This is a genomic window from Gordonia sp. PS3, from assembly GCF_041950545.1.
Classification (GTDB): Bacteria; Actinomycetota; Actinomycetes; order Mycobacteriales; family Mycobacteriaceae; genus Gordonia; species Gordonia sihwensis.
The window spans coordinates 3,658,279-3,773,621 of the sequence record NZ_CP169524.1; the positions used below are offsets into that span (position 1 = coordinate 3,658,279).

At 67.7% G+C, this 115,343-nt stretch carries 93 protein-coding genes, 1 tRNA gene, 3 rRNA genes, 1 pseudogene and 1 riboswitch (2 of these 99 only partly in view); of the genes and pseudogenes, 50 read left to right on the forward strand and 48 right to left on the reverse strand.

Going from position 1 to position 115,343, the window contains the following annotated elements; genetic code table 11:
* Nucleotides 1-339: the final stretch of a DUF2231 domain-containing protein gene (locus ACE11G_RS16955; protein ID WP_375003184.1), read on the forward strand. The gene continues 366 nt to the left of window position 1, outside the view; the window shows 339 of its 705 coding nt (coding positions 367-705); its start codon lies off the left edge, out of view; it ends in the stop codon at nt 337-339.
* Between the two features lie 141 nt (nt 340-480).
* Here ACE11G_RS16955 and ACE11G_RS16960 read toward each other — a convergent pair whose 3' ends face one another.
* Nucleotides 481-960, reverse strand: a complete 480-nt coding sequence (locus ACE11G_RS16960; RefSeq protein ID WP_006897152.1) for a hypothetical protein — start codon at nt 958-960, stop codon at nt 481-483.
* Complete coding sequence (locus ACE11G_RS16965; RefSeq protein WP_006897153.1) at nt 957-3,287, reverse strand: molybdopterin oxidoreductase family protein; 2,331 nt, start codon at nt 3,285-3,287, stop codon at nt 957-959. The genes ACE11G_RS16960 and ACE11G_RS16965 overlap by 4 nt, the downstream gene beginning before the upstream one ends.
* 233 nt (nt 3,288-3,520) lie before the next feature.
* On the opposite strand from ACE11G_RS16965, the gene ACE11G_RS16970 reads away from it, so the two are divergent.
* From ACE11G_RS16970 to ACE11G_RS16980, 3 genes are all read left to right on the forward strand, one after another.
* On the forward strand, nt 3,521-3,832 hold the full coding sequence (locus tag ACE11G_RS16970; RefSeq protein ID WP_006897154.1) for a GlsB/YeaQ/YmgE family stress response membrane protein: 312 nt from the start codon (nt 3,521-3,523) through the stop codon (nt 3,830-3,832).
* A gap of 573 nt (nt 3,833-4,405) precedes the next feature.
* Nucleotides 4,406-5,329 (forward strand): LCP family protein, encoded by a 924-nt coding sequence (locus ACE11G_RS16975; RefSeq protein ID WP_062367826.1) that lies wholly within the window; start codon nt 4,406-4,408, stop codon nt 5,327-5,329.
* An 80-nt stretch (nt 5,330-5,409) separates the two neighbouring features.
* A complete protein-coding gene (locus ACE11G_RS16980; protein WP_006898078.1) occupies nt 5,410-5,955 on the forward strand; it encodes a ferritin in 546 nt (181 codons plus the stop codon).
* 24 nt (nt 5,956-5,979) lie between these two features.
* Here ACE11G_RS16980 and ACE11G_RS16985 read toward each other — a convergent pair whose 3' ends face one another.
* From ACE11G_RS16985 to ACE11G_RS17000, 4 genes are read right to left on the reverse strand one after another with little or no spacing between them, the layout of a single operon-like run.
* The gene (locus ACE11G_RS16985; RefSeq protein ID WP_006898079.1) at nt 5,980-6,945 is read right to left on the reverse strand and encodes a DUF5926 family protein; all 966 of its coding nucleotides are present in this window, start codon (nt 6,943-6,945) and stop codon (nt 5,980-5,982) included.
* A gap of 58 nt (nt 6,946-7,003) precedes the next feature.
* A complete protein-coding gene (locus tag ACE11G_RS16990) occupies nt 7,004-7,792 on the reverse strand; it encodes a glycerophosphodiester phosphodiesterase family protein (protein ID WP_085950764.1) in 789 nt (262 codons plus the stop codon).
* The gene (locus ACE11G_RS16995) at nt 7,789-8,751 is read right to left on the reverse strand and encodes a DUF4328 domain-containing protein (protein WP_375003188.1); all 963 of its coding nucleotides are present in this window, start codon (nt 8,749-8,751) and stop codon (nt 7,789-7,791) included. The genes ACE11G_RS16990 and ACE11G_RS16995 overlap by 4 nt, the downstream gene beginning before the upstream one ends.
* Entirely contained in the window at nt 8,751-9,101 is a 351-nt protein-coding gene (locus tag ACE11G_RS17000; RefSeq protein WP_006898082.1) for a rhodanese-like domain-containing protein, read from the reverse strand. Before ACE11G_RS17000 ends, ACE11G_RS16995 begins: the two co-directional genes overlap by 1 nt.
* 443 nt (nt 9,102-9,544) lie before the next feature.
* On the opposite strand from ACE11G_RS17000, the gene ACE11G_RS17005 reads away from it, so the two are divergent.
* Nucleotides 9,545-10,279: a VOC family protein gene (locus ACE11G_RS17005; protein WP_006898083.1), complete on the forward strand. Its 735-nt coding sequence runs from the start codon at nt 9,545-9,547 to the stop codon at nt 10,277-10,279.
* Nucleotides 10,280-10,307: 28 nt separating this feature from the next.
* Here the strand turns inward: ACE11G_RS17005 and ACE11G_RS17010 are convergent, their stop codons facing one another.
* Together ACE11G_RS17010 and msrA are read right to left on the reverse strand one after the other, a co-directional pair.
* Nucleotides 10,308-11,372: a winged helix DNA-binding domain-containing protein gene (locus ACE11G_RS17010; RefSeq protein WP_375003190.1), complete on the reverse strand. Its 1,065-nt coding sequence runs from the start codon at nt 11,370-11,372 to the stop codon at nt 10,308-10,310.
* A gap of 9 nt (nt 11,373-11,381) precedes the next feature.
* A complete protein-coding gene (gene msrA, locus ACE11G_RS17015; RefSeq protein WP_006898085.1) occupies nt 11,382-12,101 on the reverse strand; it encodes a peptide-methionine (S)-S-oxide reductase MsrA in 720 nt (239 codons plus the stop codon).
* Between the two features lie 117 nt (nt 12,102-12,218).
* Between msrA and ACE11G_RS17020 the strand changes: the two genes are divergently transcribed.
* On the forward strand, nt 12,219-12,362 hold the full coding sequence (locus ACE11G_RS17020) for a hypothetical protein (RefSeq protein WP_156150494.1): 144 nt from the start codon (nt 12,219-12,221) through the stop codon (nt 12,360-12,362).
* A gap of 123 nt (nt 12,363-12,485) precedes the next feature.
* Nucleotides 12,486-13,115, forward strand: a complete 630-nt coding sequence (locus ACE11G_RS17025) for a superoxide dismutase (protein WP_045539355.1) — start codon at nt 12,486-12,488, stop codon at nt 13,113-13,115.
* Between the two features lie 103 nt (nt 13,116-13,218).
* Here the strand turns inward: ACE11G_RS17025 and ACE11G_RS17030 are convergent, their stop codons facing one another.
* The 4 genes from ACE11G_RS17030 to ACE11G_RS17045 form a co-directional block, all read right to left on the reverse strand.
* The gene (locus ACE11G_RS17030) at nt 13,219-13,767 is read right to left on the reverse strand and encodes a dihydrofolate reductase family protein (protein ID WP_006898087.1); all 549 of its coding nucleotides are present in this window, start codon (nt 13,765-13,767) and stop codon (nt 13,219-13,221) included.
* Nucleotides 13,764-14,720 carry a helix-turn-helix domain-containing protein gene (locus ACE11G_RS17035; protein WP_006898088.1) on the reverse strand — a complete coding sequence of 319 codons (957 nt, stop codon included), beginning with the start codon at nt 14,718-14,720 and terminating at the stop codon, nt 13,764-13,766. Before ACE11G_RS17035 ends, ACE11G_RS17030 begins: the two co-directional genes overlap by 4 nt.
* Before the next feature lie 71 nt (nt 14,721-14,791).
* Entirely contained in the window at nt 14,792-15,541 is a 750-nt protein-coding gene (locus tag ACE11G_RS17040; RefSeq protein WP_006898089.1) for an energy-coupling factor transporter transmembrane protein EcfT, read from the reverse strand.
* Nucleotides 15,541-17,568, reverse strand: coding sequence for an ABC transporter ATP-binding protein (locus ACE11G_RS17045; protein WP_045539365.1), 2,028 nt, complete (start codon nt 17,566-17,568; stop codon nt 15,541-15,543). Before ACE11G_RS17045 ends, ACE11G_RS17040 begins: the two co-directional genes overlap by 1 nt.
* A 160-nt stretch (nt 17,569-17,728) precedes the next feature.
* On the opposite strand from ACE11G_RS17045, the gene ACE11G_RS17050 reads away from it, so the two are divergent.
* Entirely contained in the window at nt 17,729-18,442 is a 714-nt protein-coding gene (locus ACE11G_RS17050) for a TMEM165/GDT1 family protein (protein WP_375003194.1), read from the forward strand.
* A gap of 120 nt (nt 18,443-18,562) precedes the next feature.
* On the forward strand, nt 18,563-19,324 hold the full coding sequence (locus ACE11G_RS17055) for an SDR family oxidoreductase (protein ID WP_045539361.1): 762 nt from the start codon (nt 18,563-18,565) through the stop codon (nt 19,322-19,324).
* A 46-nt stretch (nt 19,325-19,370) separates the two neighbouring features.
* Here the strand turns inward: ACE11G_RS17055 and ACE11G_RS17060 are convergent, their stop codons facing one another.
* Complete coding sequence (locus tag ACE11G_RS17060) at nt 19,371-21,035, reverse strand: TM0106 family RecB-like putative nuclease (RefSeq protein WP_375003196.1); 1,665 nt, start codon at nt 21,033-21,035, stop codon at nt 19,371-19,373.
* Nucleotides 21,036-21,167: 132 nt separating this feature from the next.
* Here ACE11G_RS17060 and ACE11G_RS17065 point away from each other — a divergent pair, with 132 nt between their 5' ends.
* The gene (locus ACE11G_RS17065) at nt 21,168-21,893 is read left to right on the forward strand and encodes a DUF6474 family protein (protein ID WP_039868111.1); all 726 of its coding nucleotides are present in this window, start codon (nt 21,168-21,170) and stop codon (nt 21,891-21,893) included.
* A 3-nt stretch (nt 21,894-21,896) separates the two neighbouring features.
* Nucleotides 21,897-22,622, forward strand: coding sequence for a cutinase family protein (locus ACE11G_RS17070; protein ID WP_006898095.1), 726 nt, complete (start codon nt 21,897-21,899; stop codon nt 22,620-22,622).
* A gap of 32 nt (nt 22,623-22,654) precedes the next feature.
* On the opposite strand, the gene ACE11G_RS17075 is transcribed toward ACE11G_RS17070, so the two are convergent.
* Genes ACE11G_RS17075 through pdhA form a run of 3 tightly spaced genes read right to left on the reverse strand, consistent with a single transcriptional unit; the run spans nt 22,655 to nt 26,045 of the window.
* Nucleotides 22,655-23,950 (reverse strand): dihydrolipoamide acetyltransferase family protein, encoded by a 1,296-nt coding sequence (locus ACE11G_RS17075; RefSeq protein ID WP_375003199.1) that lies wholly within the window; start codon nt 23,948-23,950, stop codon nt 22,655-22,657.
* A 20-nt stretch (nt 23,951-23,970) separates the two neighbouring features.
* Nucleotides 23,971-24,969, reverse strand: coding sequence for an alpha-ketoacid dehydrogenase subunit beta (locus ACE11G_RS17080; RefSeq protein ID WP_006898097.1), 999 nt, complete (start codon nt 24,967-24,969; stop codon nt 23,971-23,973).
* Entirely contained in the window at nt 24,969-26,045 is a 1,077-nt protein-coding gene (gene pdhA, locus ACE11G_RS17085; RefSeq protein WP_346077544.1) for a pyruvate dehydrogenase (acetyl-transferring) E1 component subunit alpha, read from the reverse strand. Before pdhA ends, ACE11G_RS17080 begins: the two co-directional genes overlap by 1 nt.
* 150 nt (nt 26,046-26,195) lie before the next feature.
* On the opposite strand from pdhA, the gene ACE11G_RS17090 reads away from it, so the two are divergent.
* Both ACE11G_RS17090 and ACE11G_RS17095 read left to right on the forward strand, forming a co-directional pair.
* Complete coding sequence (locus tag ACE11G_RS17090; RefSeq protein WP_006898099.1) at nt 26,196-26,678, forward strand: Lrp/AsnC family transcriptional regulator; 483 nt, start codon at nt 26,196-26,198, stop codon at nt 26,676-26,678.
* 143 nt (nt 26,679-26,821) lie between these two features.
* Nucleotides 26,822-27,991 carry an FAD-binding oxidoreductase gene (locus ACE11G_RS17095; RefSeq protein ID WP_278125713.1) on the forward strand — a complete coding sequence of 390 codons (1,170 nt, stop codon included), beginning with the start codon at nt 26,822-26,824 and terminating at the stop codon, nt 27,989-27,991.
* A 26-nt stretch (nt 27,992-28,017) separates the two neighbouring features.
* Here ACE11G_RS17095 and ACE11G_RS17100 read toward each other — a convergent pair whose 3' ends face one another.
* The 4 genes from ACE11G_RS17100 to rraA all read right to left on the reverse strand — a co-directional run bounded on the left by ACE11G_RS17100 (nt 28,018) and on the right by rraA (nt 32,712).
* Nucleotides 28,018-29,001 carry a LuxR C-terminal-related transcriptional regulator gene (locus ACE11G_RS17100; RefSeq protein WP_222111360.1) on the reverse strand — a complete coding sequence of 328 codons (984 nt, stop codon included), beginning with the start codon at nt 28,999-29,001 and terminating at the stop codon, nt 28,018-28,020.
* Nucleotides 29,002-29,065: 64 nt separating this feature from the next.
* Nucleotides 29,066-30,508: an amidase gene (locus ACE11G_RS17105; protein WP_375003202.1), complete on the reverse strand. Its 1,443-nt coding sequence runs from the start codon at nt 30,506-30,508 to the stop codon at nt 29,066-29,068.
* A gap of 131 nt (nt 30,509-30,639) precedes the next feature.
* A complete protein-coding gene (locus tag ACE11G_RS17110) occupies nt 30,640-32,193 on the reverse strand; it encodes a succinic semialdehyde dehydrogenase (protein ID WP_006898103.1) in 1,554 nt (517 codons plus the stop codon).
* A 30-nt stretch (nt 32,194-32,223) separates the two neighbouring features.
* A complete protein-coding gene (gene rraA, locus ACE11G_RS17115; protein WP_039868113.1) occupies nt 32,224-32,712 on the reverse strand; it encodes a ribonuclease E activity regulator RraA in 489 nt (162 codons plus the stop codon).
* Between the two features lie 172 nt (nt 32,713-32,884).
* On the opposite strand from rraA, the gene ACE11G_RS17120 reads away from it, so the two are divergent.
* The 3 genes from ACE11G_RS17120 to ACE11G_RS17130 all read left to right on the forward strand — a co-directional run bounded on the left by ACE11G_RS17120 (nt 32,885) and on the right by ACE11G_RS17130 (nt 35,269).
* The gene (locus ACE11G_RS17120; protein ID WP_006898105.1) at nt 32,885-33,457 is read left to right on the forward strand and encodes a TetR/AcrR family transcriptional regulator; all 573 of its coding nucleotides are present in this window, start codon (nt 32,885-32,887) and stop codon (nt 33,455-33,457) included.
* A gap of 70 nt (nt 33,458-33,527) precedes the next feature.
* Entirely contained in the window at nt 33,528-34,616 is a 1,089-nt protein-coding gene (locus ACE11G_RS17125; RefSeq protein WP_260868682.1) for an FtsX-like permease family protein, read from the forward strand.
* Nucleotides 34,613-35,269 (forward strand): ABC transporter ATP-binding protein, encoded by a 657-nt coding sequence (locus tag ACE11G_RS17130; protein ID WP_006898107.1) that lies wholly within the window; start codon nt 34,613-34,615, stop codon nt 35,267-35,269. The genes ACE11G_RS17125 and ACE11G_RS17130 overlap by 4 nt, the downstream gene beginning before the upstream one ends.
* Nucleotides 35,270-35,341: 72 nt before the next feature.
* Here ACE11G_RS17130 and lysX read toward each other — a convergent pair whose 3' ends face one another.
* Nucleotides 35,342-38,734, reverse strand: a complete 3,393-nt coding sequence (gene lysX, locus ACE11G_RS17135) for a bifunctional lysylphosphatidylglycerol synthetase/lysine--tRNA ligase LysX (RefSeq protein WP_375003206.1) — start codon at nt 38,732-38,734, stop codon at nt 35,342-35,344.
* Between lysX and ACE11G_RS17140 the strand changes: the two genes are divergently transcribed.
* Nucleotides 38,733-39,005 (forward strand): RNA-binding S4 domain-containing protein, encoded by a 273-nt coding sequence (locus ACE11G_RS17140; RefSeq protein ID WP_375003208.1) that lies wholly within the window; start codon nt 38,733-38,735, stop codon nt 39,003-39,005. The genes lysX and ACE11G_RS17140 overlap by 2 nt on opposite strands.
* A gap of 328 nt (nt 39,006-39,333) precedes the next feature.
* A complete protein-coding gene (locus tag ACE11G_RS17145) occupies nt 39,334-39,756 on the forward strand; it encodes a VOC family protein (protein WP_375003210.1) in 423 nt (140 codons plus the stop codon).
* A 91-nt stretch (nt 39,757-39,847) separates the two neighbouring features.
* Here ACE11G_RS17145 and ACE11G_RS17150 read toward each other — a convergent pair whose 3' ends face one another.
* Together ACE11G_RS17150 and ACE11G_RS17155 are read right to left on the reverse strand one after the other, a co-directional pair.
* Complete coding sequence (locus ACE11G_RS17150) at nt 39,848-40,831, reverse strand: TauD/TfdA family dioxygenase (protein ID WP_006898112.1); 984 nt, start codon at nt 40,829-40,831, stop codon at nt 39,848-39,850.
* Nucleotides 40,832-41,016: 185 nt separating this feature from the next.
* Nucleotides 41,017-43,368, reverse strand: a complete 2,352-nt coding sequence (locus ACE11G_RS17155; protein ID WP_375003213.1) for an arylsulfatase — start codon at nt 43,366-43,368, stop codon at nt 41,017-41,019.
* A gap of 197 nt (nt 43,369-43,565) precedes the next feature.
* On the opposite strand from ACE11G_RS17155, the gene ACE11G_RS17160 reads away from it, so the two are divergent.
* The 4 genes from ACE11G_RS17160 to ACE11G_RS17175 are packed head-to-tail and all read left to right on the forward strand — an operon-like array spanning nt 43,566 to nt 48,740.
* Nucleotides 43,566-45,149 (forward strand): ABC transporter substrate-binding protein, encoded by a 1,584-nt coding sequence (locus ACE11G_RS17160; protein ID WP_375003215.1) that lies wholly within the window; start codon nt 43,566-43,568, stop codon nt 45,147-45,149.
* Between the two features lie 2 nt (nt 45,150-45,151).
* Nucleotides 45,152-46,111, forward strand: a complete 960-nt coding sequence (locus ACE11G_RS17165) for an ABC transporter permease (RefSeq protein ID WP_062367814.1) — start codon at nt 45,152-45,154, stop codon at nt 46,109-46,111.
* A gap of 41 nt (nt 46,112-46,152) precedes the next feature.
* Nucleotides 46,153-47,073, forward strand: a complete 921-nt coding sequence (locus ACE11G_RS17170; RefSeq protein ID WP_375004184.1) for an ABC transporter permease — start codon at nt 46,153-46,155, stop codon at nt 47,071-47,073.
* Nucleotides 47,070-48,740, forward strand: coding sequence for a dipeptide ABC transporter ATP-binding protein (locus tag ACE11G_RS17175; RefSeq protein ID WP_375003217.1), 1,671 nt, complete (start codon nt 47,070-47,072; stop codon nt 48,738-48,740). The genes ACE11G_RS17170 and ACE11G_RS17175 overlap by 4 nt, the downstream gene beginning before the upstream one ends.
* Before the next feature lie 619 nt (nt 48,741-49,359).
* Here ACE11G_RS17175 and rrf read toward each other — a convergent pair.
* The 5 genes from rrf to gltB form a co-directional block, all read right to left on the reverse strand.
* Nucleotides 49,360-49,476: ribosomal RNA gene (gene rrf, locus ACE11G_RS17180) — 5S ribosomal RNA — on the reverse strand.
* A gap of 177 nt (nt 49,477-49,653) precedes the next feature.
* Nucleotides 49,654-52,794: ribosomal RNA gene (locus tag ACE11G_RS17185) — 23S ribosomal RNA — on the reverse strand.
* Between the two features lie 450 nt (nt 52,795-53,244).
* Nucleotides 53,245-54,765: ribosomal RNA gene (locus ACE11G_RS17190) — 16S ribosomal RNA — on the reverse strand.
* The 16S, 23S and 5S rRNA genes sit together here, the layout of an rRNA operon.
* A 755-nt stretch (nt 54,766-55,520) precedes the next feature.
* A complete protein-coding gene (locus ACE11G_RS17195) occupies nt 55,521-56,975 on the reverse strand; it encodes a glutamate synthase subunit beta (protein WP_006897966.1) in 1,455 nt (484 codons plus the stop codon).
* Nucleotides 56,968-61,602 carry a glutamate synthase large subunit gene (gene gltB / locus ACE11G_RS17200; protein ID WP_006897965.1) on the reverse strand — a complete coding sequence of 1,545 codons (4,635 nt, stop codon included), beginning with the start codon at nt 61,600-61,602 and terminating at the stop codon, nt 56,968-56,970. The genes ACE11G_RS17195 and gltB overlap by 8 nt, the downstream gene beginning before the upstream one ends.
* Before the next feature lie 211 nt (nt 61,603-61,813).
* Here gltB and ACE11G_RS17205 point away from each other — a divergent pair, with 211 nt between their 5' ends.
* From ACE11G_RS17205 to ACE11G_RS17220, 4 genes are all read left to right on the forward strand, one after another.
* The gene (locus tag ACE11G_RS17205) at nt 61,814-62,806 is read left to right on the forward strand and encodes an alpha/beta hydrolase (protein WP_375003220.1); all 993 of its coding nucleotides are present in this window, start codon (nt 61,814-61,816) and stop codon (nt 62,804-62,806) included.
* 129 nt (nt 62,807-62,935) lie between these two features.
* Nucleotides 62,936-64,390, forward strand: coding sequence for a catalase (locus ACE11G_RS17210; RefSeq protein ID WP_006897962.1), 1,455 nt, complete (start codon nt 62,936-62,938; stop codon nt 64,388-64,390).
* An 82-nt stretch (nt 64,391-64,472) separates the two neighbouring features.
* On the forward strand, nt 64,473-66,245 hold the full coding sequence (locus ACE11G_RS17215) for a DUF2207 domain-containing protein (RefSeq protein ID WP_006897961.1): 1,773 nt from the start codon (nt 64,473-64,475) through the stop codon (nt 66,243-66,245).
* 70 nt (nt 66,246-66,315) lie between these two features.
* Entirely contained in the window at nt 66,316-66,879 is a 564-nt protein-coding gene (locus ACE11G_RS17220; RefSeq protein WP_006897960.1) for a LemA family protein, read from the forward strand.
* A 40-nt stretch (nt 66,880-66,919) separates the two neighbouring features.
* On the opposite strand, the gene ACE11G_RS17225 is transcribed toward ACE11G_RS17220, so the two are convergent.
* Nucleotides 66,920-67,183 carry a hypothetical protein gene (locus ACE11G_RS17225; RefSeq protein WP_045538737.1) on the reverse strand — a complete coding sequence of 88 codons (264 nt, stop codon included), beginning with the start codon at nt 67,181-67,183 and terminating at the stop codon, nt 66,920-66,922.
* Nucleotides 67,184-67,217: 34 nt separating this feature from the next.
* On the opposite strand from ACE11G_RS17225, the gene ACE11G_RS17230 reads away from it, so the two are divergent.
* Together ACE11G_RS17230 and ACE11G_RS17235 are read left to right on the forward strand one after the other, a co-directional pair.
* Nucleotides 67,218-67,610: a YccF domain-containing protein gene (locus tag ACE11G_RS17230; protein WP_039868053.1), complete on the forward strand. Its 393-nt coding sequence runs from the start codon at nt 67,218-67,220 to the stop codon at nt 67,608-67,610.
* Between the two features lie 86 nt (nt 67,611-67,696).
* Nucleotides 67,697-68,839, forward strand: coding sequence for an SLC13 family permease (locus tag ACE11G_RS17235; RefSeq protein ID WP_006897957.1), 1,143 nt, complete (start codon nt 67,697-67,699; stop codon nt 68,837-68,839).
* Between the two features lie 55 nt (nt 68,840-68,894).
* On the opposite strand, the gene ACE11G_RS17240 is transcribed toward ACE11G_RS17235, so the two are convergent.
* From ACE11G_RS17240 to ACE11G_RS17260, 5 genes are all read right to left on the reverse strand, one after another.
* Nucleotides 68,895-70,589: a SulP family inorganic anion transporter gene (locus ACE11G_RS17240; RefSeq protein WP_045538742.1), complete on the reverse strand. Its 1,695-nt coding sequence runs from the start codon at nt 70,587-70,589 to the stop codon at nt 68,895-68,897.
* Nucleotides 70,579-71,244 (reverse strand): MBL fold metallo-hydrolase, encoded by a 666-nt coding sequence (locus ACE11G_RS17245; RefSeq protein ID WP_006897955.1) that lies wholly within the window; start codon nt 71,242-71,244, stop codon nt 70,579-70,581. The genes ACE11G_RS17240 and ACE11G_RS17245 overlap by 11 nt, the downstream gene beginning before the upstream one ends.
* Nucleotides 71,241-72,329 (reverse strand): S-(hydroxymethyl)mycothiol dehydrogenase, encoded by a 1,089-nt coding sequence (locus tag ACE11G_RS17250; RefSeq protein ID WP_062367987.1) that lies wholly within the window; start codon nt 72,327-72,329, stop codon nt 71,241-71,243. Before ACE11G_RS17250 ends, ACE11G_RS17245 begins: the two co-directional genes overlap by 4 nt.
* 36 nt (nt 72,330-72,365) lie before the next feature.
* The gene (locus ACE11G_RS17255; protein WP_062367988.1) at nt 72,366-72,929 is read right to left on the reverse strand and encodes a Rho termination factor N-terminal domain-containing protein; all 564 of its coding nucleotides are present in this window, start codon (nt 72,927-72,929) and stop codon (nt 72,366-72,368) included.
* A 131-nt stretch (nt 72,930-73,060) separates the two neighbouring features.
* Nucleotides 73,061-74,209: an N-acetylglucosamine-6-phosphate deacetylase gene (locus ACE11G_RS17260; RefSeq protein ID WP_062367991.1), complete on the reverse strand. Its 1,149-nt coding sequence runs from the start codon at nt 74,207-74,209 to the stop codon at nt 73,061-73,063.
* Nucleotides 74,210-74,411: 202 nt separating this feature from the next.
* On the opposite strand from ACE11G_RS17260, the gene ACE11G_RS17265 reads away from it, so the two are divergent.
* Together ACE11G_RS17265 and ACE11G_RS17270 are read left to right on the forward strand one after the other, a co-directional pair.
* A complete protein-coding gene (locus ACE11G_RS17265; RefSeq protein ID WP_006897951.1) occupies nt 74,412-74,999 on the forward strand; it encodes a DUF2812 domain-containing protein in 588 nt (195 codons plus the stop codon).
* Between the two features lie 59 nt (nt 75,000-75,058).
* The gene (locus ACE11G_RS17270; RefSeq protein WP_006897950.1) at nt 75,059-75,538 is read left to right on the forward strand and encodes a hypothetical protein; all 480 of its coding nucleotides are present in this window, start codon (nt 75,059-75,061) and stop codon (nt 75,536-75,538) included.
* A gap of 10 nt (nt 75,539-75,548) precedes the next feature.
* On the opposite strand, the gene ACE11G_RS17275 is transcribed toward ACE11G_RS17270, so the two are convergent.
* Nucleotides 75,549-79,304 (reverse strand): AAA family ATPase, encoded by a 3,756-nt coding sequence (locus tag ACE11G_RS17275; RefSeq protein ID WP_062367989.1) that lies wholly within the window; start codon nt 79,302-79,304, stop codon nt 75,549-75,551.
* Between the two features lie 190 nt (nt 79,305-79,494).
* Between ACE11G_RS17275 and ACE11G_RS17280 the strand changes: the two genes are divergently transcribed.
* The gene (locus tag ACE11G_RS17280; protein WP_006897948.1) at nt 79,495-80,172 is read left to right on the forward strand and encodes an MspA family porin; all 678 of its coding nucleotides are present in this window, start codon (nt 79,495-79,497) and stop codon (nt 80,170-80,172) included.
* Between the two features lie 229 nt (nt 80,173-80,401).
* Complete coding sequence (gdhA, locus tag ACE11G_RS17285) at nt 80,402-81,745, forward strand: NADP-specific glutamate dehydrogenase (protein ID WP_006897947.1); 1,344 nt, start codon at nt 80,402-80,404, stop codon at nt 81,743-81,745.
* Nucleotides 81,746-81,806: 61 nt separating this feature from the next.
* Here the strand turns inward: gdhA and ACE11G_RS17290 are convergent, their stop codons facing one another.
* The 7 genes from ACE11G_RS17290 to ACE11G_RS17320 all read right to left on the reverse strand — a co-directional run bounded on the left by ACE11G_RS17290 (nt 81,807) and on the right by ACE11G_RS17320 (nt 88,036).
* Complete coding sequence (locus ACE11G_RS17290; RefSeq protein WP_231650068.1) at nt 81,807-82,532, reverse strand: hypothetical protein; 726 nt, start codon at nt 82,530-82,532, stop codon at nt 81,807-81,809.
* 106 nt (nt 82,533-82,638) lie between these two features.
* Nucleotides 82,639-83,340, reverse strand: coding sequence for a hypothetical protein (locus ACE11G_RS17295; RefSeq protein ID WP_045537505.1), 702 nt, complete (start codon nt 83,338-83,340; stop codon nt 82,639-82,641).
* An 86-nt stretch (nt 83,341-83,426) separates the two neighbouring features.
* Entirely contained in the window at nt 83,427-84,161 is a 735-nt protein-coding gene (locus ACE11G_RS17300) for a ferredoxin (RefSeq protein WP_006897943.1), read from the reverse strand.
* Complete coding sequence (locus ACE11G_RS17305; RefSeq protein ID WP_006897942.1) at nt 84,161-84,973, reverse strand: ABC transporter ATP-binding protein; 813 nt, start codon at nt 84,971-84,973, stop codon at nt 84,161-84,163. Before ACE11G_RS17305 ends, ACE11G_RS17300 begins: the two co-directional genes overlap by 1 nt.
* Nucleotides 84,970-86,010 carry an iron ABC transporter permease gene (locus tag ACE11G_RS17310; RefSeq protein WP_045537507.1) on the reverse strand — a complete coding sequence of 347 codons (1,041 nt, stop codon included), beginning with the start codon at nt 86,008-86,010 and terminating at the stop codon, nt 84,970-84,972. Before ACE11G_RS17310 ends, ACE11G_RS17305 begins: the two co-directional genes overlap by 4 nt.
* Nucleotides 86,011-86,017: 7 nt before the next feature.
* On the reverse strand, nt 86,018-86,983 hold the full coding sequence (locus tag ACE11G_RS17315) for an ABC transporter substrate-binding protein (RefSeq protein WP_197078052.1): 966 nt from the start codon (nt 86,981-86,983) through the stop codon (nt 86,018-86,020).
* A gap of 27 nt (nt 86,984-87,010) precedes the next feature.
* Nucleotides 87,011-87,197: riboswitch (cobalamin riboswitch) on the reverse strand.
* A 38-nt stretch (nt 87,198-87,235) separates the two neighbouring features.
* Nucleotides 87,236-88,036, reverse strand: a complete 801-nt coding sequence (locus ACE11G_RS17320; RefSeq protein ID WP_006897939.1) for an acyl-CoA thioesterase II — start codon at nt 88,034-88,036, stop codon at nt 87,236-87,238.
* A 49-nt stretch (nt 88,037-88,085) separates the two neighbouring features.
* Here ACE11G_RS17320 and ACE11G_RS17325 point away from each other — a divergent pair, with 49 nt between their 5' ends.
* From ACE11G_RS17325 to ACE11G_RS17350, 6 genes and pseudogenes are all read left to right on the forward strand, one after another.
* Nucleotides 88,086-88,643: a TetR/AcrR family transcriptional regulator gene (locus ACE11G_RS17325; protein ID WP_045537509.1), complete on the forward strand. Its 558-nt coding sequence runs from the start codon at nt 88,086-88,088 to the stop codon at nt 88,641-88,643.
* 81 nt (nt 88,644-88,724) lie between these two features.
* Nucleotides 88,725-89,273 (forward strand): TetR/AcrR family transcriptional regulator, encoded by a 549-nt coding sequence (locus tag ACE11G_RS17330; protein ID WP_045537511.1) that lies wholly within the window; start codon nt 88,725-88,727, stop codon nt 89,271-89,273.
* Nucleotides 89,273-90,820: an MFS transporter gene (locus ACE11G_RS17335; RefSeq protein ID WP_045537513.1), complete on the forward strand. Its 1,548-nt coding sequence runs from the start codon at nt 89,273-89,275 to the stop codon at nt 90,818-90,820. Before ACE11G_RS17330 ends, ACE11G_RS17335 begins: the two co-directional genes overlap by 1 nt.
* 100 nt (nt 90,821-90,920) lie before the next feature.
* The gene (gene galT / locus ACE11G_RS17340) at nt 90,921-92,057 is read left to right on the forward strand and encodes a galactose-1-phosphate uridylyltransferase (protein WP_045537515.1); all 1,137 of its coding nucleotides are present in this window, start codon (nt 90,921-90,923) and stop codon (nt 92,055-92,057) included.
* Nucleotides 92,050-93,210 carry a galactokinase gene (galK, locus tag ACE11G_RS17345; RefSeq protein WP_062367990.1) on the forward strand — a complete coding sequence of 387 codons (1,161 nt, stop codon included), beginning with the start codon at nt 92,050-92,052 and terminating at the stop codon, nt 93,208-93,210. Before galT ends, galK begins: the two co-directional genes overlap by 8 nt.
* Nucleotides 93,211-93,357: 147 nt before the next feature.
* A pseudogene (locus ACE11G_RS17350) lies at nt 93,358-94,067 on the forward strand (hypothetical protein).
* Between the two features lie 282 nt (nt 94,068-94,349).
* Here ACE11G_RS17350 and ACE11G_RS17355 read toward each other — a convergent pair.
* Both ACE11G_RS17355 and ACE11G_RS17360 read right to left on the reverse strand, forming a co-directional pair.
* Nucleotides 94,350-95,696, reverse strand: coding sequence for a lipase family protein (locus ACE11G_RS17355; protein ID WP_045537519.1), 1,347 nt, complete (start codon nt 95,694-95,696; stop codon nt 94,350-94,352).
* The gene (locus tag ACE11G_RS17360; RefSeq protein WP_045537521.1) at nt 95,693-96,961 is read right to left on the reverse strand and encodes a hypothetical protein; all 1,269 of its coding nucleotides are present in this window, start codon (nt 96,959-96,961) and stop codon (nt 95,693-95,695) included. The genes ACE11G_RS17355 and ACE11G_RS17360 overlap by 4 nt, the downstream gene beginning before the upstream one ends.
* 290 nt (nt 96,962-97,251) lie before the next feature.
* Between ACE11G_RS17360 and ACE11G_RS17365 the strand changes: the two genes are divergently transcribed.
* The 3 genes from ACE11G_RS17365 (at nt 97,252) to ACE11G_RS17375 (ending at nt 101,087) form a co-directional block, all read left to right on the forward strand.
* Nucleotides 97,252-98,457, forward strand: coding sequence for a CaiB/BaiF CoA-transferase family protein (locus tag ACE11G_RS17365; RefSeq protein ID WP_045537523.1), 1,206 nt, complete (start codon nt 97,252-97,254; stop codon nt 98,455-98,457).
* 115 nt (nt 98,458-98,572) lie between these two features.
* Nucleotides 98,573-100,138, forward strand: a complete 1,566-nt coding sequence (locus ACE11G_RS17370; protein WP_375003232.1) for a DUF222 domain-containing protein — start codon at nt 98,573-98,575, stop codon at nt 100,136-100,138.
* A gap of 70 nt (nt 100,139-100,208) precedes the next feature.
* Nucleotides 100,209-101,087, forward strand: a complete 879-nt coding sequence (locus tag ACE11G_RS17375) for a crotonase/enoyl-CoA hydratase family protein (RefSeq protein WP_006897927.1) — start codon at nt 100,209-100,211, stop codon at nt 101,085-101,087.
* 4 nt (nt 101,088-101,091) lie between these two features.
* Here the strand turns inward: ACE11G_RS17375 and ACE11G_RS17380 are convergent, their stop codons facing one another.
* Nucleotides 101,092-101,709, reverse strand: coding sequence for a L,D-transpeptidase (locus ACE11G_RS17380; protein WP_006897926.1), 618 nt, complete (start codon nt 101,707-101,709; stop codon nt 101,092-101,094).
* 35 nt (nt 101,710-101,744) lie between these two features.
* Nucleotides 101,745-102,446: an MgtC/SapB family protein gene (locus tag ACE11G_RS17385; RefSeq protein ID WP_006897925.1), complete on the reverse strand. Its 702-nt coding sequence runs from the start codon at nt 102,444-102,446 to the stop codon at nt 101,745-101,747.
* A 184-nt stretch (nt 102,447-102,630) separates the two neighbouring features.
* On the opposite strand from ACE11G_RS17385, the gene ACE11G_RS17390 reads away from it, so the two are divergent.
* The 4 genes from ACE11G_RS17390 to ACE11G_RS17405 all read left to right on the forward strand — a co-directional run bounded on the left by ACE11G_RS17390 (nt 102,631) and on the right by ACE11G_RS17405 (nt 108,198).
* On the forward strand, nt 102,631-103,806 hold the full coding sequence (locus ACE11G_RS17390; protein WP_006897924.1) for a low temperature requirement protein A: 1,176 nt from the start codon (nt 102,631-102,633) through the stop codon (nt 103,804-103,806).
* Between the two features lie 120 nt (nt 103,807-103,926).
* Nucleotides 103,927-104,868, forward strand: coding sequence for an alpha/beta hydrolase (locus ACE11G_RS17395; protein ID WP_006897923.1), 942 nt, complete (start codon nt 103,927-103,929; stop codon nt 104,866-104,868).
* Entirely contained in the window at nt 104,865-106,139 is a 1,275-nt protein-coding gene (locus tag ACE11G_RS17400; RefSeq protein WP_006897922.1) for an acetyl-CoA carboxylase biotin carboxylase subunit family protein, read from the forward strand. The genes ACE11G_RS17395 and ACE11G_RS17400 overlap by 4 nt, the downstream gene beginning before the upstream one ends.
* A 19-nt stretch (nt 106,140-106,158) precedes the next feature.
* Nucleotides 106,159-108,198, forward strand: coding sequence for a CocE/NonD family hydrolase (locus tag ACE11G_RS17405; RefSeq protein ID WP_375003236.1), 2,040 nt, complete (start codon nt 106,159-106,161; stop codon nt 108,196-108,198).
* 55 nt (nt 108,199-108,253) lie between these two features.
* Here ACE11G_RS17405 and ACE11G_RS17410 read toward each other — a convergent pair whose 3' ends face one another.
* Complete coding sequence (locus tag ACE11G_RS17410) at nt 108,254-109,147, reverse strand: hypothetical protein (protein ID WP_375003238.1); 894 nt, start codon at nt 109,145-109,147, stop codon at nt 108,254-108,256.
* Between the two features lie 277 nt (nt 109,148-109,424).
* Between ACE11G_RS17410 and ACE11G_RS17415 the strand changes: the two genes are divergently transcribed.
* Both ACE11G_RS17415 and ACE11G_RS17420 read left to right on the forward strand, forming a co-directional pair.
* Nucleotides 109,425-109,754, forward strand: coding sequence for a hypothetical protein (locus ACE11G_RS17415; protein ID WP_045537527.1), 330 nt, complete (start codon nt 109,425-109,427; stop codon nt 109,752-109,754).
* Nucleotides 109,755-110,048: 294 nt separating this feature from the next.
* Nucleotides 110,049-111,941, forward strand: a complete 1,893-nt coding sequence (locus ACE11G_RS17420) for an alkyl/aryl-sulfatase (protein WP_045537535.1) — start codon at nt 110,049-110,051, stop codon at nt 111,939-111,941.
* Nucleotides 111,942-112,227: 286 nt separating this feature from the next.
* Here the strand turns inward: ACE11G_RS17420 and ACE11G_RS17425 are convergent.
* Nucleotides 112,228-112,310: transfer RNA gene (locus ACE11G_RS17425), tRNA-Leu, on the reverse strand.
* 261 nt (nt 112,311-112,571) lie between these two features.
* Here ACE11G_RS17425 and ACE11G_RS17430 point away from each other — a divergent pair.
* The 3 genes from ACE11G_RS17430 to ACE11G_RS17440 all read left to right on the forward strand — a co-directional run.
* Entirely contained in the window at nt 112,572-113,852 is a 1,281-nt protein-coding gene (locus ACE11G_RS17430; RefSeq protein WP_375003240.1) for an FhaA domain-containing protein, read from the forward strand.
* A 111-nt stretch (nt 113,853-113,963) separates the two neighbouring features.
* Entirely contained in the window at nt 113,964-114,428 is a 465-nt protein-coding gene (locus tag ACE11G_RS17435) for an FHA domain-containing protein (RefSeq protein WP_006896815.1), read from the forward strand.
* Nucleotides 114,425-115,343, forward strand: partial view of a PP2C family protein-serine/threonine phosphatase gene (locus tag ACE11G_RS17440; protein WP_375003243.1) — the 5' portion only. Its footprint extends 557 nt past the window's final position; 919 of the gene's 1,476 nt are visible here — the first part of the coding sequence; it begins with the start codon at nt 114,425-114,427; its stop codon lies off the right edge, out of view. Before ACE11G_RS17435 ends, ACE11G_RS17440 begins: the two co-directional genes overlap by 4 nt.

Consider the following 115,343-nt stretch of genomic DNA (forward strand, 5'->3'; position numbering starts at 1 on the left):
GCCACGGGTGTGCACGCCTGCTCATGGGTGGCCCGGATGCGCGGGCGATCGAAGGCGGGGGTGGCGCTGAGCACGATAGGTCTCGCCCTCACGGCGGGGGCGGGGTACCTCGGCGGCCATCTCTCGTTCGCCCGCGGCGTCGGCGTCAACCGAACCGCATTCGAACCAGCGGTCACCGAGTGGACGCGAGTGGCGGCGCTGCACGAGCTCGAAGAACGCAAACCCCTGCGTGTCGAGGCCGCGGCGGTGCCCGTCGTTCTCGTGCTCGTCGACGGCCGCGTCCATGCGCTCTCGGCCACGTGCATCCACGCCGGGGCCGGCTCGACGACGGGATGGTGATCGATGAAGATTCCGGCCCGTGCCTCGTGTGTCCGCTGCACGGCAGTACATTCCGTCTCGCGGACGGCGGCATCGAGCGAGGGCCGGCCGCGGTGCCGGAGCCGCGCTGGCAGGTGAGAATCGACAGCGGTGAGATCTGCGTCAGCCGGCGGACAGTGCCTGCGGCGAGAGGGTTCTGACCAGATTCCTGGCCCATTCGAACTGGCGCTCAGCTTGTGACAGACACTGATCGACGAGCGCGGAGCACTCGGAATCGTTGGTAGCGGCGGCGCCTTGGCCGAGGATCTCCCACTGCATCGTCAGCCCTGCGATCCGTTGACAGACGCCGCACAATTCGGCGACCGGCAGAAGCGACGCGGGGAGCTCTCGGGCCGGAGTCTCGAACACACTCGACGGGCCGACGGCGGCCTGAGTGTCGAACGTCGCCTCCGACTCGACGCCGCGAGCGACGGCCAGCGATCTGACGGCACCGGCGTGATTGCGCGACCAGGCCGCGAGATCCGCAGCGAGATAGTGGATCTCAGGGTCGGTCGGGTGGTCTCGTGCGATCGATTCCAGCTCCAGGGCGAGAAGTCGTTCGGAGCGCTCGAGTTCACGAAGGAGGAGGCCCAGGTTCTTCATCGCGTCCCCTCGCTCTCCCTGGAGAGCAATGCGATGGCGGCGGCCGCGGTTTTGAATATCGGTTGCTTGGACGCCGGATCCCAGTCCGTGAGCGTCAGCTCGTTGGCGGCCCGGTCGTGAGCTGCCGGTGATTCCACGTCCCAATAGCCGTAATGGAAGGGCAGAAACAGCACCCCCGGTCGAATGTCCGCGATCCGTGCGGCGGCGCGCACCGTGCTGCGGGGACTTCGGATCTCGACCGGATCGCCGTCGCGAATGCCGTGGGTGGCCGCATCTGCCGCTGACAGCTCGACCCACACCTCCGGGGCCGCACCGTTGAGTTCCGGTGCCCGGGCGGTCTTGGTTCGGGTGTGGAAGTGGTAGACGGTCCGCCCCGTGATCAGGGCGAAAGGGTATTGCGCCGACGGTGGTTCGTGCGGCGTCTCATAGTCTGCGGACTTGATCAGCGCGCGTCCTTTCGGATCGTTCGCCCGGTACCGGGTGGCGTCGACGGGAGATCCGGTGATCAGGTCCTTGCCGTACGTCTCGCACTCGTCGGCCGCGGTCCAGAAACGACCGTCCGCATAGAGGCGTGCCGTGCCGCCGGGCGCGGTGTCCGTGCACGGCCACTGCACGCTGCCCTGCTCACGCAGCCCCGCATAGCTCATGCCGCTGTAATCGCAGAGTCTGCCGGCGCTGCACCGCTTCCACGCTTCGAACACGGCCTCCGCGTTCGACCACGGCGTCAGCGGGCGGCCGTCTCGGTCACGGAAGTCCATCCGTCGCGAGAAGTCCAGAAAGATGTCCAGATCCGCACGGGCCCCTCCGGGTGGGTCCACCGCCTTCTCCGACAGGTGCACGGTGCGGTCCGCGTTGGTGAAGGTACCGACCTTCTCGCCCCACGCCGCCGCGGGCAGCACCACGTCGGCGAGCATGCCGGTCTCGGTGAGGAAGATGTCCTGCACCACCAGGAACAGACTCTCCTTCGAGAGGATCGACCGTACCCGGCGCAGCTCCGGCATCGAGACAGCGGGATTGGTCGCGGAGACCCAGAGCATCTTCAGCGATTCCTGCTCGGCGTACCGGAAGATCTGCATCGCGTGGGTCGGCGGCGCGAAATGCGGGATCGTCGCCGCATCGACGTTCCAGACCGAGGCGAGCTCTCTCACGTGTGCGGGGTTGGCCCAGTTCCGAAAACCGGCCAGGTCGCCGTCGGCGCCGCACTCACGGGTGTTCTGTGCGGTCGGCTGCCCGTTCATCTGCAGTACGCCGCAGCCCGGACGTCCCAGCATTCCTCTGAGCAGGTGGATGTTGTTGACCTGTACCGCCGACGCCGTGGCTTGATGCGACTGGTAGAACCCCTGCAGGACCGTCGACAACAGTCTCTGGGCTTCGCCTATCAGCCTCGCCCCATGCCGGATGTCGTCGGCCCCGACTCCGCAGATGTCTGATACTCGCTCCGGCGGGTACTGCGAGACGAGGTCGGACAGGTCCTCGAATCCGACGGTGTGTTCCCGGATGAACTCGTCGTCGATCCACCCGTTGACGACGAGTTCGCGCAACAGACCGTTCATCAGTGCGAGGTTCGTTCCGGGCAGCGGCGCCAGATGGACGCTCGCCCGTCGCGCGACCGCGGTTGTCCGCGGGTCGACGCAGAGGAGCTTCGGCGGATCCGGAGCCGCGAGACGGTCGAGTATCCGCATCCAGGTGACGGACTGGGTCTCCGCGACGTTGTGCCCGAAAAGCGCGATGACGTCCGCATGGTCGACATCTGCCAACGTACCGGGTTGGCCGTCACTGCCGAACGATTCCTTCAGTGCTTCACCGGCGGTAGCGGTGCACAGGCGAGTGTTGCCGTCGAGGTGGTTCGTACCGATCCCGGCGCGGGCGATCACGCTCAGCGCGTAGTACTCCTCGAGGAACAGCTGGCCGGATGTGTAGAACCCGATCGAACTCGGGCCGCTGGAGTTCAGCAGGTCCTCGGCGTGTTCGGCGATCCGGCTCATCGCGGTGTCCCAGTCGGTGGGGACGAGTTCACCGTCCTTGCGCACCATCGGCGTGCTGAGCCGGTCCGGGGAGGCGTTGGCCTTCCAGCCGTAGCGGTCTTTGACGTCGAGCCTTCCGCGGTTGATCCGGTCGTCGGCACGGCCTCGGATTCCGACGATCCGACCTCTCCGGACGGCGATCTCGAGGCCGTCGCCATTCGAGTGAAGAACCGACGCGGTCGGTACCCAACAGTCCACGTCGTCTGACGTCGTGCCGGCCGCCAGCTCGGTATCGACCCGTCGCGGCCACATCTGGGCCCTCTTGTACGGGGTGCGCGGCCCCCAGATGTCGGTCACGGCCATCACTCCCCTGCTTGACAACGCTGTCGCTGCCCAGCGGGTACCCGACCGAACCGCTCTGAAACCTCGGCGAATCTCGACGCGACTCCCCGAGGAGAAGGCTCTCGCGGTCGTACGTGGGCGTACGAGCGCGCACAGCCGATGCCGACGGATGTTTCGTCTCCGGGGTCCGCGGGCATTCCCCGTGAAGTTCTCCACCGACCTGCAAAGACCGAGATCTCACTCAAGGAGCCGGCATGACCGACCACCTACTGCTCGCCGACGAGGTTCTGGCGCGCTCGTCCATGTTCACCTCTGTGGGCTGGATCGGCTACATCATCATCGGCGGCGTGGCGGGATGGCTCGCAAGCAAGATCACCGGCGTGGACGCACAGATGGGCCTGTTCGCCAACATCGTCGTGGGCGTGGTCGGTGCTCTGATCGGCGGATTCGTGCTGAGCTTCTTCCTCGACACCGCCAGCGCCGGGATGTGGTTCACATTCCTCACCGCGCTCGCCGGTGCGGTGTTGCTCCTCGTCGTCCTCAAGGCCCTTTCACGACGAGCCTGACAGTCTCGTCGCTGAGAGGACGGCTGCGGCGACGGTCTGACCGGCGACCTCGCCCGAGGTGCCGCGCCGCTCGGCGGCCGCACCGACGGTGGCGAGACCGGTAGCGTAGTTCAGATGAACTCCCAGCGACCCGAGCCGCCGTACCAGCGGCGACCGAGCGGAGGCCCTCGACCGGAGGCGCCGACCCGCAGGGTCTCCGGTCCGCCGCCCGGGGAGCCGGGCTACCGGCCGCCACTCGCGTGGTCGCAGGAACCCGACCCCCGATCGCGGCGACGTTCGCCCGCGCCGCCGCCCCCGAACCCGCTGCCCTCGAACCGGCAGGCGCCGCCCGCCGGTCCCCGCCCGGCCGCTCCCGGCGCGGTCGGCTACGCCCCGCGCCAGGAGCCCCAGCCGGTCCCGGCGGGGCGGCGCCCTCCGTCTCCCGCACCGGCCGCAGGTGGCGCACCGCCTCGCCGTCGCTCCGACGAGAGGCGGTCCACACCGCCGCCGACTCCGCCCCGGCGCCGCGGCCGCGCCGCGACCTCTCCCGAACCGCGCAAGCGCAGGCGGTTCCGGCTGGGCCGGATCCTGCTCGTGATCGTGCTCCTGCTCGTCGTGATTCCAGTCGGGCTGCTGTTCTATTACGACGGCAAGCTGCATCGGGTCAACGCCCTGTCCGGCTATCCCGGACGGATCGGCGATACTCCCGGAACCAACTGGCTGATCGTCGGAACCGACTCCCGTCAGGGACTCACCGAGGAACAGAAGAAGAACCTGGCGACCGGTGACGCCGACGGAGCGCGCACCGACACCATCATGATGGCGCACCTGCCGACCTCGGGTAAGCCGATGCTCATCAGCATCCCCCGCGATCTGTACGTGCCGATCCCCGGAATGGGCAGCCACAAGATCAACGCCGCCTTCAACAACGGCGGGCCGCAACTACTGGTCCAGACCGTCGAAGAGTTCACCGGCGTCCGCATCGACCACTACGCCGAGATCGGGTTCGGCGGCTTCGACAACCTCGTCGATTCCGTCGGCGGGGTTCAGATGTGCCTCGATCAGCCCCTGCACGACCCCAAGGCCGGGCTGAACCTGCCCGCGGGATGCCAGAGACTCGACGGCGCTCAGGCACTCGGACTGGTGCGCACCCGCGCCTTCCCCAACGCCGATCTGGAGCGAGTGGTGAACCAGCGCAAGTTCCTCGCGGCACTGATGTCGAAGGCCACGAGCCCCGGGGTGCTGCTCAACCCGTTCCGGCTGTTCCCGTTCGTCAGCGGGGCGGTCGACGCGGTCACCGTCGACAGCGGCGACCACATCTGGAACCTGGCCTGGCTCGCGTACAAGATCAGCGGTGATCCGATCACCACGACGGCGCCGGCCGACGGCGACGAGTTCACCGACGACGGCGACTCGCTGATACCTGGCGAGACGACGAAGAGTTTCTTCGACTACATCGCGCGCGGCCGGGCGGTTCCAGCCGATCTGCTGAGCGGAGGAACCGGCGCCGTGTCGTAGTGGCCGCCGCCACCGGATCGGAGTCGGGCGCCGCCCGTCGCCACCAGCCGGGTGCGGAGCCGGGCCATTAGACTCGTCCCATGACCGAAACGCCGCGCACGCCGTTCCATCAGCTGCTGCACGACCAGATCAGCAACGAGTTCTCCGCATCTCAGCAGTACATCGCGCTCGCGGTGTACTACGACAGCCACGACATGCCGCAGCTGGCGAAGCATTTCTACGCCCAGTCCGTGGAAGAGCGCAATCACGCGATGATGATCGTCCAGTACTTCCTGGACCGCGACATCGATGTCAAGATCCCCGCCGCCGACGCCCCGATCACCGAGTTCGACGACTACCGCGGCCCGATCGAACTCGCGCTGAAGCAGGAGAAGATCGTCACCCAGCAGATCGTCGATCTGGCGAAGACCGCCCGCGACAGCGGCGACTACCTCGGCGAGCAGTTCATGCAGTGGTTCCTCAAGGAGCAGGTGGAGGAGGTCGCGACGATCACCACGCTCCAGACCATCGCCGACCGCGCCAACGGCAACATCTTCGATCTCGAGAACTTCGTGGAACGCGAGGTCAACAACGGCGGCCCCGCACCCGACGCCGCCGAACCGCCGGCCGCGGGCGGAAACCTCTGACGGCCGGCGGGAGGGCTCCGGCGGCTACCGCAGCGTGACCTGACGCCCGATGATGCCCGCCCGGGAGCTTCGCTCGGCGGCGGTGAGGTCGGAGGTCTCGGCCAGCGCCTCGGTCAGCCGGGCGTCGAACTCCTCGACTCCCGAGTGCCATTCCTCGTGGTGCGCCTCGGGATCGAGGTCGAAGACCGGAACCACCAGACCGTGGGTGCGGAACGAACCCGCGAAGCGCGAACCCTCGCCCAAGGTCAGCCCGCCGGCCGCGTGCACGCGGGCGAGTGCGTTCATCAACGCGGTCTCCTCCTCCGGACGCACCCACCTCAGATGTGCACGATCGCCTGCGTCGACCCACCACGGTGCACCGACCCCGCTCGACGGGTGCAGCCGGGCGGTCGGAAGGATTGTCGCGTTGGCGCGCTCGAGCATCATCGAGAGCTCCGCCGGAACGTCGGAGTCGTCGGCGAACCACCACCCGAAGTCCTCATGCACGACCACCTGGAGTTCGGCCTCCGGGTCGATGATCTCGGTGAGCGGACGACCGAGTACGCCGCCCGGGTAGGTGTCGCCGGCGGCGGCTGCACTCGCCCAGGTCAGCGCCGCGGACAGCGAGCCGGCGAGGTCGGCCGGCTCGGGGTTGGTCTGCAGGGCCACGAGGCCTCCGGTGACCTTCCCGCCCTCGTCCCCCTCCGCCGCTCCGCGCTCGCCGAAGACCGCTGCGTCGCGCTGCCGGACCTGGGCCGGCACCGCACCGGGCAGAATGGTCGCGAAGTCGGCTTCGTGCGCCGCGTCGAACCCTGCGGCGAACGGCACCCGGGCAGTGGCGGAAGCGATGAAGGCGCGCAACGCCACCAGATCGCATTCCGCCTTGAGTCCTTGGAACGGGCGCGCCGGCGCCGCCAGTGCGGCTTCCTGCCGCGCCTTGCGGGCGGCGACCCGCTCGGCTCGATTGCTCCCCGGACGCGGGCCGCTGCCGCGCTTGCTCTTCTTTCCCATGCGACCAGCCTCTCATCCGCCGGGACGCGGCGCACGAGGGCACCCGATCGCTGACGTCTCACTCCACCGTGACGAGCCAGTCCCGCACTCGGGCCGGGTAGTTGGTCGCCAGCCAGCGCACGCCGAGGTCGGCGCACAGCTGCACGTCGGCCTGGTCGTCGCACGTCCACGCGTAAGTGACGCGGCCTGCTGCGGCGGCCCGATCGACGAGGTCGGGGTGCAGACGCAGGGTCTCGATGGACGGTCCGACACCGGTGGCGCCGACAGCCGTCGCCGCCGTCCCGCCGATGATGCGGATGCTGTCGCCGAGGAGGATCGTCGGGAGTATCGGTGCGGTGCGCCGCACCCGCCACACGCCCGCCGGGGAGAACGAGATCACGACGGCACGGCTGTGGTCGGCCGACGGCGGCGCAGCGACGCCGAACTCGTGGAGGACTTCGAGGAGTTTGAGCTCCACCATGCTGCCGAAGCGGACCGGATGCTTGGTCTCGATGAACAAGCGCACCGGCCGATGCCAGTCCAGGGTGAGGGTGAGCAATTCGCGCAGGGTGAGCACCGACGCCGCCCGGCCGCTTCGGTGCCACGAGCCGAAGTCGTATTCACGCAGTTGCGCCAGGCTCATCTCGCTCACCACACCACTCGCGTCGGACGTCCGGTCGATGGTGCGGTCGTGGATGCAGACCAGTTCGCCGTCGGCGGTCAGCCGGACGTCGCATTCGAGGCCGTCGGCGCCCTGCGACAGCGCCAGCTCGTAAGCCGCCAACGTGTGCTCGGCCAACTCGCCGGAGGCGCCGCGATGCGCGACCACCGCGGGCTTGCCCGAGCGCGAGATACCCGCCGACATCATGCCGCCACCAGTCGTCGTCCGGATGCGCTGGAACCGACCGGGCCGGTGAGGACCGTCACCAGCCGCGGACCCACCCAGTGGGCGAAGACCGCGGAGACCGCGAGCGAGAACGTGACCAGCGCGAGCGCATTGGCGCTCACCTGGACCGAGTCGCTGAACCATGAGCCGATTCGATAGCAGACCGCGATCAGCGCGACGAGATTGACGATCGCCCACGCGGTCCCCAGACGCTTGATGCGTCCGATCGCCGGAGCCGGAGCGTCGCCGCACAGCGCGGCCTCGCTGAGCAGCAGGGGAACTCCGACGACATTGGCCAGCGGCACCGCCGCCAGCGCCAGTACCACGCGGGCCGGCCGCGGGTCCCGGCGGTCGGCGGCCCGATACGCTGCGGCCCGCGCCGGAAGCAGCCAGCGCACGAAGGCCACGAGTGCCACCAGCATTGCGACGAAGGCGAAGACTCCGAAGACGAGCACCGCGGCGCCCGAGAGCAGATCCAGCCACATCGGAATCGGCGTCGAGCGGTTGACGGCCGCGATGACGTACCGGATCAGATGCACCACCGCCGCCGCGCCGAGCATGGAGGTCGCCATCCGCAGCGCGCGCAGCAGCACGTCGCCGGGGTCCGCGGGCTCCGGGTTCTCCCCCGGCGAGATCGGCCCGCGATCCGACAGACCCCAGCGCGGTATGTACCGGTACGACGGGGTCGGCGTCCATTCGTGCGCGCGGACCGTGACCGGAGCCGGACGCGCCTCGGCCGGACGGTCGGCGACCCAGCGCAGACCGGCCCGCGCGACACTCGTGCGCGGTGCCGAAGCCCCTCGCGCGGCACCGGACTGCGGCCGCTGAACCACGCGGCCCTGTGCGTCGAGCACCATGAGCCGACGGCCGCAGCGCGGGCACAGTTCACGTCCCTCGCGATGCGGCGCCTGGATGCGGCAGCCGGGGCAGACGTCGAGCATCAGGCGTCGCCGCTCCCGTACATCCCTTCGGTTCCGGTGTCGACGGGCTTGTCCGCCGCCTGCCACGCCACCATGCCGCCCTCCACGCAGGTTCCGTCGATACCGCGCATCGCCAGGTACTGGAGCAGGCGGAACGATCGCCCACTGGTCCGGCATATCACCAGGAGTTCGGAGTCGAGGTCGATCTCGTCGATCCGCGCGGGCACGTCGTCGAGCGGGATGTGCAGCGCCCCGCGCACGTGGGCTTCCTCCCACTCGTAGTTCTCTCGAACGTCGAGAAGGACCTTGTCGGTGACATCGCTGAAGTCGTCGGGGAGGTCGGTGACCGCCACCGTCTCGATCTCGTCCATGCTCACCGTTCCCATGCTTCCACAAGTGCCCCGAACTCGATGCGGAGCCGCCGCGGATGATCGCATCGCGGAGCCTTCGGCGCTACCACAACCGCCCAGCGGCGCAACGCGCTCACCCATATGCAAGGCTGCATATTTTTATCCACAGCGGCGTGTCGCACTGTCGATCCACACATACCCACAACCTCCGCCAGTCCTGTGGACAGCCCTGTGGATTTGTGGATAAGGGGAGGTGAAAGTAAGACTTTTTGTGTCGAACGTCTCATTCCGGCTGACAGTTCCCTGAATCTTCATCGCATTTCCCCTGGATTGTCGCCTGACGGCCAAGCGATTCTTCCCCAAGTGCACTGTGGACAGCGTGGGGATAACCCAGTCGGACAAAACCTCAAGTTCTACTTGCGACTTGCTCGGGCGCTGATCGCGGCACACTACACTCCGAGGTTGTGCACGTGCGCTGGCTCACCGCTTTCTTCGACTTCCCGGCCTCCGAATTCGGCGCGGAGGTGACCTTCTGGCGCGCGATCTCCGGCAGTACGGTGTCCCCGCCGCGCGGCGAGTTCAAGGAGTTCGCGACGCTCGAACCGTTCCACGGCGACCCTTATCTGCGTGTTCAGCGGGTCGACGACGGTCCGGGCGGGATGCATCTGGATCTCCACGTGGACGATCCGTCGCAGGCGATGCTCGAGGCCGAGTCGAGGGGCGCGACGGTCGAGTCCGTCGCCGACGGTGTCGTGACGATGCGCTCGCCCGCCGGCGGCGTGTTCTGCCTCATCCCGTGGCGGAACGAATCAGTCCGGGCCCGGCCCATCCGGTGGCCCGGAGGAGGCATCAGCATCATCGATCAGCTCCGATTCCAGGTGCCGTCCGCCGACTTCGGCACCGAGGTGCAGTTCTGGGCCGGACTCACCGGCAAAGACGCCGGCCCCACCGAGGGCGTCGATGCGGTCGCTCTCAACAACAGTCCCCGACTCTCGCTGCAGGTCGTCATCATGCGGACCGACGAGAGCGTCGCCAGCGCGCACACCGCGATCGCCGCCACCAACGTGCCGGACGAAGTGGAGCGGCACGAGGGCTGGGGCGCGACGGTCGTCGCACGCTCCGCCGACTGTGTGCAGATGGCCGACCCGTGCGGCCGGCTCTACTGCATCACTGCGCGCAATCCGCGGACCGGTGTGTGAGACCACCCCCGACTGCCCCACGCGTCCGTCAGCCCAATTCGGCGAGTCTGCGGGCCTCACGTTCACACTCACGGCGCTGCGCCGGCCGCAGGTCCACGAGCTCGGTGAGCTCGACGCCGGCCGCCGTCCGCCGCCAGGTCCCGGCCAGTCGCCCGTCCGCCAGGATGAATCCCGGCGACTGCCCGTTCGGTGTCACGGTCCGCGCGTAGACGTCCGGGTCGGCGACTCGAGCGCGGTCGGCGGCGGTGAAGATCACGGTGTCGAAGGGCGCGACGAGCCGAATCGGCACCGCGGTTTCCGGATCAGCGAGCGCCAGCCCGTCCAGGTCGTACAGCGTCCGTCCGTCGGGTCCGGTGAGACGCACCAACTCCCAGTCGTCCGTCATCTGCTCCAGTACCGGGCGCAGTCCGCGCAGACCGGACCAGGTCTGCACCGCCGCGACCGTCGACGGCCCGAAACCCCTCAGGTAGAGGCGGATCAGGTCGCGAATCGCCTCATCACCGGCGACGGCCGGCTCCCCCGGTCCGATCCAGTCGTCCAGCAGGCGGAAGGCCGGGCCGCCCGACCGTCGCCACAGTCCCCGCGGGGGCGTCTGGACCAGCGGCATCCACGCCCGGACCACCGCGGCCATCGCGTCGACGGGTTCGGCCGGCCAGGTCTCCGAGAGCGCCGTACGCAGCCGGGCCGCCGTCACGGGCTCGGGTCCACCGCCGATGATCCGCGCGCCCACGGCCGCCACCTCGTCCGGGGCCGGACCGTTGAGTCGTCGGACGTGATGGCGAGCCCCGCTGATCAGCGTCGGGCTCAGCAGCGCCCTGATCCACCGCGCGTCGAGGGCGTCCATCAGGAAGACCGTGCCCCGCTGAAGCGCCATCCGGACCATCGATCGATCCTGGATCAAACTGTCCAATTCGGCTGGATCGAAGTCCTCGATCCGGGAGGCGAGCGCATAGAACGCGGCCTGCGGATCCTGCGACTGCAGGCCGACGCACCGGTCGACGACCTCCACGGCGTCCTCGTCCACCCGCTCGATCAGGTGTTGCCGCTCGAGCAGCGTGCGGTTCCATTGGCGCAGACTGATCGCTCCGGTCACGGCCGCGAGTCAGCCTGCCGCCGGGAACTCCAGGCCCGTGGTGGCATGGCAGCGGTATCCGTTGGGGTTCGTGAACAGATACTGCTGGTGGTAGTCCTCGGCGTAGTAGAACATCCCGTCGCCGGCCTCCGACATCAGCGAGATCTGGCTGGTCACCGGACCGTAGCCGGCAGCGGCGAGGACCGGTTCGAACCGGCGTGCGGCGGCCGCGGCCTGGTCGGCCTCGGCCTCGTCGAAGGTGAAGACGGCCGACCGGTACTGAGTGCCGATGTCGTTGCCCTGCCGCATCTCCTGGGTGGGGTCGTGCGAGGTGAAGAAGACCTCGAGGATCTTCTGGAAGGTCAGCACCTCCGGGTCGTAGACCACAAGCACCGACTCGGTGTGGCCGGTCTGTGCGGTGCACACCTCCTCATACGTGGGATTCGGCGTGTAGCCGCCCGCGTACCCGACGGCGGTGGTGTGGACTCCGGGCAGCTGCCAGAAGATCTCCTCGAACCCCCAGAAGCATCCGCCGGCCAACACCACGGCGCGCAGGTCCGGGCCCCAGTCGCCGATACCCGCCGGAGCGAACTCTCCGTTCTCGTCGGCCGCCCCACGCAGCGGCCGATGCAGCACCCGATGCTCCGCCGGTATCGGCATCGGCGCCCGACGGCCGGGAAGTGCGTCGTCGCGAGCCACCATCACGCGTTTGACGTCGGCTGCGGCCAGAATCCGATCGAAGAGGCTCATGCATTCCAGCGTACGTCGATCCGGACGGTTGTCGGGGCCGTCGATCCCGAGTAGCGTCTGGTACCCAGGAAGTCTGGTGTGAGGCACATCACGTCCAACAGTCGGGGAGGCTCAACGATGGCGGGACAGGCACGGTCAGCACTCGATCGGCCCGCGGAGGACACTTCACGTCTCGACCTGCACATCGGACAGCAGTGCGCCGCGACCGCGGCCACCATCGCGGCGATCATCGTGGCGATCGTGCTCGTCGTGCTCATCTGAGCCCGGGCGGTCGGCGGGTTTCGCGCAGTCGGCCGCCCTCTGTTGCAAAGCGTCTCGGTCTACGGAAATGTAGAAACCAGACCCGGGTACGGATCTTTCACACTTTCCACAGAGAGGACCATCGTGGCTGAATACACTCTGCCTGAGCTGGACTACGACTATGGCGCCCTGGAGCCGCACATCTCCGGCAAGATCATGGAGCTCCACCACAGCAAGCACCACCAGACCTACGTGAACGGTGCCAACACCGCTCTGGAGAAGCTGGCCGAGGCGCGCGAAGACGGCACCATCGCCGGCAAGGTCTACGGACTGTCGGCCAACCTCTCGTTCCATCTCGGTGGCCACACCAACCACTCGATCTTCTGGAAGAACCTGTCGCCCAACGGCGGCGACAAGCCCGTCGGCGACCTCGCCGACGCGATCGCCAACGATTTCGGCAGCTTCGACAAGTTCCAGGCCCACTTCACCGCGGCGGCCACCACCCTGCAGGGCAGCGGCTGGGCCATCCTCGGCTGGGACACCATCGGACAGCGTCTGGTCATCGAGCAGCTGACCGACCAGAGCGGCAACACCTCCGCCGCCCTCATCCCGGTCGTCATGCTCGACATGTGGGAGCACGCCTTCTATCTCGACTACCAGAACGTCAAGCCGGACTACGTCAAGGCTTGGTGGAACGTTGTGAACTGGGCCGACGCCGGCGAGCGCTTCGATCGCGCCCGCACCCAGGGCGCGGGCCTCATCGTCCCGGCCTGACACTGGGCCCGGCGACATACCCGGCACGGCGGCCCGGCACCGAAAGGTGCCGGGCCGCTCTGCGTCTCGGGAGGGGCCGGCCCGGAAGGGACCGGTCCGACTGTCACTGCGACGGGCCCCTGGCCCCCACCACGCGATAGCGCGCGATCACGAAGGCCTTGTTCCGGGCGGTCTCGAGCAATTCGAAGTCGAAGGGCCGGGTGAACAGCGGCCGCCCCGCTCCCAGCGCGACCGGGGCGTAGCAGACCACCATCTCGTCGAGCATCCCGTCCGCGGCGAAGGCGGCGGCGAGGCCGCCGCCGCCGACCACCCACACGCCGAGTTCACCGGCCGCGGTCTCCAGGAGTTCGCGGTGCTCGGCAGGGCTTCCGGAGATCACTCTCACCGTGGGATGCACCAGGGGCAGTTCGCGGTGACTGAAGACGAAGGTCTGCTGATCCGGATAGGGCCACGGCTCGTCGGGCGTGTGCTCGAGCACCCACTCGTAAGTGGTCGCGCCCATCACGATCACGCCGGTCGCCGCCATCAGGTCGGCGATCGAGAACGGACCGTCCTCGTCGATCGGCTGCGACAGCAGCCAGTCGAGCGAATCGTCCGGATCAGCGAGGAATCCGTCGAGTGTGGAAGCGGTGTAGTACGTGTAGTCGGTCATGGGGTTCCTCCTCCGGTGTGGCGTCGGTGCCAGACGATCGGGTCGGGGTCGAGGGCCGGAACGTCGACGTCGACGCCCGCGTCGCGGAGCATCCATCGCACCAGCAGCCGACGGTGTGCCGAGAACGTCAGTTCATGAGCCACGATCTGGCCCAGCAGAAAGGACTCGGGCGGTACACACAGCGCATCGACCACTCGGTCCGACCACGCGTCGCGACGATCGATGTCGCGGACGGTGGCGAGCCAGCGCGCGGAGACATCGGCGTGCCGGTCCCTCAGCGCCCCGATCTCGCGGACCGGTGTGAGGTCGGGCATCTGTTCGCCGGCGATCGTCGCCAGCCACGGCTGCTTGCTGACCACGAGATGCCACATCACCTCCGACAGTGATTCGTCCGGCCCGTCCCAAGAACGCGGACGGCTCCCGGGCAGCCTGCGCCGCGTGTACTCGTCGTCGCCGAGTTGCGCGACGGCGTCGATCAGCACACCGATGTCCGCGACGTCGTGCCTGGACATGATCTCGACGACGTCCCCGGCCGGTCCGGAGCCTGCCGTGCGGCTGTCGCCGGCGTCCACGTAGAGCGCGGTCGGCGAATGGAAGTGGATGCCGTTCGGGGCCGGCAGCCAGTGGCCGGATCGATCGGCGGGCGGCAGAGCCGTCGGGGGGTGTCCGTACGCGCGGGCGAAGGCCCGGCTGAACCCCTCCACCGATCCGTAGCCGTTGGCGAAGGCCGTCTCGGTCACCGAGGCGCCGCGCTGCAGTTGCCACGCGGCTCGTTCCAGGGTCACTCTGCGCCGCAGCGCCACCGGCGACTCGCCACTTCCCTGCCGCACCTGCCGCGCGAAGTGGAACTGCGAGGTGTACGCCTCGCCCGCCATCGCATCGAGATCGTCGTTCGCGTCGTCGAGAACCGCGTCGAGGAGCATGCGCAGCGGATCGGGCCTCGGTTCGCTCATGCACCGAGTATCCCCGGGGCGCTCGGCCGGACGCTTGACCGTTCTTGCTGTGTTCGACGGGCCGCCGCTGACTACAGGTAGATCACGCTCACCGTGACCGCGGCCGCACACGCCACCGCGAACACCCCGAGCACCAGCGCATCGATGCGGCCGGGACGGGACGGATACGCGGTCAGCCGCCCGGTGCCGCCGCGCGCGGTGATGGCCTCGGCCATCTCCGAACTGCGCCGCATGGCCGACGACATCGCGGCCACGATGATGTCGAGCACCGACAGCTCCGCCGAAGGGTGTCCGGAGTCCGAACTCGACCGCGGTCGCAGTCGGTGCGCGGCCCACAGGAGCCGGATCTCCTCCACGAGCAGCGGAAGGCCGCGGAGCGCCAGGGCGATGGTGACGGCCCATTCGTCGACGGGAAGCCGGAGGATCCGCAGCGGCGACATCAGGCGCGCCAGCGCCGGCGCCAATTCGGCCATCGGAGTCGTCCAGATCACGAGCACCGACATCGACACCACCAGCAGGCCGAGGAGAACCCCGCGCAACGCCGTGATGCCGCCGTCGCTGCCGCGGGCGATCCACGACCACACCACCGTCGCCGCCATCAGCGCCCAGAACCACCACGGCGGCCGCGGCAGCGCGCCGAGCGGGATCTTGGCGATCAGCACGAAGGCGATCAGGCAGATCGCGACGAAGCCGAGCCCGGGCCAGGAGGGAAGGACCCACGTCATGAGCCCCAGGACGAAGATGATGATCAGCTTGCTGCCGGCCCACAGCCGGTGCACCGGCGAATCGCCGGGGATCTCGCGCAGCATCGGAATCTGCATCACAGACCGCCTTCCAGCACACCGTCGACCAGTTCGATCCGACGGTTGCACACCCGATCGAGCGACTCCAGATCGTGCGAGATGATGATGATGGTCGCGCCCTTCTCCCGCAGTCCGGCGAGGACGGCGAGGACCTCCTCGCGCGCCTGCGGATCGAGTCCGGCCAGCGGCTCGTCGAGCACCAGGAGTTCCGGCCCCGAGGCGATCAGGGAGGCGAGCACCACGCGGCGCATCTGACCTCCGGAGAGGGCGTCTACCCGCCGCGCGGCGATCTCCCTCGGCAACGCGACCAGGTCGAGCACATGCCCGACCTCGGCGGTACCGACTTCGAGACCGCCCACCGCCATGATCTCGTCGGCGACCGTCGTCTTCTGCAATTGCAGTCGCGCGTGCTGGAAGCCGAGTCCCACGTCGCCCACCCGCTCCGCCGTCGGCTCACCGCCGAGCAGCACCGAGCCGCGGGTGGGGGTGATCAGTCCGGCGAGAATCCAGGCGAGGGTCGACTTCCCGGAGCCGTTGCCGCCGACGATGAGGACACCGTCACCGGAATTGACCTGGAAGTTCACCGATTTCAGCGCGGTGACCTCCCACGGCGATCCGGGCAGATAGGTGTGCGCCAGATCGCGGACCACGAGCAGCGCCTGCCCGTGCTCGTCGTGCCGTTGCGGTAGCGGGGGGCTGATCGCCTCCGGCCGCATCCACTCCGGATGGTGCTCCACCACCCGGCCCGCCTCGAGGTGGATCACGCGGTCTGCGGCGCGGGCCTCGGAGTCGCGGTGGGTGATCAGCACGACGGTGATCGCCCGGCGGCGCGGGAGTTCAGCGAGGATCTCGATCAACTCGGCGCGCCCGACCGGGTCGACCATCGACGTCACCTCGTCGGCGATGAGCAGCTGCGGGCTGCGCGCGAGCGCGGCGGCCACCGCCAGTCGCTGCTGCTGACCGCCGGACAGATCAGTGGTCTCGCGGTCGCCGAGTCCGGCGAGACCCACTTCCGCGAGCAGTCCGTCGACGTCGACCTCCGCGTCGTCGGGCAGTCCCCACACGAGGTCGTCCGCGACCCGCGCACCGAGCATCTGGGCTTCGGGCCGCTGCAGGACGAGTGCCGTTCCGCCCTCTCGGCCGAGGCCGGGCGCACCCGGGCGGTCGACGATACCGATGGTCGGATCCACCCCGGCCAAGAGCTTGGCGAGCGTCGACTTCCCGGAACCGTTTGCGCCGACGACAGCCACGAACTCACCGCTGATCAGCGAGAGGTCGATGTTGTGGAGCACCTGCCGGTCCGACCCCGGATAGGTGTAGCCGACCCCGGCCATGCGCAGCGGAAGGGGCTCCACGGGGCGATCGCCGTCGGCGATCCCGGCGATCTCCAGGGTGTCCTCCAGCGGCACCTCGTCGAGGCGGTCGAGCACCTTGCCCAGCAGCCACCCGGCGATCAGCAGCGTCACCAGCGTTCCGATCACGCCGGGAATCCACATCCACAGCCACCAGTTGTCGACCACATTGCGCGAGAGCGCGTCCATCGCGTCGCCGACGGCGTCGAGTCTGATCGCGCGCGCGGTCTTCGCGATTCCGGTCAGCACGTTGTCGAGGACTTCGAGTGCCAGTTTGCGCAGCGGCACCAGTACCCACATCAGCAGTACCGACACCCCGGCGAGGATCGGCGAGGCCAGCAGCGACATCAGCGCCATGGCGGGCATCCGCCCGCCGCGCCGATGCACCTCGCCGATCAATCCGCCCATCACCGCCGAGACGAGCACCGCGAAGGCGGGCCCCAGTCCGGCGACCACGAAGGTCACCGCCACCGTCGTGACGATCGCCGCCAGGACCGCCCGCGGGCGGGTGCGCGCCGCGAGCAGCGCGACCGGCACCGGTGTCATGAACCCGAGCGCCGCCGCCAACGGCACCACGGAGACGATGACGGCGGGCACCACCGTCAGACCACTGAAGATCGCGATGGCCGCGATCTCACGGGCACGCAGGCCCCCTGTCGGCGTCGCCGGGACGTCGATTGCTTTGCTGACCACCTGTCCATTGTGCCCGGTCGGGGTGCCGGACACCGACGCTCAGGGCTCCCGGGGCGGGTCGGTACGGGTACCCGAATCACCCCTTTTGGGCTCCCTACCAGCGATTTTCCAGGCCGTCGATCTGTTGCGTACGGCAGATAGGCCGCCCTAACCTAGCGATATGTTCGCCGCTCTGATGCTCAGCTCGGGCATCATCTTCGTCGCCGAGCTGGGCGACAAGTCTCAGCTCATGGCGATGACTTACGCTCTCCGATACCGCTGGTGGGTGGTACTGGCCGCGATCCTGACCGCGACCACCCTCGTCCACGCCGTCTCGGTCTTCTTCGGTCATTTCCTGGGCCTGTCGATACCGTCCGACATCATGTCGGTGCTGGCCGGACTGTCGATGCTGGTCTTCGGACTCTGGACGTTGCGGGGCGACGAGCTCGACGAAGAGGAGTCCGCCCGGGCGCGACGGGTCGGTGCATCGGTGTTCCTGGCCGTGATGAGCTCGTTCATGCTGGCCGAACTCGGCGACAAGACGATGCTCGCCACCATCACGCTCGCCACCGATCACGACTGGGTGGGCGTGTGGATCGGCTCGACGGTCGGCATGGTCGCCGCCGACGCGCTCGCGATCGCCGTCGGCCGACTGCTCGGCAGGCATCTCCCCGAGCGCGCCATCGCGGTGGGCGCGGCGGTCCTGTTCTTCGGATTCGCCGTCTGGCTGCTGGTCGAGGGTCTGTCGGGTGCTTCCGGAGTCCTCGTGGCCGTCGCGGTCCCGGCCGCGGTCCTGATCGTCGTCGCGGGTGTGTTCTGGATCCGGGTGACGCATCGGCGCAGGCAGGCGCGCTCGCAGGTCGCCGAAGCCGACCGGATCCGCGAACTGTACTGAGAGAGGCTTGCGGGTACTATTGCATCGGCCCTACCGAGCGAGCGCTCGGGGTTGTGGCCGATCAATCCGTCACGGTGCCCGGTCCGGTGCGGGCCGCACCCGCCTGAAAGGAATTCGTCCATGGACGTCACAGGTTCCGCAGTCATCGTCACCGGCGCCGCATCCGGCCTGGGTGCCGCCACGGCCCGGCGGTTCGCCGAGCAGGGAGCGACCGTCTTCGGCATCGACCTGCCGCAGTCGATCGAGAAGGCGGAGTCCGTCCCGGGCGTGCAGTTGGTGGCCGCCGACGTCACCAGCGAATCCGAGGTCCAGGCCGTCATCGATCAGATCGTCGAAGCCGGTCTGCCCTTGCGCGCGGCGGTCAACTGCGCGGGCGTGGGCTGGGCGTCACGCATCCTCGGCAAGGAGGGCCCGCACGATCTGGAGCTCTTCCGCAAGGTCATCGACATCAACCTCGTCGGCACGTTCAACGTGATGCGCCTGGCCGCCAACCGGATGCAGCATGAGTCCGCGGTCACCGACGACGGCGCTCGCGGCGTCATCGTCAACACCGCGTCGGTCGCGGCCTTCGAGGGCCAGATCGGGCAGATCGCCTACACGGCCTCGAAGGGTGCCGTGCATGCCATGACGATCTCCGCCGCCCGCGACCTCGCTCGAGCCGGCGTCCGCGTGTGCACCATCGCCCCGGGCACCATCAACACCCCGATGCTCGCCGGCGTCACCGACGAGTTCAAGAAGACGCTCGAGGCGGGCATCCCGTTCCCGCAGCGTCTCGGCGAGCCTTCGGAGTACGCCGACCTCGCGGCGTTCATCGTCTCCCACGACTACCTCAACGGCGAGACCATCCGCATGGACGGCGCACTGCGCATGGCTCCGCGCTAGAGGACCTCGCGCAGCGGTGGCGGGCCGGCCGGTGAACGCCGGCCCGTCACCGCCCGCCGGGCAGAACGCCGCCGCCGGCGTTCTCGGCCAACAGATCGGCGGCCAGCGGAAGCTCGAGCACTTCGTCCGAGTCGATCCATTCGCGGAGCACCTTGGTGGCGCGGACGTCGTCCTCGTTGTACTGAAGCAGACGCTCGCGCTGACTCTCGTCGCGCACCGCGCCGTCCAGACCCACCGCGGCGGCGTACCACTCCATCGACGCCTCGCCGCCCGCCTCGTCGTCGCGCCAGTTGAATCCGGTCACCGGAGCGATGCGCTTGAGTCCCTTGCCCTTCGGGCACACGAAGTTGTCGTTGACGGCCTCGAACACGTCCACCCACTCGCGGGATGCGATGAAGGCGTCCACCGCGGTCCGCGACGGAACACCCGGCATGTCGGCGAACCGGTCGGCGCTGCCGCGCAGCCACCGGTTCTCGGCATGCTGCGAATAGCAGTAGGCGGCGAAGGTCTTGCCTGCGGCACGCGCCGCATCGCGTTCGGCTGTCAGCCACGCCCAGAACTGCGCGAACGACCGCCCCTCGTCGCGCGTGGGCAGCGGATCCCACGTGACGAACGGACGATAGGCCACCGGCCGCGCCGGATCGGTGTTGTCGGTCAGGAGTGTGCCCCACATGTACGCACCGCGCTCGGAATAGCTCTCCATGTCTACGTCGACCTCGACATCGGCCCGCTGGACGCGCGGGCGGTCGTGCCGCCGGACCAGCGGGATGTCGCGGACCCAGCACTTCGCGGACACGACGGTGTCGTCGAAGCGCACCGCACCCACCCACTCGGCCGGCTCCGCGCCGCGATAATCGGCGAGCTGATCGATGGTGACGACCCCGATGTCGCGGAGAATCTGCCCCTGGTTCCCGCCGACCACCAGACTCACGTCACGTTTCTCGGTGAGTTCGGCCTCGCATCGCGGCCACCAGTGACAACTGCGGCACTCGCTCACCCGTCGGGGCGAGGTCGCGATGTCCCCCGCGGCGATCGCCCGGCGGCGATCGAAGGTCTCGTCGTAGTCGTGGGCCGATTCGCCGAGCGGGACCACGACGATGCAGTCGGCGTCGAGACCGATCAGTCCGCCGAGCGCCTCCTCCCGCGGGGCGTGCAGCCGTCCGAGGTCGTCGAGCATCGCCGCGATCTGCGCCAGCCGCATCACGTCGCCGCGCCGGCTGCGGAACGACCGCGTCGCATCCGGCTCGGGATGCCAGCCGAACAACGGACTGGTCCGCAACGTCGGCACCTCGCCCTCGCGGGGTTCGGCGATCGTCGTCGTGACACGGTGGTTGACGACGATGATCGGGAGATAGCCCTCCCCATGCCGCAGCAGCGCCTCGGCGTGACCGCGACGGCCGCGCTCCACGTCGGTCGGCAGTGCGGCCTGGAGAATCCACTGCGCCCCGCGGTCCATCGCCGCACGGGTCGCCGCCACCCGGTCTCGGTGATCGGCCGCCTCCACCACGACCACCGTTCCCTCCGGACGGTCGCTCCAGAACCCGCGGATCAGATCGAGCACGTGACGTCGATGCGCCTGAGCTGCCTCGATCCGTCGATTCGCCTCGGCGGTCTCCGGCTTCGCGACACCGTCCGCGGCAGCCGCGGAGTCGAGCGCCAGCCGGTGCTCGCAACCCGTGAGATTCCGCGCACCGAGAATCGCAGATCCCACGTGATCGGCCTCGACTTTCCGTTTCCGAGCGGCAACACGGCCACGGGGGCCGAGTTGTTCATTACCCACAGAGACTATGCAAAGCTGGAGACAACTGATCGCAGGTGTCGGGTATCCGACGGGAAGGTCGCCATGGGACTGCTCTCATCTATGAGCTCGAAGAGGGCTCAGCGCAAGGCCGATGCGAAGGTTCGCAAGGCGGAGGAGAAGGCGATCCGCAAGCGCGCCGAGGTCCAGGCGGAGGCCGAGTCCCGCGCGAGCCGCAAGGCGCAGAAGCGTCGGCTCAAGGATGAGCACAAGTTCCACAAGCGGGCGCAGAAACAGGATCGCAAAACGGTCAAGGCCACCGGCAAGGCCCAGCAGAAGGCGGCGGCCGCCGAGGCCAAGGCGATAGCCGAACAGGCGAAGGCCGACGCCGCCGCGGCGTTCTTCACGCCGGCGAAGATGAAGCGGTACCTCGCGGTGGCCCGGATGGCGGCCCCGATCGTGGTTCCGATCGCGTATCGGGCCGCGGTCGGCGCCCGCAGCCAGGTGACCGCCGTCCAGGCCCGCCGAGCGGGCGTGTCGCCGGCGCTCCTGACCCAGTACGGCGGCCCCAGCGCATCGCTGCGGGCGCGCATCGCGGCCTGTCGCGCCACCGCGGACGAGGTCGCGGCGCTCGAGCAGTCGGCCGAGGGCAAGGCCTTCGTCTCGGCGATGTCCAGCCGCCTGGACAACCTCCAGGTCGCTGCCGATGCCGCCGACACCATGCCCGCTCAGCAGCGCAAGAACGCCCAGCGCGCCATCGACAACGAGTTGACGGCGATCGACAACGATCTGCTGGCGCGGCTCAACGTCCATCCGGTCCAGGCGGGCTGAGCCGTGACGCGCCGGGTACTCGCGCTGCTGTCCTGCCTGATCGTTGCGGCCGCCGGTCTGCTGACCGGCGGCGCGACCCTCGGCCGCGCCCCCTCGACCGCGGCACCGCGGTGCGTCGACGTGCACGTCCTGTTCGCGCGCGGCACCGTCGAGGAGGCTCCCCCGCTGGGCGTCACCGGGATCGCGTTCGGCAACGCCGTCAGGAACCGGTTGCCCGGTAAGTCTGTCCGCATCGAAGCCGTCGACTACGCCGCGAGCGGCAACTTCACCGACCGGCTCGCGTTCGCGCGCACCTTCGTCGACGGAGTCAAGACCGCGCAGCGGCGGGTGAAGTCGATCGCCGCCGCGTGCCCGGACACGCGGATCGTCATCGGTGGCTACTCGCAGGGCGGCGCACTCGCCGGATACGCGATCAGTTCGGCCTACCGGGTCCCCGATCGCTATCAGCAGTACCGCACATACGTGCCCGAACCCCTGCCCGCGGCCGTCGCGCCCCACATCGCCGCCGTAGTGGAGTTCGCACCGCCGTCGGCGCGCTTCCTCCGCGAGGCAGGCGCTCCCCCGGTCCAGCCGCAGGCGGTCTACCGGAACCGGACCGTCGAGTACTGCATCCAGGGCGACACGATCTGCAACGGCGCACCGCTCGGCGGCCCGAACGCGCTGCACCTGCTGTACTCGGTGAACGGCATGGCCGATCAGGCCGCCGATTACGTCGCCCGGCACCTGTAGCGCGACCCGCGAGCCCCGGCCCGGTACCCCGCTCAGCTCAGGGCGATCAGCGACAGCGGGTCCGAGAGCGCGTCGGCGACCGTCACCAGGAAGACCGAGCCCTGCTCGCCGTCGACGAGCCGATGGTCGAAGGAGAGGCTGAGGGTCGTCACCTGCCGCAACGCGATCTCACCCTGCCATTCCCAGGGTCGAGGCCGGACCGCGCCGAAGCAGAGGATCGCCGCCTCACCCGGGTTGATGATCGGCGTACCCGAGTCGACGCCGAAGACGCCCACGTTGGTGATCGAGAACGTGCCGCCGAGCAGGTCGGCGGGCGGCGTCGCACCGGCCTTCGCGACGGTCGTCAGTTCGCCCAGCGCCCGAGCGAGTTCCAGCAGGCTCATCGTGTGGGCGTTCTTGATGTTGGGGACCAGCAGTCCGCGGGGCGTGGCCGCCGCGATCCCGAGGTTCACATAGTGCTTGGTGACGATCTCCTGCGCGTCCTCGTCCCACGTCGAGTTGAGCGACGGGTTGCCGCGCAGCGCCACCAGCGCCGCCTTCGCGACGAGTGCGAGAGGTGTCAGCCGTACTCCGGAGAAGCGTCGGTGAGCGGCGAGGTCGTCGACGAGTTCGGTCATCGCCGTCACGTCCACGTCCACGAACTCGGTGACGTGCGGAGCCGTGAACGCGCTCGCCACCATCGCCTCGGCGGTGCGGCGCCGGACGCCGCGGATCGCGGTGCGCTCCTCGTCCGGCCCGGCGGCCCCCGCCGCGGTCGGCGCTGCCTCGTCGACCGCACCGGCCTTCACCGCGGTCAGATGCCGGTCGAGGTCGGCTCGAGTCACTTCGCCCGAGCGTCCGGTCGGCCGCACGTCCGTCAGGTCCACGCCGTGTTCGCGCGCGAGTTTGCGGACGGGCGGAGCGGCGAGCGGTCGTTCCGGAGCGCTGTGGCCGACCGCCCCGACGGTGTCGCGCGCGTCGGAGGCGGGCGCGGGCTTCCGCCGCCTCCGGGTGCCGCTCTCCGCCGCGACGCCGTACCCGACGAGCACGGGTTCGGGTGCCTGCGGCTCGACGGCATCGGCCTCCGGCGCATCCGCCTCGTCGCCGGCGACCCGGATGTCGATGAACGGGCTGCCGACGTCGACGGTCTCCCCCTCCTGGACGTGCAGTTTCACCACGGTGCCCGCATACGGCGACGGCAGTTCGACGGCGGCCTTCGCGGTCTCCACCTCGGCGATCACCTGGTTGAGTTCCACGGTGTCACCGACCGTCACCTCCCAGCGCACCAGTTCGGCGTCGGTGAGCCCCTCACCGAGGTCGGGCAGATCGAAGGTCGAGATGACGGACATGCCGGGTCCTTCCGCAGGAGTCAGTCGAGGAGTACCGCGTCGACGGCGGCGAGGATGCGGTCGACGTCGGGCAGAAAGTGACGTTCGAGTTTCGCCGGCGGATAGGGGGTCGCGAACCCGCCGACCCGCTGGATCGGTGCCTCCAGATGGTAGAAGCACTCCGACATCACGCGGGCGGCGATCTCGGCGCCGACGCCCATGAAGACCGGCGCCTCATGCGCGATCACCAGCCGGCCGGTGCGCCGGACCGAGGCCGAGAGCGTGTCCGTGTCGAGGGGCGAGATCGATCGCAGATCGACCACTTCGACGGACCGTCCCTCGTCCTCTGCGACGGCGGCCGCCTGCAGCGCGGTGGTGACCAGCGGCCCGTAGGCCACCAGCGTGACATCCTCGCCGGGACGTGCGACGCGCGCCTTGTGGAGGGGATACGGATCGGCGTCCAGAGCCGGGTAGTCCGTCTCGCCCTTCTCCCAGTAGCGCCGTTTGGGCTCGAAGAACAGCACCGGATCGTCTGAGGCGATCGCCTGCTGGATCATCGTGTAGGCGTCTGCCGCGTTGCTGCAGGTCACCACCCGCAGACCGGCGGTCGCCGCGAAGTAGCCCTCGGGCGACTCGGAGTGATGTTCCACCGCGCCGATGCCGCCGCCGAAGGGGACCCGGATGGTGATGGGCATCGAGACATGGCCCGCGGTCCGGTAGTGCAGTTTGGCCACCTGCGACACGATCTGATCGAACCCCGGATAGATGAAGCCGTCGAACTGGATCTCGCACACCGGGCGGTAGCCGCGGAAGGCGAGCCCGACCGCTGTACCGATGATGCCGGACTCGGCGAGCGGGGTGTCGATGACCCGGCCGGTCCCGAACTCCTCCTGCAATCCGTCGGTGATGCGGAAGACCCCGCCGAGGCGACCGATGTCCTCGCCCATCAGGACGACCTTCGGATCGTCGGCGAGCGCCTTTCGCAGACCCGCGGTGACGGCCTTCCCGAGTGGAGTCGGGGCGGGCGCCGCGGCGGTCATCATGCCTCCAGGGTGTCGAGGTAGGCGGCGTACTCGCGCCGTTCGGCGTCGATCAACGGGTGCGGTTCGGCGTACACGTCGTCGAAGATCGACAGCGCAGGCGGGTCGTCCAGCGCGAGGCATCCCCGCCGGAGTTCGGCGGCCGCGGCGTCGGCGTGCTCACCGATCAGCTTCGCGTCCTCGTCCGACAGCGCACCCGCGGCCTCGAGCAGCAGGCGGATGCGCTCGATCGGGTCGCGCCGGATCCACTCGGCATCATCGGCCGCGGTGCGGTAGCGGGTGGGATCGTCGGACGTGGTGTGCGGTCCGCGGCGGTAGGTGACCGCTTCGATGAAGGTGGGGCCGCCGCCCTCTCGCGCCAGTTCCAGAGCCGCCCGGGTGACCGCCAGCACGGCCAGCACGTCGTTTCCGTCCACCCGCACGGTCGGCATCCCGTAGCCGCGGCCGCGGTTGACGATCGGCGTCTTGCTCTGCAGGGTCACCGGCTCGGAGATGGCCCACTGGTTGTTCTGGCAGAAGAAGACCACCGGCGCGGCGAAGCTCGCCGCGAAGCCCATCGCCTCCGAGACATCGCCCTGGCTGGTGGCGCCGTCGCCGAAGTAGGTGATGACCGCGCTGCCCGCACCCTCGAGGTTCAGTCCCATCCCGTAGCCCGCGGCGTGCAGGGTCTGCGCCCCGATGATGATCGCCGGAGTCGCGATGTTGTGCTCGTGCGGATCCCAGCCGGACAGTGACGTGCCGCGCCAGAACGGCATCATCTCCTCGAGCGCCACGCCGCGGCAGTAGGCGACGCCGTGTTCTCGGTAGCTCGGGAAGACGAAGTCCTCGGCGTCGAGCGCTCGGGCCGAACCGATCTGAGCGGCCTCCTGCCCGAGCAGCGGCGCCCACAGACCGAGCTGCCCCTGGCGTTGCAGCGCCGTGGCCTCGGCGTCGATGCGTCGGACGACGACCATGTCCTCGTAGAGTCTCCGCAGTTCGGCCATGTCGATGTCGTCGACGTAGGTCGAGAAGTCGGGATGGATGTGCCGCTCGCCGGTGATGGTGACGAGTTGAACGATTTCGTCGATGTCGGACACGACTGCCTCCTTCGGGACGTCCGCGTGGATCGCACGCTTCCTGGTCCGTGTGGCCACCGTCTCAGTAGATTGCAGCCTGCGCAAGGTCCATCGGGGAAATTGATCAGAATGCCCAACATCGGCACCGTTCGACGAGCGATACTGTGCGCTATGGCCAGGCTGGACCGAACCGACGCGAAGATTCTCCGTGCTCTGTGCGAGTTCCCGCGCGCCACCGGCGTGCAGTTGGCGGGACTGGTCGACATGGCGCGCAACACCGTCCAGGCGCGGATCGGGCGGTGGGAGACCGAAGGCGTGCTGGCCCCTTTCGACCGTCGCGTGCATCCGCGCGACCTCGGCTTCCCCCTGCGCGCCTATATCGCCGTGGTGGTCGACCAGCATCGCCTGGAGCAGGTGCTGGACTCGCTCGACGGGATTCCCGAAGTACTCGAAGCCGTAGGCGTCTCCGGCATCGCCGATCTGCAGCTGCTGGTGGTCGCCGCCGACGCCGACGATCTCTACCGGATCGCCGGACATGTGCTGGCCGTTCCGGGAGTGGAACGGACGACGGTATCGGTGGTGATGCACGAGGCGATCGGGTATCGGACCCTTCCGCTGATCGAGCGCCTCGCCGGCGGACGTCCGCCCGACTGACCTCTCCGACTGGTCGGTTTGTGGATCTCACCGATCTGCGGCCTACCGATTCGTGCTGATGACCAAGACGTGGATCACATCTCGTGCCTACCCTCGGAGGGGAGGACACATCTCGCCTCTTCGACCTGCCGAGGGGAAGCCCCATGGACAACACCGCTTCGATCACCGCCGCCGACTTCGACACAATCGTCGTCGGCGGCGGAATCGCCGGCGTCTCGATCGCGTACGAACTGGCCGCCCACCGATCGGTCGCCCTCGTCGAACGTGAATCGACGCTGGCCTACCACACCACCGGCCGTTCGGCCGCGACCTTCCTGGAGAGCTACGGCAACGCCACCGTGCGTGCGCTAACCCGGGCCAGCCGCGACTTCTTCGTCGCGCCGCCCGACATCGTCGACGGCCCGCTGGTGGCCGAACTGCCGTTGCTGATCGTCGCCGAGGAGACCGAGGTCGACGGACTTCGCGCCCTGTACGAGACGGTGAGTCCACGCAGCCAGACCATCGAGCTGGTCGACGGGAACGCGGCGGAACAGCTGAATCCGATGCTCCGGTCGGGTTACACCGACCTCGCGATGGTCGACTACGGTTCGCTGGAACTCGACGTTCACGGCCTGCACCAGGGCTTTCTGCGCGGGCTCCGGCGCCGGGGCGGCACCGTGCTCAAGTCGGCGGGCATCGTCGAAGCCCGCCGCGAGCGGTCGTCCTGGGTGCTGCGCGATGCGGCCGGCGACGAACTGCGCGCCCGCACCGTGGTCAACGCGGCGGGGGCGTGGTGCGACGAAGTCGCGGGCATGTTCGGCGCCGCCCCGATCGGCATCGCTCCGCTCCGCCGGACCGCGTTCATGGTTCCCGGCCCGCGGGAGACTCCTGCCCGGTCCATCGCGGCGCGCCGCACCATGACGATGTCGGCGAGCGAGGACTTCTACTTCAAACCCGACGGCGCCGGCTTCTTGTGTTCGCCCGCGGAGGAGACACCGCAGCCGCCCTCGGACGCCAAACCGGACGATCTGGAGATCGCCCGCGCGATCGAACGGCTCAACGAGGCGACGCTGCTGGCCGTGCGCAGCGTCTCGACGTCGTGGGCCGGCCTCCGCAGCTTCACCGCCGACCGCACGCCGGTGGTCGGACCCGATCCCGCGGTCGACGGCCTCTTCTGGTTCGCAGGCCAGGGCGGCTACGGAATCCAGATGGCTCCGGCGCTCGCGCGCGCCGGAGCGTCGCTGGCACTCACCGGCGATCTGCCCGCCGACCTCGCCGACTTCGGCATCACGGCGGCGTCCCTGGCGCCCGGCCGATCGGCCCTGGCCGCCTGAGGGTCAGGCGGCCGGGCCCGGCGGCATCAGTTCGCGAGCAGCCCTGCCCACACCAGCCCTTCCCGTTCAGCGAGCACCGCCGCCCGTGCCCGCGACGACGTGCCCGTTTTGGCCAGGATCGAACTGACGTGGGCGGCGACGGTGCGTTCGCGAACGCCGGTGCGGATGGAGATCGAATAGTTCGACAGCCCCGCCCAGACGTACGAGAGCACCTCGGTCTCCCGATGCGTCAGTCCATACGGGACAGGCGCGTCAAGCACCGTCACGGACGCACCGTCGGGAAAGTAGCGGACCTGGACCCGAAACGGACGACCGTCCGCCGCCGACCACAGACAGCGCACATCACGTCGATCGCGAACGCGGCTCAGACTGGCCGCCAGAGCCCTCAGCCGACTCCCCTCGGGCCCACCCGGCGCGAGCAGCGTCTCCACGCGGCCGTCCGAGCAGACGATCAGCCGGGCCACGGTCTGCACGGAAGCATCGTCACCCGTCCCGTGGACCGGTTCGGTCCGCGGGAGTTCGCTGCGGCACAGACCGGCCAGGATGGGGCGGACCCGATGCAACGCCACCATCCCGGACTCGGTGGGCCGACTCCGGCAGGTCGTACTCAGGTGGAGGTCGCCGACGTAGCCGTCGGTCTCGTCGACGATCCTCATCGACACCCCGCCCCGGTATCCGGCAGGGATGAGAAGGTCGCGGGTCATGGCGCTGGACACGAACTCCTCACCCACGTCCCGCCAGCTGCGGAGGGGCCGGACGGGGTCGTCGGCCAGCGCCCGGTAACTGGGTCCGCGGGTGAAATCGCCGGTGATCGCCTCGACCAGCGGCGGCGAATACTCCTGAACCGCCAGAACCGGACCGGTCCGGACACCATCCGGTCCGGCGAGCAGACCAGCGACCGCGCCCGTCGCATTCATCAGCACTTGCAGAACGCTCCGGGCGCGGTCGACGGATTCGGCGACGCAGATCTCGGCCAGTTCGAACCCCAGCGACCCGATGCCATCGGCCATGCACCACTCCGTCCGTCGACCTCAGACCAGGATCTCCGCAGCCCGAGCTCCTGACAAGTCCCCGTCAGCTGATCGCCGAGGCGTGAACGCGCGGACGACGGTCCGACCATCCGGCGGCCCGCTCGTACTCGCCGGCCAACTGCATCAGCAGCCCGTCCTCGTTGATGCGCCCGGCGAACTGCACACCGATCGGCAGACCGGTGGAACTCGGCCGTGCCGGAACGCTCACCGCCGGGGTCCCGGTGAGATTCTGCAACGGCGTGAAGCTGACGGTGTCGAAGATCCTCCGAGTCCACTCCTCGTGGCTCAACGAGGAGTCGTCGGAGTCGAGATGACCGAGAACAGGCGCGACCGTGTTGGTGGTCGGGGTCAGCAGCACATCGTAGTCCCGATAGAACGCGGCGACCGACCGGGTGATCGTGTTCACCACGGCCGACGCTTCCGCCATGTCGAGCACGGTCAGCGACCTGCCGTACTCCCAGCCCTTCAGGATCGCGGCTTCAAGGGTCTCCGGCCCGGGTTCCAGGCCGGACATCGCGCTGATCCCCGCGATCGACTCGGCGACGAACCCGCCCCAGTAGCGGTAGTGCGCCTCCATGAACTGGTCCCAGTCGAAGGACGGCGTCGCGACCTCCACACGATGGCCGAGATCCTGCAGCGTCTGCGCTGCGGCCTCCACCGAGGCCACGACCTCCGGATCGACGTACGTGCCAGCCCACGACTCGGTGTGGACGGCGATGCGCAATCGCCTCGGGTCCTGCCGAGCGAGCCCGGCGAAGCCGTAGTCCTCGCCGGACCAGGCGTACTTGTCACCCGGTGCGGCTCCGCAGATCGTGTCGAACACGGTCGCGGTGTCGCGCACCGACCTGGTCACCACCGACTCCGCCGCGCACCCGTACAAGGCCTCCTGCATGTCCGGCGCCAGGCTGACCCGCCCACGACTCGGTTTGAATCCGACCAGACCGTTGTACGCCGCCGGAATCCTCGTCGAACCGCCGCCGTCGTTCGCATGCGCGACGGGCACCGCACCGGCCGCCACCAACGCGGCCGAGCCGCCGCTGGATCCGCCCGCCGACCGGGAGGTGTCCCACGGGTTGCGGGTCGATCCCGACGTCACCGGCTCGGTGTTCGCGTTGTAGCCCAGCTCCGGGGTCGTGGACGTGGCCAGCGTCGCCAGACCGCTCGCGCGGAACCGCGACATCAGTTCGGTGTCGTGATCGAACACGACGCCGTCGGGGCCCGTCAGCCGGGTGCCCATCCACGTCCGGACTCCGGCCGCGTGGCAGATGAGGTCTTTGATGACGAACGGGACGCCACCCAGCGGACCGTCGGACGAGTACTCGAGCGGTTCCTCGAACGGTCCGGCGACGACGGCGTTGAGATCGTCGTTGACTGTGGCGAGTGCTTCGCGCGCGGCGGCGTGGACTTCGTCGGCACCGACCTGACCGGTCGAGATCAGCTCGGCCAGACCGGTGGCGTCGTGGGTGGTGTACTCGTCGAGGTGCATCAGGGACTCCTTGTCGAAACTATGAGGTGTCCCACAGTTCACTCGGAGCCGTCGACAGGAGCCATTGGCAGATCTGCCACCTTGACGATAGGCCCGGCCGCGGGTAGCGCGACCGGGCCTCGAACCCACGCTTACCGGCCGGGCAGGTACTTGAGCGACTTGATGATCTGCGGAGTCAGCTTCAAGTACAGGCTCTGCGGGATCCCGCGGATGCCGTCGAGACCGATGAACCGCTGGGTGGCGATGGTCTGCGGCTCGGTGTACTTGAGCAGCCCCTCCTCACCGTGTCGGCGTCCCATGCCCGAGATGCCCATGCCGCCCATCGGAGCTGCCGTGGAACCCCATGCGGCGGCGTAGCCCTCGTTGATGTTGACCGTGCCCGCGTGGATCTGCTCGGCGATCTTCTGCGCTTCGTCGTTGCTGCCCGCGAAGACGCTGGCGTTGAGACCGTACTCGGTGTCGTTGGCGCGCTTGATCGCCTCGTCGGTGGAGTCGACCGGGTAGATCGACACCAGCGGGCCGAAGGTCTCGTCCGCGTAGCAGGTCATCTGTTCGGTGACGCCGGCGAGCACAGTCGGCTCGTAGAAGAACGGGCCCAGGTCGGCGCGCTTGCGTCCGCCGGCGAGCACCTTGGCGCCCTTGGCGACGGCGTCGGTGACGTGCGCGTCGACGGTGTCGACCTGCTGTGCCGAGGCGAGCGAGCCCATGTCGGCGCTGAAGTCATAGGTGCCCGCCAGGTTCATGCCCTTGACGTGCTCGGCGAACTTCTCCGAGAACTCGTCGGCGATGGCCCGATCGACGTAGATCCGCTCGATCGAGATGCACAGCTGCCCGGAGTTCGAGTAGCACGCGCGGGCGGCACCGGCGACGGCCCGGTCGACATCGGCGTTGCGGGTGATGATCAGCGGATTCTTTCCACCGAGCTCGGCCGAGAAACCGATCAGCCGCTTGCCCGCCTGAGCCGCGAGAGTCGACCCGGTGGCCGATGATCCGGTGAACATGACGTAGTCGGTCTGCGCGACGATCGCCTGCCCGACCACCGAGCCCGGACCGGGCACCACCGCGTACAGCTCGCGCGGGAGTCCCGCCTGGTACAGGAGTTCAGCCAGCGCGAGGCAGCAGTACGGGGTGTTGCTGTCGGGCTTGATGACGACGGCGTTGCCCGCGATGAGCGCGGCCACCGCGTCGGAGACCGCCAGCGTCAGCGGGTAGTTCCACGGGCTGATGACGCCGACGACGCCCTTGGGCTGGTAGCGGACCCGAGTGTCGGTCGCGCCCGGAAGCATGCCCTGCACCTTGCGATCGGCAAGCATCTTCGGACCGTGCTGCGCGTAGAAGCGGGCGGTCAGCGCGACGTCGATGACCTCTTCCTGCGCGTAGATCCGCGCCTTGCCGGTCTCGGCCTGCGCGATGTCCATGAGCTCCTCGGCGTGGTCGTTGACCAGCTCGGAGAAGCGGTTGATCACCTTGGCTCGGTCGGCGGCCGAACGATCGCCCCACGCGCTCTGAGCGGCGCGGGCGCGGGCCACGGCCAACTCGAGATCCTCGGCGGTGCCCACTGGCACGGTCGCCATCTCGACGCCGCTGTAGGCCTCGAGCACCGGCCGGGTCGGGCGGTCGGCCGGGTTGTCGATCGCGGCCAGCGCGGCCAGACGCTGGAAGTATGCGGGTGCGGGCTTCGGCATGATGTGCTCCTAGAGTTCTGTGGCCTGCGGTCAGGCTTGGGGCGCGACGAGGACGATGCCGTCGTCGTCGGAGTAGACGATGTCGCCCGGATTGAAGGTGACGCCGCCGAGCTCCACCGGCACGTCCCGTTCGCCCGCACCGGTCTTCGTCGACTTGCGCGGGTTGGTCCCGAGCGCCTTGACGCCGATGGCCATGCCGCCGATGGTCTTCGCGTCGCGGATGGCGCCGTTGGCGATGATTCCCACCCAGCCGTTGGACCGACCGAGTTCGGCGATGATGTCGCCGACGAGCGCGGTGTGCACCGACGCGTCGCCGTCGATCACGAGCACGCCGCCCGGGTTGGGCTCCGACAGGATCGACTTGAGCAGCGCGTTGTCCTGGAAGCACCGGACCGTGGTCACGGTACCGACGAACTCACGGTTCCCGCCGTACTGGGTGAACTGGGTGTCGCAGCTCCGGACATCGGCGCCGATCTCGTCGACGAGGTCGGCGGTCGGGGTGAAGTTCAACGTGCTCATGGCCATCGATTCTAGGCGGGCGGACTCTTATCTGTAACGCCCGGTTACGTCACAGCTGCCGCAGCCGGTGAGCACCGGCTTCGGGCACCGGCTTCGGCGGCCCGCGCGGCGGCGGTAGCGTGTTCTATCCGTACGACCCGAGTCTCCACTTCCGGAAAGGCGGCCGACCGACGTGCCGAAGATCAGTGCCGACTCGCTCGCCGAGCACCGCGAGGCAGTGCTGTCGGCGTTGATCGACGGAACCGAGCGGATTCTGCTGAGCCGGGAACGGCTCACCGCGGCCTCGGTCGCCGCCGAGGCGGGCATCGCCCGGAACAGCATCTACCGCTACGTCTCCTCGATCGACGATCTGGTGGACATGGTGGTCGCGCGAGGCTTCGAGGAGTGGGCGTCGCAGGTCCGCGCGGACGTCGCCGCCGCTGCCGACCCGCGCGCCGCCGTGGTCGCCTACGTGCGCAGCAACCTCACACTCGCGGCCGGCGGCGAGCACGCTCTGCAGCGGTCACTCGCCCACGCCGGCCTGTCGGAGTCCGCCCGTGAGCGGATCTCCGACCTGCACGGACAGATCGCAGCCGTGCTGCACGAGGCGGTCGCGCGTTCCGGCGCCGCGCACCCCGACCTGGTCATCGCCGCGGTCGGGGCGCTCGTGGACTCCTCACTCGCGCTGGTCGGTCCGGAACAGGACTCGGAGTCGGTCATCGACTTCATGTGCGGCGCCGCGGAGGCGATCGTCGACTCCGACTGAGCCCAGTTAGGGACACCCTGTCGCGATCATGTACCGTCCTTCGCGACATAGTGTCTCTAAGATGGGAGCGATGGTGTTCATCGCATTGCGTGAACTGCGAGCGGCCTGGGGCCGCTTCGCGATGATCGGCCTGGTGGTCGCGCTGGTCGCGGCCCTGGTCGGAATGGTGTCGGGCTTCACGATCGGCCTGGGCAACGACACGGTGTCGGCGCTGCGTGCGCTCAACGCCCAGTCCGTGGCCTTCGCCGACGGAACCTCCGACTTCAACCGGAGCGTGATCTCGGCGAAAGACGTGGACGCCTGGCGATTCCAGTCCGGCGTCGAGGCGGCGCCGATGGGCGTCACCATGTCGCACGGCGAGACGGAGAAGGGCACGATGGTCGACCTCGCGGTCTTCGGCGTCGATCCGGACGGTCCGCTGGCTCCGGACACCGAGAGCGGTGATCGACTGACGCCGGCACCCGGCGAAGTGGTCGTCTCCGAGAAGCTGCACGACGACGGCGTCGGCATCGGCGACGTGCTCGCGATCGACAACAGCGACGTCCGACTGCGGGTGGTCGGTATCTCCGAGGCCCGCTCGTACGGGCACGTCCCCGCCGCGTACACCTCGCTCGACACCTGGCGGACCATCCGGTACGGCACCACCGATCTGGGCCCGCGCCAGCAGGGAACCGCCGCCGCCGTGGTCATCGTCGGCGGGACGCCGCCCGATACGCTCGGCGGCACCACCACGCAGAGCGAGGACGTCCTGCTCGCCGCGGCTCCCGGCTACTCCGGCGAGCGGCTCACCATGAACTCGATCCTCGCCTTCCTCTACGTGATCGCTCCGCTGATCGTCGCCGCGTTCTTCGCCGTCTGGGTGCTGCAGCGTCAGGGCGTGTACGCGTTGCAGCGGGCGCTCGGCGTGTCTCGCTGGTCGCTGATCGGTTCCGCACTCGCCCAGGCCGCGGTGGTCGTCGCGCTCTCCACCATCATCGGCTCGGCGGTCGCGTATCTGCTCGGCCTGTTGCTCGGCGACGCCGTTCCCTTCGACCTCTCGTTCTCGTCCCTGGCGACGACCACGCTGGCGGTGATCGCGGCATCGCTCGTCGGCTCCGCCGTCACCCTCCGCTGGGTGGTCTCCGCCGATCCCCTGACCATGCTGGGAGCATCCCGATGAGCCTCGATCTCCGCGACGTCCGCGTCGAATACCACTCGGGTGAGGAGCGTCTCACCGTCCTCGACGGATTCGACGCGACCTTCCGAGCCGGTGAGGCCACGGCCATCGTCGGCCCGTCGGGCTCGGGCAAGTCCACCCTTCTCGGTGTGTGCGGCATCCTGCGACAGCCCGACAGCGGGAGCGTCACCCTCGACGACACCGAGGTCACGGGCCTGTCGGTCCGCGCCCGCGACCGGATGCGGCGCACCCGGGTGGGATACGTGTTCCAGTCCGGCAACCTGTTTCCCGGACTCACCGTTCTCGACCAGGTGCTGGCCCAGGCCGTCATCTCCGGACGCCGACCGTCGCAGGCCCGCGACCGCGCCCTGCACCTGCTCGATGAAGTGGGGCTGGCCGGACACGAGAAGCAGCGGCCCGATGAACTCTCCGGCGGCCAGCGTCAGCGAGTCGCGATCGCACGCGCCCTGGTCCACGAGCCACGACTGCTGCTGATCGACGAGCCGACGGCTGCGGTGGACCGCAGCCAGGCCGGCCGCATCACCGCCCTGATCAAGCAGGTGACCGCCGAGTCCGGCTGCATCACGGTCATCGCGACCCACGACCCCGAGGTGATGGCCGCGGCAGACAGCACGCTGTCGCTCGCCGCGGTCTGACCGCACGCGCTCGAAAACTTTGGCTCCCGGACCGGTCTCACAGCCCGTTCCGGGAGCCAAAGTTTTCGGGGTCTATTGGTGCGGCTTGGCCAGCGGGAACGCAAGCGACTCGCGGATTGACTGACCGGTGATCAACATGACGATGCGGTCCACGCCGAGGCCGAGGCCGCCGGTCGGAGGCATCGCGTACTCGAGCGCGGTGAGGAAGTCCTCGTCGAGTTCCATCGCCTCCGAGTCACCGCCCGCCGCCAGGATCGACTGCTCGGTGAGCCTCGTGCGCTGTTCCACCGGGTCCGTCAGTTCGGTGTAGGCGGTGCCGAGTTCCACACCCCAGGCCACCAGATCCCAGCGCTCCGCGAGGCCGTCGACGAGGCGGTGCGCGCGGGTGAGCGGCGACGTCGAGGTCGGGAAGTCCTTGTAGAACGTCGGGAACGTGGTCCGTGCCTCCACCAGGTGTTCGTACAGTTCCAGGACCAGATGCCCGGCGTCCCAGTCGGGGCGGAACGCGATGTCGAGCCCGCGGCACACGTGCCGCAACTCGTCCACACCCGTCTCCGGAGTGATCTGCACTCCCGCAGCCTCCGACACCGCGGCGTGGACGGACTTCACCGGCCACTGTCCGGAGATGTCGACCGTCTCCACGCCGGCGTCCCCGGTGCGCTCGATCACCGCCCGCCCGTTGGCGGCGGTGGCCGCTGCGACGATCAGCTCCCGCGCGAGCGTCATCATCGACTCGTAATCATGGTGTGCCGCATAGGCTTCCAGACTGGTGAACTCCGGGTTGTGTGAGAAATCGACGCCTTCGTTGCGGAAGTTCCGGCCGATCTCGAAGACCTTCTCGATGCCTCCCACGCACAGTCGTTTCAGGAACAGTTCGGGGGCGATGCGCAGGTACAGGTCCATGTCGTAGGCGTTGATGTGCGTGCGGAACGGGGTCGCGTTCGCCCCTCCGTGCACCTGCTGCAGGATCGGCGTCTCCACCTCCAGGAATCCCTCCGAGGCGAGATGATCGCGGAGGGCGCGGACCACGGCGCTGCGGGTCGCCAGCAGTTCGCGGCTGCGAGCGTTGACCGCCAGGTCGAGGTAGCGCTGCCGCACCCGGGCCTCCGGATCGGTGAGACCGCTCCATTTGTCCGGAAGCGGGTGCAGACACTTGCCGTTCAGACGCCACTGCGTCGCGAGCACCGACAGCTCGCCCGATCGGCTGGTCCCGATGGTTCCGGTGATCTCGACGAGGTCTCCTAGATCCACGGTGGAAGCGAAGTCGAGCGAGTGCTCCCCCATCGCCGCGGGCTCCACGAGGATCTGGATCTCGCCGCTCTGGTCGTGCACGTCGGCAAACGTGACTCGACCGAAATCGCGTTTGCGCGTGAGCCTTCCGGCGATGCGCACTACGGTCCCGAGCGGCGCGGCCGCGGCCTGGGCCACGGTGTGCGTGGGCGGTTGCGCCACCGGGTACGGGTCCACTCCGTCGTCGATCAGCCGCTCCAGCTTGTCCAGCCGCACGCGCACCTGTTCGGGCCGACGCACCTCGGCGATCCCTCGGGTCCGCGACTCCGATTCGAGTTCGGCGACCAGTTCGTCGACGTCGATGCCGTCCGGGACCGACGACGCACCGCTCCGATAGTGCCTGGCCCGCCAGTGCTTGCCGGGAAGCTGGACGAATCCCTCGGCGACCATCGCGGCCAGAGCGACGCGTGGAATCACCTTGGCGTCTTCGTAGCAGATGTAGCGCGGCTTCCACCGGGGCTGATACTTCGCATTCGACTTGTACAGCGACTCCATCTGGAAGAACTTCGAGAAGAACTTCAGCACCGCGTACACCAGCCGCAGCACCGGTCGGGCCCCCACCTGCGGCCCGTGCTCGAAGACGTCTCGGAAGGTGGCGAAGTTGAGGGAGATCTTCGTGACGCCGACCGACTCGGCGTTCTGCGCCAGCTCGGACACCATGGTCTCCACCACGCCGTTCGGGCCGTTGCGGTCGCGCCGCATCAGGTCCAGCGAGACACCGCTGCGGCCCCAGGGAACGAACGACAGCATGCCGATGACCTTCTCGTCGGCGGTGCCCTCGGCCTCCACCGCCTCGACGAGCAGTGCGTCGCCGTCCGCCGGGTCACCCACCCGGCCCAGCGCCATCGCGAAGCCGCGCTCCTGCTCGGTGTCGCGCCATTCGTCGGCGCGCCGGACCACTCCTTCCACCTCGGCCCACGGCAGTTCGCTCATGCGCCGCATCCGGACGGTCACACCGAGCCGTCTGACCCGCGACACCGACCCCCGCACACCCTTCATGGTGGGCCCGGACAGGCTGAAGTCGGCCGCGTTCAGGATCGCCTCGTCGCCGAGGTTGATCGCGTCGAGGCCGGCAGCGTGCAGGACTTCGGCTCCCCTGGTGCTGGCGCCGAGCACTGCCGGATGCCACCCATAGGTCTCGCAGAGTGCGAAGAACTCGGCGATGGCCTCGGTCCAGGAGTCCGGATCGCCCACGGGATCGCCGCCGGCGAGCGCTGTCGACATCTCCACTCGATAGGTGATCGCCGCACGTCCGTCGGGGGAGAAGACGACCGCCTTGTCGCGCCGCGTCGAGAAGTAGCCGAGCGAGTCCTCGTCGCCGTAGGCGTCCACAAGTGCACGCACCAGGCGTTCGTCCTCGGCGGTCATGAGCGAGCTGAGCCGCTGCGACCGGAACAGCACGACGGCCGCACAGATCAGCGCGAGCGCCCCGAACAGACCGAGCAGCCAGTTCACCATCCAGGGCGCGTGATGATTCGCGAAGGGTTTCACATCGATGGTCGCGAAGGCGACCACGTGGTTGAAGGCGTACGGCAGCCGTTCGTTCGGTGCCACGGTACCGGGTGCGACGCTGAGCAGCGCCCAGCCGGCGAGGGTTCCGGCGGCCAGCCCGCCGACCAGCACCACCGCCGCCCACCGGAGCGCGCCGCGCCGGACACGGGTGTTGAACTGCCGGTAGCCCGCGATCAGCACGACCATCAGCGCGATGTTGACGATCAGACCGCTCACCGACTGCCGCCACTCGTCCGCCCAGCCCGGGTCCGACGCGGCGACCAGGACCACCAGCAGGTTCAGCACGGTGTAGAGCGATAAGTAGGCGACCGTGATCCACCACGCCACACGTTTGCGCAGCGACAGCGACACCGCGAGCAGCCCCAGAACCACCGTCCACGCGAGGCTGGTGCTGGGCATGGGGAACAGGTAGTCGTCGACGAACATCCGCGGAATGCGGACCAGATGCCGGAACGGCGGGATCAGCGTCGACAGCAGTGAGACGGTCGCGAGCAGCCCCACGACGGTCCCCGCGATCCGCGGTATCCGCCGGCCGAAGCCGCTGGGATTGGAGATGCGCCGGACGATCGCGGACGATCGACGATTGGCGGTCGCGTGTCGACTCGCCTCCCGCGTCGCCGCACTCGGCATCGCGTCACGGGATCCGTTCTCCAGTTCTGGCATGCCTTCAAATTATCCGGGCGCCCGGCCGGCGGAGAAGGACGCGCGGCACAATGCAGGAGTGGATCAGATCGAAATCCGGGATGACAGCATCCGACTCGGGCAGTTCCTGAAGCTTGCGAACCTGATCGAGTCCGGGGCCGACGCCAAGGCGGTGATCGCCGACGGGCTGGTCACGGTCAACGGCCGGCCGGAGATCCGCCGCGGCCGTCAGCTGCGCGACGGCGACGTGGTCGAGCTGGGCGGAATCAGCGTGCGAGTTTCAGCTCCGTGAGCTCCTGCTGAGTGACGAGACGTTCTCGCTGCTCAGACAGCTCCCGCGGAACACGGCGCCAGTTGCCGACGACACGCGCGAGCATCGTTCGCGGGGTCTTGCGTCGTTGGCGACTCGTCGGCATGTCTGTCCTTTCCGCTCCGAGCCCGCAGTAGGCTCACTCCCTATCCAGAGTGTCGTCGACGACGCACCACGCGTTAGCCTCCGGCGCGGAAAGAGTCCGGTTTCACTCACGGGCCGCGGTATGAGCCAGGTCGGCCGGACACCTCCCCCGCGCCCTCTAGGTGCGCGCATACTACAGAGACCACCGGCCCCGAAGGAGCGAGACATGGCAGAGTCGATCGCAACGTACATCGCATTGCCCGGCACCACAGCCGAGGCAATGCAGCACTGGCACGACGTCTTCGGAGGGGAGCTCCAGATCCTCCGCTACGGAGACAACCCGATGCCCGGAATGCCCTTCGACCCCGACCCGCAGGCGGTAGCGCACGCGACTCTGGTGACGAACGCAGGCATCATCGCCGGCGCCGACGCGATGCCGGACGGTCACGACTACGCCGTGCAGGGAACGGCCTACTCGCTGCTCTACACGACGGACACTCCGGACCAGGCGCGCACCTACCTCCAGCGGTTGGTCGAGGGCGGCGGCCGCGAGGCCATGCCCTTCGCCCGCGCGCCCTGGGGCGGATGGTACGGCCAGGTGTTCGACCGATTCGGCGTGATGTGGGCGTTCTCCTGCGCGGGAGAGTAGTGAGACGGCGGTCGGACCCCGGCCGCGGTGAGCCCGAGGCGGCCCGACACCGCAGTGCCGGGCCGCCGCCGCGTAGGTCACGCAGCGTAGGTCACGCCGCGTATACGCCCAACCGGCGCGGCTCCTCCACCACCGAGTAGTGCGATGCGTCGCCGGCGATGATCCGGCTGCTCTCGCCGTCGATGCTCACCGGGACGTCGCCGGCGAGCGTGATCCGGTGCAGTTCCCGCTTCTGCCCGCCGAAGTCGGCGATGCCGTAGTGCTGCGTGGCACGGTTGTCCCAGATCGCCACATCGCCGAGACTCCAATTCCACCGGAAGGTGTTCTCGAGCCGGGTGATTCGGTTCTGCAGCAGCTGGTACAGCGGACCGAACTCGGCGGGCTTTAGCGCCGGGAACTCCTTGACGAAATGTCCGAGCAGCAGACTCCGCTCCCCGGTCTCCGGATGCACCCGCACCACCGGATGGAGCGTCTCGTACGCGGCGCTCGTGAACTCGCGGTAGTGGTCGGCGCGACGGCGCGTCTCCTCGTCACCGCCGTCGTGTTCGGCGGTCACGTAGTCGTAGAAGTTGGTGTGCTTGGCCCACAGCCCGTCGACCAGCGCCCGCAGCGGCGCGGGCAGTTGCTCGTAGGCCGCCACGGTCGAGGCCCAGGTGGTGGCTCCGCCCCACGCCGGCAGCGTCACCGCACGCAGGATGGACGCCTTCGGGACGCGGTCGACGAAGGAGACGTCCGTATGCCAGCTGTTGGCGGCGCCTTCGATCGTCAACAGCTGCGAACCGCGGGAGGTGACCGTGGGGTGCGGAAGAGTCGGATCGCCGAGCAGTTCGGCGAACGCGTACTGACCGTCGTCGTCGAGATGATGCTGGTCGGTGAAGACGACCACCTTGTTCGCGGCGAGGGCGAGGCGGATCGCCTCGACCTGTTCGGCGGGCAACTCCCCGCCCAGGCGCACTCCGCCGATTCTGGCGCCGATGTTCTCGCCGAGTCGGTCGACGGTGATGCCTGCTTCGGAATAGATCTTTCGCGCGGCCTCTTCGCGGTCGGCGCGATTGGAGATGGACGTGACGGTCATAGCGAGATCCCTCTCGAAGAATGTGGTTGGAATGGTGTGAATTCATCACTGAATCGGCGAATGCCGATGCTTCGCCTGTGAGTGAGGAACTGATTGATGAGATACCGATTCGGTAATTCAATGAAATCAGTCGGCTCGACCTGCCGCGAGATATTCACTCACCCTGATCGAAAGGACGCAGAGCCTCAATCCGCGTGGTCGGCGGCGTGATCGTCGATCTCTCGCCGCACGTCTTCGGGGACCCGCACCGGGCCCGGCCGGTAGGTGACGGCCACCAGGGCGGGACCGGCACGGAAGACGCCGCGACGGCGGCGCAGCTGCGGGTCGACGGCGCCGCGTGCGTCGCGACCCACCGAGATCCCGGTCCACGGCGCCATTCCGACCAGTTGCACCGCATCGGGCAGGGACGCGACCACCGTCTCATCGCCTGAGGCCGAGGCGAGCACGGTGAAGTCCCACCTCACCCGCAGTGTCGCGGCCGCCCGGAGGGTGACGGTGTCCGTTCCGGGCGGCAGAGCACCGGTGACCCGCTGGATCCGGCCGTAGGAATTGAAGGTGAACGTCAGCCGCCCGTCCTCCACCGCCAGCAGGTAGCCGCCCTGCTGGTCGCCGTGCGCGACCAGCACCCCTTCGTCCTCGGCCGACCAGCCCCGCAGTTCGACGATCACGTCGAAGTCTCGGTAGGCGATGAGCCGACTCGACCGGTACCGTTCGAGCGTCGGCGTCCCGGCCAGGATCCGGACCGGCGATGCGTACCGGCGGTCCTCGGCCGGGCGTCGCCGCTGCGGTGCGTCCGCGGTGTCGAAGAGCGGGAACACCGTGTTGTGCCAGGCCGCGGCGTCCCATGCTCGCGCCAGTTCCGCCACGAGGTCGGGATGTTCCGCGGCCACGTCGTTCGTCTCCGCGGGGTCGGTGCGCACGTCGTACAGCTGCCAGCGGGGTGCGTCGACGTGGTCAGGGCGGTGGTCGTGCAGCGACAACAGCTTCCAGCCGTCACGATAGAAACCGCGATGGCCCCCGAACTCCGCGTACTGCTCGATGTGCGGCGAGGACGCCGCCGGGTCGCGGAGCACCTCGGCGATGCTGACGCCGTCCCGTTCCACCGCGGGCACGCCCTGACGTGTCGCGGGAGTCGGCACGCCGGCCAGCTCCAGCAGAGTCGGCGCGAGGTCGGTGACGTACGAGAACTGCCGCCGGACGCCGTTGTCTCCCTCGGTCCGCGGCAGCCCGCTCGGCCACGACATCACGAACGGCACCCGCACGCCGCCTGCGAAGGTCTGCCCCTTGTAGAAGCGGAAGGGGGTGTTGGACGCCTGGCCCCAGCCGCGCGGATAATGAACGCCGAGGTCGGCCGAGCCGATCAGCTCCTCGTCGTGCGGCACGTCGCGCTCCCAGTCATCGGGCACCGGACCGTGCACGAACTGGCTGAAGTACGACCGTGTTCCGGTGGCCCCGCCCTCTGCGGTGCCACCGTTGTCGGAGGTGAACACGATGATCGTGTCCTCGAGCTCACCGAGATCCTCGAGTAGGCCGATGAGCCGCCCGACGCTCTGGTCGACGCTGTCGACGAGCGCCGCGTACACCTCCTGGTAACGCTGGTAGCGGCGCTTCTCGTCGTCGTTCAAGTCGTCCCAGCACGGCGCGTCGTAGCCGGGTTCGGTGTTGCGCTCGGCGATCGGCGTGCCGGGGTCGAACAAACCGTCGGCGATCTGTCGCGCGAAGCGTTTGCGGCGCACCTCGTCCCAGCCTTCGGCGTACCTGCCGCGGTGACGAGCCAGGTCGTCGGCTTTCGCCTGGTGCGGTCCATGCATCGCGATGTGCGCGAAGTACAGGAAGAAGGGCTTGTCCGCGTCGTGTGCGCGCAACGCTGTGATCTGGTCGATCGCCCGGTCCGTGAGATCGTCGGTGACATAGTACCCGTCGGGATACTCGTCGACGTCGACCACCGAGTTGTCGGCGATCAGCTGATTCGGGTTGAAGAACGAGTTCAAGCCCTCCAGCGAACCGTAGTAGCTGTCGAAGCCGCGCTGCAGGGGCCACGACTTCCGCGACCGCCCCGGGCTCATGTCGGCGTCCCGCACCAGATGCCACTTGCCGACAGCGAAGGTGGCGTACCCGGACTCCCGCAGTATCTCCGGCAGCGTGAGCACGTCGTCGGCCAGTTCCAGGCGCAGCCCGGGAAAGCCGGGGTCGGAGTTGGCGACGCTGCCGTAGCCCGCACGGTGCGGGTTGACGCCGGTCAGCAGCGCCGCACGCGCCGGTGAGCACACCGGTGTGGTGTGGTAGTTGCTCAGCCGGAACCCGCTCCGCGCGAGCCGGTCGATGTTCGGCGTCGGGATCTCGGCGCCGAAGGGACCGACATCGGAGTATCCGAGATCGTCGACCAGGACCACGACGATGTTCGGCGCGCCGGCCGGCGGTTCGGGCTCGGGCGGCCACCACGGCGTCGACACCGAGGTGGTGCGGCCGACTGCGCCGCCGAAATCCTCGTAACCTCGCGCGTGAGCGGGAATTGAATTGCCGTCGTTGCCGGACATCTGCCTGCTTCCTGTTCGCGTTATTCGCCGAATCAGCGTTTCGGCGCTTGCGCGAAGATGCCTCACTCTCCGATCTGCGGTCAAAGTTTAGATTCGGGCTGAACGCAACCGATTACATTCGGCCGCCACCCGCGAATGATTCCTCGAAGTCGCGCATTTCCGCGATCACCGTCCTCTTCGAGAAAGCAGACCTTCGCATGTTCCCGATTCCGCGCTCGCGAAAACCGTGGGTGCTCGCCCTGACCGTCGTCGTCGTGCTCGGCCTCGGTGGTTGCCGCAGCGCGGTCGAGGCGCAGCAGACCACCGCGACGTCCGGCCCCGTCGCGGCCGGCGGTGATCTGCGCGTGGGAGTACTCGGCGACCTCTCGCCCAAGACCTTCCTGCAGATCGGTACCGGCAGCGTCAACGGCCACGTTCTCGCGAACGTGTACGACACTCTGATCACCTACGACCACGACACCCTCACGCCGCGGCCCTCACTGGCGACCTCGTGGAGCACGGCACCGGACGGCAAGACGCTGACGCTGAATCTGCGCGAGCACGTCCGCTTCCACGACGGCCGCCCGTTCACCTCGACAGACGTTCGCGCGTCGCTCCAGGCGTACCTGGGCGGTCCGTGGACACCGCAGTTCAAGCGCACCGCGGCCGCCATCACCTCGTACGACGTCAGCGATCCCCACCGCATCGTGCTGACGTTCGCGCACCCCACGGGCAACGTCTTCGACCTGCTCGACTCCGCGCCCGTCCTCGACGGATCCAAGATCGATGAACTCAAGGCCGGCAAGTCGTTCAACGGCACCGGCCCGTTCCGGTTCGACTCGTGGACGCCGAACTCCTCGGTGCGTCTGGTCCGCAACACCGGGTACTGGGGCGGGTCGGCGCCGCTCGACGCCGTCACCTTCGTCGAAGCCCGCGATCCCAAGTCGCTCTACACCCGGCTGCGCACCGGACAGCTCGACGTGGCCAGCGGACTGACCGACAGCGACCACCAGATCGCCACGCGCCGTTACGGCTTCAGCGACATTCAGCTCACCGGCGGCGAGTCCCAGGTGTATGTGGGCGTCAATGTGGCCAACCCAGCGCTCGGCGACCCCCGGGTGCGTCGCGCCATCGCCTACGCGGTCGACAGGGATCGGATCATCAAGGACGTCTATCGCGGCTCCGGCTATCCGGTGAATCTGCCGTGGCCCCGGACCTCGCCCGCCTACGACGAGTCGGGCAACCGTACCTATCGCCGGGATCTCCAGCGGGCCCGCGACCTCCTGCGTGAGGCCGGGCCGGTCCCGCCGATCGACCTCGACTACACCACCGGCGGCTCGGACCGGATCGTTGCGGAGATCATCCAGTCGAACCTGCGCGAGGTCGGGATCACCGCGAATCTCGTTCCCAATGACCGGACCGTGCAGGCCACCAAACTGATCGGCGGTCAGTTCTCCGGGCTGTGGATACTGCAGCATGCCTTCGCGCAGTTCACACCGTCGACGCTGGCGGTCTCGGCGTATCCGTTCAACGCAGCCAAGAACTCCTCGAACTACTCGAGCGCCGAGTACTCGTCGGCGGCCGACGCCGCCTGGAAGATCGCCGATCCGGCGTCTCCGCAGGCTCTGGACGCCTATCGCCGACTCGACCGTGTCTGGCTCGACGACCTCTTCCTGATCGAGATCGGTGTCGTCATCTCGAGCGTGACCGCGGCGCCGACGGTCCACGGAGTCGACTGGGACCGCCGCGACCAGCTCCATTTCGATCACACCAGCCTCGCCACCTCTGATCGGAGGTCCTGACCATGACCAGATATCTCATTCGCCGGATTCCGACGGCCGTCGTCGTTCTGCTCGCCGCCTCTCTGCTCGTGTTCGCCGTGCTCCGGCTCATCCCCGGAGGTCCGGAATCGGCTCTGGCGGGTCCCGACGCCGGGCCGGAGCAACTCGCCGCCATCCGTCATGACCTCGGACTCGACCGTGGCTTCTTCAGTCAGTATTGGGCATGGATCAGCGCCCTGGTCACCCTCGACTTCGGAACCAGCTACCAGGTGGGCGGCGACATCGGCGATCTGATCTCCTTCGGCCTCACCAACACCCTCGTGCTGACCGCGGCTGCGACCACGGTGGCGGTGAGCCTCGGGCTGGCGTTGTCGCTGAGCGCCGTGATCTGGCGAGGACGGGTACTCAACGCGGTCCTCACCGGGATCAACGCGGTCGCGATAGCGTTGCCCACCTTCGTGGTCGGCACTGTCCTGATCGCCCTCTTCGGCATCCGCTGGCGAGTACTGCCCGCAGGCGGCACCCCGCCCAACGGACTCACCGACGACCTCGGGATCACCGCGCAGTATCTGCTGTTGCCCGCCCTCACCCTCGGGCTTCCCGCCGGGGCGATGCTGGCGCGGTTCCTCACCGAAGCCCTGCGGACCGAACTCGCACAGCCGTACGCCACCACTGCGATCGCCACCGGCGCGACCCGTCGTGATGTCGTCCTCAAGCACGCTCTGCGCAACGCGCTGCCGTCCACCGTCACCGCTTTCGGTCTGATCGTCGGCGCATTGCTCGGCGGGGCGGTGCTCGTCGAATCGATCTTCGGTTGGCCGGGGCTCGGGTTGCTCACCGAAGAGGGCATCTCCGCCCGCGACTACCCCCTCGTCCAGGTGCTCGTGCTCCTGTCGGTCACCGCGTTCGTGCTGATTCAGCTCGCCGCCGACGTCGTACACGCCTGGCTCGACCCTCGAATCCGACTGGCAGGTGCACAGTGACTCGTTCTTCCGACGCCCGACCATCCGACCCCAGGCCCGGGGTGCTGATACCGCAGCCACCATCCAGTTCGTCCGGCGAAGCCCTGCCCGTCGGTCCGGGACTGCTGCCGGAGGCACCCGCAGACCGTGACGAGACACGCGCGCGGCTGCCGCTCTACCGGAGCCTCCTACGCGGCTCCGGCCTCGTCGGGACCGTTCTCGTCCTCGCTGTCGTCGCCGCCGGGGTATTCGGTCCCCTTTTCCTCTCGCACGGCGCCGACCAGCAGATCGAGGGTGCGTATCTGCTTGCGCCCAGCGCCGATCACTGGTTCGGCACCGACGACGTGAACCGCGACGTCCTCGCACGCACTCTCGTCGGCATCCGCGTGGACCTGCTCATCATTCTCATCGCCGTCCCCATCGGTGCCGCCCTCGGCACGCTCGTCGGGCTTGTGTCGGTCACCGTGCCGCTCGCCGACAGCGTCGCGCAGCGCGTCTTCGACGTGATTCTCGCTTTCCCGGCGCTGATCCTCGGCATCGCGCTGGCCGCGATCCTGGGTCCCGGCGCGCTCACGGTCGGCATCGTCATCGCGGTCGCCGAGATCCCCGTCTTCGGCCGACTGGTGCGGACCTCGGTACTGCGAGTACGCGAGCAGCCGTATGTCGAAGCAGCGCGGGTCAGCGGCGCCGGGACCGGACGGATCCTGCTGCGGCATGTGCTGCCGAACTCGGTGGAGGCGCTCGGCGTGCAGTTCGCGCTGTCGCTGTCGCTCGGGGTCTTCATCGAAGGTGCGCTGGGCTATCTGGGGATCGGCGTCGTCCCATCGACTCCGTCGCTCGGCGGCCTCATCGCCGCCGGAAACAACTACCTGGAGACCAATCCGTGGTTCTCGCTCGGACCACTGTTCGTCATCTCCGCTCTCGTACTCGGGCTCTACCTGATCGCCCAGTCGATCTCGAACGACAGAAGGAACCTCCGATGACCGCCGCGTCCTCCCCCGCCGTACCCGTACCGTCCGTTCCTCCGGCCCTGGAAGTGACCGACCTGCACGTGCGGTTCGCCTATCCGCGTCCGGCGGTCTCCGGAATCAGCCTCCGCGTCGATCGCGGCGAAATCGTCGCTCTCGTAGGAGAATCCGGATCGGGCAAGACCATGACCGCACGGGCCGCGATCGGTCTCCTGCCCGACGGTGCGACGGCCACCGGTTCGGTTCGGGTCGACGGACGCGAGATTCTCGGTCTTCCGGAGAAGGACCTCGCTCGCCTTCGGGGCGACCGCGTGGCCATGGTCTTCCAGGAACCGCAGACCGCGCTGAACCCGGTCCAGACCATCGGCTGGCAGCTTCGCCAGGCGCTCACCCGGCACAGCGGTCTGTCCCGGGCGGCGGTGCGCGCCAGGGCCGTGGAACTGCTCCGACTCGTCGACCTACCTGAACCGGAGGTCCGTGTCGGCTATTATCCGCACCAGCTATCCGGCGGCCAGAAACAGCGTGTGGTCATCGCACTCGCGCTCGCCGGCGACCCGGCCCTGCTGCTCGCCGACGAGCCGACCACAGCCTTCGACGTCTCGGTGCAGCGAGAGATCCTCGAACTCCTCGTCCGTCTCCGCGAGCGCACGGGCGCAGGCATTCTGCTCATCACGCACAACCTCGGTGTCGTCGCCGAGATCGCTGACCGCGTAGTGGTGGTGCAACTCGGGGAGACGGTGGAGACCGGCGACGTGGGACGGATCTTCGCCGAGCCCTCCGCACCCTACACACGCCAGTTGCTGGCCGCCGTTCCGCGCTTGGACACCGCGTCGCGGGACAGCAGACGCCACGCCGCGCACGGACCGACGCCGGTCGTCGTGGTCGACGGCGTGACCGTCGAGCATCCGGGATCGTTCGGGTCGAACCCGCACGTAGCGCTGTCGGACGTGTCGCTGGTGGTCGAGTCCGGTGAGGTGGTCGGGGTGGTCGGCGAGTCCGGCTCCGGAAAGACGACCCTCGGGCGAGCCATCGGCGGCCTGCTGCCCCTGGCCGGCGGCCGTATCCTGCTGGATGGCGACGATCTCGCCGAACTCTCCGGCAAGGACCTCCGAGCAGCGCGGCGCCGCATCGCCTTCGTTCCGCAAGACCCGACCGCCTCTCTCGACCCGCGCTTCACCGTCGCCGAGTCCATCCGTGAGCCGCTGGAGATCCAAAGGATCGGGGACCGCCGCTCACGCGCGGCTCGGGTCGCCGAACTGCTGTCGGCCGTGCACTTGCCGACCTCGTTCGCCTCTCGCCTGCCATACGAGTTGTCGGGTGGTCAGCGTCAGCGCGTCGCCCTCGCCCGTGCGCTCTCGACGGACCCCAAACTCCTCATCGCCGACGAGCCGACGAGCGCGCTGGACGTCTCCGTCCAGGCCCGCGTATTGGAGCTGTTCGCACAGTTGCAGGCCGACATCGGCTTCGCGGCACTGTTCATCAGCCACGACCTCGCCGTCGTCCGCCAGGTGTCCGACCGCGTGACCGTCCTCAAGGCCGGGCGTGTCGTCGAGTCCGGCAGTGCGACAAGGATCTTCGTTCAGCCCGCCACCGATTACACCCGCACTCTGGTGCACGCGGTCCCCGCCCCCGACCCCGAACGAGACCGCCTCGGCCGCGAGCTGCTGCCCGCAACCTCGTAGCCCAGACCGCGCCGCGGCCCCCTCACACGAACCCCGCCGTATCAACACAGTCCACACCTGCGGGAAGCCGATCGCCGTCCCCCGAGGCTCGTCGAGTAGGCGAGCGAGCGCAGCGAGCACGCCGTGTCGAGACCGCTCTGCTCCCACCGTGTGGTGGTTTCGACTCGCTTCGCTCGCTCAACCAGCCTAAGAGGGGTGCGCGCTCAACCAGCCTACGGGAACCGCTCTCCGACTCCCTCGAGGTTTGTCGAGTAGGCGGGTGAGCGCAGCGAGCACGCCGTATCGAGACCGCTCTGCCCGTCGTGTGGTGGTTTCGACTCGCTTCGCTCGCTCAACAAGCCTAAGAGGGGTGCTCGCTCGACCGGCCTGGAATCTCCGGCTCCCTCGAGGTTTGTCGAGTAGGCGGGTGAGCGTAGCGAGCACGCCGTATCGAGACCAGCCTGCACCCCTCGTGTGGTGGTTTCGACTCGCTTCGCTCGCTCAACCAACCTGAAGAGTGCGCGTTCGCGGTCCGTCAGGCGCGCCATACCCCAGACACCACCCGCCGGCCGGGGGTCACGTCCCGGGAAATGGGTTGAGCCCCGATCAGACGGTGTCTGATCGGGGCTCAACAAGTTGTGTTCGGCGGTGTCCTACTCTCCCACACCCATTACAGTGCAGTACCATCGGCGCAGGTGGGCTTAGCTTCCGGGTTCGGAATGGGACCGGGCGTTTCCCCACCGCTATAGCCGCCGTAACAATATGAAACCATCCACACCACAACCCCTCACCAGAGTTGTGGTTTGTGTGTTGTTTCAGAAGTACATAGTGGATGAACGAGCAAACATTCTGTGTGCGTGTACGCAATCACCGAAACCGACTCACACAACCTCGTGATTCGTTGAATCCGAAAAAAGAATTGTTGGTGAGTGTTGTTGGTAAGTCCTCGGCCGATTAGTACCGGTCACCTGAACACATTACTGTGCGTACAGTTCCGGCCTATCAACCCCATCATCTGTAGGGGGCCTTACCCCACCCGAAGGTGGGTGAGAAACCTCATCTTGGAACAGGCTTCCCGCTTAGATGCTTTCAGCGGTTATCCCTTCCGAACGTAGCTAACCAGCAGTGCTCCTGGCGGAACAACTGGCACACCAGAGGTTCGTCCGTCCCGGTCCTCTCGTACTAGGGACAGGTTTCCTCAAGTTTCTACACGCGCGCGGCGGATAGAGACCGAACTGTCTCACGACGTTCTAAACCCAGCTCGCGTGCCGCTTTAATGGGCGAACAGCCCAACCCTTGGGACCTACTCCAGCCCCAGGATGCGACGAGCCGACATCGAGGTGCCAAACCATCCCGTCGATATGGACTCTTGGGGAAGATCAGCCTGTTATCCCCGGGGTACCTTTTATCCGTTGAGCGACACCGCTTCCACACGCCGGTGCCGGATCACTAGTCCCGACTTTCGTCCCTGCTCGACATGTACGTCTCACAGTCAAGCTCCCTTGTGCACTTACACTCAACACCTGATTGCCATCCAGGCTGAGGGAACCTTTGGGCGCCTCCGTTACACTTTAGGAGGCAACCGCCCCAGTTAAACTACCCACCAGGCACTGTCCCTGAACCCGATCAGGGTCCGAGGTTAGAAGCCCAATACGATCAGAGTGGTATTTCAACAACGACTCCACCCACACTAGCGTGCCGGCTTCACAGTCTCCCACCTATCCTACACAAACCGCACCGAACACCAATACCAAGCTATAGTGAAGGTCCCGGGGTCTTTTCGTCCTGCCGCGCGTAACGAGCATCTTTACTCGTACTGCAATTTCGCCGAGCCTGTGGTTGAGACAGCAGAGAAGTCGTTACGCCATTCGTGCAGGTCGGAACTTACCCGACAAGGAATTTCGCTACCTTAGGATGGTTATAGTTACCACCGCCGTTTACTGGGGCTTAAATTCTCAGCTTCACCACCCCGAAAGATGATTAACCGGTCCTCTTAACCTTCCAGCACCGGGCAGGCGTCAGTCCGTATACATCGTCTTACGACTTCGCACGGACCTGTGTTTTTAGTAAACAGTCGCTTCTCTCTGGTCTCTGCGACCACCACCAGCTCACACCGAAAAAGTGATCACCGGTCGTGGTCCCCCTTCTCCCGAAGTTACGGGGGCAATTTGCCGAGTTCCTTAACCACAGTTCACTCGATCGCCTTAGTATTCTCTACCTGACCACCTGTGTCGGTTTGGGGTACGGGCCGTGTACCAACTCACTAGAGGCTTTTCTCGACAGCATAGGATCACCGAATTCACCACAACGGCTACGCATCACCTCTCAGGCTCAAAAAGACACGGATTTGCCTATGTCTCACCCTACAGGCTTACACCAACTATTCCACCAGTTGGCCCGGCTACCTTCCTGCGTCACCCCATCGCTTGACTACTACACCCAAGGTCCCACGCAGCCACCATCAGAGAAATCCGAAGAAATCAACGACAGCTTTTGGATGGTTAGTACAGATGATTCATCACTGGGCGCGGATACACGGGTACGGGAATATCAACCCGTTGTCCATCGACTACGCCTGTCGGCCTCGCCTTAGGTCCCGACTCACCCTGGGCGGATTAACCTGGCCCAGGAACCCTTGGTCATCCGGCGGACAAGTTTCTCACTTGTCTTTCGCTACTCATGCCTGCATTCTCACTCCCACACCCTCCACAACTGGATCACTCCGCTGCTTCCACGGATGCAGGACGCTCCCCTACCCACCCACACCACTACACACCCACCCGCAGGCAGGCATGGATGAAATGTGTGAGTGCCGCGGCTTCGGCGGTGTACTTGAGCCCCGCTAAATTGTCGGCGCAGAATCACTTGACCAGTGAGCTATTACGCACTCTTTCAAGGGTGGCTGCTTCTAAGCCAACCTCCTGGTTGTCTCAGCGACCCCACATCCTTTTCCACTTAGTACACGCTTAGGGGCCTTAGCCGGCGATCTGGGCTGTTTCCCTCTCGACTACGAAGCTTATCCCCCGCAGTCTCACTGCCACGCTCTCACTTACCGGCATTCGGAGTTTGGCTGACGTCAGTAACCTGATAGGGCCCATCGGCCATCCAGTAGCTCTACCTCCAGTAAGAAACACGCAACGCTGCACCTAAATGCATTTCGGGGAGAACCAGCTATCACGGAGTTTGATTGGCCTTTCACCCCTACCCACAACTCATCCCCTCCATTTTCAACTGAAGTGGGTTCGGGCCTCCACAACCTCTTACAGCTGCTTCACCCTGGCCATGGGTAGATCACTCCGCTTCGGGTCTAGACCCAGCGACTCACACGCCCTATTCAGACTCGCTTTCGCTACGGCTACCCCACACGGGTTAACCTCGCCACTGAGCACTAACTCGCAGGCTCATTCTTCAAAAGGCACGCCATCACCCACCACCCAAAGGTGCGCAGGCTCTGACGGATTGTAAGCGTCCGGTTTCAGGTACTATTTCACTCCCCTCCCGGGGTACTTTTCACCTTTCCCTCACGGTACTAGTCCGCTATCGGTCACCAGAAAGTATTTAGGCTTACCGGGTGGTCCCGGCAGATTCACAGCAGATTCCACGAGCCCGCTGCTACTTGGGAACAATCGAAGCCAGTCAACACGCTTTCAGCTACGGGACTCTCACCCACTACGGCAGACCATTCCAGGCCACTTCACCTAACATGTCGATTTATCACTGACCCACCGCACGGCAGCACGATGAACGATCACCCCACAACCCCACACGCACAACCCCTGCCGAGTATCACATACGCATGGTTTAGCCTCCTCCGCTTTCGCTCGCCACTACTCACGGAATCACACTTGTTTTCTCTTCCTGTGGGTACTGAGATGTTTCACTTCCCCACGTTCCCTCCACACCCGCTATACATTCACGAGTGGGTAACACCACATCACTGGTGCTGGGTTTCCCCATTCGGACACCCTCGGATCACAGCTCGTTTGACAACTCCCCGAGGACTATCGCGGCCTACCACGTCCTTCATCGGCTCCTGGTACCAAGGCATCCACCGAACGCCCTCAAACACTTACAACAACACCCACAAACACACCCCACACACCAAACAGTGCCCGAGACGCGAATGCGGACAACAAACAAAAACAACGATCACAACACGCGATCGCACAAACCAGAATCGAAATTGCAGAACACACAAACCCAACAACAACAAATGCTGCCGGGCTAGATGCTCGCATCCACTATGCACTTCTCAAACAACACACACCCACCACCCCCAACACCCCACACTCCGGGGCGGAAAACAGTGAGCACCAAGACAACCCGCGCAGAACGCGTGTTCCCTCAGAACCCCGATAGTGTGCTTCGTCCACAACCGCAATCACTCACGGTCGACCACCCGCCGGCCCGCCCGCATCTCGCAGGCCACCGACAAACAAATGATGGATTCTTGTGTTTCACCCATGAACAAACACCGACCCGATACACATTCGGCACCAGCATCGACGTGTTGTTTGCTCCTTAGAAAGGAGGTGATCCAGCCGCACCTTCCGGTACGGCTACCTTGTTACGACTTCGTCCCAATCGCCGATCCCACCTTCGACAGCTCCCTCCACAAGGGTTAGGCCACCGGCTTCGGGTGTTACCGACTTTCATGACGTGACGGGCGGTGTGTACAAGGCCCGGGAACGTATTCACCGCAGCGTTGCTGATCTGCGATTACTAGCGACTCCGACTTCATGGGGTCGAGTTGCAGACCCCAATCCGAACTGAGACGCGCTTTAAGGGATTCGCTCCACCTCACGGTCTCGCAGCCCTCTGTACGCGCCATTGTAGCATGTGTGAAGCCCTGGACATAAGGGGCATGATGACTTGACGTCATCCCCACCTTCCTCCGAGTTGACCCCGGCAGTCTCCTGCAAGTCCCCGGCATAACCCGCTGGCAATACAGGACAAGGGTTGCGCTCGTTGCGGGACTTAACCCAACATCTCACGACACGAGCTGACGACAGCCATGCACCACCTGTACACCAACCACAAGGGGGGCCGTATCTCTACGGCTTTCTGGTGTATGTCAAACCCAGGTAAGGTTCTTCGCGTTGCATCGAATTAATCCACATGCTCCGCCGCTTGTGCGGGCCCCCGTCAATTCCTTTGAGTTTTAGCCTTGCGGCCGTACTCCCCAGGCGGGGTACTTAATGCGTTAGCTACGGCACGGAACTCGTGAAATGAGCCCCACACCTAGTACCCACCGTTTACGGCGTGGACTACCAGGGTATCTAATCCTGTTCGCTCCCCACGCTTTCGCTCCTCAGCGTCAGTTACTACCCAGAGACCCGCCTTCGCCACCGGTGTTCCTCCTGATATCTGCGCATTTCACCGCTACACCAGGAATTCCAGTCTCCCCTGTAGTACTCAAGTCTGCCCGTATCGCCTGCACGCCTGCAATTGAGTTGCAGAATTTCACAGACGACGCGACAAACCGCCTACGAGCTCTTTACGCCCAGTAATTCCGGACAACGCTCGCACCCTACGTATTACCGCGGCTGCTGGCACGTAGTTGGCCGGTGCTTCTTCTCCAGGTACCGTCACTTACGCTTCGTCCCTAGCGAAAGAGGTTTACAACCCGAAGGCCGTCATCCCTCACGCGGCGTCGCTGCATCAGGCTTGCGCCCATTGTGCAATATTCCCCACTGCTGCCTCCCGTAGGAGTCTGGGCCGTGTCTCAGTCCCAGTGTGGCCGATCACCCTCTCAGGTCGGCTACCCGTCGTCGCCTTGGTAGGCCATTACCCCACCAACAAGCTGATAGGCCGCGGGCCCATCCTGAACCGCAAAAGCTTTCCACCACCAACCATGCAATCAGTGGTCCTATCCGGTATTAGACCCAGTTTCCCAGGCTTATCCCAGAGTCCAGGGCAGATCACCCACGTGTTACTCACCCGTTCGCCACTCGAGTACCCAGCAAGCTGGGCCTTTCCGTTCGACTTGCATGTGTTAAGCACGCCGCCAGCGTTCGTCCTGAGCCAGGATCAAACTCTCCAACAAAAAATGCAGAAACCACAAGATTTCAACACAAAGCCAGAAAACAGAACCTGACCAAATCCAAAAAACTGACATGGTAAAAAATTCATCCAAAAACACTCACCAACCCCCAAAAGGGCCGGCAAGCACAATCTGTCCAAAAATCTCCCACGCCACAAAACAAAAAAATAGTGGCACAAGAAATCCAAAACACACTATCGAGTTCTCAAAGAACACACACCCACCAGAACCAACCCCCACAAACAAGGGCCGAACACCAGCAGACATCTGCAATTATCTGTCAGCCACCCCGTCTCCGGAGCAACCTCACCAGCCTAACACAATCCTCCAGACACCCACCAATCAGTGATCCCTCACAGGACTCACCGAATAGTCGAAGCTTTCAGACCCGATTCGGCCGACCCCGCACAAGAACACCGCGACCGAAATCGCGGCGATCAGAGTAAGGGGACGTCGTCGCGGCCGGGCCGCTCTGACTCCGAATAAGTTACGCACAGATGGACGTGAGGTCAAATCGCCGCAGGTGTGACCTGCGACAAGTTCTTGGCGCAGTGGTGGGGGGAACGGCGCAGGGCGGCCCGGCCTTTCGGCCGGACCGCCCTGTTGGGGTGTTTTGGTGGGGGATCTCGATGCGCTCCCCCGCTTCGCTCCTCCGCTTACTCGATGAGCCTAGAAGGACATTCGCTGGGCCTGGGAGAAGTACTCGACGAGCCTCGGAGAAGTTCGATGAGTCTGGACGTATCAGCGGCCCCGCGTCGCTACCGCTGCGCGACCGTCGTCGGGAGGATCGGCGACGGGAGCTGGGTGGAACCCATCAGGTACGCGTCGGCGCCGGCGGCGGCGGACCGTCCCTCGGCGATCGCCCAGACGATCAGCGACTGTCCGCGTCCGGCATCGCCCGCGACGAACACGCCGGGGAGTCCGACCGCACCGAAATCGCCTCCGCGGGCCACATTGCCTCGAGCGTCGTAGGTGGCTCCGAGCTTGTCGAGCAGATCGCCGCGCTCCGGGCCGACGAAGCCCATCGCGAGCAGCACCAGGTCCGCCTTCAATTCGAAGTCCGTGCCCTCCACCTTCTCGAAGCGGCCGCCGGTCATCTTGACCTCGTGGGCCTTGAGCGCGGTGACCTTGCCGTTCTCTCCGACGAACTCCTCGGTGTTCACGCTGTACACGCGCTCGCCGCCCTCTTCGTGAGCGGACGAGACCCGGTACATCAGCGGGTACGTCGGCCACGGAGTCGATTCGGCACGCTCGATCGGCGGCTTGGGCATGATCTCGAACTGGTGCACCTGCGCGGCACCCTGGCGCAGCGAGGTGCCGAGGCAGTCCGCGCCGGTGTCGCCGCCGCCGATGATCACGACGTGCTTGCCCTCCGCCGTGATCTGGCCGTCCACCACGTCACCGTGCTGGACGCGGTTGGCCTGCGGCAGGAACTCCATCGCCTGATGGATGCCGTCGAGCTCGCGTCCCGGAATCGGGAGATCACGGCCGATGGTGGAACCGTTGGCGAGGACCACCGCATCGAAGTCGCCGCGGAGTTGCTCCACCGTGACGTCGACGCCGACGTTGACTCCGGTACGGAAGACGGTGCCTTCGGCCTCCATCTGCTCGAGCCGGCGGTCGATGAACCGCTTCTCCATCTTGAACTCGGGAATCCCGTATCGGAGGAGACCGCCGATCCGGTCCGCGCGCTCGAAGACGGTCACATCGTGGCCGGCACGCGTGAGTTGCTGTGCGGCCGCCAGTCCGGCGGGTCCCGAACCGACCACGGCCACCTTCTTGCCCGTGCGCTGCGTGGGGATCACCGGAGTCACCGTCCCGTCGCCCCAGGCCTTCTCGATCAACTCCACCTCGACCTGCTTGATGGTCACGGCGGGCTGATTGATGCCCAGCACGCACGACGCCTCGCAGGGCGCCGGACACAGCCGTCCGGTGAACTCCGGGAAGTTGTTGGTGGCGTGGAGTCGGTCCATGCCTGCGTCCCACTGGTCGCGGTACACCAGATCGTTCCACTCGGGGATCAGGTTACCGAGCGGGCATCCGTTGTGGCAGAACGGAATTCCGCAGTCCATACAGCGGCTCGCCTGCGTCTGCAGGGTGCCCTTGTCGAACTCGGTGTACACCTCTTTCCAGTCGAGCAGCCGCAGTTCGACGGGCCGGCGGACCGGCGTCTCCCGCTCGGGGTGCTTGAGAAAACCTCTCGGATCAGCCACGTGCCGCCTCCATGATCGCTTCGTTCACATCTCGTCCGGAGCGCTCGGCGGCGTCGATGGCGACGAGCACCTTCTTGTAATCGCGGGGCATCACCTTCACGAAGTGCCCGCGGGCGACGTCCCAGTCGTCGAGGATCGCCGCGGCGACCGGCGAACCGGTCTCGTCGCGATGCTCGGTGAGCAGGCCCGACAGCACGGTCAGATCGTCGGCGTCGAGCTCTTCGAGCTCCACCAGTTCGGTGTTCAGGTCGGCCTCGAACTCACCGTGCGGGTTGTAGACGTATGCGACGCCGCCGGACATGCCCGCCGCGAAGTTCCGTCCGGTACGTCCCAGAATCACGGCGGTACCGCCGGTCATGTACTCGCATCCGTGGTCGCCGACGCCTTCGACGACCGCCTGGACACCCGAGTTGCGGACACAGAACCGCTCGCCGACCACACCGCGCAGGAAGATCTTGCCCGCCGTGCCGCCGAATGCGATCACGTTGCCGCCGATGATGTTGTCCTCGGCCACGAATTCGGCGGGCGCGTTGCGCGGCGGCCGAACGACGATCTTGCCGCCCGAGAGCCCCTTGCCGACGAAGTCGTTCGCGTCGCCCTCGATGCGCATGGTGATACCGCGCGGGACGAAGGCGCCGAAGCTGTTGCCCGCCGAACCGGTGAAGTCGATGGAGATCGTCCCCTCCGGCAGTCCCTGGGCACCGTAGGCCTTGGTGACCTCGTGGCCCAGCATGGTTCCGACCGTCCGGTTCACGTTGCTGATCGGGGACGCCAGCGTGACGCGGGTGCCGGACTCGATCGCGGCCCGGGCCTTCTCGATCAGCTCGTTGTCGAGGGCCTTGTCCAAGCCGTGGTCCTGAGTGCCGGAGCAGTACAGGTCCTGGTTCATGAACGGAGACTCGGGCATCGTCAGAATCGGCGTCAGGTCGAGCTTGCCGGCCTTGTGGTTCTTCCAGTGTTCGAGCGCCTTGCGCGTATCGAGCGCCTCGAACCGTCCGACGGCCTCCTGCAGGGTGCGGAAGCCCAGGCGCGCGAGCAGTTCGCGCACCTCCTCGGCGACGTAGAGCATGAAGTTCTCGACGAACTCCGGCTTGCCGGAGAACCGCTCACGCAGCAGCGGGTTCTGCGTGGCGACGCCCACCGGGCAGGTGTCGAGGTGGCACACGCGCATCATGATGCAGCCCGAGACCACCAGCGGAGCGGTCGCGAAACCGAACTCCTCACCACCGAGCAGGGCGGCGATCATCACGTCGCGGCCCGTCTTCAGCTGACCGTCGACCTGCACCACGATGCGGTCGCGCAGACCGTTGAGCAGCAGTGTCTGCTGGGTCTCGGCCAAGCCGATCTCCCACGGGGCGCCGGCGTGCTTCAGCGAGGTCAGCGGGCTCGCACCGGTGCCGCCGTCGTGTCCGGAGATCAGGACGACGTCGGCGTGCGCCTTGGAGACGCCCGCGGCGACGGTGCCCACACCCAGTTCCGACACCAGCTTCACGTGGATCCGGGCCTGCGGATTCGCGTTCTTCAAGTCGTGGATCAGCTGAGCGAGATCCTCGATCGAGTAGATGTCGTGGTGCGGCGGCGGCGAGATGAGGCCGACGCCGGGCGTGCTGCCGCGCACCTCGGCGACCCACGGGTACACCTTGTGCGGAGGCAGCTGGCCGCCCTCGCCTGGCTTGGCGCCCTGCGCCATCTTGATCTGGATGTCGGTGCAGTTGCTCAGGTAGTGGCTGGTGACACCGAAGCGGCCGGAGGCGACCTGCTTGATCGCACTGCGGCGCCAGTCGCCGTTCTCGTCGTGGACGAAGCGGCGCGGGTCCTCGCCGCCCTCACCCGAGTTCGACCGGCCACCCAGACGGTTCATCGCGATCGCGAGCGTCTCGTGCGCCTCCGCCGAGATGGAGCCGTAGCTCATCGCGCCCGTCGAGAAACGCTTGACGATCTCGCTGGCCGGCTCCACCTTGTCGATCGGGATCGGGTCGCGGTCGCCGAAGTTGAAGTCGAACAGACCGCGCAGTGTGCCCAGCTTGGCGGCCTGGTCGTCGACCAGCTTGGTGTACTCCTTGAACACCGAGTACTGACCGGTGCGGGTGGAGTGCTGAAGCTTGAACACCGTGTCCGGGTTGAACAGGTGGTACTCGCCCTCGCGGCGCCACTGGTACTCGCCACCGACCTCGAGTTCGCGATGAGCGCGCTCGGCGGGACGCTTGGTGAACGCGAGAGCGTGACGCTGGGCCACCTCGTCGGCGATCTCGTCGAGCCCGATGCCGTCGAGCTGGCTGTTCAGACCCGTGAAGAACTCGTCGACGACCTCCTGCCCCAAGCCGATGACCTGGAACAGCTGAGCGCCGGTGTACGACGGCACCGTCGAGATGCCCATCTTGCTCATCACCTTCAGGACGCCCTTGCCCGCCGCCTTGATGTAGTTGGCGCGCGCGACGGCGAAGGTGGCCTCGTGGCTCATGTCCTCGGTCCCCGGGACGTCGAGGCTGCCCGACTCGAGCATGTCCTCGATGGTCTCGAAGGCCATGTAGGGGTTGATGCCGCTGGCGCCGAAGCCGACGAGCAGCGCCATGTGGTGCACCTCGCGGGCGTCGCCCGACTCGATGATGAGGCTGGCCCGGGTCCGGGTCCGCTCACGCACCATGTGGTGATGAACCGCCGCGGTCAGCAGCAGCGACGGGATCGGCGCGAGGGTCTCGTCCGACTCGCGGTCGGAGAGCACGATGATGCGGGCGCCGTCGGCGATGGCCGCCGACACCTTGCTGCGGACTCCGTCGAGTGCCCGACGCAGACCTTCGCCGCCCTCGGCGACCGGGTACAGACCGTGGATGTGCACGGAGGGGAAGCCGGTGGCCGGGTCGATCTCCACGAGCCGCGCCAGATCGTCGTTGTCGAGAATCGGCTGGCTCAGCACGATCTGCTTGGCCGAACCCGCGGCCGGGTTCAGCAGATCGCGCTCACCGCCGATGCGGCCGCCGAGGCTGGTGACCACCTCCTCGCGGATGGCGTCGAGCGGCGGGTTCGTGACCTGGGCGAACAGCTGCTGGAAGTAATCGAAGAGCATCCGCGGCCGGTTCGACAGGACGGCGACCGGGGTGTCGGTGCCCATCGAGCCCAGCGCCTCGCCGCCCGTCGCGGCCATCGGCGAGATGAGCAGCTTCAGATCCTCGGTGGTGTAGCCGAACATCTGCTGACGCAGCGTCACGCGATCGTGCGCCATGTGCTTGTGCGGCGGCGCGGGCAGGTCGGACAGTGCGACCTGGTTGGCGTCGAGCCACTCCTGGTACGGCTGCTCGCCGGCCAGCGAGTCCTTGATCTCCTCGTCGGCGACGATGCGGCCCTGCGCGGTGTCGACCAGGAACATCTTTCCGGGCTGGAGTCGCTGCTTGGCGACCACATCGGCGGGGTCGATGTCGAGGACGCCGACCTCCGACCCCAGAACCACGAGCCCGTCCTTGGTGACCCAGATGCGGGACGGACGCAGTCCGTTCCGGTCCAGGACGGCGCCGATGACAGTGCCGTCGGTGAAGCAGACCGACGCCGGTCCGTCCCATGCCTCCATCAGTGCCGAGTGGTACTCGTAGAACGCCCGATGCTCGGGCTTCATGTCCTCGCTGCGCTCCCAGGCCTCCGGGACCATCATCAGCACGGCGTGCGGCAGGGTGCGTCCGCCCAGGTGCAGCAGCTCGAGGACCTCGTCGAACCGTGCGGTGTCCGACGCGCCGGGAGTGCAGACCGGGAACACCTTGTCGAGGCTGTCGCCGAAGACGTCGGTCTTGATGAGCGACTCGCGGGCGCGCATCCAGTTCTCGTTACCGCTGACGGTGTTGATCTCGCCGTTGTGCGCGACTCGGCGGAACGGGTGGGCGAGAGGCCACGACGGGAAGGTGTTCGTCGAGAAGCGGCTGTGGACCATGCCGAGCGCGCTCTCCACACGCTCGTCCTGCAGGTCCAGGTAGAAGTCGCGCAGCTGAGGCGTGGTCAGCATGCCCTTGTAGACGAACGTCTGCCCCGACAGGCTCGGGAAGTAGACGGTGTCGCGGCCGGGGCCGTCCTGGCCGGCGCCCTTCTCGCCGAGCTCGTACTGGACGCGCTTGCGGACCACGTAGGCCTTGCGCTCGAGTTCCATGATCTCCGCGCTGGACGGTGTGCGCCCGCTCGCCTCGCTCCCGGCGAGCGCGAGGAAGACCTGCCGGAAGGTCGGCATCGCATCGCGCGCCAGTGCGCCGAGCGAGCTCTCGTCCACCGGCACGTCGCGCCATCCGAGGAGAGTGAGCCCCTCCGCGGCGATGATCTCCTCGACGCCCTCGACCGCCTCGGCGGCGTCGCCGGCCGACTGGGGCAGGAAGGCGATGCCGGTGGCGTACGAGCCCTCGGCGGGGAGGTCGAAGTCCACCACCTCGCGCAGGAAGCGGTCGGGGACCTGAATCATGATGCCCGCGCCGTCGCCCGTGTTGGGCTCGGCACCGGCCGCACCGCGATGCTCGAGGTTCACCAGGGCGGTGATGGCCTTCTCGACGATGTCGCGGCTGCGGCGACCGTGCATGTCGACGACGAACGCGACGCCGCATGCGTCATGCTCGTTGATCGGATCGTAGAGCCCGACGGGCCCCGGCAAGTGCTTCATGAATCTGCCTACTCCGCACGCGACGCTGCGTACTGATACGTACTGGAGAGAGTCCCGGGTCAGAGGTCAGTGCGAACCAGCGCACCGCCCGGGGATTCAGCTTCATTGCTGGCCCGCTCAGGTCGCAGGGGGTGACCCCTCGACGCAAAGCGCAGTACTTCAAGTATTCCACTCGGGCCCGGCTGAGGCAAAAAGTGGATACAGTCCCACTGTGTACACCACGTCACACGCGGGTGAAAGTCGCGCGTCACTGCGTGCCCGCGCCTTCTCGAGGTCGACGTTCGCCTCGCGGCCGCTGATGGCCGCGGCGGGGCGGAGTGTCCTGGCCAGTCCGCGGCTCCTGACGATGACCCGCCCGGGCGTCAACCGCGGCCTGTCGCTGCTGAGCCCGGTTCCGCGCGGCACCCGCATCACCCCGGTCCGCGAACTCACCAACTCCGGGCAGGTCCGCGGCGAGTGGGTTCACGGGCGCGGGCGAGCCGACGTCCCGGCACCGTCGACGGACGACACGATTCTCTATTACCTGCACGGAAGCGGATACGTGATCTGCTCGGCGCGCACCCATCGCGGGCTGGTCGCACGGCTCGCCGGGCGCGCGGGGATCGGTGCGTTCAGCCTCGACTACCGGTTGGGTCCGGAGCATCGTTGGCCCAGCGGCGGCGACGACACCGTCCGCGGATACCGCTGGCTGCTCGATCAGGGGTTCGACGCCGGGCAGATCATCGTGGCCGGCGACTCGGCCGGCGGCCACCTGGCGCTCGACCTCCTGGCCGCCAATCACTCCGACGGCGTGCCGCAACCGCGGGCGATGGCACTGTTCTCGCCGCTGTACGACCCCACTTTCCAGCTCGCACGAGATCTGGCCGACCGCGGCGTCCGAGACCCGATCATCGACGTCGGCGCGGCGGTGACCTTCCTCGGTCTCTACACCGCGGGCGCCGATCCCGACCATCCGCGGATGCGGATCAAGCTCTCCCCCGCGATGGACCTGCCGCCGACCCTCATCCAGGTGGGCACGCGAGAGATCATGGCCGACGACGCCCGCACCGTCCACCGCAGGCTGCTCGACGCCGGTGGACTGTCGGAGCTGCAGGAGTGGCCTGGTCAGGGGCATGTCTTCCAGATGTTCCCGTACTTCTCCCCCGAGTCGGAGCGGGCCGTGGGCGCGGCCGCTGAGTTCATCTCGCGGCAGCGCCGCCGATAGCGGACGCCACGCGGCGACCGATGTCCGTTTGTCGGGCACGTCTGCCGGACGGGCGATAGTGTCGAAGGCGGGGCCTCGGCAGGCGCCGAGCCCCGTACAGCCCGCACTCAACCTTCCTGGGAGGGTGATATGTCCGAGGAGACCACCAACTACACGACTACCGACTCCGGCGCTCCGGCCGGCAGCGATGAGCACTCGCTCACCGTCGGCCCCGGAGGGCCGATCGTTCTGCACGACCACTATCTGCTCGAGCAGATGGCCCAGTTCAATCGTGAACGCATTCCCGAGCGCCAGCCCCACGCCAAGGGAAGCGGCGCGTTCGGCACTTTCGAGACCACCGCCGACGTCTCGCCCTACACCTGCGCTTCGCTGTTCCAGCCGGGAGTGAAGACCGAGATGGTCGCGCGCTTCTCCACCGTCGCGGGCGAGCGGGGCAGCCCCGACACCTGGCGCGACCCCCGCGGATTCGCCCTGAAGTTCTACACCGACGAGGGTGTGTACGACATGGTCGGCAACAACACGCCGGTGTTCTTCATCAAGGACCCGATGAAGTTCCAGCACTTCATCCGGTCGCAGAAGCGGCGTGCCGACAACAATCTCCGCGACCACGACATGCAGTGGGATTTCTGGACGCTGTCGCCCGAGTCCTCACACCAGGTCACCTGGCTGATGGGCGATCGCGGCATCCCGCGCACCTGGCGGCACATGAACGGCTACAGCTCCCACACGTACCTGTGGGTCAACGCCGAGGGCGTCAAGCACTGGGTGAAGTACCACTTCATCACCGATCAGGGCATCGAGTTCCTGACCCAGGAGGAGGCCGACCGGCTCGCCGGGCAGGACAGCGACTACCACATGCGGGATCTGTACGAGTCGATCGATCGCGGCGATCATCCCACGTGGACGTTGAAGGTGCAGCTGATGCCGTTCGACGACGCCGCGGGCTACCGCTTCAATCCGTTCGATCTGACGAAGGTGTGGCCGCACGGCGACTATCCGCTGCACGAGGTCGGGAAGATGACCCTGCACACCAATCCGACGGACAATCACGCGCAGATCGAGCAGGCGGCCTTCGAGCCGAGCAACGTGGTCCCGGGAATCGGTTTCAGCCCCGACCGGATGCTCCTGGGCCGGGTCTTCTCGTACTCGGACGCACACCGCGCACGGCTGGGAGCCAACTACAAGCAGATCCCGGTCAACCGTCCGCGCAACGAGGTGCGCAGTTACTCGAAGGACGGGGCGATGCGGATCGATCCGGTCACCGACCCCGTGTACGCGCCCAATTCGAAGGGCGGTCCGGCCGCGGTGTACCCCGGACAGGCCGAACCGCAGTGGGCGGCCGACGGTGAGATCGTGCGCAGCGCCTACGTCGATCACCCGGAGGATGACGATGTGACGCAGCCCGGAACACTCGTCCGCGACGTGATGGACGACGCCGCGCGAAGCCGGTTGGTCGACAACGTGGTCGGTCACCTGCTCGACGGCGTCTCCGAGCCGGTCCTGTCCAGGGCTTTCGAGTACTGGCGGAATATCGACGCCGACACCGGTGCGGCGATCGAGGCGGGAGTGCGCGCGGCACAGTGATGCCGTCGTGGTAATCCTGGGCGTCGCCGGCCGAGTCATTCATCGAACAGAGAACTCGGCCGGCGGCGCATAGGATCGCCGCATGAAACGATTCCTGCTGTCGCTGGTGGCGCTCATCGCCACCGTGATCGGCGTCTTCTGGCCGCTGGTCGCGAACTCGGCGTCGTCGGGCGACGAGACCGTCGACACGGCCGTGATCACCGATTACCGCGCCGATTACGCCCTCGCGCGCGACGGCGAACTGGCCGTGGACGAGACGCTGACGGTCGATCTGCCGGAGGGCAAGCACGGGATCTTCCAATTCTGGGATGTCTCCGACGCGAACCCGGAGAACAAGGGCGTGCGTTACGAACCCCGCGACATCCGGATCACGATGGACGGGCAGGCGGTTCCGTTCGAGCTGGGTTCCGAGGAGGGCGGCAAGTTCGAGACGGCACGGATCGGCGACGCCGACACCCTCGTCTCACCCGGCGAGCACGTGTACCGGGTGTCGTACCGGATCGCAGACACCATCGCGGACGGCGACCCGGGCCGCTTCATCTGGCGCGTGGTGGGCAACGGCTGGCGAATGCGGATGGAGCGCTCCACCAGCACCGTCCACTTCCCCGAGGCGCCGACGTCGTTCGCGTGCAGCACCAACAACGGAACCGCGTGCCAGGTGTCGGAACCGGACCCGGCCACGCGAGTGGTCACCACCGGCCCGCTGGAACCGAACGTCGGCGTCGCGGTGAAGGCCGACCTGCCCTTCCCGGGTCCCGGCCGCGCACAGTTGCCGTGGTCGGTGTCGATGGACCCGATTCTGGGCACGTCGAAGGCCATGCCGATCGTCATCGTTCTGCTCTCGCTTCTGACGTTCGCCGGGGGCTTCTACTGGATGTGGCGCAGCCGGGAGCACGCGCCGCTGCTACCGGTCATGTACGAGCCGCCGGCCGACCCGCAGAAGCAGAGCCGCAAGCTCGGACCGGTCCAGACCTACTACGTCGCATACGAGGACATGCCCAAGAAGGCGCTGGTCGCCACCCTCTTCCACCTCGCCGAGCAGGGACACGTCCGGCTCGACCGGACGTCGAACAAGGACTGGACCGTCATCTCGCAGCTCACGCCGGAGCGGTTCGCCTCACTCGATCCCGCCGCCAACGCGGTGGTCGCGGCACTGGGCCTGTCGCACGAGGGCTCGACCTTCACCGCCGACGGGTCCAAGAACGCCGGACTGCGGCTGTCCACGGCGACCAAGGAGATGGACGCCGCGACCGCCAACTGGGGCACCGGGAGCGGAGCGCTGCGGGTCAGCCGCTCGGAGCTCGCTGGGCGCGTGGTCGTGGCGGCGGCGGTGGTCGTCGCAGCCGTGTTGATGATCTTCCAACTCCTCCCGGGCACGATCATGGCGCTGCCGTTCGCAGCGTTCGCGGTCGGCGGCGCCGGACTCTACGTGGCGGGGGTCGGCACCCGGCGTACGCGGCTGGGCCGTGAGGTGTGGTCGCGGGCCGGCGGTTTCGAGCGGCTCCTGTCGACTACGTCGAACCGGGAAAGACTCGACTTCTCCGCCCGCAAGGACCTCTTCACCAGCTACATTCCGTACGCGATGGCCTTCGACTGCGCCGACGCGTGGGCTGCCAAGTATCGCTATGCGACCGGGCAGGAACCGCCCGACCCGATCTGGTTCCCCGGCTTCTACATCGGCAGCTCGCATGCCCTGTTCGGCGGCGCCGGCTCCGGCATGGACAGCTTCGAATCGAGCCTCTCGTCGTCCCTGTCGGCGTACAGCTCGTCGCAGTCGTCCTCAGGCGGCGGCGGAGGATTCGGCGGCGGCTTCGGCGGCGGAGGCGGCGGTGGCGGAGGAGGCGGTTCGTGGTGAGCCCGTCGCGGCCGGCCGTCCCTCCATGCCATTCTCTGTGCACGTCCCTTAATAGAAAGAGGCACCAATCGTGATCTGGGCACTGATCGTCATCGTTGTCCTGCTCGTCCTGCTGGCCGTCTTCGTGATGGTCGGCTTCAACAAACTCCGCAAGGCGGACATCACCGCTCAGGAAGCGCTCGGCGGTATCGACGTCCAGCTCACTCGGCGCGCCGATCTGATCCCCAACCTGGTGAATACGGTGAAGGGGTACGCGGCCCACGAGTCGGGCGTGCTGGAGGCGGTGACCGAGGCCCGCGCTCACATGCAGCAGGCGGCGCAGGGGGCGTCAGTGGCCGACAAGGCCGCCGCTGAGGCGCAGATGAGCGGAGCCCTCGGGCGGCTGTTCGCTGTCGCTGAGAACTACCCGCAGCTGCAGGCAGCGCCCAATTTCATGGCGCTGCAGACCGAACTCGGAGAAACCGAGAACAAGCTCTCGTTCGCGCGCCAGTACTACAACGACGCCGTCTCGCGCCTGAACCAGGCGGTGCAGACCATCCCGTGGATGCTGTTCTCCGGCATGGCCGGGGTTCGCGTCCGCGAGTTCTACCAGGCCCCGGCGGGACAGGAGCAGCCGCCGCAGGTTCAGTTCTGAGCAGCAGCGCACTCGCGAGCCGCCGGGAGGGAAGGCCTCATCAGGGCTCCCACCGGCGGCTCGTGCTCGGATAGCGGACCCGCAGGTAGCTGTACAGATACCAACTGATCGCCATGGCGATGGCCGCGCCGGCGGCCCACCACAGCCAGCCGTTGAGCAGGCTCGAACGCACCGCGGCGACCAGCCAGGCGATCGTGAAGAAGACGGTCGCGATGGTCGCCAGGACTCGGACGGTGAGGACGATGAGCGCGGCCGCCGACCAGATCGCTCGGCGACCGGCTCCGGGTTCGGGGTCAATACCCATTCCGAAAGCGTAGGCGACGCAGGACAATGGGGCCATGAGGACGATACTGAACGTGTTGTGGCTGGTCCTGTGCGGACTGTGGATGGCGATCGGTTATGTACTGGCCGGCATCGTCTGCTGCATCCTCATCATCACGATCCCCTTCGGTATCGCGTCGTTCCGCATGGCGAACTACGCGCTGTGGCCCTTCGGACGCACCGTGGTCCGCAAGCCGACCGCGGGCCCCGCGTCGACGGTCGGCAACGTCATCTGGATCATCGTCGCGGGTATCTGGCTGGCGCTGGGCCACCTCACCACCGGCCTCGCCCTGTGCATCACCGTCATCGGCATCCCGCTGGGTGTCGCGAGCTTCAAGATGATCCCCATCTCCCTGGTACCGCTCGGCGCCGAGATCGTCTCGACCAACGATCCGCGCGCGGCGTACTGAACCGACCGGTGACGGGGCGGTGCAGGCGGCCGGCGGTGTCCGGTCCCGCGGGTCGCTGTTCGGCCGGGCATCATTGATCCGTGGCGATGGCGTGGATCGGCGGCGCACTGGTGCTCGCCGGTGCGACGGCCCTGGTGACGGGAGCTCTGCCCGCCGCGGACGCCGCCGCGACATTCGACCGAGCGTGGCCGGTGCTGCTGTTCGTCGTGGCGATCACGGTGGTCGCGCAACTGGCCGCGGAGGCCGGGGTGTTCGAAGTGGTCGCGGCGCGGCTCGGTGTTCTGGCCCGCGGCCGGGTCTTCGGCCTGTGGCTGCTGACGGTCCTCTTGGCCGTGGTCTGCACGGCCTTCCTGTCGCTCGACACCACCGCGGTCCTGCTGACACCGGTCGTACTCGCATTGGCGCGCGTCGCGGGCGTCGCGCCCGCACCGTTCGCGCTGACCACGGTGTGGCTCGCAAACACCGCTTCGTTGTTGCTTCCCGTCTCCAACCTGACGAATCTGCTGGCACTGGACCGTCTGAACGTTCACGGCGCCGCGGGCTTCGTCTCCCTGCTCGGGCTGCCGGCCGTGTGCGCAACGGCCGCGACGGTCGGGGTCCTGTGGCTGCTGCATCGACGCGAGCTCCGCGGCCGATTCCGTGCGTCGCCGGTCCCGTACGTCGGCGACCAGACACTGTTTCGGATCTGTTCGTCGATACTCGCGCTTCTCATCCCGCTGCTGGTGGTGATGCCCGCACCGTGGGTGCCTGCCTGCCTCGCCGCGCTCGCCCTCACGGCGACGTTCGCCCTCCGCCGACCCGAGGCGCTGCAGTTCGGCCTGATTCCGTGGTCGCTTCTGTTGTTCGCCGGCGGCCTGTTCCTGGTGGCGGGCGCGGTCGAGGCCTCGGGCCTGCTCGACCCCCTCGGTCGGCTCTCCGAACACGGCACGGCGAGTGTCTGGGCGTTCGCGGGGGCGGGCGCAGTCGGCGCGAACCTGGTGAACAATCTGCCGGGCTTCCTGCTCCTCGAACCGGCGACCACCTCGCCGATCACCCTTGCGGCACTGCTGATCGGAGTCAACGCGGGACCTCTGGTGACGCCGTGGGCCTCGCTGGCGACGCTGCTCTGGCATCAACGGCTGGTCGACGAAGGAGTCGAGTTCGGCTGGCGCAGATACGTCTTCGTCGGTGCTGTCGCCGCTCCGGCCATCGTCGCGGCGGCCACGCTGACGCTGTCGGCGACATCCTGACAGGGCGGCCGGCGGAACGGCGCCTGCGCGGCGTGACGACTCGGCGCGGACCGGCTCAGTGCGGTGACTGCTCGAACGCGCGAACCGCCGAGCCGACGCTCGGATACACGCTGTCGGGTGCCAGATCGGCGAGCAACTGCGCGGTCTCGAGTGCGCCCCGCAATTCCGGGGTCACACCGGCGAGGATGAACCTCGCATGCACCGAATGCACGTAGTCGATGAGATCGCGCAGTGCCTTCGCCGCCGAATAGTCGACGTCCGAGATCGCCGAACAGTCCAGCACCAGCCATCGCACCGGGTCGGGCGCAGCTTTGATCAGCGCGGTCACGTCGTCGGTGAACCGTCCGACGTTGGCATAGAAGAGGTCCGCGTCGTAACGGAAGACGATGAGTCCCGGCAGGGTCTGATGCCCGGGTCGGGCGCTCTCGTACTCGCGCTGCCCGTTCCGGCCGACCCCGACGACGAACCGCTCCGGGCGGTACTGACGGTGAATGATCTGCAGCACCGACATCACCATCGCGGCGACGATGCCGGTCAACACGCCGAAGACCACCACCATCACGGTCGTCAGCACCGCGATGGCGAACTCCACGCGCCGGATCCGCCAGATGTGCGCGAACCCCGCCCAGTCGATCAGATCGAGTCCGACCATGAACACGATCGCTGCCAGCACCGCCTCCGGGAGATCACCGAGCGGACCGGACGCGGCAACCACCACCACGAGCGTCACAACGGCGGTCGTGATGTTCGCGACCTGAGTGCGGCCGCGCTGACGGTCGAGGATCGCGGTCTTGGTGGGACTGCCGTTCACCACGAACGAGCCGGTGAGGGACGCGGAGACGTTCGCCGCCGACAGCCCGAGGATGTCGCGGTTGACGTCGATCCGATCTCCGTGGCGCTGAGCGAAGCTGCGTGCCGTCGCCGCACTCTGCGCCAAGATCACCAAGACGCACCCGAAAGAGACCGTGAGAACGGTGGGAAGGCGCCCGAGCACCTCGCTCATCGGTGGAAAGTCGATCGACGGCGGACCGGCGTCGACGGGCCCGACCGTCGGCACCCAGCGATCGAGGCCGAATACCGCCACGGCGACGATCGACCCGATCACGATCAGAATCGGCGTCGGCAGGCTGGGCCGCAGCCGTCGGACGCCGAGCAGGCCGGCCAGCGTCACCGCGGCGAACAGCATCGACTGCCAGTGCACTCGGTCGACGTCCCCGATCACGTGCGCCCACTTCTCGAGAGTGTGGCCGGCGTCGCGCTTCGGTTCGCCGAGCATACCGGGGATCTGCTCGGTCACCACGAGCACGCCGACGCCGGCCAGGAAGCCGACGAGCACGGAGGTCGACAGGAAATCGCCCAGGAAGCCCAGGCGCAGCACTCGGGCGACCAGCAGCATCACGCCGGTCACCAGCGCGATGAGGCCGGCCCAGGCGAGCCACTGCTCCGTGTCGGGCCGCAACCCGGCCACGCCGAGACCCGCGATGCCCGAGGCGAGCAGCGCCGCGGTGGCCGAATCCGCTCCGACCACCAGCAGCCGAGACGCACCGATCAGCGCGAAGACCACCGCCGGCACGATCAGCGAGTACAAGCCGGCGCCGATCGGGACATGGGCGATGGAACTGTAGCCCATCGCCTCCGGGATCGCGACGGCTGCGAGCGACGCCCCGGCGAGGACGTCGGCCCGCAGCCAGGAGCGCTGATAGCCGCTCAGCGCGGGCGGGCGAAGACGCGTCAGCCGGTCAATGGCCACGACGAATCCACTCGTCGAGGTCACCTGCCTCGGCACCGACGGTGGTCTCGTCGCCGTGCCCGGTGCACACGCGCGTCTGCGGGTCGAGCACCAGGATTCGGTCGCGGATGGATGCGATGATGTCGTCGAAACTGGAGAACGAACGCCCGGTGGCGCCCGGTCCGCCCTGGAACAGGGTGTCGCCGCTGAAGAGCACGTTCGCCGACGGCGCCCACACCACGCACGAGCCGGGGGAATGGCCCGGCGTGTTGATCACCTCGAGTTCGTGGCCGCCGACCACGATCCGCTGTCCGTCCGAGAGTTCGTCGTGGGCCACTCCCGGGTGAGTCCGGTCCCACAGCATCTCGTCGGCCGGATGCAGCAGGATCGGTGCGCCGGTCGCCTCGGCGAGTTCCGGGGCGACTCCGATGTGGTCGTTGTGCGCGTGGGTCAGGACGATCGCCACCACGTCGCGGTCGCCGACGGCTTTCAGGATCGGCGCCGCGTCGTGCGCGGCATCGATGATGACGGCCTGGTCGTCGTCGCCGACCACCCAGACGTTGTTGTCGACGTCCCAGGTGCCGCCGTCGAGCGAGAACGTTCCGGAAGTGACGACTCGGTCGATCCGCAGACCGGCGGGGACCGATCCTTCGGGTCCGGTGGACTCGGTGCTCACAGCTCCACCACCGAACGCAGGACGCGGCCCTCCTCCATGGCCTTGAAGGCGTCGTCCACACCGTCGATGCCGATGCGCTCGGTGACGAACTTGTCGAGCGGAAGACGGCCCTGCAGGAACAGGTCGATGAGCATCGGGAAGTCGCGTTCGGGCAGGCAGTCGCCGTACCAGGACGATTTGAGCGCCCCGCCGTGACTGAAGAAATCGACCAGCGGCATCTCGAGGCGCATCTGCGGCGTCGGCACACCGACCAGCACCACGACACCGGCGAGATCGCGGGCGTAGAACGCCGTCCGGTAGGTCTCGGGGCGGCCGACGGCGTCGATCACCACGTCGGCGCCGAATCCCCCGGTCAGTTCCTTGACGGCCTCGGCGACGTCGTCGATCGCCGACGCGTCGATGGTGTGGGTGGCGCCCAGTTCTCTGGCCCAGTCGAGCTTGCTCGGGTCGCGGTCGACGGCGATGATCGTCGTGGCACCGGCCAGGCGCGACCCGGCGATCGCCGCGTCGCCGACTCCACCGCAGCCGATCACCGCTACCGAATCGCCGCGACCGACCTCCCCGGTGTTCATCGCGGCGCCGAGCCCGGCCATCACCCCGCAGCCCAGGAGGCAGGCGACGGCTGGATCCGCGGCTTCGTCGACCTTGGTGCACTGTCCCTCGTGGACGAGCGTCTTCTCGGCGAAGGCGCCGATGCCCAGCGCCGGAGTCAGTTCGGTGCCGTCGGCGAGGGTCATCGGCTTACTGGCGTTGAAGGTGTCGAAGCAGTACCAGGGCCGACCGCGCTTGCAGGCGCGGCACTCGCCGCACACGGCACGCCAGTTCAGAATCACGTAGTCGCCGGCCGCGACGTGGGTCACCGCGTCGCCGACCGTCTCGACGATGCCCGCCGCCTCGTGTCCGAGCAGGAACGGGTACTCGTCGTTGATGCCGCCGGTGGCGTAGGCGAGGTCGGTATGGCAGACGCCGCACGTCTTGATCTTGACCACCACGTCATTGGGTCCGGGATCCGGGATCGTGATGTCGACCAGTTCGGTAGGCGCGTTCTTGCTGCGGGAGACGACTCCCTTGACGACGATGGGCACGTGTTCTCCTAGTCGGACGGCCGCACTTCGACGCGTTCAGCCGAGAGCGGCGATGAGTTCTGCCTTCTTCATCGTCGAGTATCCCTTGATTCCGGCCGCTTTGGCCTCGGCACGCAGATCCGCCACCGTCTTCGACGCGGTTCCCGACTTCGGCGCGGGCTTGGCGGAAGCAGCCGGCTTGGTGGCACCGGACTTGGCGGCGGTCTTCGCGGCGCTCGGCTTGGCAGCACCGGACTTGGCGGTGGCGGACTTGGCGGTGGCGGCCTTCGCGGCGGCCGGCTTGGCGGTGGCCGGCTTGGCGGTGGCGCCGGTGGTCTTGGCGCCGGGTTCGGCGGTCTTGGGGGTGGCGGGCTTCGCAGTCGCGGGCTTCGCAGTCGCCGGCTTCGCGGCGGACTTGGGCTCAGCAGCCTTCGGCTCGGCGGGCTTGGGCTGCGCCGGCTTCACGGCGGTCGGTGCCTTGGACGCGGGCGCGGGCATCTCAGGCTTCTTCGGCAGCATCGGAGAACGGGCGAGCATCGTGTCGCGGAGCGCGACAACTTCGGCGGAGAGGCGCTTGACCTCTTTCTCCAGTCGCTTGATCAAGCTCTTCTTGCCACTCATCACTGGTGTACCTCCATATGTCTGTGGCTCCAGCCGGAGTGCCCGACCGGGCCAATTGTGACCCTACTGTGAGCAAACCCCGCGATGCGACTCGCAGGTAGCATGCGTCGCCGCAGATCCGAACAGCGGGGTCAGCGTGCGGAATGAACGTGAACCACACGCAGGTCGGCGTCGAGCACCACCAGATCCGCGCGGCGGCCCGATGCCAGGGCGCCGATGTCCGCGCGCCCCAGAACGCGGGCGGGGTTGGCCGAGGTCATGGCCACCGCCCCGAGCAGGATCTCGTCGGAGACGCGGTCTCGCACGCCCGGGGCGTCGGAGCGCAGGCCCGCGACCGTCCGCGCGAACAATCCGGCCATGGTGGCGGTGCTTCCCGCGATCGCGCCGGTCCGCGCGACCCGCGCGACGCCGTCGGCGACGGAGACGTCCAGAGCACCCAGTCGATACGCGCCGTCCGGCATGCCGGCGGCCGCCATCGCATCGGTGACGAGCGCGACGCGGTCGAAGCCGACGGCACGCTGCACGTCGCGCACCAGGGCCGGATGCAGATGCACCCCATCGGCCACCAGCTCGACCACCACGCGGGGATCCTCCATGAGGGCCAGCGGCGGTCCTGGTTCGCGGTGGCCGAGCGGCGCCATCGCGTTGAACAGATGCGTTGCGACCCGAGCTCCCCGCGCAATCGCCTCTCGGACCTGGTCGTAGGTGGCGTCGGTGTGCCCCACGGCCACCGTGACACCCGCACTCACGAAGCGGTCGATCGCCTCCATCGCGCCGGGAAGCTCGGGAGCCAGCGTCACCATCACGACGGCGCCGTCGGCCAGTTCGAGGAGTTCGTCGATCTCGCCCGGCGACGGCGGGCGCAGCACGTCCGGGTCGTGCGCCCCGCACCGCGCACCGCTGATCCAGGGTCCCTCGAGATGGATGCCCGCGCTGATCCCCTCGCCTACCAGAACGCTCAGACGCGCGACGATGTCGCGGAGCTCGGCGCGACCAGCGCTCACCGTGCTCGTCACCGTCGTCGTGGTTCCGTGCTCCCGGTGGAATCGGGCGGCGGCCCGCACGTCGTCGCCGATCCCGTCCGTGTACGACGATCCCCCGCCGCCGTGGACGTGCATGTCGACGAAACCCGGCACGATCACTCCGTCGGCGAAGGTCGCACTCGCCGCGGCCGGCGGCGGACCCGCGCCGACACCGGTGATGAAGCCCTGCGCGATCTCCACCCAGCCCGGCCGGTGGACCACGCCGTCGGCGACGAGCGTGCCCGCGGCGATGATCATCGTCTCGTTCAAGGGACTCCCTTCCGCGAATCGACTCGACGCCAGTGGCTCGGAGTGTATCGCCGGCGACGCCGCGGATCGGCGCCAAACTGCAGGAAGAGACGACTGGTGAGTTCAGTCTCAAATTCCTTGACCGGGTCGTCCGACCGGCGGAACAGTGGAGTGCAAGCTCTACTCAGGCAGCTCTCCCCAGGAGGTTCTCATGAGCTCCTCATCATGGTTCGTCGCGCTCCGGCACCCGTCGCCCGCCGATCTCGAACTGTGGCTCGAAGCCCAGGCGGCGGACGGCCGCGTGCTGACCGACTACTCGCTGCTCAGTCCGCTGCGAATGCGGTTCACCGAGTCCGCTCCGGCCCGGGTCCGGTACGCGGTGGAGCGGCGCGCCGTCCCCGCACCCGTCGACTACTTCCGGTTCCGCGAAGCGCAGGGCTGGGAGCACGTGGGTCAGGCCGCCGACTTCCACATCTGGAAGCGCCCGTACACCGGCGAGCGCCCGGCCGGGTTCATCGGCGAGGATCTCGGCCGCCGGGCCTCCGCGCTCGCGATCGGGCTCGGAGTGATCGGAGTCCTGGCCCTCGCCGTGGCCCTGGCTCTCGGCGCCGTCGCGGGTCTGGCGGCCTTCGAGTGGACGAACTCGGTGGAGTTCTGGGCTCCGGCCGTCGCAGCAGCCGTGGTGGGAGTGCTCGCCGTGACCGCCGGCGTCGTGCTCGCGGTCTCGGGCCGCAAGGCGTCCGCGCGCACCGCGCCGGGCGAGACCGCCACGCGCGAACGCGCCGAGATCGGCGGCTGAGCGCGCCCGATCTGTCGGTGTCCGCTGTTACCGTAGGGCCATCCGCTCAGGAGGTCACGATGGACAGTTCATCCGGCGTCTTCTCCGAGGCCGCGTTCGACGCGGCGATCGATCGAGTCTGGGTCAGATTCCGGTGTGAGTTGGCCGACCAACTCGACCGGATGAGTCACGACCACCCCGTCACCGTGTTCGCACTCTGGACCGAGTTGTTCGGCCCGCAGCCCACCGTCGTATTCACCCACACGCTGAACTCCCGCCTGCGGTTGACCGTCGCGCATCGCGATCTGTATCCGTACGGGCCAGAGGACCGGCAGCGGGTGGCCATGCTGACCGACCGGGGCTGGCGCTCGCTGCGCGACCAGACGTGCATCGTCGAGTTCGCCCGGCGCGGAGTCGACGCCGCGGCGATGGCCGCACAGTACGCCCTGCGGGAGGTGTGGGGCGTGCCCGATCCGAGCTATCTGGTGGCGGACCAGGACGACGTGCTGCGGACGTTCATCACGTCGGACGCCGCCGCGCGCGAACCCAAGATGCGCTGAACCCGATGGGTCACGGGCAGCCGTCGTCCGCCGACAGCCTGCCGAGATAGCGGTCGCGTTCCGCACCCGAGAGCGGGTCGGTGGCAGTGCACACCCAGCGGCGCGCGGATTCGCGGTCGGTGGTCTGCAAGTATACGACGCCGGTGCCGTCGCCGGCGACCGGATACCCGGGACCCGAACCGGCATCGGTCGGCAGCACCCAGTTCGACACCGTCCGCGACCCGCCGAGCACAGGAGAGACCGCCGCCCCCTGAGTGAGCGAGCCGTCGGCGCCCAGGGCGAAGTCCACCACCTCCCGCGTCCCCGTGCTGATCATCAGCCGGCCTCCCGATCGGCCGATGGACTCGGCGTGCAGGTCGCTGACCCTGCTGACCACCGTCGGCGGGCCGTCGTCGATGCGCCACACCGCCAGATCACCGGCCGCCAGAACCACGTACCTGCCGTCGCGGGCGAACGTCGCGTCGGCCACCTCCTCGCCCATCGGCAGCACCAGCGGTCGGGAATCGGCCCGGTCGAGCCGGTACACGTAGCCGTTGCCGTCGTCGGCGGTGACGGCTAACCGAGAACCGTCGACCGCATAGCTCACACTGCGGATGAGATCCCCCGGCCCGCCGAGCGGATCGCCCACCGGTCGCGGCGCCGCCGGATCGGTGAGATCCCAACGTTGCACGCGCCGGTCGTCGATCCCGGCGGCGAGTTCCCGCGTGCCGGGAGCGAAGGCGAGCGCATTGGTGTATCGGGTCCCGACTCGGAGTTCGCCCACCCGGCGCGGGCGATCGGGATCGCCGAGATCCCACAGTTCCACCAGGCCGCCGTTGTTGTTGGCCGTCGCGGCGAGCATCCCGTCGGTGGTCACCGCGACGCTGGGCCGGTTGTTGGCCCGGCGGTCGATGTCGACACCGCCCCGCTGGTGCCACTGCCCGTCGTCCCGGGTCCAGACGTTCAGCCGGGCGTCGGAACCGACCGTCACCAGCCGGCGGCCCGACGCGTCCATGCCCACGCCGCTGATCAGTGCGCCGCGGTCCGGGAGCAGGCCCGGCGGCAGGGTCCAGAGGTCCACCTCGCCGTCCGACCGCCCGACGGCGAGTTCCTGACCGTCGGGGCTGAACACGGTGCTGACCATGCGCACCGCTCCGGGTGCGGCCGATCGCTGCAGCTCCCAGAGCGGCAACGGATCGGAGATCGACGTGGTGTTCCAGACATGCACGATCCCGTCGGTCCCGGCGCGGGCCAGCAGCGGGCGCACCGGGTTGGCGGCGATGGACCACGAGCCGCCGGTGACGCCGGCCAGCGACGTGGTGTCCGGCCGGGGCGCCGCCGGGTCGGTGACGTTCCACAACTGCACGTTGGCGCTGTCGCCGGTGACGGCAAGCACCGAGTCACCGCGGGTGAAGGCCAGCGCGTGGGTGATGCTGGGGAATCCGCGCAACGGTTCGCCCGCGGGCCGCGGGGTGTCGGTGTCGGCGGCCGTCCAGAGCCGTACCGTCTGGTCTTCCCCGCCGGTCGCCAGCACCGTGCCCGCGGAGTTGAACGCGAGCGAGCGGACCGCGCGGGTGTGGCCGCGCAGCACCGCGGTCTGCGTCGGCGGACGGTCGCCGTCGACGCGGTACACGGTGACCGTTCCGTCGTCGGACGAGGCCGCCAGGTGAGCGCCGCTGGGACTGAAGCGCGTGAGATACGCCGCGCCGCTGCCGGGCCTCAATGTCGCGATCTCCCGAGGAGACCCGGGATCGGCGACGTTCCACAGCCGGACCGTGCCGTCGCCGCTCGCCGCGGCGAGCAGCCGGCCGGAGCGATCGAAATCCACCGAGGTGACGAACGACCCGAAGCCGCCCAACCGGGCCACCTCGCGGAAGGGCTTCACCGCACCGTCGGTGCGCTGCCACACGCGGACCGTGCGGTCGTTGCTCGCCGACGCGAGCAGCCGTCCGTCGCGGGAGAACATGACGTCGTAGACCGCGCCGGTGTGCCCGTCGAGCGAGCGTGCGAGCGGTGAGGTGTATGCCGCGAGCAAGCCACTGCTGACCTCGGTGTCGTCGGCGTAGTGCTGATCCGCCACCGCCAGCATCCGCGCGGCCAGCGACGGATCCGAACTCACCAGTCCTTCGATGCTGGACATGACGGCCGCGTGTTCGGCGCTGTTGCGCTGCCGTGCGAGATCGCTCGCCTGCCGCGTGGCGATGATCGCGGTGATCGCGGACGCCAGGCCGAGGACCACCACCAACGTGATCGAAGCGAACCGGAGGCGCTTGCGGACGGTCCGTTGCCTGCCTGCGGCGTCGAGGAACTCCGCGGCACCGGCCGGCAGCAGGACCTGACGGTGAGCGCCCAGTTCGGCGCGGTTGGCCTGCGAGGTCGCCAGCCGGGCTCCGCTGTAGAGGTGGTCCGCTGCGCGGCCGCTCTCGTTCCACGCGTCGGTGTCCGCCGCCAACTGCTGCATCCACTGGATCAGATCCGCGTCTTCCGCGATCCAGTCGGCCATCCGCGGCCATGCGGACATGACCGCCTCGTGGATGAAGGTGACCGATTCCGAACTCACCGTCAGCAATCGGGCGTCGGAGAAGGCGTCGATGATCCGCGTGGCCGATTCCGGGAAGCGCTCCCGCAGATCACTCGGGGCGACGGCGTTGCGCATCGGCGTCCGGCGAGGACCGAACTGGACCAGCGCCAGCAGCAGTGCCCTGGCCTCCTCGTGGTCGGCCGGGTCGAGTGCGGCCCAGGTGCGTTCCGCGGTCTCAGCGAGCGCCGAGGTGATCCCGCCCGCGGCGCGGTACGACCCGACCGTCAGCCGGTTCCCGGTCCGTTTCGCCCACATCACCTGGAGAGCGTGGGCGAGCAGCGGGAGCCGTCCCGCGCGATCGCCCTCGGTGGAGGCCTGGTGCAGATCGTCGATCATCAGATCCGCCAGACCTTCGTCGATCCGGCCGCCGGCCATCCGCACCGGCTCGATGATGACCTGACGGAGCTGGTCGTCGGACATCTCGGACAGGATCATCGAACGGTCCTGCCACGCTCGGGCGAGCATCGGGTACTCGACGCAGGCGCGGAAGAAGTCGGCGCGGATACCCAGGACCACCACGCTCCCGGCGTCCGAGAGTTCCTGCACCCGATCGAGCACGGCGCGTCGCCGCGTCTCGTCGTCGAGCGCGAAGACCTCTTCGAACTGGTCGATCACCACCAGCGCCGCACCGGCGGCCACCTCGTCTCCGACGAGTCCGGACGGCCCCACGCGCAGCGCGATCGCGGTGTTCCACGGTTCACCGGCGCGGGCGAGCCCGGCACCGAGCAGTGACGACTTGCCCGCCCCCGACACTCCGGTCACCACGACGACCCGATTGCCCGCCGAGTCCCGTGCCTCGGAAAGCAGCCCCGAGAGGGCGGCGATCGTGTCGTCGCGTCCGAAGTACCTGTCGCGGTCGCGGGCACCCATCGAGGCGAGTCCGGGAAAGGGCGTGTCCAGCCTGGCGCCCGACGCGGGGTCGTGGTGGCGTTCCCAGAGCCGTCTCCATTCGGGCATGGACACGAGGTCGTCGGCACCGGCGTCGAGCGCCCGCCGGTTGAGCCACATGATCAGCGGCAGGACGGTGTCGAAGTCCCGCGGGACGTGTCTGCCGTTGCGCCAGTCGCTGATCCGCTGCGGCGTGGCCTCGGCGCGACCGAATCTGGCCATTCCCTCCGATGCCGCACGCAGCGTCGGCTTACCGGCTTGGCGGAAGAGTCTCGCGAGCGCCGGACCGAACTCGCTCTCCGGCGGCGTCGAGGTCACGACTGTGAGGTTATCCGAGCACCGGATTCCGGGGAATTTCTCCGGTCCGGATAACTCATCCACACCTGTGACCAGTGACGATGCGGACATCGGCGAGAGATTCGTTGAATCGGCACATCGCGGATTCCTACTGTGATATGGACTCGCCGCCGGGCGGGTCTCTCTCTTCTACCGTCGGGGTAATCAACACATGACCAAGCGTCTGATCACAGCGTTCACGCTGCTCGTCGCGTTCTTCGCGACCGCCGCACTGATTCCGGCCACCGCAACGGCGGCCACCCACCACACCCGTGAGGGTGTCACCGTGGAGCTGACCACCGGCCAGCTCTCGGCCAAGCGGATTCCGCCGCTGGACGGTTCTCCCACCTCGGCCGAGGCCCTGCTCTCGTCCGACGTGCACGCCGCGCTGACCGGCATCAAGGACAAGAAGGTCAGCGCCACGCTGGAGGTCGGCTACCAGATCGGGTATCCGGTCTCGATCGCACCCGGTGGCGTCAAGATCACCGCGCACACCCCGGATCTCAAGCTCACCGGCGGCGTCGACGCGAAGGTGAACCCGAACGTCACCGTCTCCGGTACCGGTGGCGGCGGCTCGGTCGGCGACGTGGGTGTCAGCCTGGGCGCGGAGTCGACGATCATCCCGGCCACCGACCTCGAGTTCGAGGTGGCCGCGGGCAAGATCACCACTGTCTCGCTCGCGAAGATCGCGCTCACCAAGCCGACGGCCGACATCGTGCTGTCCGGCGTCGAGCTTCACGCGACCAACGCGCTCGGCCCGATCTCGGTGCGTCCGTTCACGAAGATCTCCGTCACCACCGAAACCGGCGTCTACGTCTACTACGCGTACGGCAAGACCAGCCGGATCTGACCCGCTCTCCCGCGACGGGGCCGGTGCATCGCGCGCCGGCCCCGTCGTCGTGGCGGCTGCGCCGTAATAAGCATGTAATGCAGTGGTCAACCACACGAAACGAGCATCCGGTTTCATGCCGCACCCGCTGCGCCGATAGAGTGACCAACGGAAATTGGCCCGAGAGGACCGGAATTTGCGGTGTGCGCCGAGCCCGCCTCGTCCAGCGCACCAGTTGGGAGTACTACACATGACCGCATGGGACAGCGATCTCCAGGGTTGCTACGACATGGTTATCAACCGCAACCCCGGTGAGCCCGAGTTCCACCAGGCCGTTCAGGAAGTCTTCGAGTCGCTGAGCCCCGTCATGGTCAAGCACCCCGAGTACCAGGACGTCCTGGCCCGGATGTGCGAGCCCGAGCGTCAGATCATCTTCCGCGTGCCGTGGATCGACGACGCCGGCCAGGTCCAGATCAACCGCGGCTTCCGCGTCGAGTTCAACTCGGCCCTCGGCCCGTACAAGGGCGGCCTGCGGTTCCACCCGTCGGTGAACCTGTCGATCGTCAAGTTCCTCGGCTTCGAACAGATCTTCAAGAACGCTCTGACCGGCCTGCCGATCGGAGGCGGCAAGGGCGGCTCGGACTTCGACCCCAAGGGCCGCTCCGACCTCGAGGTCATGCGCTTCTGCCAGTCGTTCATGACCGAGCTGTATCGCCACATCGGCGAGTACACCGACGTTCCCGCCGGCGACATCGGCGTCGGCGGCCGCGAGATCGGCTTCCTGTTCGGCCAGTACAAGCGCATCACCAACCGCTACGAGTCCGGCGTCCTGACGGGCAAGGGACTGTCGTGGGGCGGTTCGCAGGTCCGCCCGGAGGCCACCGGTTACGGCGCTGTCTTCTTCGTCGACGAGATGCTGAAGGCCAAGGGCGACAGCTTCGAGGGCAAGAAGGTCCTCGTCTCCGGTTCCGGAAACGTCGCCACTTACGCGATCGAGAAGATCCACCAGCTCGGCGGCACGGTCATCGCCTGCTCGGACTCCTCCGGCTACGTCGTCGATGAGAACGGCATCGACCTGGAGATCCTCAAGGAGGTCAAGCAGGTCCGCCGGGCCCGCCTGAGCGAGTACGTCGAACTGCGCGGCGGCGGTGCCCGCCTGGTCACCGAGGGCAACCTCTGGCAGGTGCCCGCCGACATCGCGCTGCCGTGTGCGACGCAGAACGAGCTGGATGAGAAGGACGCCGAGGCACTGGTCCGCAACGGATGCAAGGTGGTCGCCGAGGGCGCCAACATGCCCACCACACCGGAGGCCACCAAGGTCCTGCTCGCTGCGGGCGTCGGCTTCGCGCCGGGCAAGGCCGCCAACGCCGGCGGTGTGGCGACCTCCGCGCTGGAGATGCAGCAGAACGCCTCGCGCGACTCCTGGACGTTCGAGTACGCCGAGGAGCGTCTGAGCTCCATCATGCGCACCCTGCACCACACCTGCCTGCAGACCGCCGACGAGTACAACGACCCGGGCAATTACATCCTGGGCGCCAACGTCGCCGGTTTCGTTCAGGTCGCCGACGCGATGAACGCGCTCGGCGTCATCTGACCGACGCAGTCATATGAGAAAGGCCCGCCGTCGGCGGGCCTTTCTCATTGTCCGGGAGTGGTCAGGCGGTCTCGGTGGCCACCCGATCGACGGCCTTGGTGAAGACCTTGTTGAACGCTGCCAGGTCGGGAGTCGACTGCGGGGAGGCGTCGCTGGCCTGCACGCTGACCAGGTAGCCGTTGACCATCGCGTAACCGACGATCATCGACGTCTTGGTGGTGGTTCCCTTGAAGTCGATCGTGGAACTCTGCTGCACGACGATCGCGTCGTCCGCCTTCGTCTTCGGCGCCGGAATCACCTTCGAGACGGCCGTGCCCTTCGCGCCCGCGGCCTGGCCCTCGGTGATCTCGACCTTGATCTTGCCGCAGTCGCCGGTCACGGCCTTGCGGAAGTCCTCCACGGAGTGGTCGACCACGGAGACGGTCTCAGCGAGCACGGAGGTGCCCTTCATCGCGATGACGAAGCCGGTCTTGGCGAGGTCGATCTTGTCTGGAAACGCACTCAGCTGCATGCAGTTCGCCGGCGTCACCTTGGCACTCTTCGTCGAGCTGAGGACGGAATCGGCGACCTTCTGGATCTGGTCTCGCGGAACCGGGGTCACCTGGTACCCGGCCGGAAACTCGGCCTTGCCGATCACCAGCGTCGGCGCCTTGCCCGCATCGGCGGACGGTGCGGCGGCCGACGATGCGGCACCCGGCACCGGTGCGCCGTCCTCGGTCGAGCTGCAGCCGGTCACGAGCAGCAATGCCGCGCTCGCGGCAGCGGCGGCGCCGGCAATCCTCTTCATTGTCATCACGTCGGTCTTCATCCCTATCTGGTGATACTGAGTAGACGGGACAATCCTGACCGATGCGGAATCCGGGCGCGGCACCGGCATCCCGTCGAGGCGGCGGTCAGCGCGCGGCCTTGGCGATCGCCCTGGCGAAGACGTCCTCGAAAACTGCACGATTCAGATCGGCGGTCTGGTCGACGGCGCTCATCTGTACGGTGACCGCGTAACCGTTGACGAGGGCGTTTCCTACCAGCAGACTCGTCTCACCGGATTTGGAACCGTTCACCGTCCTACTCCGGCTCTCCACCGCCAGGACCTGGTCGGCGGCCCCGCGCGGTACGTCGATCACGGTGTGCGTGACGGTGATCTCCGAACCTTTGACCGGGCCGGCCTTCACGTGCACCCGGACGACGCCGCAGTCGCCGGTGACCTGCTTGCGCGCAGCCTCGAGGTCGACGCCGCCGTCGATCTCGGCGACGGGCTGCACCGACTCGCTGATCGCATCGTCGCCATCGGTCGCCGCCATCACGCCGACCCTCTTCGGGTCGATCGTGGTGACCATCGCTCCGGATGCCGCGCACTGCGCGGGTGCGATGTCGACGTGTGCGGTGGAATCGGAGAGTTGCTCCGTCATCTGCGCGAGGGCGTCCTTGCTGAGCCGGGCGGTGTGGAAACCGGCGGGCAGTTCGGCCTGTGTCAGCGGCAGCTCGGCGGCCTCGCGCTCGGCAGCGGTGGACGAGCCGTCGGTGCTGCATCCCACCGAGGCGAGCACTGCGCCACCCGCCAGCATCGCCACCGACATCCGGATCGCCCTGCCCGCCATGTGTCCCCTTCGACTGTGGTTTCAGTACTGAATGTACTTGCCGGACATCCGGGCCGTCCCCGGCCGTCTCCGCTCGGGCGTCCGGTTCACCGGCTCGCCGATCGGTCTCCGAACCACTCCCGGATCGGTTCACCTCCCACCAGGTGCCGCTCCACCACATCGGCGACTCGCGCCGCTGTGAGTCCGGCGTACCAGACGTCGTCCGGGTAGACCGCGACCACCGGCGCCTGCGAGCAGGGGAACAGGCACCCGGTGAGCGTGATGAGGACGTCGTCGTCGCCGAGCCGCCGGGCGTCGAGTTCGGCGGAGAGTTCCGACTGCGTCTCGGCGCCCCCTCGCGCCGAGCATCGGGGACCGCGGCAGACCAGCACGTGTCGCGCGAACCCGGGAACCGCGTCCCAGGCCTTCGTCGCGAGCGGGGCGGTGGTATCGCGGGCCGGGGCCCCGCCGTCGGCGGCAGCCCGCTCGATCAGATTCGCGTAATCCGTTGTCTGGCAAAGCGATCCGCCGATTCTGATATCCGGCGCGGAGCCCGCCGGGCGGTTCCGCAGCCAGTGCCCGATCACGCGGCGGAACCAAGCGTCCATCTTTCGGTCGGCGAGCGTCTGACCGCTCAGCACCACCACCGAGTCGGCGCCCTCGCGGGCCGCCTCGTCGAGCACCTCGGTGACGGTGTCGGACTCACCGCCCAGGACGGCGGAGCGGAAGACCGTGCCCGGATGGCGTTCGGCGAGCTCTCCCAGCGCACGGGCGAGTTCGCCGTGCACATCCGCGCCGCGATCCGTCGGCGCCGTCACGATCACCCAGTCGGCGTCGATCATCACTTCTCCCCTCCTGTGGCCGAAACCACGCCGCACATGACGATCAGTGGCCCGCCGGTGACCGGATGGCGAAGCACCTGCGCGTCGAGGCCGTAGACGTCCGCCAGCAACTCGGGCGTCAGCACCTCGGAGGCGCTGCCCTGCGCACGGACGCGGCCCTCGTCGAGCACGACGAGGTGGTCGCAGTACATCGCGGCGAGTTGCAGATCGTGCAGGGCAGCGAGGACGGTGAGGCCGAGATCCCGGGCCAGCTGCAGCAGGTGAAGCCCGGCCGCCACATCGAGATGGTTGGTCGGCTCGTCGAGGACGAGGACCTTCGGGCGCTGCGCCAGCGCCCGCGCCATCTGGACCTTCTGCCGTTCGCCGCCGGACAGGGTCTGCCAGGTGCGGTGCCGCAGATGCTCGATGCCGAGCGTTCCGATGGCCTGATGCGCCTCGTGCGCGGCGTCTCCGAGCGGCCTGGCCCATCCGCCGGCGTGCGGGATGGTGCCGAGCTCCACAATCTGTTCCACCGACAGTTCCAGGACGGTCGCCGAGTGCTGTTCCAGCTCGGCGACGGTGCGCGCGAACTCGCGGCGGCCCAACTCCCGGACGTCGGTGCCGCCCAGCAGCACCTGTCCGGCGTCGGGCCGCTGCCAACGCATCACCATCGACAGCAGGGTCGACTTTCCGGACCCGTTCGGGCCGATCACGCCGGTGAATCGGCCGGCGGGCGCCCGGGCCGTGACGTCGTCGAGGATTCTCCGCTCGCCGCGGGCGAAGCTCACCGCCCGCATCTCGATGCCGGGCATCCCGGTCTCGGTACCGGTCATTCGGTGCCTCGCTGTCGCCGGAGCAGGTAGATGAAGGCGGGCACGCCGATCACCGAGGTGACGAGCCCGAGCGGCAGTTCCCGCGACGGCATCACGCCGCGGGCGATGATGTCGGCCCAGACCACCACCAATGCCCCGAGCACCACCGCCACCGGCAGGACCCGATAGTGCAGCGGGCCCACGAGAAAGCGAACCATGTGCGGCACCACGAGCCCCACGAACCCGATGATCCCCGACAGCGCCACCAGGACGGCGGTGCACAGCGACACCAGCGCGTAGAGCACCCAGCGAGTGCGGGCCACGTGAGTGCCCAGGCTCGCGGCGGCGCGTTCACCGAAGGCGAAGGCGTCCAGCGTTCGGGCGTGGGCCAGCACGGCGACGATCGTGCACACGGTGACGATCGCGGTCAGCGCGAGGGTGTTCCAGCGGATGCCGGCCACCGACCCCATCGACCAGAACATGACGCGGTCGGCGGTGCCGTGCGGGCCGAAGTAGATCAACGCCGAACTCAGCGCCGCGGCGAGTTGCCCGACGGCGACGCCGGCCAGGATCAGTCTGCCCGGAAGCAGCGCGCCCCCGCGCGTGACCGCGATCGCGAACACCAGCAGCAGCGCACCCATCGCCCCCAGAAACGCTGCGACGGAGACCACTGAGCCACCGGCCATGCTGCCCATGCCGACTCCCGTGCTCAACACCACCACGGCGCCGAGAGACGCACCGCCAGACATCCCGAGGATGTACGGGTCGGCCAGCTGGTTGCCCGTCAACGACTGCAGGACGGTGCCGCAGACCGCCAGGCCCGCACCGATGAGTGCCGCTCCGACCACCCGCGGCAGCCGCAGCTGAACGACGATGTTCTCGTCGAGCACATCGGACGTGCCGATGCCCACGCTGCTGCCGAGCGCTCGCACCACTGTGCCCAGCGGCAGATCGGCCGATCCGACCACGATTCCGAGCGCCATGCTGATCAGCAGCAGGATCGTCAGTCCGGCCAGCCAACCCGCCAGGGCCGGTGTACCGCGGAGCCGTTCGCGCACGCGCCGACTACTTCGCGAGCGCGTCCGACAGCTTGGCGGCGCCGTCGATCAGCCGCGGACCGGGGGTGCTCTCAGCGAACGGGATCACCACGAACGATCCCTTCGCGACGGCCTTCAGGTCCTTGAGCGCCGGGTCGGACTCCAGATACTTCCGCTTGGCGGCGGCCGGATCCCAGTCGGCGTCCACCAGGACGATCACGTCCGGATCGGCTTTGAGCACCGCCTCCCAGCCGGTCTCGGCCCAGTTGCCGGAGAGATCTCCGAAGACGTTCTTCGCGCCGACGGCGTCGATGACCAATTGCGGCCCGCCGTCGCCGGCACCGACGAAGGGCTTGTCAGTCGAGGAATCCCACCACAGAACCGTCTTGCCCCGTCCGGCCGACTTCGCGGTGAGGTCGGCGAGCTTCGCGCGCATGTCGGCGTTCACCCGGTCGGCATCGGCCGTCCGTCCGAAGAGCACGCCGTAGTCGCTGGTCTCACCGGCCACCGCGTCCCAGGACGAGGCCGGACGCTTCAACTTGTCCTCGCAGCCGAAGGGCGACACGTAGGTCGCCACACCGAGGTCGTCGAACGACTGCCGGCTTCCCAGCGCCTTGTCGTCGAAGGCGCTGCTGTACGACGCGGCGATCAGGTCGGGGTGCTTCTCGAGGACCGCTTCGCGGGTGGGGTACTTCTCCGACAGCACCGGGATCTCGCCGTAGGCTGCGGCCCATTGCGGGGCGATGGCGCTGTCGAGGTAGGCGGTGCCGACCAGCTGCCCGCCGGCGCCGACGGCCAGGGCCGACTCGGTGGCCCCCTGGTTGACGGTGATGGCCGCGTCGGCCGGCTTCTTCAGGGTGACGGTGCGGCCGCAGTTCTGCAGGCTGATCGCCGAGCCGTCGGCGCCGGATGCGGGATCGTCGCCGGAACAGGCAGAGACGGTGAGGACGGTGCCGGCGACGGCCAGGATCACCGCGTTCTTCAGGGTGCGCAATGCGACCCCCTTTCCAGATACTCGTGGAACTTCGGGGTACGCCGCGGCCGGTCTCCTGGCTACACAGGACTGCCGGCGGTCACACCTTCCCAGATGACGAGCACCCAGTGGCTGGAGTCCTGCACTCCCGGCGACTTCCGGACCTGTTCACAGTGGCGAGTACCGCGCCGGCTTCTCACCGGACTTCCCGAGCACCGTGACGTATCGCCCGAGTGTATCCGGGCACGGCCGGGACACTCGGGCGACCTCGAATCAGGCGGGGTCTTTGAAGTACACGAGCTGGTGCGTGGTCGCGAGGAGCACCTCGCCCGACCAGAGCTGTCCGTACTGGTCGAAATGACCGTGCCCGAACCGGGCGGCGCGCGCCGTCGCGAGGACGTGTCCGGTTCCATGCGCCTCGAGTTCCTGCGCGGTGGCGTGGAAATACGTGGTCAGGGTGATGGTGCCCGCCGGCATGTAGGTTCCGTGCCGGAGAAAGACACGAGGGTAGAACACGTCGGTCATCGCGGTGAGCGCCGGGAAGTCGAGCGGCCGCTCGGGCCGGTCGCGCAGCCACAGCGTCGACGTCGAGTCGGCGTCGTTCCTCCCGTCCATGCCGCCCGCGACGAACCGCTTGTCGTAGTTCTTGGCCCAGGCGATGAAGTCCACGTACTCGCTGACCTCGACCTCCTCGGCGGGCGGTGCGGCCGGAGGCGTCGGCTCGGTGTCGGACCAGGTGTCACGGGCGACGCCGAAGACCGCGGTGCCGGTGGCCGCCACCTGTCCGGATTGGCTGATCGTCACCACCCAGTGCTGATTGGTGCGGTTGGTCCGGACGGGCCGCAGGTCGAGATCCCACTGTCCTTCGGCGATCGGTGCCGCGTAATTGATGGTCAGCGCGAGCGGATCGCCGAGGACGTCGGGCCGCTGCTGGATGCCGTTGACGACGGTCGCGGCCGTGATGCCGCCGAACGGGCCGACCATGTTGTTGTACGCGGGATGCGTCTGCGCGCGGACCACATGGTCCGACGCCGTGGGCGTGAGGGCGATGGCCTCATCGAAAACGTGAGTCATGCGTCGACGGTAACAGAACGATCGTTCTACTCACGCGTACCCTGAGTGCATGGCAACACTCCCCGTCCGCGACCGACTGCTCCTGTCGGCGACTCAGCTGCTCCGGAGCAAGGGAGCCGACGGATTCGGAATGTCGGAGCTCATGGAGCACAGCGGCGTGGCGCGGCGCTCGATGTACCAGCACTTCCCCCGCGGCAAGGCGCAACTGCTGGAGCAGGCCACCGACGAGGCGGGCAGGCACGCCTCGTCGCGCCTCGCGGCCGCACTGTACGGCCGGACCGCTGTGGAGGGTCTGATCGTCATCGTGGACGAGTGGAAGCAGACCCTGGTGCGCCACGACTACCGCCTCGGCTGCCCCCTGGTTGCCGCCTCCACCTCCGCCGCGGAGTACCCGGGTGCGGCCGAGCGCGCCGCCACGGCTTTCCAAACGCTGGCGGGCCAGATCGCCGCATCCTTCGAGGCCGACGGACTGGCCGCGGACGCCGCCCGACGGGCTGGCGACATGCTGGTGGCAGCCCTCGAAGGCGCCATCATCACCTCTCGCGCCACCCGTTCCACCGCACCGCTCGACGCCTTGTCGTCACACATCCGCGAGACGTGGGGCTGAGCCCTCCGATATTCGGTCGACAGACCTCCGCCAACCCTGTACAAAAGTACATGTACATTCGTACAGAATTGCGAGGGAGTCATGGCCAAGCACGACCCGGAGGCACGGCGGGCGGCGATTCTCGCCGCGGCGGCGGATCTGGTGATCGAACTCGGACCGGCCGCGCTGACGCACCGCCGCGTCGCCGAGCGTGCGGGTGTGCCGTTGGGATCGACGACCCAGTACTTCACCTCCATCGACGACCTGCGCACCCAGGCCCTGGAGCGGCTCGCCGCGGAGGTCGACGAAGACCTGGCCGCCGTGCGGAGCAGCCTGGTCGCGGCCGGCGGGTCAGCGGAAGCGCTGGTGGATCAGATTCACGACTACCTCGCCGACAGCCGCGCCGTCGCGGCCGACGTCTCGCTGATATCGGCGGGCCTGTTCGATCCCGAGTTGCGCGCGCTGTCGCTCCGCTGGCAGACCAATCTCGTCGAGATCTTGAGCGATTACGTCGGACCCGACAACGCGCTCGCCCTCGCGATCGTCTCCGACGGTGTCGTGATGCACGCGGCATTGCACAACACCGTCGTCTCCAAAGACTTCCTGCACACTCTCGTCGCGCCGTTCATGGCGCAGAAAAGACAACCGTGATGACTGCCTCACCCACCACGGGGAGCACCGGCTACTCCACCGTCCGCGCCTGGCTCGCGACCGCTGTGTTGAGTGCGAGCCTGCTCGTGATCGTGATGGATATGACGATCCTGAACATCGCTCTTCCCGCGATGTCGGCCGACTTGGAGCCCACCGCCTCCCAGCTGCTGTGGATCGTCGACGTCTACTCGCTGGTGCTCGCCGGGCTGCTCGTCCCGGCCGCATCGCTGGCCGACCGCTGGGGACGCAAGCGGATGCTGTTGGCCGGGTACGCCGTCTTCGGCGCCGCATCGCTGCTCGTCCTGGTCGCCGAGTCGGCGACCGCGGTGATCGCCATCCGCGCCCTCCTCGGCACCGGCGGCGCGTTCATCATGCCGACCACACTGTCGACGATCCGCGTCCTGTTCACCGACGCGCGCCGGCGGGCGCGCGCACTCGCGGTGTGGTCGTCGGTCGCCGGTCTCGGTGCGGCGATCGGCCCGCTGGTCGGCGGTTTCCTGGTGGAGCACTTCTCCTGGCAGTCGGCTTTCCTGGTCAACGCTCCGCTGATGGCGCTGGCCGTGGTCGCCGGGGTCTTCCTGCTCCCCGAGTCGCGGTCGGCCGACCCGGGAGTCTGGGACTGGCTGGGCATCGCCCTCTCGTTCTCCGGCATGGTGCTCCTGATGTGGTCGGTGAAGCACTTCGGTGCCGAATCGAGTCTGCTGGTCCCCGAGGGCTGGGCCGCGTTCGCCGCAGGAGTGCTGCTGCTGACCGTCTTCGTCCGCCGCAGTCTGCGCCAGGACCGGCCGATGCTCGACGTCGGACTGTTCCGCAGCCGCGTCTTCACCGGCGGTATCGCCGGCGCCCTCGGCTCGATGTTCGCGATGGCCGCGGCCCTGCTGCTGCTCGCCCAGTGGCTGCAGTCGGTAGAGGGCAGTTCACCGATCCGTGCCGGCCTGCAGCTGGTCCCGCTCGCTGTCGCCTCGGCCGCCGCGTCGCTCGCCGCACCGCGTCTGGCCGAACGCATCGGTCCGCGAATCGTCATTGCCGGCGGCATCGCGGTGGCCGGCATCGGCATGATCGCCGTGTACCTGATCCCCGGAGAGCTGCACTACGCGTCGGCCGTCGTGTCGTTGATCCTGGTGGGTGTCGGCATCGGATCGCTGGCGATCGGCTCGGCGCTGATCATGTCGGGCAGCCCCGAGAACCGCGCGGGCAACGCCGCCGCGATGGAGGAGACCTCCTACGAACTCGGCAGCGTCATCGGTGTCGCGCTCCTCGGCAGCGTCGCCGCGGTGCTCTATCGCAGCCGGCTCGACGAGTCCGGCGCGCTGGACGACCTCGATCCCCGATTGCACGACGCGGCCCGCGAGTCGATCGGGTCCGCGGCGGGCGTCGCCGATCAGCTGCACATGCCGAACCTGGCACAGCAAGCCGGTACCGCGTTCACCGATTCGCTGCAGATCACCAGCCTCACCGGCGGTCTCATCATGCTGGCGGTCGCCGCGGCGGTGTACGCCCTGGTCCCTGCGGGTACGCGTATCGACGCCGAGGTGGTCGAGGGATGAGCCGGACCCGGGGTCGTCTCCCCGTGACGATCTGAAAACGCGTGCCGGCCTCCGGTCGCGGAAGGTCGTCGCGACCGGAGCCCGATGGTAGATTCGCCGCGTGTCGACGGCGAGGTCTCTCCCCGAACCGGTCCGCGGACGGCTCAGTGACGGACGCGAGATACTGCTGTTCGACGACGGCGAGGCCTCCGTCCTGCGCCCCGACCGCCGCGACCTGCCGACGGATCGCGGTGCGACGACCGTCCGCCGAGACCCCGTCACGGACGACTGGGTGATCGTGGCGCCCGCGCGCCAGGACCGTACCCATCTGCCGCCGCGGCGGCAGTGCCCGCTGTGCCCCGACCCGGAGGGTCTCCGAAGCGAGATCCCAGCGTCGGACTACGGGGTGGCGGTGTTCGAGAATCGCTTCCCGTCGCTCGCCGCACCACCGGAGCCTGCCGGTGCCGGAGCGTCGCCGCCGGCGAGCGACGATCCGCTGCGGACCGAGATTCCGGGCACCGGCCGCTGCGAGGTGGTCTGCTTCACCAGCGACCACGACGGTTCGTTCGGCGCACTCCCCGAACGCCGCGCCCGCCTGGTCCTCGACGCTCTGGCGCACCGGACCGCCGAGCTCATGGCGTTGGACGGCGTGCGCGAGGTCCATTGTTTCGAGAATCGCGGCGAGGAGATCGGCGTGACCCTCGGTCACCCGCACGGCCAGATCTACGCCTACCCGTTCCGTACCCGCCGCACCGAATCGATGCTGCGGTCGGCCGGTCGGTACCGGCGCGAGCACTCCGCAGACCTCTTCGAAGCGATCCTCGCCCGCGAACTCGAAGACGGCGAGCGAATTCTCCTGTCGACCGCGCACACCACTGCGTTCGTACCGTTCGCGGCGCGCTGGCCGGTGGAGGTGCACGTCTACCCGAACCGGCACGTCCGCGGTCTCGGCGAACTCACCGACCGGGAGGCCGACGACCTCGCGCGGACCCAGCTCGCGGTCCTTCGAGCCTGCGACGCCCTGTACGACGCCCCGCTGCCCTACGTCGCGTCGTGGCATCAGTATCCGGCCGACGCGGCCGAGGGCTACCTGCACGCCGAGATCTTCTCGATCCGCCGCAGCGCCCACAGACTCAAATACCTGGCCGGGTCCGAGTCGGCGCGCGATGCCTTCATCACGGACAAGACCCCCGAGGACATCGCCGAGCAATTGCGTGCGGCGCTCGGCCGACAGGCGGACCATGGCAGACATGCCTGAGGGATCGGCCGGCAGCACCTCGTCTCCCGGACCGCGGTCGCGGGAGCCGGAGGTGCGCGCATATGCGCCGGGCCGCGTCAATCTGATCGGTGAGCACACGGACTACAACGACGGGCTGGCGCTGTCGATCGCGCTGCAGCTCGGGACCACGGTGAGCTTCCGGCCGGACCCGGCCGCCGAATCGGTCGTCGTCTCCTCCGACCTCGCGCCCGGCCGGGCCGGCGTGCCCATCGACACCGCTCCCGACGATGACGCGGCGCACGGCACCCGGGTGACCGGCTGGGCGTCGTATGTGGCGGGCTGTGTCTGGGCGCTGCGCGAACACGGTGTCCGGGTGCCCGGCGGGCGCATGGAGATCCGCTCCGATGTGCCGGTCGGAGCGGGACTGTCGTCGTCTGCTGCTCTGGAGTGCGCGGTGCTCCACGCGCTGGCCGCCGCGGCCGGGGCCACCGTCGACCGGCGCACCCTCGCGCTGATCGCCCAGCGCGCCGAGAACCGATACGTGGGCGCCCCCACCGGTCTGCTCGACCAGTTGAGCAGTCTGTTCGGCGCCGACGGCACCGCTCTGCTCCTCGACTTCCGCTCACTGCAGGTGACGCCGGTGCCGGTGGCTCTGGGCGGCGCGGTGCTCCTCGTCATCGATTCGCGGTCCCCGCACCGGAACGCCGACGGCGAGTACCGGAGGCGACGAGCGGCGTGCGAGGACGCCGCCCGCCGCCTGTCGGCGCCCAGCTTGCGCTATGTCCGAGACGACGGCTGGCGAGCACTCCGCGACGACGAACTGCGGCGCCGCGCCAGGCACGTTCTCACCGAGAACCGACGGGTCCGGGACGCAGCACAGGCGTTGCGCGACGGAGACTGCACGCGTTTCGGAGAACTGATGAATCAGTCGCACCACTCGATGCGCACCGACTTCGAGATCACCACACCCCGCATCGACCGCATCGCGGAGACCGCCCGCGACCTCGGCGCCTTCGGGGCCCGGATGACCGGCGGAGGATTCGGCGGCAGCGTCGTCGCCCTGGCACCGGCCGAGGCCGCGATGCGGATCGAGAGCACGTTGCCGGGTCTCGTCGCCGATGCCGGCGATCCGCGTCCGACGGTGATCCGTGTCCGTCCGGGCGCGGGAGCCGGTCCGGTGATGGCACAGTGACACTCATGAGCACCGAACAGGCGGCGATCGCGCGCCGCGCCTACGAGACTCTTGAACCCTTCCACGTCCTCGCCTACTTCAATCCGGGCCTCGGCGACGCCCAGACCGACCTCGGGCTCGACGGCCACGCCTTCTACCGGCGCCCCGATGGGCGATGCCACGGGAGCGGTCGTAGCCGCCGCTTTCTACAACTTCTCACCCGCGCTCGTCGAATCCGCATGGGACCGCGCTCGGGCCGTCGGCCTCGAGAAGGTCGCCGAACGGCGGTACGCGATGCTCGACGAGCAGTACCGCGCCATCCGGGTGCCGCGTGCGAGCGGATCACGCCGCTGCTGCCCGAGTACGAGAAGGCGGTCGGAGGACTGCCCGTCTCCGGTCGGCCCCTGGGCGCGGCATGGGCGTCCACCCCGATTCCCGACGCGCCGCACCTCGCCCTCTGGCGTCACTTGTCGGTACTCCGGGAATGGCGCGGCGACAACCACATCGCCGAGCTGATCGGCCACGGTCTGGACGGGATCGACGCCGGCGTCTTCCACGAGGCCGCATTGCCCGACCCGACCGTCCGTCGACGGGTGATGGGGCATCGGTTCTTCCTACTCACCCGCGGGTGGTCGGAGGACGACTGGGACGCCTCCGTCGACCGACTGGCGCGGCGCGGTCTCGTCGAGATCGGCGACGACGGACACCGCCTCACTTCGGCGGGCTTCGACCTGTATCAGGACATCGAAGCACGCACCGACCTACTGACCGGCGCGAGTCTGGGCACCGACGTCGCCGACCTCATCGAGCGCACTCGCCCCTTCGTCAAGCCGGTGCTCGACGCCGGCGTGCTCCCCGGTACGTCGAAGAAGTCCTGACGAGCGCCTCCCAGGCCCTCCCCAGGCTGGTTGAGCGAGCGTCCTCCCCAGGCTCGTTGAGCGAGCATCCCTCCCAGGCTTGTTGAGCGAGCGAAGCGAGTCGAAACCCCAGACCCCGCCCAGCGCACCCCCGCAGGCTTGTTGAGCGAGCGTCCTCCTCAGGCTCGTTGAGCGAGCGAAGCGAGTCGAAACCCCAGACCCCGCCCAGCGCACCCCGCAGGCTCGTTGAGCGAGCATCCCTCCCCAGGCTCGTTGAGCGAGCGAAGCGAGTCGAAACCCCCTCTACCCCTTCAGATTCGCCGCCAGCCAGTCGACGGTCTGCATGCCGAACAGGTCAGTGCCCCAGCCGTACATGTCGGTGATGAACTTGACCATGCTGCAGTCCGTCGGCTGGTAGTCGACGCGAGCGCCTCGGCTGCGCCACGCTCGGACCAGCTTGCGCGAATCGGCAGCCGGTACCAGCGACATCGGCGAGTCGTCGGCCACGCACGACGCGACGAGTGTGCGCACGCCCTTCGCTGCCGTCCCCTGCCCCATCACGTTGTCCCGGTAGGCGCGCTGGAACGCGGGGATCGTCGCAGGCGACTCATTCCCCTTGAACAGCGTGTTCAGCGGTACCAGCGGCAATGTGAAGTACGCGGGCGTCTGGCACTGGGTCCGGTAGTAATCGGCCACGGCGCGTCCCGCATCCGTGAGGTGGTCGTCGATCCGCATGTCCGGGTAGTGCGGCTCCAGGCCCAGAAGGGTCGCCATCGCGAAACCCGAACCGACGGAGCCGTCGGCGGTCGCGATGAAGTTCCGGTAGTTCGGAACCATTCCCTCGAGCACCGCGGCCTTGATGTTCAGTTCCGGCGCGTACTGATCCTTCATCTCCAACGCGTGACCGGTGCCGACACCGCCGCCGGCGATGCCGAACATGCCGATCGGCGACGATGCGGACAGACCGGCATCGCGGACCGCGAGCGCGGCGCGCACCGCGTCGAGACTGGTGCGGGCGTTGTACTTTCCGGCGAACACGCCGTGCGGACGCGGGTCGCCGTTGTTACCGACGTCCGACATCACGACGGCGTACCCTTTGCCGAACAACTGTGCCAGCGGCCCGAGGGCCGACCACGAGGCGCCGTCGATCGGATCGCCACCGGTCCACATCACCGACGGATGGCAGTTGGCGCCCACGCTGTCGTTGGCCATCTGGTAGCTGACGATCGGCCGCGTGGCGTTCTTGCGGCCGTCGCGCGGGATCATGATCAGCCCGGTGCTGATGTCGGGCTCACCGTCGAGCGCCGTGGTGACGTACATGATCTTGTACGCATCCACGTCGCCCGGGCGGAAGCCGGCGAACTGGACGGCCACGGGCTCGGCCTTCAGCAGCGTCCCGGCCTTCTCCGATCCCGTGAGTCGCGGCTCCTTGTAGAACGGGTCGGTGGACTGCAGCGGCTTGAGGATCTCGTCGGGCGTACCCATCCTGCCGTGCTGGAAGGTCCCGAGTACGAAACCGTTGAAGACCTCGCCGAGTTGGGGAGTGCGGTTCGGCGGTCCGGCCGCGGCCGGCGCGGCCGTGAGGGAGGCACCGACGGTCAGGGCGCTCAGCAGTGCGACCGCCGCGACGATCCAACGCTGCGCTTTCATCGGACCTCCACCTTCAGCGTGTCGAGCGCCGACTGCATCATCGGCAGGAGATTGAAGATGGGGCGGTGCTGCTCCATCTGCGGATCGGCCGGCATCACCAGTTCTCGGCGCAGGTCCGGCCAGCGGTTCTCCACCTGGAATCGGTACTTCGGCAGCAGTTCGTGGGTGATGTAATCCCATCGCTCGTCGAAGACCGACCAGTTCCACGACGGCAGCGGCACGGTCGCGGTGACGGTCCGCCCGTCGGGCGTGGTCCCCGTCAGCTTCAGCGGCTTGTACGAGCGCAGCGGAAGGACTCCGGCCACCGACGGCGACCCGGCGAGGGTGCTTGCGTAGGTCATCGCCTCACCGACGTCCCCGCGGTAGGCGCGGACCGTGTCCCACTGCTCGTTGATGATCTCGCCCTGCTCACGCCTCAGCAGGCGCGCATTGCCCGCCGCGATCCCGTCGGGCGTCTTGCTCGCGACATCCTCCCACGCCTTCATGACGTCGGCGGGGAAGAGTCCCGCTCGGTACATCTCTCGCAGTGCCGACAGTCCGCCGGTCACGTATGCGCGGTGCATCGGCATCAGGTCGCTGAAGATGTTCTTCTGCATCACGAGGATCGAGCCCTGCACGTACTGGAGGTCGGCCGGCGTGAGGGTGGCGCCGACGCGGGCCAGCGCGCGCAGACCCTTGGGGAGCTTGTCGATCATCGTCGGTCCGAACGCCCTGTTGGTCTCGGTGACGATGGCGTTCGCCACCGGTGCCAACCGCGTGAACTCGTAGACGTCGGTGGCCAGCTCGAAGTCGAGGAGCCCGCCGCCGAAATCGGCACCGACGAGCCCGCCCATCCCGGCCCACTGGAGTTCGCGGTGCTTGAGCTGCAGGTTCTTGTAGAACTGGTACGACTTCGTGAGGTTTCCGCGGTTCGCAGTCACTCCCGCGCGCGGGTTCCACGACTTGAGGTCGATTCCCGCCGCCACTGTGGTGTCGGCCAGCCAGTACTGAAGCAACAGGGCCTGGTACGACGTAGGCGCGACCCCTCGTTCACGCGCCTCGTCGAGCAGGTTCTTGAGGACCTTCGGGTCGGTGGGGAGTGCCGGGTTGACCCCGCCGGGACCGTGATCCGCATGGCGATTGACCAACGGCAGATCCAGGTACCGATCCAACTCTCCGGCGGCCGACGCGGGCGGCGCAAGGACGGCCGATCCGGCCAGGGCCACCACCAGAGCCGCTGCCGTCAGAACGACGGCCCTCCAGCCGATCGTGCGAATTGAACGCATCGGTCACCTCCTGCGACTCGAGGCCGCACCGATCACGCGAGCCTGTCCGGCTCGCTGGTCCGGGATAGTGAATCACCGCGTTGTCACAACGACAAATGGCACGATCCGTCTCGACCTGCAGGTCAGAGCGCGATGAATCTGATAACGGTGCAGGTCCAAACCGTGTGCAGCGGCCCCGAACGACGGATTCGGGCGGGTCGCGGGAGCCGGTCGTCACACCACAAATCGCTCGATCGGGTGACACGCCGCCCGCCGGAGCCGCCCATCGCCGCGGTGCGATAGTGGAGTGTATGGCACTGCGTCCCGACCAACTCCTCCCCCTCGCCGGTTACACGGTCGTGACTCTCGAACAGGCCGTCGCCGCGCCGCTCGCGTCCCGCCATCTGGCCGATCTCGGCGCCCGCGTCATCAAAGTGGAACGGACCGACGGCGGCGATTTCGCCCGCGCCTACGACGACGCCGTGCACGGCACCGGCGCGCACTTCGTGTGGCTGAACCGCGGGAAGGAATCCATCGCCGTCGACCTGAAGTCGGACGAGGGGCGCAAGGTGGTCCGTGCGCTGATCCGCGACGCGGACGTCTTTCTGCAGAACCTGGCGCCGGGCGCAGCGGCGCGGCTCGGCCTGGGGGCCGATGAGTTGCGCGAGGGTCACCCCGAGTTGGTCACGGTCGATCTGTCGGGCTACGGCCGAGGCGGTCCGTTCGAGCAGCGCAAGGCGTACGACATGCTCATTCAGGCCGAGAGCGGCCTCATCTCCATCACGGGTACACCGGAGCATGCCGCCAAGACCGGGATTCCGACCGCCGACATCGCCTCCGGTATGTACTGCGCACAGGCGGTTCTCGCGGCGCTCCTGCGTCGCTGCCGCACCGGAGTCGGAGCGGCGGTCGAGGTCTCGATGCTCGAATCGACCGTCGAATGGATGGGACATTCGCTCTACACGCAGATGTACACGGGCGTGCAGCCGCCGCGGATGGGCGTGAGTCATGTGTCGATCGCGCCGTACGACTCGTACCCCACCAGCGACGGACAGATCTTGATCGGCGTTCAGAGTGAAGGAGGCTGGAAGGCGCTCACCACAGTGTTGGGCGTCCCCGAGCTGACGACCGACCCGCGATTCTCCACCAATATGAAGCGAGTCGAGAACCGGGCGGCGTGCGACGCCGCAGTGGCGCAACGGACCAGGCTGTGGACCACTGCGGAGCTCGACGCGAAGCTTTCCGCCGCGGGTGTTCCGGCAGCCCAGATCAACGAGCTCGAACAGGTCGCCGAGCATCCGCAGCTCTCCGCACGGGATCGCTGGCGCACTGTCGGTACCGAGTTCGCGCAGGTCAAGGCACTACTTCCGCCGGTCACATTCGATGACGTCGAGGCGGCGATGGGCGACGTTCCGGCACTCGGCCGCCATACAGCCGCGCTGCTCGCGGAACTCGGCTACGACGAGCAGGACGTGCAGCGGATGTCGGCCGCCGGTGTTGTTCGCGTCGGCGACTGAGAATCGAACGTAGGTCGATCGCGTCAATGTTGTTTGTCATAGGTGGGTGATAGCTTTCAGGTAGGTCAAGAAAACATGGTGTGACCAGCTGAAACACTCGGGGGAGGTGGCAGCGATGACCGATCCGATCACCGATCCGATCGCGACTGTCGTCGCCACCGGTGCGCTGCCGGAGCAGCCCGCCGAACTACTCGCCCTGATCGATGCCGCGGCGGTCAAACTCGCCGAGACCTCCCTGTCACCGGAGACCGAACCGGAACTGCTGGCCCACACACAGACCGCCGAACGCATCCGGCGCCGCTGGGACGGCATCTCCGCTGCGCTGCTGGTGGAGGTCTCCGACCGCAACGCCCACCGCACCGCCGGCTACCTGAATCCGCATCAATACCTGTCGCAAGGGCTGCGGCTGGGAACCCGGGAGGCGGGTCGGCGGTTGCGGATGGCTGAGACCATCGGCGAGTTCTCCAACTTTCAAGGTGAAACCCTGCCTCCCCGCAAGCCCGCCACCGCCGCGTCGGTGGCGGCCGGGACTGTCGGCGCCGAACACGCTCTCGTCATCTCGGCCGTGCTGGCGAAAGTGCCCGGCTGCATCTCGCCGGAAGTCAAAGCCCGTGCCGAGGCGGAGTTGGCCGAGGCTGCCGCCGGACTGAACCCCGACGACCTGGGCAAAGTCGGCGACCGGCTGCTCGCCCACCTGGACCCCGACGGGCAGGAAAGCGATCACGTCGACCGGCAACGCCAACGCGGAATCACCATCCTCCCGCAAGACCGACAACTCATGAGCAAAGTCCGCGGCGCCATGACCCCGGAGTTGCGGGCCAAGTTCGAAGTGATCTTGACCGCCTGGGCCGCACCCGGGATGAACAATCCCGCCGACCCGGATTCGCCCACCGGAACCATTGACGCCGACGGCATCGATGCCGAGGCTTTGGCGGCGGCGCGGGGTCGGGATCTGCGCAGTGCCGCCCAACGCACACACGACGCGCTGCTGGCCCTGTGCGACTACGTTCTCGCCCACGGCGGACTCGGTGCACCGAACCGGATACCGGCCGAACTCGTCATCACCGTCACCGATCAAGAACTCGCCGCGCATGCCGGAATCGCGTTGACCGCCACCGGCACCCGCATCCCGATCGGTGAACTCGTGCGGCTCGCTGCCGAGGCTGTGCCGCACCTGGCGGTCTTCCGGAATCACACCAGCGAAGTGCTCTACCAAGGCCGCGGTGCGCGGTGTGCGAGTAAGGCGCAGCGGTTGGCGTTGTTCGCCCGCGACCGCGGCTGCACCGCCCCCGGCTGCGACCGCCCCTTCGCCCAAACCCAGGCCCATCACGCACCGGACTGGATCACCCCGGCCGGACGCACCGACATCGACGCCCTCGGCGCCGCGTGCGGGCGCCACAACCGCGCCGTCGGCACCAACCGCGGACAATGGGAGACCACCACCCTCACCGACGGACCCGATGCCGGACGCATGGGCTGGCGACCGGCCACCACCGATCAACCTTGGCGCCTGAACCCCATCCACCACGCCGGACAAGCACGGCACCTGCACCCGCCAGAACTGCATCGGCAAGAATCGGGCCCACCGCCGGCGCATCCGCCGCCTCGGACTCCACCGCAGGAGTCACAAGCTCCCCCGGCAGATTCCGAATCTGCCCAGTCACCCCACGCCGCGGCCTGACGCGTCCTCCCAAGGTGCGCCGCGCTTCTAAGCTGCAATCGACACACCCGCCGACCAGGGAGCACATCGCATGGAACTGACGACGCTGACGCACGAGAACGAAGACGGCATCCTCACAGTCCGGCTCAACCGCCCCGACCATCTCAACGCCTTCACCGTCGAGATGGCGCAGGAATTGGAGCACACCTTCCGTTCGGTCAACGATGACGACTCCGTTCGGGCTGTCATCGTCACCGGCAACGGACGTGCGTTCTGCGCCGGCATGGACCTGGCGACCGAGGGCGACAATGTGTTCGGGCTCGACGGCGCCAAGCGGCCCACGCTCGCGGACATGGCCGATCTGGATGATCCCGGAATCGCGCGGATTCGCGACACCGGCGGGCGGGTGACGCTCGCGATCTACGCTTGCCGCAAACCGGTGATCGCGGCCGTCAACGGCGCCGCAGTCGGCATCGGCGCCACGATGACGCTGCCGATGGACGCTCGACTCATATCGACCAAGGGCCGGATCGGCTTCGTGTTCGGACGTCTCGGCATCGTTCCCGAGGCGGCGTCATCGTGGTTCCTCCCTCGAGTGGTCGGCCTCCCGAAAGCGCTCGACCTGGTGTACCGCGCCGACATCCTCGATGCGCAGAGCGCACTCGACGCCGGCCTGGCACAGAGCGTCCACGAGCCGGAGGATCTGCTCGACGCTGCGCGCTCGCTCGCCGACTCCTGGACTCAGGGCCGTTCGCCGGTGGCCGTCGCGCTCGCCCGCCAGATGCTGTACCGCAACGCGGCGCAAGAACATCCGACAGAGGCCCATCGCATCGATTCGCTCGCGATGTTCTACACGAGCATCGGCGACGGCGACGACGGTGTTCGAGCCTTCCTCGAGAAGCGACCGGCCGAGTTCGATTCGAAGGCGTCTCGGATGCCGGAGTTCTATGACGAGTGGACGCGGGAGTAGCGCCTCACTCGGCCACGGTCACCGTCGTGCCGACCTCGGCCCAGTCGTAGAGATGCTTCATCTCTGGTCCCGGAACGTGGACGCATCCGCGAGATCCCGCGGTCTTGAAGGCTTCGCGGTCGCCGAACGCCGTCTTCTGCCACGGTGCGTCGTGGAATCCGAAGTCACCGAAGAACGGCAGCCAGTAGCGAACATGGTCTCGGTAGCCGGGTCCGACGAGGTCCCGATTCGTCTCTCGGCTCTGAACGGTCCAGGTGCCGGTCGGCGTGCCGTCACCGCGCGCGACGTTCCCCGTCGTCACCGGTGACGACGACACCGGACGTCGCCCGTCGCACATCCACATGGCTTGCTGGGACAGACTGACTCGGATCAGTCGTCGTCCGGGCGCGTTGGTCCGGCACTCGGCACTTCCTGCTGCGCGAATGGCGGCGGGATCGGAGATCGTGCTCGCCGGAACCGCCGCGGCATGCGTGGCGGGCTGCACCGCGGCAGAGTTCGTGTTCCACGTCAGATGGAGAAGCAGCGCCACCGTCACCACCAGTGCCGCGGTCGCCAGGGCGAGCGGCGCCGCGTACCCGCGCACACCGCTGCGCAGTCGGTTGCCGCTCGCCACTTCCGCCACCCTGGTCTCCTCGCACTCGCGATGGCCCAGGGTAGCTATTCCGACTCCTGCTCGGATAGGACCTGCACCTCACGGACGCCGTCGATCTCGGCGAGAGCCGCGACCAACGCCTCCGTCCTCGCTCCCCCGGCCACCTCCAGGATCAGTGCGGCGGTGCCGTCGACTTCCACGTCCTGAGGCCGGGCCTGCCGTATCGTCCACCCGCCGCTGGTGATCGACTCGATGATCTGCCGCAGTAATCCGTGCCCGTCGGCGTAGGTGACTTCGATCTGCGATTCGGAGACCTGCCCGGGCAACAGTCGCGACAGGGCCCGCAGTCCATACGCCGTCACGAAGTGCAGCGCGGTCACCACCACGGCCAGCAGCCACAGGCCGGCGCCGGCCGCCATGCCGATCGCTGCGGTCTCCCACACTGAGGCCGCAGTCGTGAGGCCGCGCACCGCACCCCGGCGCGTCAGAATGATGCCCGCTCCAAGGAAGCCGATGCCCGACACCACCTGAGCGGCCACTCGCGACGGATCGACGACCACTTCGTCCGAAAGCACATTCATGAATCCGTACTTGCTGATCAGCATGAACAGTGCGGCGGAAGTGCCCACGATCGCCTGAGTGCGGAGCCCGGCACTGCGCCCGCGAAGCTGTCTCTCAAGCCCGATCAGCGCGCTGAGGACAAACGCGAGTACCAGCTCACCCACTTGGGGCCAGCCCTGCTGCTCCAACGCGTCAGCGAGTGCCATCGTCGTTCGACGGTACTCCCGGAGCAAGCGCACCGGAGTGGCGCTGAGAGATTCTGCCGACTGGTTCCACGTGAAACCGGCATCGGCACTCCCCGCGACGTCGTTACGCCCTCAGCTCGAGTCGGCGTCAAGCTACGCTGAGCCGCACCGTCAGGGAGTTCGACGAAGGGGGTCGGCCGTGGCTATGCCGGCATTGGGGCGAGCACGCAGCAAGGGCGGCGAGGTCGCGACCATCGAGTTGTTCTTCGACCTCGTCTACGTATTCGCGTTCAGCCAACTCGCATCGTTTTTCGCCGAGCACCTCACCGGCCGCGGGACCGTCGAGGTGATCGTCATGTTCGGCGGAGTCTGGTGGGTGTGGAACTACACCGCGTGGGCCACCAACTTCGTCGACCCAGCCCGCATCCCCGTCCGGATCCTGCTGGTCGTCCTCATGCTGTTGAGCCTGGTGATGGCCGCGTCCATCCCTGAGGCGTTCGGCGACCGAGGACCCCAGTTCGCCATCGCGCTGGCTGCGATGCAGGTGGTCAGGCCGTTGTTCATCGCGATTGCGATGCGCGGACAGCAGATCGGCCGCAATTACGCGCATCTGCTCGCATGGTCCGCCGTGGCCGCCGCGGTGTGGGTGATCGGCGCGTTCTGCGAACCCGACACCCGGCTGATCGTCTGGATCGTCGCCCTCGCCATCGACGTCGCCGCCCCGCTCCTGCGCACCTGGCTGCCGCGGTTCGGCGGAATCGACATGCGGATGTGGGAATTGACGCCCGCACATCTCGTGGAACGTAATCGGCTGATCTTCATCATCGCGCTCGGCGAGACGGTCCTTTCCATCGGGCGCGAGTTCATGCACATGGAATCGAGCCTGTACTCATTCGTTGCACTGGGGGTGGCGTTCGCCGTCCCGGTCGCCTTCTGGTGGCTGTATTTCGCCCACCATTCGGAGCGCACCGAACGACGGCTCGAAGAGGCCGACGATCCGACCGCCCTCGCCCGCGGAGGCTTCGCATATGCGCACGCCATCCTGGTCGGCGGCGTGATCGTGACCGCCGTCGGCACCGAGAAGATGCTCGCGCATCCCCACGATGAGACGACCACCGTCTACGCGCTGCTCCTCGCCGGTGGCCCGGCGCTGTTCTACATCGGCCTCGCGCTCTTCGTGGCGTCGATCGGCGGCCTGGACCGCTTCGAATCGACTGTCACGGCGTCAACCCTCGCCGTCCTGGCGGCAATCGGCGTTGTCGCCGCATCGACAGGTATCGAGCTCCTCGTGCTGGCCGCGCTGGTCGCTGCGATCCTCGCCGCCGGAGTCGCCTCCGCGTCCTGGCATCACCGGAACGACGCCGCGGTCGCGAAGTCCTGAGGCATTCGCACCCTCCCGTTTCCGCCGGCTGGCAGTCGCCGCACCCCACGTTTCGCGCAACCGCGACCCGGGAACCCCGTGCCCCAGGACATTGAACGGACACGGAAGGGAAGGGACCCGATGGTCTCGATACCGGCTCGATTGACGATGGCCTCACTGCGCGCGACGAGGAGCAAGAAGTTCTATGCAGACCCGGCGGTGATGACCGAGCGCCTCCCCCGGCACCAGCGCAAGAGCATGACCACGCCGCCGTGGCTGCCCACGGTGCAGGTCTCTCTCGAACACGTCGGCGACATGCGCTGCTACCGCATCGAACCGCGCGACGGTGCAGGCGACACCCGCATACTGCACCTTCATGGCGGTGGCTTCGTCGAGGAGCCGCAGCGCCATCATTGGCGGTTCCTCGCGTGGCTGGCGCGGGCCGCCGACGCCTCTGTGATCATGCCTATCTATCCGCTCTGCCCATCGGCGGATCACCGCACGATCATCCCGGCGGTGGCCGATGCGGCGCACACCTATCTAGCAGGCGCACCCGGGCCCACTGTGCTCTCGGGTGACTCCGCAGGCGGCCGACTGGCTCTCGAACTGTGCTGCGGTGATCGGAGATTGCGAACCGAACCGGACGCCGTCGTACTGCTCTCGCCATGGATTGATCTCACGGTCTCGATGCCGGAAGCCGACGCGATCGACCCCGATGATCCGGAACTCGGGATCGCCGGTCTGCGTCAAGCGGGACGGTGGTTCGCCGGGAACGCGCCGCCCACCGACTTCGGGCCCGTCGACGGCGAGCGACTCTCGGCGCTGCCCCCGACGATCGTCTTCACGGGCACACGCGACGTCCTCAACCCGGATGCCCGCGATTTCGTCGGCCGGGCGCGATCAGCAGGCGCCACGATCAGCCTCAAGGAGCATCCGGGCATGTTCCACAACTGGATCATGCACAAGATCCCGGAGGCCAGTCGGGCGCGCAGGGAACTCGAGGCCTTCATTTCCGAACGTCTCGAAGACGGAGGGTCGCACCTGCGGGGACGATCCACGACCTCGAAGGGGTCGATGCAGTGACTGTCAACGTGGTGGTCCCGGGCCTCAGCGACCGGCAGCGAGCCGAACTCGAGGCACTGCCCGGCGCCGACCAGATGCGGTTCCACAGTCTCCTGGACGTCGAGACGCTCACCGCCGCGCCTCATTTCGACCTCGAGTCGCTGCTCGACCGAGCCCGCGAAGAACTCGCGACGCTGGGCCGGGTGGACGCCATCGTCGCCCACTGGGACTTTCCGACCAGCATCCTGGTGCCGATCCTGGCCATGGAGAACTCGATACCGTCGCCCAGTCTCAAGAGCTTCCTGACGTGCGAACACAAGTACTGGTCTCGATTGATGCAGGCCGAGGCAGTACCCGAGTGCGTCCCGGATTTCGCGGCGTTCGACCCCTTCGACGACGACCCGCTGAGCGGAATCGAGGTGGCATTCCCGTTCTGGGTGAAGCCGGTGAAGTCGCACTCATCGCAACTAGGCTTCGAAATCCACGACGCTGACGAGTTCTACGAGGCGGTGGCCCAGATCCGCCGCGAGATCACGGTGATCGGCGACGCCTTCAATCAGGCGTTGGGCATGGTCGACCTACCTCCGGAGATCGAGCGCTTCAGCGGCAACAGCTGTCTTGCCGAGCAGATCATCTCGGGACGGCAGGTGGCGCCCGAAGGCTCAATGTACCGAGGAGAATTCATCACCCACGGCGTCTTCGACATGCGCAAGAGCTCCAACGGTCTCACCTTCGACCGACTGGACTACCCGGCGGGCTCGGTGGGCGACGAACTCATCGCCCGGATGCTCGACGTGAGCGAACGTTACCTGCGACACATCGGGTTCGACAACGGTTGCTTCAACGTCGAATTCATGTGGGACGACGAGATCGACAAACTCTGGGTGATCGAGGTCAACACACGAATCTCGCAGTCGCACAGTGAGCTGTTCCTGCGGGTGGACGGCACGTCGAACCACGAGTACGCCATCGATGTGGCTCTCGGGCGACGGCCCGAACCCGGCTCTCGGCGCGGCCCGTACCGGATGGCGTCCAAGTGTCTGCTCGGCCGCGCCGACGACGGGGTCGTGACGTCGACGCCGACCCAGCACGATCTGGCACGGCTGCGCGCAGAGGAACCGGGATGCACAGTCGAGGTGGATGTGCAGCCGGGCGATCGTCTCAGCGAACTGCCCAACCAAGACCCCTACCGCTACGTCCTGGCGACGGTGTACGTCGGCGGTCAGGAGGTGGACGATCTGGAGCAGGCCTACGAGCGAGCGTCGGAACTCTTGCCGTTCACGTTCGAGTGACCTACGGGGAGGATAGAGCATGGAGGTTGTCAACCGGTTCGACCGCCGCGTCGAAGTGATCGAGAACCTGTTCATCACGATGCATGACGGGACACGGCTCGCCGCCCGCGTGTGGATGCCGGAGGACGCGAACTCCGAACCGGTGCCCGCAGTGCTCGAGTACCTCCCGTACCGCAAGCGTGATGACACGCGTGAGCGTGACAGTCTGCATCACCCCTATATCGCCGGGCACGGATATGCGTCCGTGCGCGTCGACATCCGGGGCACCGGCGACTCCGACGGAGTGCTGCGGGACGAGTACCTGCCGAGCGAGCAGGAGGACGCCTGCGAAGTGATCGCCTGGCTCGCCGAGCAGCCCTGGTGCGACGGCAATGTCGGGATGATGGGCATCTCGTGGGGCGGTTTCAACAGCCTGCACGTTGCGGCGCGCCGACCACCGGCGCTGAGAGCGATCATCAGCGCATCCGCGACCGACGACCTCTACGTCGACAATATGCACTACATGGGCGGGTGCCTCCTCTCCGACAATCTCTCGGAGGCCACCGTCATGTTCGTCAATAACAGCCTCCCCCCGGATCCGGACATCGTCGGACCGCGGTGGCGCGAGATGTGGCGCGAACGACTGGAGGGCAGCGGTCTCTGGGCCGCGGAGTGGATCGAGCACCAGCATCGCGATGACTACTGGAAGCGCGCGTCCGTCTCGGAGGACTACTCACAGATCCAGGTGCCGGTGATGTCCGTCGGCGGCTGGGCCGACGGCTACACGAACGCCATCTTCCGCCTGCTGGAGAACCTCGACGTTCCGCGCAAGGGGCTCATCGGCCCGTGGGGTCATAAGTATCCGCACCTCGGTGTGCCCGGTCCGGCGATCGACTTCCTGAACGAGACCGTCCGGTGGTGGGATCACTGGCTCAAGGGCATCGACAACGGAGCGATGGACGGGCCGATGCTGCGGGCCTGGATGCAGGACAGCATCGCGCCGAACCCCGCGTACGACGAACGGCCGGGCCGCTGGGTCGGCGAGGACAGCTGGCCGTCGTCGCGCATCGACGATCACGAGTACGTACTCACTCGATACACGCTCGACGACTTCGTCGACAGCACCGAGGTGCGGCCGCGACCGTTGGCGATCCTGTCGCCGCTGTCGGTCGGTGGATCGGGCGGGAAGTGGGCGTCGTACGCCGCGACGCCGGACCTCCCCACCGACCAGCGCGACGAGGACGGCGGCGCACTCGTGTTCGAGACAGAGCCGATGGCACACGACATGGAGATCCTGGGGCGACCGACGTTGACCGCGGCGGTTGAGGCGGACAAGCCGGTCGCTCAGATCGCGGCCCGTCTCTCCGACATCGCCCCGAACGGAGAGGCCACCCGCATCACCTACGGTCTCTGCAATCTCACGCACCGGAATTCGAGCGCTGCGCCGGAGCCTCTGGAACCGGGAACCAAATACCGAATCGACGTCGAACTCAACGGACTGGCACAGCGTCTGCCCGCCGGGCACCGACTGCGGCTGTCGTTGTCCACCTCGTACTTCCCGCTCGCCTGGCCGCCGCCGGAGCCGGCGACCGTCACCGTCTACACCGGCGAATCCCGGCTCAGCGTCCCGGTGCGTCCTCCGCGTGACGCCGACGCCCTACTCAAGGACCTGGGTACGCCGAAGAGCGCGCCGCCGATGGCTCGCCGGAACCTGGAGTCGGGTCGGCACCATTGGCGCACCACCCGCGACCTCGCGTTCGGCACCACCACAGTCGAGATCGAAGACGATCAGGGAACCACCCTGATCGAGGAGACCGACACCGCGGTGACGCGGTCGGCCACCGAGTGGTTCGAGTACCGGAACAACGACGTGACATCCGCGCGCGGTACCACGCGCACGGTGCGGCGCGTCGAACGCGGCGACTGGCGTATCGAGGTGAAGACGCACACCGTGCTCTCTTCGACGAGCAACGAATTCATTCTGACCGCCGAACTCGATGCCTACGAGCTCGACGATCGAGGCTCTCGTCGGGTGTACGCGGAGAGCTGGGATCGGCGGATTCCGCGTCGTCTCGTTTGATCTTGCGTCGAGCGGTCGTCTCCGAAGGCCCGGGCCCGGCTGCGGAGCGGTCAGGTCACCAGTGTGCGGCCGCGGCGCCAGGCGTCGCGGAAGGCGATCGACAATCGTTCCTCCACGGTCTGATGGGCGCGCATACCCGCGACCACCTCCTGCTCGCCGGGTTCGAGGTGTCGAGGCCGGTTCGACGCACGTCTCCTGAAGGGCCTGCCTGTCCCTGCAGTTGCGCGAGATAGCGATGGATCGCGGCGTCGGCCGCTCCGAGCCGTTGCAGTCCGAGGAGGATGCCGGCGGACCTCGTCGTGGCGTTCACTTCCGCCGCGGTGGCACGGCCGACCGCAGCGCTGCGCCACGTCGGCCGTATTCGCACGCAATCGGTCAATACCAGCGGGCCGAGCGCCGCAGCCGGTGCCGTCGGCAGGTAAGCCAGATAGCCCGTGTCGAGCCCGAACGATTCGAGTACTCCGTCGAACACTTCCCGCTGCGACGACGAACCCCGCGGAGACAACAACGAGCCCACCGCGAAATAGTCGGCGAACTCCCGCAGATCGGCCACCTCGGCGAGATACCCGTCCAGCGCGAGAAAGGCGTCGCCGCCGGACGAGTGTGCGGGCTCGGTGCTCGGCACCCCGCGCGTCGAACCCCGAGCGCCGCAATACCTCGATGAGACCTTCGTGAAGAATCGATCTTCGAGGAGCAGGCGAATCTTCGTCAGATGCCGGTCCGAACAACGTTCCGAGTCGACCCCGTGCCACCCGCGGTAGTGGAGTTCGTGAAGAACCACGAGCGCGAGCATCGCGTCGTCGGACCACGCTTCGGAGAGACACACGGTCCGGTCGTACGAGATGACCGCCGCTTCGCGGTTCCGCCGAAGACAGTCGATCACCACGTCGGAGACCGGGCCTCGAGCGGGCGGGAGCAGCGGGCGATCGACCGATGACGCGGCCCTCATCGGACTGACGTGATCGTCGTGGCGACGGCGGAGCCCGTCGACGCCGTGCGCAGACCGTTGTGAACGACCACGTCGCGATCGGCGAGGTGACCGGAGGTCAATCGGCGTCGAGCCGGCGATCCAGGAACCGATCCCGGTGCAGTAGAAGCCATATCGTCACTCCTGTCCACCTCGTCCCCGACACGGGGAACCTGGTGTCGGATACCCGACTGTGACGTGGATCAAACTCCGGGCCACAGGATGGTTGATCCCGGCCTCACGTGGGTATCCGTCCGGCATGAACAGCAGGCCGGACGCCGCGCGCAGAGATGCGGAGAAGCGCTGGGGCCACCCGAAGGACTTGAGGTCGCCGGCGCTGTTCCTCGGCGCCGTTGTGGTGATCGCATTGGGTGTACTGGTCGCCTTCGTGATCGGCGGCGCCCCGATCGGTTTGGCGGCCGCCGTCCCCGGAGTCCTGGGGGTGGGCGGCCTCGTCGCTCTGGCGATGGCCTTCCGTGCATACCGCCGTGGACGCAGCTGGGTGGAGTGGCAGGGCGTCGGTTGGCTGCTGCTGACCATGATGCTGCCGGCGCTGATCCTGCCTTTCATGGCCGCCTCGGCGCCCTGAACAACGGCTCGGGTGGATGATCGTGCCGGTGGAGTCGCTGTGCGGTACCGCTCGGTTGTCGCGCAGTTCGCCGGGATCCCGAGAATCTCCGAGACGTGGCCGAGGACTCCCACACCACTCGGTAGACGTGTGGTGATCCTGGCATCTCTCAGGAGTTCGGCGCACTCGACACCGCGAATTCCGGATGTGCAGTCTTCGCCCTGGGATGGTCACCCGTTGCCGGTGAGTGGTTCCACTGAGTCCGATCGTGCGGACCTACGGTGAAGCCGAACCGGCGGTTTATGAGAGGAAATGATGTCATCCAATTCACGCGAGGCGACGGCCACCATCATCGCGCAGAACGCCGCACTTCGAGAACGGCTTCCGTTCTCTGACACGCAGGATTTCGAGGACGCCAATCGCGGTCTGCTCGGCAAGCGCGTTCCGAATGCGATCAGGAACGCCGAGGGAACCGTGGTGTGGGACAACGACACCTACGACTTCCTGCAGGGCGAAGCCCCCGACACCGCGAATCCGAACCTGTGGCGACAGTCGCAGCTGAACTCGATCCAGGGCCTCTTCGAAGTCGTTCCTGGGATCTACCAGGTTCGCGGGTTCGATCTTTCCAACGTCACTTTCATCGAGGGCGACACCGGTGTTCTGGTCCTCGACCCGCTGGTGACCGAGGAGACGGCCGCGGCCGCACTGGAGTTGTACCGCGAACACCGCGGCGACCGGCCCGTCACCGGCGTGCTCTACACCCATCCGCACGTCGACCACTTCGGCGGTGTTCGCGGCATCGTGAGTCAGGAGGACGTGGACTCGGGCCGAGTTCCGGTCATCGCCCCCGAGCACTTCACCGAGCACGCCGCGTCGGAGAACGTCTACGCGGGCACTGCCATGGCCCGCCGATCTGCGTACATGTTCGGTGCAGCCCTCGCTCGCGGCCCCCAGGGCGCCATCGGAACCGGTCTGGCGCAGACCGTCGCCACCGGCAACATCACTCTGATCGCGCCGACACTCGACATCACCACCACCGGCCAGGAAGAAGTCGTCGACGGCGTCCGAATGGTCTTCCAGATGGCCCCGGGCACCGAGGCGCCGGCCGAGTTCCTGGTCTACTTCCCCGAGCACAAGGCGCTGTGCGCGGCCGAGGACGCCACCCACACGCTCCACAACCTGCTGACTCTGCGTGGCGCGCTGGTGCGTGACCCGCATGCGTGGGCCGGATACCTGACCGAGACCATCGACCTGTGGGGCGGCGAGGCCGAGGTGGTCTTCGCCTCTCATCACTGGCCGACGTGGGGCAACGAGCGCGTGGTCAAGTTCCTCTCCGAGCAGCGCGACCTCTACGCCTACCTGCACGACCAGTCGCTGCGGCTGATCAACCAGGGCTGGACCGGAATCGAGATCGCCGAGCACCTCGAACTCCCGCCCGTGCTGGAGAACGCCTGGCATGCGCGCGGCTACTACGGCTCGGTGAGCCACAATCTCAAGGCGATCTACCAGCGATACATGGGCTGGTACGACGGCAACCCGGCCCACCTCTGGCAGCATCCGCCGGTCGCGCAGGGCAAGCGCTACGTCAAGCTCGCGGGCGGCGCCGATGCGGCCGTAGCGAACGCCCAGGCGGCCTTCGACGAAGGCGACTTCCGATGGGCCGCGGAGGTCCTCAGTCACGTCGTGTTCGCCGAGCCCGACCACGCCGGGGCCCGCACCCTCCTGGCCGATACCTTCGAGCAGCTCGGCTACGGATGCGAGAACGGCGTGTGGCGCAACATCTACCTGTCCGGCGCCACCGAGCTCCGCGAAGGCAAGTTCGGCACGCCGACCGTCTCGGCGTCGCCCGACGTGATCTCCGCGCTCACCCCTGAGATGCTCTTCGACGCTGTCGCGATCCAGATCAACGGTCCGCGCGCGTGGGAACTGAAGCTGAGCATCGACGTCGTGCTCACCGACGCCGACGTTCGCTACCGGCTCCGGCTGTCCAACGGCGCCCTGACCTACAGTTCCGCACCCCAGAGCGGTGACGCGGAGCTGACGATCACGACCACGAAGCAGGCGCTTCCGGTGCTCGCCACCGGAGCCCTCTCCGCCGACCGTCTCACCGAGGCGGGCATCGAACTCAGCGGTGACACGACGGTGCTGGAACGACTCGCCTCGGTCATCGATCCGGGCGACCCCGACTTCTCCATCGTCACGCCCTGATCCAACGCGGGGCGTTTGACCACGTCACTCCGGAGCAGTCACGAAAGCGGCGCGAGCGTGCAGGTGCACGCACAGGACTGCCCGCCTCCGCGTGCGGAGGTGGGCAGTCCTGGCAGTCTTGTGCGTGCTGCGACCAAGAGGATTCGCCCTACCGGTCTTGGGTCTCAAGCCATCGGGTGGTTAAAGGTCTCGGGCGTTTCCGGCCCGGAAGGCCACACCTGAACCCCCCGGAAAAGCAATGAGTCGCGACATCGTGTGTAAACGATGTCGCGACTCATCACAACTGTGGGCGAAGGGGGACTTGAACCCCCACGTCCCGAAGGACACTGGCACCTGAAGCCAGCGCGTCTGCCATTCCGCCACTCGCCCGTGGCTGGTCGATCGAACGACCGGCGTCCGTGTGGACTTGAAAAAGATAGCACGCACACCCGGCCAAATGAAAAACCACGCCTCCACAGAGGTGATGACCTGCGACGACGCACATTGGCGCCCGCCTGCCCCACCTGTTACTCCTGTGACGCCCGGTACAGGAGTCATTCACGAGTCTCCGTCATGTCTTTCCGGCCGGTAACATGTTGAGACAAGGTATGCACGTCGACACGCCAACCGAGGGAAAGGGCACGAGATCTCGTGGGTTTCTTTGACCGGATCGAGCGCAAGCTCGAGTCCGCCGTGGACGGCGGGTTCGCCCGGGTCTTCGGCGGCAAGGTCGCACCGCAGGAGATCGAGCACGCCCTGCAGCGGGAGGCCGAGACCTCGGCCGAAGACCTGGGCGACGGCGCGACCTTGGTGGCCAACAGCTACGTGGTGACGCTGAGCGACTCGGATCTTGATCACGTCGCAACCGAGTACGAACTGAACCGGAAGATCTTCTCGCGCCATTTGGAGGACTTCATCCGGGACAATGGGTGGCAGACTTACGGGTCTGTCGTCGTAGAGTTCGAACAAGCGCCGTCGTTGCACACCGGTCAGTTCCACACTCGTGGCGTCGTCGACCCCGACGTCGCGCCACGACCACTGGCACAGCGCCGTGCGCCGGCGGAGCAGCAGCCGACATACCGACCTGAAAGTCTCGACCGAGGAGCCCGAGCCATGACAAATCCCCCCGGAAACGACCAGGGCGGCCAGAACTACGGCTACGCCCCGCAGGGCGATCCGAACTACCCGCAGTACGACTACAACCAGCAGGGCGGGTATCCGCAGCAGGGTCAGGAACCGCAGCAGCCGTACGGCCAGCAGCCGCAGTACGACCAGGGCGGCGGCTACGACCAGCAGGCATACGGACCGCAGCAGTACCCGCCGCAGCAGCCGGCCGATCAGGGCTACAGCCAGCAGTACGACTACAACCAGCAGCCCGGCTACGACCAGCAGTACGCCCAGCAGCCCCAGTACGACCAGCAGGGTTACGACCAGGGCCAGCAGGGTTACGACCAGGGCCAGCAGGGTTACGGCCAGCAGCCGCAGTACGACCAGGGCGGCTACGACCAGCAGTACGCGCAGCCGGGCTACGGCCAGCCGCAGTACGGACAGCCCGCGTACGACCAGCAGTACGCTCCGCAGCAGCCGCCCTACGAGCAGCAGGGGTACGCTCCGGCCGCCTACGGTCAGCCGGCCGGCTACGCGCCGTCGGCCATCACCCTCGTGCTGGAGGACGGCAGCAACCGCACCTTCTCCCTGCGGCAGGGCTCCAATGTGGTCGGCCGCGGCCAGGACGCGCAGTTCCGCCTGCCCGACACCGGCGTCTCGCGCCGCCATGTCGAGATCCGCTGGGACGGTCAGACCGCCATGCTGACCGACCTCAACTCGACGAACGGAACCACCGTCAACGACCTGCAGGTCAGCAGCTGGGAGCTCGCCGACGGCGACCGCATCCGGCTCGGCCACTCGGACATCACCGTCCGGTTCCAGTAGTAGTTTCCGCATAAGATGCTCATCGGGTGACTGCACGGTCACCCGACCGTTGAATGCATCCGGGGGTACGAGGAACCGGATACCCGTCTGTGAGGGAGGTGATGGGAGTAGATGCAGGGCATCCTGCTGCAGGTGATCCGATTCGGATTCCTCATCCTGCTCTGGCTTTTCGTGTACGCCATCATCCGGGCGATGCGCGCCGATCTGGCCGCGGCCGGTGGCGCACGGATGCCGTTGACCTCCGGACGAGCCGAGCGCAAGCAGCGGGCCGCGCGATCCCGCGGTACCGCGCGCTATCTGGTGGTGACGGCGGGCGCTCTCGCCAACACCCGCATCACCCTCGGCACGCAACCGGTCCTGATCGGGCGGGCCGACGATTCCACGCTGGTTCTCACCGACGATTACGCCTCAGAGCGTCATGCGCGCATCTCTCCGCGCGGTGACGACTGGTATGTCGAAGACCTCGGTTCGACGAACGGCACGTACCTCGACCGTGCCAAGGTGACCACCGCCGTCCGCGCTCCGATCAACACACCGATCCGGGTCGGCAAGACCGTGATTGAGTTACGCCCGTGACCCTAGTGCTGCGCTACATCGCGCGGAGCGACCGCGGCCTGGTCCGCTCGAACAACGAAGACTCCGTCTACGCCGGCGCGCGACTCCTCGCGCTGGCCGACGGCATGGGCGGTCACGCGGCGGGCGAGGTCGCCAGCCAACTGGTGATCCAGGCGCTGCGACCGCTCGACAACGACGAGCCCGGCGGCGATCTCCTGTCGGCACTCGAACGCGCCACCGCCGACGGCAACGCGGCCATCGCCGAGCAAGTCGCCAAGCAACCCGAACTCGACGGCATGGGCACCACGCTCACCGCCATTCTCTTCGCCGGCAGCCGGATCGGCCTGTGCCATGTCGGCGACTCCCGCGGCTACCTGTACCGCGACGGCCAGCTGAGCCAGATCACGCGTGACGACACCTTCGTCCAGAGTCTGGTCGACGAAGGCCGGATCACCCCCGAGCAGGCTCACAGCCACCCGCAGCGCTCCCTGATCATGCGCGCCCTGACGGGGCAGGCCGTGGAACCGACACTCATCATGCGCGAAGCCCGGGCCGGCGACCGCTACCTGCTCTGCAGCGACGGGCTGTCGGACGTCGTCAGCGAAGAGACGCTGGCCGATACCCTCGGTTCCATCGAGGACCACAAGGCCTGCGCCGACCGGCTGATCGAGCTGGCACTGCGCAGCGGCGGTCCGGACAACGTGACCGTCGTGGTAGCCGACGTCGTCGACGACGAGTACGGCGACTCGACGCCGATCGTCGGCGGCGCCGCGGGCGAGGACGATTCCGCGGGATACGTCCCCAATCCGGCCACGGCGGCCGGTCGCGCGGCCGCCCTCCGCCCGCCCGCACCCGCACCGGCGCGCCCGACCATCACCGCCACCGAACCCGAGCCCGTCAAGAAGGCGAGCTGGCGCTGGCCGGTCCTCATCATCG

Excerpts from the sequence above, each read along its gene's own strand:
- msrA (WP_006898085.1), bottom strand. The coding sequence starts at position 12,101 with ATGAGCCTCTTCGATCGGATTCTGGCCGCAGCCGACGTCAAACGCGTG.
- ACE11G_RS17140 (WP_375003208.1), top strand. The coding sequence starts at position 38,733 with ATGCCTTCAAATTATCCGGGCGCCCGGCCGGCGGAGAAGGACGCGCGG.
- ACE11G_RS17295 (WP_045537505.1), bottom strand. The coding sequence starts at position 83,340 with ATGGCGGGCAGGGCGATCCGGATGTCGGTGGCGATGCTGGCGGGTGGC.
- ACE11G_RS17110 (WP_006898103.1), bottom strand. The coding sequence starts at position 32,193 with ATGCCGAAGCCCGCACCCGCATACTTCCAGCGTCTGGCCGCGCTGGCC.
- ACE11G_RS17280 (WP_006897948.1), top strand. The coding sequence starts at position 79,495 with ATGACCAAGCGTCTGATCACAGCGTTCACGCTGCTCGTCGCGTTCTTC.
- ACE11G_RS17095 (WP_278125713.1), top strand. The coding sequence starts at position 26,822 with ATGGACAACACCGCTTCGATCACCGCCGCCGACTTCGACACAATCGTC.
- ACE11G_RS17160 (WP_375003215.1), top strand. The coding sequence starts at position 43,566 with ATGTTCCCGATTCCGCGCTCGCGAAAACCGTGGGTGCTCGCCCTGACC.
- ACE11G_RS17105 (WP_375003202.1), bottom strand. The coding sequence starts at position 30,508 with ATGCACCTCGACGAGTACACCACCCACGACGCCACCGGTCTGGCCGAG.
- ACE11G_RS17225 (WP_045538737.1), bottom strand. The coding sequence starts at position 67,183 with ATGGGTATTGACCCCGAACCCGGAGCCGGTCGCCGAGCGATCTGGTCG.
- ACE11G_RS17395 (WP_006897923.1), top strand. The coding sequence starts at position 103,927 with ATGGTCTCGATACCGGCTCGATTGACGATGGCCTCACTGCGCGCGACG.
- ACE11G_RS17020 (WP_156150494.1), top strand. The coding sequence starts at position 12,219 with ATGGCGGGACAGGCACGGTCAGCACTCGATCGGCCCGCGGAGGACACT.
- ACE11G_RS17360 (WP_045537521.1), bottom strand. The coding sequence starts at position 96,961 with ATGCGTTCAATTCGCACGATCGGCTGGAGGGCCGTCGTTCTGACGGCA.
- ACE11G_RS16980 (WP_006898078.1), top strand. The coding sequence starts at position 5,410 with ATGACCGAAACGCCGCGCACGCCGTTCCATCAGCTGCTGCACGACCAG.
- ACE11G_RS17000 (WP_006898082.1), bottom strand. The coding sequence starts at position 9,101 with ATGGACGAGATCGAGACGGTGGCGGTCACCGACCTCCCCGACGACTTC.
- ACE11G_RS17035 (WP_006898088.1), bottom strand. The coding sequence starts at position 14,720 with ATGAGCGAACCGAGGCCCGATCCGCTGCGCATGCTCCTCGACGCGGTT.
- ACE11G_RS16985 (WP_006898079.1), bottom strand. The coding sequence starts at position 6,945 with ATGGGAAAGAAGAGCAAGCGCGGCAGCGGCCCGCGTCCGGGGAGCAAT.
- ACE11G_RS17415 (WP_045537527.1), top strand. The coding sequence starts at position 109,425 with ATGAACAGCAGGCCGGACGCCGCGCGCAGAGATGCGGAGAAGCGCTGG.
- ACE11G_RS17260 (WP_062367991.1), bottom strand. The coding sequence starts at position 74,209 with ATGATCATCGCCGCGGGCACGCTCGTCGCCGACGGCGTGGTCCACCGG.
- ACE11G_RS17390 (WP_006897924.1), top strand. The coding sequence starts at position 102,631 with ATGCCGGCATTGGGGCGAGCACGCAGCAAGGGCGGCGAGGTCGCGACC.
- ACE11G_RS17080 (WP_006898097.1), bottom strand. The coding sequence starts at position 24,969 with ATGACCGCCGCGGCGCCCGCCCCGACTCCACTCGGGAAGGCCGTCACC.
- ACE11G_RS17040 (WP_006898089.1), bottom strand. The coding sequence starts at position 15,541 with ATGCAGATTCCGATGCTGCGCGAGATCCCCGGCGATTCGCCGGTGCAC.
- ACE11G_RS17320 (WP_006897939.1), bottom strand. The coding sequence starts at position 88,036 with ATGACTCACGTTTTCGATGAGGCCATCGCCCTCACGCCCACGGCGTCG.
- ACE11G_RS17270 (WP_006897950.1), top strand. The coding sequence starts at position 75,059 with ATGGACAGTTCATCCGGCGTCTTCTCCGAGGCCGCGTTCGACGCGGCG.
- ACE11G_RS16990 (WP_085950764.1), bottom strand. The coding sequence starts at position 7,792 with ATGATGTCGGCGGGTATCTCGCGCTCGGGCAAGCCCGCGGTGGTCGCG.
- ACE11G_RS17290 (WP_231650068.1), bottom strand. The coding sequence starts at position 82,532 with ATGAAGAGGATTGCCGGCGCCGCCGCTGCCGCGAGCGCGGCATTGCTG.
- ACE11G_RS17130 (WP_006898107.1), top strand. The coding sequence starts at position 34,613 with ATGAGCCTCGATCTCCGCGACGTCCGCGTCGAATACCACTCGGGTGAG.
- ACE11G_RS17370 (WP_375003232.1), top strand. The coding sequence starts at position 98,573 with ATGACCGATCCGATCACCGATCCGATCGCGACTGTCGTCGCCACCGGT.
- ACE11G_RS17365 (WP_045537523.1), top strand. The coding sequence starts at position 97,252 with ATGGCACTGCGTCCCGACCAACTCCTCCCCCTCGCCGGTTACACGGTC.
- ACE11G_RS17050 (WP_375003194.1), top strand. The coding sequence starts at position 17,729 with ATGTTCGCCGCTCTGATGCTCAGCTCGGGCATCATCTTCGTCGCCGAG.
- ACE11G_RS17145 (WP_375003210.1), top strand. The coding sequence starts at position 39,334 with ATGGCAGAGTCGATCGCAACGTACATCGCATTGCCCGGCACCACAGCC.
- galK (WP_062367990.1), top strand. The coding sequence starts at position 92,050 with ATGCCTGAGGGATCGGCCGGCAGCACCTCGTCTCCCGGACCGCGGTCG.
- ACE11G_RS16960 (WP_006897152.1), bottom strand. The coding sequence starts at position 960 with ATGAAGAACCTGGGCCTCCTCCTTCGTGAACTCGAGCGCTCCGAACGA.
- ACE11G_RS17325 (WP_045537509.1), top strand. The coding sequence starts at position 88,086 with ATGGCAACACTCCCCGTCCGCGACCGACTGCTCCTGTCGGCGACTCAG.
- ACE11G_RS17165 (WP_062367814.1), top strand. The coding sequence starts at position 45,152 with ATGACCAGATATCTCATTCGCCGGATTCCGACGGCCGTCGTCGTTCTG.
- ACE11G_RS17265 (WP_006897951.1), top strand. The coding sequence starts at position 74,412 with ATGAGCTCCTCATCATGGTTCGTCGCGCTCCGGCACCCGTCGCCCGCC.
- ACE11G_RS17410 (WP_375003238.1), bottom strand. The coding sequence starts at position 109,147 with ATGAGGGCCGCGTCATCGGTCGATCGCCCGCTGCTCCCGCCCGCTCGA.
- ACE11G_RS17150 (WP_006898112.1), bottom strand. The coding sequence starts at position 40,831 with ATGACCGTCACGTCCATCTCCAATCGCGCCGACCGCGAAGAGGCCGCG.
- ACE11G_RS16965 (WP_006897153.1), bottom strand. The coding sequence starts at position 3,287 with ATGGCCGTGACCGACATCTGGGGGCCGCGCACCCCGTACAAGAGGGCC.
- ACE11G_RS17235 (WP_006897957.1), top strand. The coding sequence starts at position 67,697 with ATGGCGTGGATCGGCGGCGCACTGGTGCTCGCCGGTGCGACGGCCCTG.
- ACE11G_RS17305 (WP_006897942.1), bottom strand. The coding sequence starts at position 84,973 with ATGACCGGTACCGAGACCGGGATGCCCGGCATCGAGATGCGGGCGGTG.
- ACE11G_RS17375 (WP_006897927.1), top strand. The coding sequence starts at position 100,209 with ATGGAACTGACGACGCTGACGCACGAGAACGAAGACGGCATCCTCACA.
- gltB (WP_006897965.1), bottom strand. The coding sequence starts at position 61,602 with ATGAAGCACTTGCCGGGGCCCGTCGGGCTCTACGATCCGATCAACGAG.
- ACE11G_RS17405 (WP_375003236.1), top strand. The coding sequence starts at position 106,159 with ATGGAGGTTGTCAACCGGTTCGACCGCCGCGTCGAAGTGATCGAGAAC.
- ACE11G_RS17210 (WP_006897962.1), top strand. The coding sequence starts at position 62,936 with ATGTCCGAGGAGACCACCAACTACACGACTACCGACTCCGGCGCTCCG.
- ACE11G_RS17420 (WP_045537535.1), top strand. The coding sequence starts at position 110,049 with ATGTCATCCAATTCACGCGAGGCGACGGCCACCATCATCGCGCAGAAC.
- ACE11G_RS17100 (WP_222111360.1), bottom strand. The coding sequence starts at position 29,001 with ATGGCCGATGGCATCGGGTCGCTGGGGTTCGAACTGGCCGAGATCTGC.
- ACE11G_RS16970 (WP_006897154.1), top strand. The coding sequence starts at position 3,521 with ATGACCGACCACCTACTGCTCGCCGACGAGGTTCTGGCGCGCTCGTCC.
- ACE11G_RS17055 (WP_045539361.1), top strand. The coding sequence starts at position 18,563 with ATGGACGTCACAGGTTCCGCAGTCATCGTCACCGGCGCCGCATCCGGC.
- ACE11G_RS17155 (WP_375003213.1), bottom strand. The coding sequence starts at position 43,368 with ATGTCCGGCAACGACGGCAATTCAATTCCCGCTCACGCGCGAGGTTAC.
- ACE11G_RS17435 (WP_006896815.1), top strand. The coding sequence starts at position 113,964 with ATGCAGGGCATCCTGCTGCAGGTGATCCGATTCGGATTCCTCATCCTG.
- ACE11G_RS17355 (WP_045537519.1), bottom strand. The coding sequence starts at position 95,696 with ATGAAAGCGCAGCGTTGGATCGTCGCGGCGGTCGCACTGCTGAGCGCC.
- ACE11G_RS17175 (WP_375003217.1), top strand. The coding sequence starts at position 47,070 with ATGACCGCCGCGTCCTCCCCCGCCGTACCCGTACCGTCCGTTCCTCCG.
- ACE11G_RS17065 (WP_039868111.1), top strand. The coding sequence starts at position 21,168 with ATGGGACTGCTCTCATCTATGAGCTCGAAGAGGGCTCAGCGCAAGGCC.
- gdhA (WP_006897947.1), top strand. The coding sequence starts at position 80,402 with ATGACCGCATGGGACAGCGATCTCCAGGGTTGCTACGACATGGTTATC.
- lysX (WP_375003206.1), bottom strand. The coding sequence starts at position 38,734 with ATGCCAGAACTGGAGAACGGATCCCGTGACGCGATGCCGAGTGCGGCG.
- ACE11G_RS17255 (WP_062367988.1), bottom strand. The coding sequence starts at position 72,929 with ATGAGTGGCAAGAAGAGCTTGATCAAGCGACTGGAGAAAGAGGTCAAG.
- ACE11G_RS17300 (WP_006897943.1), bottom strand. The coding sequence starts at position 84,161 with ATGATCGACGCCGACTGGGTGATCGTGACGGCGCCGACGGATCGCGGC.
- ACE11G_RS17385 (WP_006897925.1), bottom strand. The coding sequence starts at position 102,446 with ATGGCACTCGCTGACGCGTTGGAGCAGCAGGGCTGGCCCCAAGTGGGT.
- ACE11G_RS17215 (WP_006897961.1), top strand. The coding sequence starts at position 64,473 with ATGAAACGATTCCTGCTGTCGCTGGTGGCGCTCATCGCCACCGTGATC.
- rraA (WP_039868113.1), bottom strand. The coding sequence starts at position 32,712 with ATGAGCACGTTGAACTTCACCCCGACCGCCGACCTCGTCGACGAGATC.
- ACE11G_RS17230 (WP_039868053.1), top strand. The coding sequence starts at position 67,218 with ATGAGGACGATACTGAACGTGTTGTGGCTGGTCCTGTGCGGACTGTGG.
- ACE11G_RS17090 (WP_006898099.1), top strand. The coding sequence starts at position 26,196 with ATGGCCAGGCTGGACCGAACCGACGCGAAGATTCTCCGTGCTCTGTGC.
- ACE11G_RS17075 (WP_375003199.1), bottom strand. The coding sequence starts at position 23,950 with ATGTCCGTCATCTCGACCTTCGATCTGCCCGACCTCGGTGAGGGGCTC.
- ACE11G_RS17335 (WP_045537513.1), top strand. The coding sequence starts at position 89,273 with ATGACTGCCTCACCCACCACGGGGAGCACCGGCTACTCCACCGTCCGC.
- ACE11G_RS17125 (WP_260868682.1), top strand. The coding sequence starts at position 33,528 with ATGGTGTTCATCGCATTGCGTGAACTGCGAGCGGCCTGGGGCCGCTTC.
- ACE11G_RS16995 (WP_375003188.1), bottom strand. The coding sequence starts at position 8,751 with ATGCTCGACGTCTGCCCCGGCTGCCGCATCCAGGCGCCGCATCGCGAG.
- ACE11G_RS17330 (WP_045537511.1), top strand. The coding sequence starts at position 88,725 with ATGGCCAAGCACGACCCGGAGGCACGGCGGGCGGCGATTCTCGCCGCG.
- ACE11G_RS17030 (WP_006898087.1), bottom strand. The coding sequence starts at position 13,767 with ATGACCGACTACACGTACTACACCGCTTCCACACTCGACGGATTCCTC.